The sequence below is a fragment of the Microbacterium sp. NIBRBAC000506063 genome (genome assembly GCF_017968845.1).
GTDB lineage: Bacteria > Actinomycetota > Actinomycetes > Actinomycetales > Microbacteriaceae > Microbacterium.
The window spans coordinates 1,399,761-1,510,723 of the sequence record NZ_CP072876.1; the positions used below are offsets into that span (position 1 = coordinate 1,399,761).

The following is a 110,963-nucleotide window of genomic DNA, read 5'->3' on the forward strand; positions in this document are numbered from 1 at the left end:
GAGCTGCCCGCGGTCGGCGGCGGCATCCTCATCGGCATCGCCAGTGCGCTGGGCGGGCGCTTCGCCTTCGGCGCCGGGGTGGGGCTGCGGACGAACGACCTCGCGCAGCTCGTGCTCGGCTACCTCGTCATCGGCACCCTGTTCGCCATGATCACCGCCGCCGAGCCGCGCTGGTGGGAGCACAACTTCTCGGCGCTGGGGATCGGCGAAGGCTCTTGGGCCTTCAACGGCACGGTGATCGTCGCGGGCCTGCTCATCGGCACGGTCGGCGCCTACATCGGCCGCGACCTGCACCGCCTGCTCGGCGACGATGCGGTCGGCCGCATCGCCTGGGTCGTGGTGCTGTGGGCCTCCGCGGGCCTCGCGCTCGCCGCCGTCGGACTCATCCCCGTCCACCGGGCGCAGTTCGCCCACAACGTCGCCGCCTTCAGCACGATCGCGCTGTTCCTGCTCGCCGGCATCCTCACGATCCTCGCCATGCCCCGTCCGCCGCGCGCCCTCACGATCTCGACGGTCGCCCTGCTGCTGGCGATCGCCGCCGCCTTCGTGCTGGGCGTGGGCTACGGGCTGTACTCGGTCACCGCGCTCGAGGTCATCATCGTCGGCCTCGGGCTGCTGTGGATGACCGCGCTCACGAGCGCACTCGCCGAGCTCGCCCCCGCCGCCTCCCGTCCGTCCGGGCGCGAGACGCTGCTGCACGCGTGATCTGCCCCGGCCGCCGCCGGATGCTCAAGCGACGCTCAAAGGGGTAGCGGTGCCCCCGGTGTATCTGGGAGGGTCTAAGCATCACGGTTGCCCGCAATAGATCACGGAGGGACGACGATGTCCGACCAGATATTCATCTACATTGCACTCGGCCTGTACTTCGGCGCGATGCTCCTGATCGGTTACCTGGCCTTCCGGCGTACGACCGATCACGAGGACTACATGCTCGGCGGGCGGAAACTGCCCCCGTGGGTCGCGGCCCTCAGCGCCGGCGCCTCCGACATGTCCGGCTGGCTGGTTATGGGTCTTCCGGGAGCCATCTACCTCTCGGGCCTCATCGAGGCCTGGATCGCGATCGGTCTCACGATCGGCGCCTACCTCAACTGGCGCCTGATCGCCCCGCGCCTGCGCGCGTACACCGAGGTCTCCCGCAACTCGATCACGGTGCCGAGCTTCTTCGAGAACCGCCTGCGCGACAACACGCGCCTGCTGCGCAGCCTCGCCGGCATCGTCATCCTCGTGTTCTTCACGCTCTACATCTCCTCCGGCATGGTCGCCGGCGGCGTCTTCTTCGAGGCCTCGTTCGGCTCCGAGTACCTCTGGGGCATGCTCCTCGTCGGCGGCATCACGGTCCTCTACACGCTGTTCGGCGGGTTCCTCGGCGCCTCCTTCACCGACGTCGTGCAGGGCCTCATGATGGTCATCGCCCTGATCGTCGTTCCCATCGCGGCGGTCATCACGATCGGCGGCTTCGGCGAGACCGCGACGCTCGTCAGCGAACTCGAGCCGAACCACATGTCGATGCTGGCCGGCGGCGCCCTCACCGGGGGACGATCCTCGCGATCCTGTCGGCCCTCGCCTGGGGCTCGGCTACTTCGGCCAGCCGCACATCATCGTGCGGTTCATGGCGCTGCGCAGTCCGCGCGAGGCCAAGACCGCGCGCCGCATCGGCATGAGCTGGATGGTCCTCTCGCTGGGCGGTGCCATCTTCTCCGGCATCGTCGGCGTCGCCTACATCGCCAGCCAGGGCATCGACCTCGGCAACGCCGAGACCGTCGTGCTGATCATGGCCCAGACTCTGCTGCACCCGCTCATCGCCGGTCTCGTCCTCGCGGCGGTGCTCGCGGCGATCATGAGCACGGTCTCCAGCCAGCTCATCGTCTGCTCGTCGGCGCTCGTGGAGGACCTCTACAAGGTGCTCAAGAAGGACGTGCCCGCAGACAGGAACCTCGTCATGCTCGGCCGCGTGTGCGTGCTCGTCGTGTCCATCGTCGCGATCGTCCTCGCCATCAACCCGAACGACACGATCCTGGGTCTCGTCTCCTTCGCCTGGGCCGGGTTCGGCGCGGCCTTCGGCCCGCTCATCATCCTCAGCCTGTTCTGGCGGCGCCTGACCAACTGGGGTGCGCTGGCCGGCATGTTCGTGGGCGCCGCGGGCGTCTTCATCTGGGACCGCGCGTGGCCCGAGATGTACGAGCTGCTGCCCGCTTTCCTCTGCGCGATGATCGTCGCGGTCGTCGTCAGCCTGCTCACCTACAAGGACTCCGACAGCCAGAAGGAGATCCAGCAGGAGTTCACCGACACCGGGGCGATGCTCGTCGTCAACGGCGTCGGACGGGCCGGGGAACGCGTTGCCCTGAGTCGCAGACAGCTTCCGGTCGGTCGTCGCGGGTCGGTGCCGCGCGCACGCACGGCGACCGGCCGGAAGTCCTGTGCTCGGGGTCTGTCAGAAGTGCCCTTGCGGCGACCGTCCGGTCGTCCGAGAATGACTGACAGACGACACGGGTATAGGGTCGGTGGGGAGCCGGACCGGGCTCAGATCACGATATGATGACTTCATCAATTCATGAACTCCTTGCCCGGAGGCCCGCGTGCTCAGCGACCCGAACCGCCCGCTCTACGAGGTCAAGGCGGGTCTGTTCAAAGGGCTCGCCCACCCGATCCGCATCCGCATCCTCGAAGTCCTCTCGGCCTCTCCCGAGGCCTCCGTCTCCGAGATCCTGCTCGCCACCGACCTCGAGGCCTCGCACCTCTCCCAGCACCTGGCGGTGCTCCGCCGCAACCGGCTCGTCCTCGCCGAGCGCCGCGGCAGCCTCGTCTTCTACCGCCTCGCCTACCCGCAGGTCGCCGACCTTCTCCGCGTCGCCCGCGCACTGCTCGGAGAGATCCTGGAGACCACGCAGCGTCACCTCGTCGAGAGCGAAGGACTGCCGCGGATCCCGGACACGGCATGAGCGCGCTCTCCGGCATCCAATCCCTCCTGCCCTCGCGTGACGACTACCGCGGGCTCGGGCGCAGCTGGCGCGTCGATCTCGCGGCGGGGTCACCGTCGGCATCGTCGCACTGCCCCTCGCCCTCGCCTTCGGGGTGAGTTCGGGAGCCGGTGCCGAGGCGGGGCTCATCACCGCGATCGTCGCGGGAGTGGTCGCGGCGATCTTCGGCGGTTCGCATGTGCAGATCTCCGGACCGACGGGCGCGATGGTCGTCGTGCTCGCACCCATCATGGCGGTCCACGGCGTCGGCGTCCTCGGGATCGTGAGCCTCATGGCGGGGTCATCGTTCTCCTGGCCGGCGTGCTGCGGCTCGGCCGCACCGTCGGCTACATCCCCTGGCCGGTGATCGAGGGCTTCACCCTCGGGATCGCGGTCATCATCTTCCTGCAGCAGGTGCCCACGGCCACGGGGTCGGATGCCGGCGACAGCACCAACGCGTTCCTCGCCGCCGTGCAGGCGCTGGCCGGGGTGTCCTGGCCCACGCTCGGCTGGTCGCTCGCGCTCGTCGCCCTCGTCGTCGTGGTCATGCTGCTCTCGCCGCGCCTGCACCCGCGTTTTCCGGGCTCGCTCCTCGCGATCGCCCTCGCCGGGGTGCTCGTGTGGGGTCAGGCATCCCCGTCGACACGATCGGGGAGCTCCCCGCGGGACTGCCGTCGCCGACGCTGCCGACCGCGGACTGGTCCACCCTCGTCGCACTCGCCGGCCCCGCGCTCGCGGTCGCGGCGCTCGCCGGCATCGAGTCGCTCCTCTCGGCGCGCGTGGCCGCGTCGCTCGCCGACGTCGGCGGCTACGACGGCGACCGCGAGCTCGTCGGCCAGGGCTCGCCTCGATCGCGGCGGGCTTCTTCGGCGGGATGCCGGCCACCGGCGCGATCGCGCGCACCGCCGTCGCCGTGCGCGCCGGCGCCCGCACCCGCGTGACCGCGATCACCCACGGGCTGCTCCTGCTCCTAGTGGTGCTCGTGGGCGCCGGGGTCGTCTCGCACATCCCGCTGGCGGCCCTCGCCGGGTCCTCATGGTCACCGCCTTCCGGATGATCTCGCTCGCCACCGTCCGCACGGTCGTCGGGGCGACCCGAGCCGACGCGATCGTGTTCACGGTGACCGCGATCGTCACCGTCAGCGTCGACCTCGTCTACGCGGTGCTCATCGGCATCGCCGTCGCCGCCTTCTTCGCGCTGCGGCAGTTGGCCCGGGCGAGCGGGGTGCACCGCGAGGAGCTGCCCGGCGGGGTCGAGGCCGGCGACGAGCGCATCGCGCTGTTCCGGCTCGAGGGCGCCCTCTTCTTCGGCGCCGCCGAGCGGATGCTCGAGCGCGTCGCCTCGTTGCGCGACATCGAGGTCGTCATCATCCGGATGTCGCAGCTCCAGCTCCTCGACGCCACCGGCGCCCAGGTCGTCACCGAGCTCATCACGGGGCTCGAGCGCCGCGGCATCACGGTGCTGGTCAAGGGCATCCAGCCCGAGCATCTCGGACTCGCCGAGCGCGTCGGCATCCTCCGCTCCCTCCGCCACCAGAAGCATCTCTTCGACGATCTCCCCGCCGCCGTCGAGCACGCCCGCAGCCACGTGCGCCGGGCGGCCGGGCAGGCGGAGCAGGACCCGACGGCACTGATCTGACGGACGAACCTCGAGATTCACAGCCCAGACAGATAACGAACGCGTAACGTGGAGGCATGACGACGATTCCTGTCGACGACGAGATCGCTCTGGCCCGGGAACTGCGCGACGAGTTCCAGCGCTTCCTCCGCGAGTACGAGTTCGGGATGCGGGAGATCGAGACGAAGATCTCGATCCTGCGCGACGAGTTCACCCACAACCACGCGTACAACCCGATCGAGCACGTCTCCAGCCGCCTCAAGAGCCCCGACTCGATCGTGGAGAAGGTCGCGCGCCGCGGCATCGACAGCGACTTCGCCAGCATCCGTCAGGAGATCACCGACATCGCCGGCGTCCGGGTCACCTGCAGCTTCGTCGCCGACGTGTACCGGCTCTTCGACCTGCTCACGGCGCAGGACGACGTGACCGTGCGCCTGGTCAAGGACTACATCGCGAACCCGAAGCCCAACGGCTACAAGAGCCTGCACGCGATCCTCGAGGTGCCGGTGTACCTGTCCACGGGCACGATCCAGGTGCCCGTCGAGGTGCAGTTCCGCACGATCGCGATGGACTTCTGGGCGAGCCTGGAGCACAAGATCTACTACAAGTTCGCCACGCAGGTGCCCGAGCATCTCGTGCAGAAGCTGACGGATGCCGCCGAGGCCGCCAGCGAGCTCGACGCCCGCATGGAGCAGCTGCACCGCGAGGCGCACGGCGTGCTGCCCTTCGAGCGCTCCGCGCCCCCGCCCCTGCCCGGATCTGTCCGGCCCCGAGGGCCTCCGCCGCGTCTGACCGCTCCCAGGATGAGCAGCGCATGGACGAGAAGAACGAGAGAGCGGATGCCGCGACACCGCTGACCGCGCAGAACCAGGCCGCCTACGTCGAGACCGCGATCCAGATCGCGATCCGCAACGGCGAGTTCGACGATCTGCCCGGCGCCGGCAAGCCCATCGAGGGCCTCGGCACGCACCACGACCCGGACTGGTGGATCCGCCGCAAGATCGAGACGGAGAACCTCTCGGGTATGGCCCGCCCGCGATCCTGCTGCGGAAAGAGGACCGAGAGCTCGACGGCGAACTCGACAGGCTGAGCCGCGAAGAGGACGTGCGCGCGGTGCTCGAGGACTTCAACACGCGGGTGGTCGAGGCGCGGCGGCAGCTGCTCGGCGGCCCGCCGGTGGTCACCAAGACCCGGGACGTCGAGGCGGAGGTCGCCGCCTGGCGCCAGAGGCGCTCCGCGCAGCCCGAGGCGCCGGACGCGCCCGAGCCGGCATCGGATGCGCCGCGGCGATGGTGGAGGCGGCGGCAGGACTGACAGCCCCGGTGTCGGCGCGACCTCGTAGGCTGGACGCATGACTGACGTACTGCCCTCCGGCCTGGAGATCTCCGAGTTCAGCCCCGGCATCCGCCCTCAGGACGACCTCTACCGCCACGTCAACGGCGCGTGGCTCGATCGCACCGAGATCCCCGGCGACAAGGCCCGCTGGGGCTCCTTCCATCTGCTGGCAGAGCAGGCCGAGAAGCAGGTGCGCGAGATCATCGAGGAGTCGCAGAAGGCCGACGCGGGCACCGAGGCCCGCAAGATCGGCGACCTGTTCGCGAGCTTCATGGACACCGCGCGCATCGATGCCCTCGGCATCGAGCCGCTGGCCGCCACCTTCGCCGAGATCGACGCGCTCGCCGACATCCCCGCGTTCCTGCGGTACGCCGGCACGCTGGAGCGCGACGGCCGCGCGCACCTCATCGGCGTGTACGTCGAGCCCGACCCGGGCGATCCCACCCGCTACGTGCCCTTCCTCCTGCAGGGCGCGCTGTCGCTGCCCGACGAGAGCTACTACCGGCTCGACACCTTCGAGAACACGCGGGCGGAGTTCCGCCAGCACCTCGAGCGTCTGCTGGGCCTGGTCGGAGTCCCGGATGCCGCGGCCACCGCCGATCGCGTCCTGGCGCTGGAGACCGAGGTCGCCTCGCACCACTGGGACAAGGTGCGCAGCCGCGATGCGGTGGCGACCTACAACCTGAAGACCTGGGACGAGGTCGTCTCGCTCGCCGGTGTCGACCTCGTGCCGTGGCGCGAGGGCGTGGCGCCGCAGCATCCGCGCGCCTTCGACGAGGTCGTCGTCGCCCAGCCCAGCGCGCTGGAAGGGCTCGGTGCGCTGCTGGTCGCCGACCGCCTCGACGACTGGAAGGCGTGGCTGCGGGTGCAGGTCGTGCACGCGGCGGCGCCGTACCTGACCGACGACATCGTGCAGGAGAACTTCTCCTTCTACGGCACCGAACTCACCGGCGTGCCCACGATCCGCGAGCGCTGGAAGCGCGGCGTCTCGCTCACCGAGGGCGCCATGGGTGAGGCGATCGGCAAGGTGTACGTCGCGCGGCACTTCCCGCCAGCGGCGAAGCAGGCGTGCGACGAGCTCGTCGCCAACCTCATCGAGGCGTACCGGCAGAGCATCCAGACGCTGGAGTGGATGAGCCCGAGACCCGCGAGCGGGCCCTGGCGAAGCTCGCCACCTTCCGGCCGAAGATCGGTCACCCCGACGTCTGGCGCGACTACTCCGCGCTCGAGATCGACGCGACCGATCTCCTGGGCAACGTGGCGCGTGCCGCGGCCTTCGAGCACGACCGACAGATCGCGAAGGTCGGCGGGCCCATCGATCGCGACGAGTGGCACATGCCCCGCAGATGGTCAACGCCTACTACCACCCACTCATGAACGAGATCGTGTTCCCGGCGGCCATCCTCCAGTACCCCTTCTTCGACGCCGCCCGCGATGCGGCCGCGAACTACGGCGGCATCGGCGCGGTCATCGGCCACGAGATCGGTCACGGCTTCGACGACCAGGGCAGCCGCTACGACGGCGACGGCAAGCTCCAGGACTGGTGGACGGATGCCGACCGTGCCGCCTTCGAGGAGCGCACCGCCTCTCTCATCGCCCAGTACGACGCGCTCGTGCCCGAAGGCCTGGATGCCGAGCACCACGTCAACGGCGCGCTCACGATCGGCGAGAACATCGGCGACCTGGGCGGCCTCGGGATCGCGCTGAAGGCCTACGAGCTCTCGCTCGGCGGCGCCGATGCGCCGGTCATCGACGGCTACACGGGCGTGCAGCGCCTGCTGCTGAGCTGGGCGCAGGTGTGGCAGCAGAAGAGCCGCGACGCCGAGACCCTGCGGCTGCTGACGATCGACCCGCACTCGCCGAACGAGTTCCGCTGCAATCAGATCGTGCGCAACATCGACGCCTTCTACGAGGCCTTCGGGGTGGAGGAGAAGGACGAGCTCTGGCTGCCGCCGGCCGATCGTGTTTCGATCTGGTGAATGCCTGTGGAGAACTCCTGTGACGGGAGAGGTGCCGGGTTACGATAGCCGGGCACCGTCGCCTCCGACGATGGCATCCGCACACCCGCTACTACGCATGTAAGGATTCCGCGTGGGCACTCCCTCCGAGCCTTCGCCTTCCTCGGCGACTCTTCGGCGCTCCCGCCGCGCAGTACGACCGCTGCCGCGGCGTGCGGCCGTCGGACGCCGGTCGTTCCACTCGACGCTGCAGGTCCTGGAAGAACTGGCGGCATCCGGGGCGCAGATCGCCGTGCACGTCGTCGACCTCGACACGACCGAGGAGGTGCTCGCCGGCGACGATCACCGTTCGCTGCCGATCGCAGGGCTGGGCGTCGTTCCCTGCTCATCGAAGTGGCGGCGGGCATCGACGCGGGAACCCTGAACCCCTTCGAGCGCATCGACCGCGCGTCGGTCGAACCGGTGGTGACCTCGGGGGTCTGGCAGCATCTGCGCGCACCGACGCTGCCGCTGGCCGATCTGGCGGTGCTGGCCGCGACCAGCGGCGACGCGCTCGCGACCAACGCACTCCTGGAGCGGGTCGGGCACGAGCGGGTCAGCGCGCGCATCGCCTCGCTCTCGCTCACGCGCACCGCGCTGCTCGACCGTTTCCGCGACGTCCGCGGTCCCGATGACGCCCCGCACCTCGCCGTCGGCACGGCCCGCGAGCTCGCCCGCCTGTTCGCCGGCCTCGTCAACTCGGAGGTCGTGAATCCGGCCGTGAGCGCGCAGGTCTCGGAGTGGCTGAGCCGCAACCACGACCTGAGTCTGACGGCGGCTCCGACGGGCCTGGACCCCTTCTCGCACGAGAACGATGCGCACGGTCTGTTGTTCCTGAACAAGACCGGGCGCGACCGCGGCATCCGCGTCGAGGCGGGCGTGCTCGGCGGGCCACGCGCGGGCGTCGCTTACGCGCTCATCGTGTGCTTCGACGACCTGTCGATCATGCACCGGCTGCGCGTGCACGACGCCTTCCGCACCCTGGGCGTCGAGCTCATGGAGTATGCGCACTGACGCGGATCAGTCCTTCGCGCGCTGCGGGTTGAAGCGCTCGTGCGGGTCGAGGGCGGCGACCACCGGCTCGAGGGCGTTGGCGAGGGCGTCCAGCTGTGTCGCATCGAGGTGATCGAGCACGAGCTCCCGGACCGTGTCCAGGTGACCGGGGGTCGCGAGCACGAGGGCGCGGCGTCCGGCGGTGGTGATCGTCACGTCGACGGCGCGGCGATCGTCGGATGCCGTGAGCCGCTCGACGAGGCCGCGCTGCCGCATCCGACTGATCACCTTCGAGGCGCGCGGCAGGGTGGCGTTGGTGGCCGCGGCGAGATCCCCAGGCGCAGAGAGCCGTTCTGCTGGAGCGTGCCGAGCACCATGAACTCGTAGTGGGTCAGCTGCGCGTCGCGCTGGAGCTGCGCGTCGAGGGCGGCGGGCAGCAGTTCGGCGGTGCTGATGAGGGCGAGCCAGGCGCGTGACTCACGAGGGTCCATGCGGGCGACGGTGCGGGACATGCTCCCACGCTAACGGAGCGGTCGGATGCCGTGGCGCGCCACTGCGCCGCTGAGCCCGTCACCAGCCACAGGCCGCCCGCCATCCAGAAAGCGAGCACGAGGAGACCGGCGTCGATGGCCCCGAGCAGCATGAGCCCGGCGCCGATCACGGCCACGATCGTGTCGACGTGGGGAAGGCGGAGGGCGAACAGCACGCCGAGCACGAGGAAGCCGATCGATACGAGCCAGAACGGCAGGGTCGCATCCTGCAGAGAACCGGTGGCCAGTCCGCCGAAGGTGAAGATCACCGGCGCGCTCAGAATCACGGCGCCGACGATCCGCCAGATCCGACCGGTGACGGGGTTTCGCCCGCGCCGGATCCACCCCGGCACGAGCATCGCCGCCCACAGCAGGAGCGCGAGGGCAGGTAGAAGCCGCCGATCGAGAATCCGGCGATGACGGCGAACACGGTCATGAGCGCGGCGACCGCCCATCCGGCGATCGTGCGCAGCGACGTCGTCAGCACGATCGGCAGCAGCGCGAACGCGGCGGGATCAGCGGCAGCAGCGCGATGCCGAGCCCGTACTGGGCGAAGAGGCTGCTCGAGGTCTGCAGCGTCGATCCGGTTCCGCTCACGCCTTCGCTCGCCTGCTCGATCGCGTGCGAGGGAAGGAGGAAGATCACGATCGCGGCCGTGATCAGGGCGAGCACCACGGCGCTCCAGCGCAGGAATCGTGCGGCCCGGTCGGTGGGATCGGATGCCGCCGGCACCCCCAGCTGCTCCCTGGCATCGCGGGCGACCTCCTCGGGGAGCCCAGGGCCGCGAGGGTGGCGTCGATGTCGCGGCCCTCCTCTGCGGCATCCGACACATGCGCGCGGACGTCGTCGAGGATGGCCTGTTTCGCGGCATCCGGAACCCCGTCGAGGGCGGCGTCGAGAGCGTCGAGGTATCGCTGGGCGGTGGTGGGCAGAGTGGTCATGACTCCTCCTTCAGCAGAGTGCCGACCTGCGTCGCGATGGGGTGCCAGACGTCCGCGAAGGTGCGGAGCTGGGCGCGGCCGGAGTCGGTGATGGCGTAGTAGCGGCGGGCGCGGCCGGTCTCGGGCGCATCCCACCGGGTGGTGACGGTGCCGGCGTCGCGCATGCGCGCCAGAAGGGATAGAGGCTGCCCTCACTCGCGGTGAGGTGGCGGGCGACGAGCTCGTCGGCGAGCGCGAGGCCGTACATCTCGCGGCGGGCGAGCAGGGCGAGCACGCAGAACTCGAGCACCCCTTTGCGGATGTTCGTGGCGATCCGCTCTTCGTCCGTGTTCATGCGATGCACGTTACCTTGTATAGCAAGGCTTGTAAAGCAAGATCAACATCGCGCCCGTCCGCATAGGCTGGCGGCATGAGTTCGAGCAGCGTCGCTCCCCAGGATCCGGCCGCCGCGCGCGGCATCTCCCGCGCCACCCAGTCCGCGATCTATCGCGCGGGCATCAGCGGCACGAGACCGGCGGTGCCGATCGACATCGCCGACCTCGAACGGGCGGCGGCCAAGGCGCTGAGCGCCGAGGCCTTCGCCTATATCGCCGGCGGTGCGGGCGCGGAGCACACGATGGCCGCCAACCGCGCCGCCTTCGACCGCTGGCAGGTGTGGCCACGGCCCCTGCGCGACGTCTCGGCACGGGATCTCGGCGTGGACTTCCTCGGGAAGCGGCGCCCGACGCCGCTCCTGCTCGCACCGCTCGGCGTCATGGAGATGGCGCACGCCGAGGCCGATCTCGCCGTCGCCCGCGCTGCCGCCTCGCTCGGCGTGCCGTACACGCTGTCGAACCAGGCCTCGTTCCCGATGGAGGAGGTGGCGGATGCCGCGCCGGGCGCCCCGCGCCTCTTCCAGCTGTACTGGTCGGCATCCGATGAGCTCAACGCCTCGCTGCTCGCGCGCGCCGAGGCCTCCGGCTGCGAGGCCATCGTCGTCACGCTCGACACGCACCTGCTCGGCTGGCGCACGCGCGACCTGGATCTGGCGTACCTGCCGTTCACCCGCGGGATGGGCATCGCCCAGTACACGAGCGATCCGGTGTTCCAGAAGCTCGTGCAGGAGCGGGTCGCCGCGCCCGCGACCGGTGACGGCCCCGCGGTGAAGGTCACGCCGAAGGCGGTCGCCGCCGCGCTCACGATCGCCCGCAAGGGCGCGCCGCTGACCGGCGCGGGGCTCCGCGAGAGCCTGCGCTCGCCGCTGCCGCGCGCGGCCGTCGAGACCTTCCTGGACGTCTTCTCGACCCCGGCGCTCACCTGGGACGACCTCGCCCGGGCGCGCGAGTGGTCCAGCCTGCCGATCATCCTCAAGGGCATCGTGCACCCCGATGACGCGCAGCGCGCACTCGACGCCGGCGTCGACGGCGTCTGGATCTCCAACCACGGCGGCCGGCAGATCGACCGTTCGGTGCCCACCCTCGCGGTGCTGCCCGAGATCGCCGAGCGCGTCGACGGCACGGTGCCGATCGTGTTCGACTCGGGCGTGCGGTCGGGATCGGATGCCGCGATCGCCCTCGCCCTCGGCGCCACGGTCATCGCCCTCGGACGGCCCTACGCCTACGGCCTCGGGATCGCGGGGGAGGCGGGTGCGCGCGAGGTCGTCCGCAACGTGCTCGCGGAGCTGGACATCACGCTCGGCCTCGCCGGACTGACCTCGGTCGGCGAGCTGGATCGGGAGGCGTTGCGTTCCGTGTGAGCGCGCCCGCGGGAGATTACTCTGGACGCATGACGACACCTCCCCCAACGTGCCCCGCAGCAGCCCTACGGCGGCCCGGTGCAGCCTCCGATGAACCCGGGCGACGAGAAGCTCTGGGCGACACTGATCCACCTCGGCGGTCTGCTCGTCAGCTTCCTCGTGCCGCTCATCGGCTATCTCGTCCTCAAGGACCGCGGGCCCTTCATCCGCGCGCACACGGCGACGGCGCTGAACTTCCAGCTGACGCTGCTGATCGCCTATGTGGTCGGAGCGATCCTCAGCGTGGTCATCATCGGCATCTTCATCATCCTCGCCGCCTGGGTGCTCGCGATCGTGTTCGCCATCATCGCGGCGATCAAGGCGAACCAGGGCGAGTGGTACCAGTACCCGCTCGCGATCAAGTTCGTCAGCTGAGCGGGCCCTCCAGGTCGCCGTTCTCGGGCTGTGCCGCTGAGTTCGGAGACTCTTCGCTGACACCGGCCATCCCGGTCTGCGCCGATAGGATGGAGGGTGCTGCGGCATCGCCGCGCCCCGCTTCCCTCCTTCCGACCATTGGAGCCACCGTGGCCGAAGCCACCCGCCTCGACAAAGTCATCGCCCTCGCCCGTCACCGCGGGTTCGTGTTCCAAGCGGGTGAGATCTACGGCGGTTCGCGCTCGGCCTGGGACTACGGCCCCTCGGCACCGAGCTCAAGGAGAACATCCGCCGTCAGTGGTGGCAGACCTTCGTGCGCGGCCGCGGCGACATGGTGGGGCTGGACTCCTCGATCATCCTCCCAAGCGCGTGTGGGAGGCCTCCGGCCACGTCGCCACCTTCAGCGACCCGCTCGTGGAGTGCCTCCAGTGCCACAAGCGCCATCGCGAAGACCACCTCATCGAGGCCTTCGAGGCGAAGAAGGGGCGCGCGCCCGAGAACGGCCTGGCCGACATCGCCTGCCCGACTGCGGCACGCGCGGCCAGTGGACCGAGCCGAAGGCCTTCTCGGGCCTGGTCAAGACCTACCTCGGTGTCGTCGACGACGAGTCGGGCCTGCACTACCTGCGCCCCGAGACCGCGCAGGGCATCTTCGTGAACTTCACGAACGTGCTCACCGCGAGCCGCAAGAAGCCGCCGTTCGGCATCGGCCAGATCGGCAAGGCCTTCCGCAACGAGATCACCCCGGCAACTTCATCTTCCGCACCCGCGAGTTCGAGCAGATGGAGATCGAGTTCTTCGTGCCACCGGCCGAGGCCGAGCAGTGGTTCGAGCACTGGGTCGAGGCCTGCTGGGACTGGTTCGTCGACCTGGGCGTCGACCCCGACAACATGCGCCGCTTCGACGTCCCCGAAGACGAGCGCGCGCACTATTCGGCAGGCACCATCGACTTCGAGTACCGGTTCGGCTTCGCCGGTTCCGAGTGGGGCGAGCTCATGGGTGTCGCCAACCGCACCGACTTCGACCTGTCCAGCCACAGCGAGGCATCCGGTCAGTCGCTCACCTACTTCGACCAGGCCTCGGGCGAGCGCTACACGCCCTACGTGATCGAGCCCTCCTTCGGCCTCACGCGCTCGATGATGGCCTTCCTCGTCGACGCCTATGAGGAGGAGCAGGTGCCCAACGCCAAGGGCGGCACCGACACCCGCACCGTGCTCAAGCTCGACCCGCGCCTGGCGCCGGTCAAGGTCGCGGTGCTCCCGCTCTCGCGCAACGAGAGGCTCTCGCCGCTGGCCCGCCGGGTCGCCGACGAGCTGCGCGCGCAGTGGACGACCGACTTCGACGATGCCGGCGCCATCGGCCGCCGCTACCGCCGCCACGACGAGATCGGCACGCCGTTCTGCGTCACCGTCGACTTCGACTCCCTCGACGACGACGCCGTCACCGTGCGCGACCGCGACACCATGGCGCAGGAGCGCGTGCCGCTGGAGAACCTGCGCAGTTACCTGGGCGAGCGCCTGCCGGTGCTGTGACCGGGGCGGATGCCGCGCGCACGAGGAAGCGCACCTGGCTCGTCGGCGGCATCCTGCTGTTGATCGTGGTCCTTCTCGGTCTCGTGCGCGAAATGGTCGGTCCATATCTCCCATGGTGGGTCGACCGAGGCCTGCTTGCAGCAGCTTTCGTGGTCTTCGCCATCGGACTCGGCCGCGGCGGGAGCGTCACAGGGCGTCGGATGCTGGGCACCGCTGCCCTCGTGATACTGGCGGTCTGGCAACTGCTGAGTCCTCTTCTGTGGCGGGTGTTGACCCCGTCGGAGTACGAGTCCGCCCTCGGGGTTCTCCGGGTGCTCGGGACGGCCGAGCAGGCGCTGGTCTTCGCCCTCGCCCTAATCGCGGTCGTGCAGATCGGTCGCACCGCGGTGATCCCCGGCCCGTGGAACTGGGCCCCGGCCTGGGCCCTGGCCGCGGTCGTGGCGGTGCAGCTCGTGTCTGCCCTCATCGCCGCCACTCGGGGGCTGCTCGATCACATGCTTGTCATCGTCTTCGTCGGTGTGGGCGGCGTCGTGGCCGTGGCCGCCCAGGCCTTCCTCGGCGTCCTCGCGATCGTCCTGGCGCTGCGACCCGTGCGGCCGAGCACGGTGAACGTGTACTCGTCGAAGCAGTAGTCACCGGCATCCGGCACGACGTCGCTGTTCTGCATAACTTCGCAGATCTGCACAACATCCCAGAGAATCCACGAAACTCTCCGACGTTATGCAGATCTGCGATCGGATGCGGTCGGTGCGCCGGCACGTGCGACGATGAACAGGTGGAGACGACGACTTTCGCCGCGACGACCGGCTTCCCGCACACCGCCCTCGTCGGCGTGACCGACCTCGACGAGACGCTCGCCGTGCAGGGCGACCCGCACGAGGTGCAGCCGCTGGCCTCGGTGACGAAGCTGCTCACCGCGTGGGGTGCGCTCATCGCGATCGACCGCGGGCTCGTCGGGCTGGAGGAGCCGGCCGGTCCTCCCGGGGCCACCGTCCACAACCTGCTCGACCACACGAGCGGCCTGCCCTTCGAGGGCGAGGAGCCGCAGCGGCCGCCCGGCGAGCGGCGCCTCTATTCGAACGCGGGCTTCGATGCGCTCGCCGCGCATGTCGCCGCTGCCGTCGGCGTGGACTTCGCCAAGTGGATGCAGCGGGAGGTGACCGGGCCGCTCGGCATGGCCGAGACGGACGTCACCGGTCGCCCTTCGGCCGGGGCCCGTTCCAGCATCAACGACCTGCTGATCTTCGGGCGCGAGGTGCTGCGCCCCACGCTCCTCCCCGCCGAACTGCGCGACCGGGCGCTGACCGTGTCGCGCCCCGGCCTGCGCGGGCTCGTGCCCGGATACGGATCCTTCGACGACAACCAGTGGGGCCTCGGGTTCGAGATCAAGGGCGAGAAGCACCACTGGATGGGCGAGAGCCTGCATCCGGAGACGGCCGGCCACTTCGGGGCGCAGGGCAGCTTCCTGTTCGTCGAGCCGACGCTCGACCTCGCCGCCGCCTTCCTGTCGGGGTGACCTTCGGCGAGGACCACAAGCGGATCTGGCCGGCGCTCACCGACGAGATCGTGGCGCGCTACGGGGAGTGACCGCTCAGTCGTTGACCGTGATCTGCGCGTGCTCGTCCCCGCCGCCCTCGGTCCACGCGCGCACCTCGGCGAGGATGCCGCGCAGCACCCCCTGGTCGACCTTCTCCAGGTCCTTGATGTACAGGCAGGCGACACTCGTCGTGTGCGGGCCGAGGCGGTCGAGGGCCTCCGCGTGGCGGTCCGCGCGGTCGAGATAGATCGTCGAGGCGGCCTTGCGCGGAGCGAAGGCGAGCACGGGCATGTCGCCCTCGTTGCCGGTCGGGTAGCGGTAGTGGCAGCTGCCGAAGCCGATGATCGTGCCCCACAGCTCCGGCTCGCGACCGGAGACCTCGCTGAGCAGCGCCACGAGGGTCTCCGCGTCACGTCGGCGCACCGCAGGACTGACCTCCGCGATGAAGGCGGCGACGCTGCCCCCGGTCTTCTCCATGGACTACTTCTTCGCGGCGGCCTTGGCCGCACGCTTGGTCTCACGGACCTTCGCGAGCGACTCGGGCGAGACGATGTCGGCGACGCTGCGGAAGGAGCCTTCCTCGCCGTAGGGGCGGATGCCTCCCGCCACCCTTCTCCGGTGAAGCCGTACTGCTTGCCGAGCAGCGCGAGGAAGATCTTCGCCTTCTGCTCGCCGAAGCCCGGCAGCTTCTTCAGGCGCCGCAGCACCTCGGGCCGTCGGGGTCGTCGCGGGTCCAGAGCGCAGCGGCATCCGATCCCCATTCGTCGACGAGGGCTTGACACAGCGCCTGCACGCGGCCGGCCATGGATCCGGGGTAGCGATGCACCGCGGGCGTCTCGCGGAAGGCCTCGACGAACTGCTCGGGGTCGTAGCCCGCGAGGGCGGCGGCGTCGAGCGCGCCGGTGCGCTGCCGGATCTTCAGCGGGCCCGCGAAGGCGGTCTCCATCGCGACCTGCTGATCCAGGAGCATCCCGATCAGCAAGGCGAGCGGAGAGGTCGACAGCAGCTCGTCGGCCTCGGGGTCGTCGGTGATGTGCACAGCCATGCGCACCAGTCTGGCACCCGCGCCCCGCGGATGCATCAGGTCGGGTCAGGCCGAAGCCGCACCCTCGTCGGATGCGGCATCCGACACAGCCGGGGCGATGCCGAACAGCGTCTCGAGCGCCGCGGCGACCTCGTCGGCGCGGCCGGCGGCGGCCAGCTCCTGGGCGCGCACGGTCGGCGTGTGCAGCAGGACGCCGGCGAGGTGGCGCAGCGACTGCTCCACCCGGCCGTCCTCGTCGCCGCGGCCGCGCGCCCGGGAGATCTCGGCCTCCAGCAGCGCGAAGATGTGCTCGCGCATCGCGACGATCGCCGGCGCCGCGCTCTGGCGGACACCGGCGACGTGGAAGGTCTCGGCCGCCTCGCGCACGACGCTGCGGGCGGCATCCGTGGCCTGCAGCTCCTCCAGGGGCGCGTGCAGCCGGATGGTCTCCAGATCCAGCAGGGCGACGCCCTCGACGCCGGTGACATCCGGGTCGACGTTGCGCGGCATGCCGAGGTCGATGACGAGGCGGCTCTCGGATGCCGGGGCGGCCCCGACGGGGCATCCGGCGATCGAGAGCGCGGGCGCACCGCCGAGGTGCGCCGCGCGGAGCACCGGCTCGGTGGCGGTCGTGCAGGTGATCAGGAGCGAGGATGCGGAGGCGACCCGGGCGTAGTCGGCGTCCTCGACGACGCGCAGACCGTGCTTGTCGGCGAAGAGGCGGGCACGACCCGACGGCGAGTAGACCGAGATGTCGGTGGCGCCGCGCTCGCGCAGGGTGGCGAGGGTGACGGCGGCGTAGGCGCCGGTGCCGACCAGCAGCACGCGCTCGGCGCTCCAGTCGGCGATACGGCTGTCGGCCAGCTCGAGGGCGAGGCGGACGAGCGAGCGGCCGGCGCGGCCGAGCGCGGTGACGTTCTTGACCTTGCGCTGGGCCTGACTGGCCCGCTGGAAGAGACGCTCGATCTCGGGGGAGGTCGTGCCCTCGGTGCGCGCGGTCTTCAGGGCGCGCCGCACCTGACCGGCGATCTCGCCCTCGCCCGGCACGACCGATTCGAGACCGGAGGCCACGGCGAACAGGTGCTCGGCCACCCGGCGTCCGGTGTGCACCTCGTAGGCGCCCTCGAGGTCGGATGCCGGAATCCCCGTCGTCTGCTCGACGGCCTCGATCACGGCCTCGACGCCCACGGCACCGGCGGCGGTGACGGGCTCGTCGATCTCGACGTAGGCCTCGAAGCGGTTGCACGTGGACAGCACGACGGCGCCCTGCACGCACTCGGCGATGCCCATCAGCGTGGGAGCGACGTCATCGGGAGTGCGGCTCAGGCGTTCGAGCATGTCGAAGGAAGCGGTCTTGTGACTCGCCGAGACGCAGAGAAGCACGCCCGTCATTCTACTCCGGCGTCATGTATGGATCTGCTGAGCCTCCCCGCCGTCGCATAGCCCGGGGTGCGAGGATGGAGCCATGCCGCTTTCCGATGTCCCCTGCTGCGCGCCCTGGCCGGTGATCGCCCCGAGCGCACCCCGGTGTGGTTCATGCGCCAGGCCGGCCGCTCCCTGCCCGAGTACCGTGAGTTGCGGGTGGGGACGCGGATGCTGGACGCCTGCCTCACCCCGACCTCGCCGCCGAGATCACCCTGCAGCCGGTGCGCCGACACGGCGTGGACGCGGCGATCTTCTTCAGCGACATCGTGGTTCCCCTCAAGCTCGCCGGGGTCGCCGTCGAGATCGAGCCCGGCCGCGGCCCGGTGTTCGCCGAGCCCGTGCGCACGGCGTCCGACGTCGAGAAGATCACCGCGATCGACCCCGCAGACCTCGACACGACCGCGATCGCCGCGGCCGTGCGCCTCGTCACCGCCGAACTCGGCGACACCACCCCCCTCATCGGCTTCGCCGGTGCGCCCTTCACCCTCGCCGCCTACCTCGTCGAGGGCGGCCCCTCCAAGGAGCACCTCCGCGCCCGCGCCATGATGCACACCGACCCCGGGTCCTGGGCGAAGCTGGCGGGCTGGCTGGCGGCCGTCTCACGCCGGTTCCTCCAGGCGCAGACGGATGCCGGCGCCTCGGCCGTGCAGCTCTTCGACTCCTGGGCGGGCTCCCTGCATCCTGACGACTTCCGCCGCTTCGTGGCCCCGCACTCGGCGGCGGCGCTCGAGGGCGTCACCGCCCCGAAGATCCACTTCGGGGTCGGCACCGGGCCGTTCCTGGCCGACATGCGCCTGGGCGGCATCGCCGACGCCGTCGGGGTCGACTGGCGGATGCCGCTGGACGAGGCCGCCGCCGCCCTCGGCGACCAGACGACCGTGCAGGGCAATATCGACCCGGCGCTGCTGTCGGCGCCCTGGCCGGTGCTGGAGACGCATGTGCGCGATGTGCTCGCCCGGGGCCGCGCCGCGCGCGCCCACATCCTCAACCTCGGTCACGGCGTCCCGCCCGAGACCGACCCGACCCAGCTGACGCGCATCGTCGAGCTCGTCCGCGAGGTCACGGGCGCATGAGCGATCTCGCCGAGCGCGCCGCCGCCTCCCACGTCATCGTGATCGGCGCGGGCATCGGCGGACTCGTCGCGGCACGCTCCTTCGCGAAGGTCGGCATCCGCGTCACGCTCGTCGAGGCCGCCGAGCGGCCGGGCGGGGCGATCCGCCGCGCCGAGCTCGACGGCGTCACCGTCGACACGGGCGCCGAGAGCTATGCGACCCGCGGCGGGCATGTGCGCGGGCTGCTGGACGAGCTCGGGCTCACGGACGACATCGTGACCCCGCAGCCGGGCGGCGCCTGGCTCGCCGGCATCCCCGGAGCGGATGCCGCACCCCTGCCCGCGCGCACGATCCTGGGCATCCCGGAGAACCCCTTCGCCGAGGACGTGCGCCGCATCATCGGCTGGCGCGGCGCCTGGCGCGCCTACGTCGACCGGCTGCGCCCGCCGCTCACGATCGGGCACGAGGAGAGCCTCGGGCGCCTTGTCGACTCGCGCATGGGCGCGCGCGTGCGCGACCGGCTCGTCGCCCCCGTCACAGCGGGCGTGTACTCGGCGCACCCCGACGACATCGACACGGATGCCGCCGCTCCCGGCCTCAACGCCGCCCTGACCCGCGCGGGCTCGCTCTCGGGCGCGGTCGGGCAGCTCCTCGCCGCGCGTGACGAGAAGGGCGCCCCCGGCGCGGCCGTCGAGGGGATCGCCGGCGGCATGTCTCGCCTGGTCGACGCGCTGATCGACGAGCTCGGCGTTCTCGGCACCGAGGTGCGCACCTTCGCCACCGCCCTGCGGGTGCAGCCCGAAGGCGCCGGGTGGAGCGTGGACGTCGCGGCATCCGACGACGACGCCGAGTTCGAGACGATCGAGGCGGATGCCGTGGTCCTCGCCACCGATGAGCTCTTCGCCCGCGCGCTGCTCGAGGAGATCGTGCCCGATCTCGGGCAGCCCGGTCCGTCGCCCGAGATCGAGATCGTCACGCTGCTGCTGGAGGCGTCGGCGCTCGATGACGCTCCCCGCGGTTCGGGCGTGCTCACCGTCCCCGGCAGTCACGTCGCGAAGGCCCTGACGCATTCGACGGCGAAGTGGGCGTGGGTGCGCGAGGCGGCGGGCGACAGGCACCTCGTACGCGTCTCCTTCGGGTCGCAGGACGAACCGGCCGTGACCGCGCAGTTCGACGACGCGGATGCGGCGGACCTCGCCCTGCACGAGGCGGCCGCCCTCCTCGGAGTGCCCGAGTCGTCACTGACGCTCCTGGCCGCGCACCGCGAGCGCTTCACCCAGTCGCAGCCGGCATCCGCCATCGGTGCGGCGCAGGCCCGCGAGCGCGTTCGCGCCGCCATCGCGGCGGTGCCCGGACTCGGCGCGGTCGGGGCGTGGCTGGCCGGCACCGGTCTCGCTCAGGTGATCCCGGATGCCGAGGCCGAGGCCGAGCGCGTGCGGCACGACCTACTGTGGGGATCCGGGCCTGTTCACCCCCGCTTCCCGGACAGGTAGATGCCGAAATCGGAATACGGGGTTACGCTGGTAACTCGCACACACGACCGAACCAGGTGAGGAGACCCCATGAGGGGGAAGATCGGACTCGTCGTAGGACTCGGCGTAGGGTACGTTCTCGGCACGCGGGCCGGGCGCCAGCGCTACGAGCAGATCAAGGCGCGGTGGCTCAAGGTCTGGAACCTCGACCCGGTGCAGGAGCAGGTGGGGCGCGCGAAGGAGTTCGCGAAGTCGCAGGCGCTGGCGGTTCCCGCCGCCGTGTGGGCCGGGGCGATCAAGGTCGCCAAGTCCGCCACGGGCGAGGGCACGCCGGGCCAGAAGCTCGACTCGGTGATCGCGACCGGCAAGGATGCGGCGGCCGAGGTCGCCGACGTCGTGGAGGATGCCGTCGAAGACGCCGTCGACGCGGCGAAGAAGTCGTCGCGAAAAGGCGAGTGAGACCATGGCCGCGGATACCGCGATCGCGCCGACGACGGATTCCTGACGCTGCTGGGCGATCTGCCCGAGCTGATCAGCAACCTCGTCAAGGCCGAGATCGACGCCGCCAAGACCTGGGTGCGCCGCACGGCGAAGGACGCCGGCGTCGGCAGCCTCTGGTTCGTGCTGGCCCTCTTCTTCCTCTTCTGGGCGATCCCCGTTCTGCTGACGTTCGCGATCGCGGGCATCTCGTCGTGGTGGCCGGTGTGGCTCTCGGCGCTCGTCGTCTTCTTCGGACTGCTGCTGGTGGTCGTCCTCTTCGGCATCCTGGGTGCCCTGAAATTCAAGAAGGTCACCGCGCGGGAGAATCCCGCGCAGGCGGTGGCAACCGACGCGAAGATCCTGAGGGAGCCCGACGATGACGAGTACTGACCGCGAGAAGCTTCCCTCGACCGTCGTCCCGCCGGGCCTGACCGATCCGGTGGAGTCGGCGCGCGCCGAGCTCAAGGCGGCGCTGGCCGCGATCGAGAAACGGGCGAACATCCCACGACGGGTCGAGAAGTCCCTCGCCCGCGGTGCCGAGCGGCTCCGCCGGACGAACGAGGAGAACCCGGCGCTCGTGATCGTCGGTGTCCTCGGTGCCGCCGCGGCGATCGGCGGCGCGGTCTGGCTCATCGTGCGAGGACTGTCGAAGTAGCGGCCGCCGGCATCCGTTCGCGCCTTCGGTGAGAAAGGGGCAGACTGGAGTCATGTCCCACACGAGCACTGAGACGGATTCCCCTGCGCCCGAGGGCTACACGCTGTGGGCGGTCTGGCGTCGGAATCCCGATGCCCCGGTCACCGAGGACGACGCCACCGAGCTCGAGACGATCGTCGACCACGTCGAGGACGGCGGGTCACCGTGCGGGGCTTCTACGATGTGAGCGGACTGCGGGCCGATGCCGATCTCATGGTCTGGCTGCACGGATCCACGGCCGAGGAGCTCCAGCGGGACCTCCGTCGCCTGCGCCGCACCGAGCTGCTGCGAACGCTCCTGCCGGTGTGGAACGCGCTGGGCGTGCACAAGGACGCCGAGTTCAACCGCTCTCACGTGCCGGGCTTCCTGCGCGGCGTCGAGCCGAAGGGCTGGCTGTGCCTGTATCCCTTCGTGCGCAGCTACGAGTGGTACCTGCTCCCGGAGGAGGAGCGCCGTGAGATGCTCGCCGACCACGGCCGCAAGGGCGCCGCGCACCGGGGAGTGACCGCGAACACCGTCGCCTCCTTCGCGCTCGGCGACTACGAGTGGCTGCTGCCGCTGGAGGCCGACGACGTCGGCGAGCTCGTCGACCTCATGCGCGACCTGCGGTACACGGAGGCGCGTCGGCACGTGCGCGAGGAGGTGCCGTTCTTCACGGGACGGCGACTGCGCTTCGACGAGATCCCGGATGTTCTGCAGTAGGAGCATCCCATGACCGCCGCACTCCGTCTCGGAACCCGTCGCAGTGCCCTCGCCCAGACCCAGTCCGGTCTTGTCGCCGCGGCGCTGGAGAAGGTCGCCGGCCGTCCTGTCGAGCTCGTCCCGATCGTCTCGGAGGGCGACACCAATCGCGCCTCGCTGTCGGAGATCGGCGGACAGGGGATCTTCGCGACCCGACTGCGCGAAGCGCTGCGGGCGGGCGAGTGCGATCTGCTCGTGCACTCGCTGAAGGACCTGCCCACAGCCGTGCCCGACGACCTCGTCATCGCCGCGACACCCGCGCGCGAGGACGCCCGCGACGTCGCGATCACGAGGATCGGCCGGCCCCTGCACGAGCTGCACAGAGGTGCCCGCGTCGGAACGGGGGCGCCGCGACGCATCGCGCAGGTCGGCATCCGCTCTCCCCGCGCGGAGGTCGTCGACATCCGCGGCAACGTCGACTCACGGCTGGAGCGCGTCGCCACCGGCGACCTCGACGCCGTGATCCTCGCCGCCGCCGGGCTGTCGCGACTGGGCGGCGACCTGGGCGGGCTCCACCGCGAGGATCTGGGTCTGTCGGAATGGCCGACGGCTCCGGGGCAGGGTGCGCTCGCCGTCGAGACATCGGCCGACGCCCCGAGGAGCTGCGTGCCGCCCTCGCCGCGCTCGACGACGAGGACACGCGTCTGGCGGTGACGGCGGAGCGAGCCGTCCTCGAGGGTCTGGACACCGGATGCCAGGCGCCGATGGCCGCGCACGCGGTCGTCGCGGGCGACACGATCCGGCTCCGCACGATCGTCTACGCACCCGACGGCGGGCGTCGGATCGGGCTCGACCTGACGGAATCCCTGAACCGGGGTATATTCGACAGGAAGGCAGCGGCAATGGTGCGGATGCTGCCGATGGCGCCGACCCGATGCGCACAGCACGTGAGTTCGGGCTGGCCGTCGCCCATCGGCTGCTCGACCAGGGAGCGGCCGACCTCATCTCCTGAGAGCCTTCCCGATGACTGCTACCGACTCGAACCACGTCAAGCCCCTCGCCGGGTGGCGCGTCCTCGTGCCCCGCGGCGGACCCTGGGGCGATGGCGTCGCGGCGAGCCTGCGCGCACAGGGCGCGGTCCCGGTGGTCGCGCCGCTGATCAACTTCGGCCCCACGAACGATCAGGCCGCCCTCGATGCCGCCCTGGCCCGACTGTCGGCGGGCGAGTACGACTGGCTCACCGTGACGAGCGCCACCACCGTCGACGTGCTCTTCGCGCATCGCACCGAGATCCCGCGCGCGACGAAGATCGCCGCGGTCGGCGAGACGACGGCCACCGCGCTGGAGTCCGTCGGCTACGAGGTCGCGCTCGTCCCCGACAAGGACAACTCCGCCGAGGGCATGGCCGAGCAGATCATCGGCCTGGAGACGCAGGCGCGCCGCATCCTGACCCTGCGCAGCGAGATCGCCAAGCCCGTGCTCACCAAGCTCCTGATCAAGGCGGGCCACGATGTGGACTCCGTCGTGGCCTACCGCACCGTCGGGGTGCCGGTCACCGACCGCATCCGACGCGACGTGGAGAACGGCCGGATCAACGCGATCCTCGTCACGAGCGGCTCGGTGGCCGCGCAGGTGCGTGAGCAGTTCCCCGAGATCCCCGACTCCACTCTGCTGGCGGCGATCGGACCGCGCACGGCGAAGGATGCGGCCAAGGCGGGCCTGCCCGTCTCGGTCATCGCCGATCGCCAGACGGTCGACGCTCTCATCGACGCCGTCTCGCAGTTCACCCTCCCGCACGCGGCCGACGAGTTCGCGCCGTGAGCGGATTCCCCGACGTCCGGATGCGGCGGCTGCGGCAGTCGCCCGCCGTCCGCGCGATCGCGCGCGAGACCACGCTCGCGCCGAGCCAGCTCATCCAGCCGCTGTTCGTGCGCGAGGGCTGAGCGCTCCGCAGCCCGTGACCTCGCTGCCCGGCGTCGTGCAGCACTCTCTCGAGTCGCTCCGCGGGGCCGTGTCGGATGCCGCGGCTGCCGGCATCGGGGCGTCATGCTGTTCGGCATCCCCGAGGTGCTCGATGCCACCGGCTCGGCGGCCGACGACCCCGAGGGCATCCTCAACGTCGCCACCCGCATCGCGGTGGCCGAGGCGGGGGACGCGCTGACCGTGCAGACCGATCTGTGCCTGGACGAGTTCACCGACCACGGGCACTGCGGTGTGCTCGACCCTTCGATCCCCACGTCCCCTCCAGCCAGCACTCCGCGCTGCCTGGAGCCTCCGGGCCGCGTGGGCCCGGCTCAGGGACCGTGAAAGTCGACAACGACGCCACTCTCGAACGCTACGTCGCGATGGCGCTCGCCCAGGCCCGCGCGGGCTCGCACCTGCTGGGCCTATCGGGCATGATGGACGGCCAGGTCGCCGCGGTGCGCCGCGCGCTGGACGCCGAGGGCTTCACCGACACTCTTCTGCTCGCCTACGCCGCCAAGTACGCCAGCGCCTTCTACGGGCCGTTCCGCGAGGCGGTGAACTCGCAGCTGACGGGCGACCGCAAGACCTACCAGCTCGATCCGGCCAATCGCCGCGAGGGCGTGCGCGAGGCGCTGCTCGACGAGGCCGAGGGCGCCGACATCGTCATGGTCAAGCCCGCGGGCTCCTTCCTCGACGTGCTCAGCGACGTGCGCGCCGCCGTGAATATTCCTGTCTGGGCATATCAGGTCTCGGGCGAGTACGCGATGATCGAGGCGGCCGCGGCGAACGGCTGGATCGACCGTGATCGCAGCATCCTGGAGTCCCTCGTCTCCATCCGCCGCGCCGGCGCCGACGCGATCCTCACCTACTGGGCGACCGAGATCGCCGGAGGGCTCGCCTCCGGTCGTTCGGGCCCGTGAGCGCCCCCGTCGTTCCGCGCACCCCCGGTCGTTGAGCGAGGAATCGCGCAGCGATCCCGAGTCGACACGCAGCAAGAACTCCTGAGAGGCAGCCACCGATGACAGACCGCAACGATGACCTCTTCGACGCCGCCCGCGCCGTCATCCCTGGCGGAGTGAACTCGCCGGTGCGCGCCTACGGCTCGGTCGGCGGAACGCCGCGCTTCCTCGCCTCCGCGGCCGGGCCGATGGTGACCGACGCGGCCGGGGCGTCCTACGTCGACCTCGTCGCCTCCTGGGGTCCGGCGCTGCTCGGCCACGCACACCCGGAGGTCGTCGCCGCCGTGCAGGCGGCCGCCGCACGCGGCCTGTCGTTCGGCGCGCCCACCGAGGGCGAGGTCGAGCTGGCCGCCGTGATCGCCGACCGGGTCGCCCCGGTCGAGCGCGTGCGCCTGGTCTCGACCGGCACCGAGGCGACCATGACCGCGATCCGTCTCGCCCGCGGCGCGACCGGCCGCGATCTGCTCGTGAAGTTCGCCGGCCACTATCACGGTCACTCCGACGGGCTTCTGGCCGCTGCAGGGTCCGGCGTCGCGACGCTCGCCCTGCCCGGCTCGGCCGGGGTCCCCGCCGCCGTCGCCGGTCAGACGCTCGTCATCGACTACAACGACCCGGAGGCGCTCGCCGCCGTCTTCGCCGAGCACGGCGATCGCATCGCCGCGGTCATCGTCGAGGCGGCCGCGGCGAACATGGGCGTCGTCGCTCCCGAGCCCGGCTTCAACAGGCTCCTCGCCGACACCGCCCACGCGCACGGCGCGCTGCTCATCCTCGACGAGGTGCTCACGGGCTTCCGCGTTCATCCCGCGGGCTTCTGGGGTCTGCAGTCGGATGCCGGCGAGCACTACACGCCCGACATCATCACCTTCGGCAAGGTCGTCGGCGGAGGGATGCCGCTGGCCGCGCTCGGCGGGCGGGCCGAGATCATGGACCTGCTCGCGCCGACCGGCCCGGTCTACCAGGCGGGCACGCTCTCGGGCAATCCGCTCTCGGTGGCCGCGGGCCTGGCGACGCTGCGCCTGGCGACGCCGGAGGTCTACGCCCGGGTGGACGCCGCCGCGGACCGCATCGCGACGGCGCTGGATGCCGCCCTGACTGAGGCGGGTGTCGTCCACGCCGTGCCGCGCGCGGGGAACCTCTTCGGCGTGGTCTTCGCCGAGCGCGCGCCGCGCACCTACGCGGAGGCGCAGGCGCAGGAGGCCTTCCGCTATGCGCCCTTCTTCCACGCGATGCGGGAGGCCGGCATCGCCCTCCCGCCGAGCGTCTTCGAGGCGTGGTTCCTCACCGCCGCCCACCACGAGGGCGCGCTCGCCCGGATCGAGGCGGCACTGCCCGCGGCGGCTGCCGCCGCGGCATCCGCTCGTTCCTGAGAGCTCGCGCGATCGACGACGCGGCGAGTTGTCGGAGGTCGACGAAGGATCGTTAGGGTCCTGTGAGCAAGTCACCCACGTCGCGTCGCCCTGCGCTGGCAGACTGGAGGCATGGTGACCTTGCTGCTGGATCAGACGCAGCTCGAAGTGGTGCTCTCGCCCATCGAGCGCGCGGCGGCGTTCCACCGCGAGAACATCCGCGTCGCGCGCGACACCATCGCCAAGGTCCAGCTCACCGACGACGCCTGGACGTGGCTGCGCGGCGTTCCGAGCCCGGGCACGCACCTTCCCGGTGTGCTCGCCGCGGGCAGCTGGAAGTCGGCCAGCGGCCTCGACTTCGTGTTGATCCGTCGGCGCAAGCCCTCGGTGGTCATCGACCTCGACGGAGACGCTGATTTCCAGCGACTCATCTTCACGACCCGGCACGGGCTGGCGCTCACCCAGGCGCTGCGGCTGCCGGTGTCGACCGAGCTCGCCGACGTCTCCGACATCGCCGGCAGCGCCGCGTCGCCGGATCGCCCGCGTCAGCGTCCGGTCATTCGCCCGCGCCCCGCGTAGCCTCCGAATTCGGCGGCGGAGCCGGGGTCAGGAGACGTCGCGGCGCCAGCTGAACAGGTAGCCCAGCAGCAGGAACACGACCGTGTAGACGGCGAGCACCACGCCGCCGACCCACCAGTCCAGCGTGAAGGTGCCGGGACTCAGTGCGAGGTTGTAGAAGCTCGAGCCGACCAGTGCGTCACTGGCGGCGCCGGGGAGGTAGGCGGCCACCTTGTCGGCGCCCTGGACGAAGGATGCCGCCAGCCGGACGATCGGCTCGACGAACTGCGTGAAGGCGATGACGCCGACGACCGCGGCGACCTGGTTGCGTACGAGCACGCCGACGCCGATGCCCATGAGCGTCCACAGCACGAGGGCGAGGAGGATGCGTCCGAACAGCGCCCAGGTGCCGGAGTCGGTCAGGCCCGTCTCCTGCCCGAAACCGGCGAGCACGCCCGCGGACGGAAGCACCGCCGCGAGCAGCGCGAGCGCTCCGTACAACGCGCCCAGCAGGACGCCCACGAGCAGCTTCGCCAGCAGGGCGCGCCCACGACCGGGGTGGCCAGGAACGTCGGCGTCAGCGTCTGGTGGCGATACTCCGTGGTCACCATGAGCGTGCCGATGAGCAGGGCGAAGACGAAGCCCAGCGACGAGGCGAAGCTGTACAGCAGGCTCGAGACGTCGTCGGGAATCGGCATCGCGGCTTCGCTGGGGATGAGCCCGTCGGCCGAGGCTGCCATGACGAAGGCCAGACCGCCGGCGGTCATGGCGATGTACAGGACGAGCACGATCCCGAGGATCCACCACATCGCGGTGGAGAACTGCTTGGTCGCCTCCGAGCGGGTCGCGTGGACGAGGCTCATCGCTGCTCTCCTTCCTCGTCGGTGTGCGCTTCGTCGGCGGGCGTCTCCCCGTGCTCGACGTGCTCCGGTTCATCGGCCGGGTGCTCGGGCTCCTCGCCGTCGTACGGGCTCTCGCCCTGTTCGTCGTCCGCGGAGGGCTCCTCGTGCGCCTGCTCGACCGAGCCGTCGGACCCGACGACGAAGGGGGTGTCGTCGACGACATCGGATGCCGCCGCCTCTGCATCGGCGTGAGCCTCTCCGTCGACGTCGGACTCTGCTCCGCCGTCGACGTGCTCGTCGGTGGGCTCGGGTGGTCTTCGGCGCCCCAGGGCTCCGGGGCCTCCGGCTCCTCGGTGTGCGCCGGTTCCTCCTCGGCGCTCGGAGAGTATTCGCCGGACGCAGCGTCGGGCTCGGATGCGGCGACCTCGCCTGACTCCTCCGCGTCGTCGTGGGGCTCGACCGGATCGGAGGCCTGCTCGGTGATATCGGCGACCTGATCGCCGGAGTCGGCGGACTGCGCGGGGTCGACCTCGAGGGTGAAGTGCCCGGTCGGCTCGACCGGCAGGGGAACCTCCGGGTCGATCGGCGGCAGCTCGCCGGTCTCGTCGATGCCGCGGGCGGCCGCGGCGGCACTCACCGGCGTCGCGTCGACCTGCGCGGCATCGTCGAGCGGTGCGGCGGCGGCCGGCCCGCCCTCCGCGTCGGCGATCACCGTCTCGGTCACCGCGGGCGCCGCCGTCGCGTCGGCGTCGGTCTCGTCCTCGTCGACGGCGATCTCTTCTGCGGCCGCGGTCTCCGCCGCAACGAGCGCCTCACCGGCGGCGAAGGCTCCCCCGGTGGCCGCGGCCTCCGCGGCGACGGCGGCAGCCGCCGTCTCCTCGACACCGGTCGCCTCGTCTTCGGGGGCGTCCTCGGCGTCGATGGCCGCCGCAGCATCCGGATCCTCGCCCGCCTCGAGCGAACCGGCGATGCCCTGGGCGCTCGGGTGCACGCGCAGGCCGTTGACGAGCTCGAGGAAGACCTCTTCGAGCGCCGGGCCGCGCTTGTGGAGGGTGGAGAGGGCGACGCCCGCTCCGGCCACGATCGTGCCGACCTCCGTCGTGTCGGCGCCGCGGATCGTCAGGCCGGCACGGAGCACCTCGTAGGAGAGGCCGCTCTCCCGCAGAGCCTCCACGAGGGCGGCCCGGTCGGGGGAGTCGACGACGACGGCCTGCTCGTCGTCGGCGGAGAGCTCCCAGAGCGCGCCCTGGAAGACGCGCTGGCCCTGGGCGATGATCACGAGCGACTGGGCAGTCTGCTGCACCTCGCCGAGGACGTGCGAGGAGACGAGCACGGTGCGACCCTCGGCGGCGAGCTGGCGGAGGAACCCGCGCATCCAGCGGATGCCCTCGGGATCGAGCCCGTTGGCCGGCTCGTCGAGCACGAGCACACCGGGGTCGCCGAGCAGGGCGGTGGCCAGCCCCAGTCGCTGGCGCATGCCGAGGGAGTATCCGCCGACCTTGCGACCCGCGGCATCCGACAGCCCGACGAGCGCCAGCACCTCGTCCACGCGCGAGACCGGAACGCCGGCTGCCTGTGCGTACACCTTCAGATGGTTCGCCCCGGAGCGGCCGGGGTGGAAGCTGGACGCCTCGAGAGCGGCGCCGACCTCGCGCATCGGATGAGCGAGCTCCGAGTAGCGCCGACCGCCGATCGTCGCGGTGCCGGAGGTGGGGCGGATCAGCCCCAGCAGCATGCGCAGCGATGTCGTCTTCCCCGCGCCGTTGGGGCCGAGGAATCCGGTGACGACACCGGGTTCTATGCGGGCCGAGAAGTCCGACACGGCGGACACCGAACCGAACCGCTTCGTCACGTGCGAGAACTCGAGCACCTGTCCGTCGGGCATCAGCGACCTCTCCGTGATGGGCAAACCTTCCCTCTATCTTGTCGGAAGTGCGCGGAGAATGCCGGATTATCGGCCGGATTCCGCGGAGAGCGATCCAGCGACGGACACCTGCACGCCCCTGGCCGCGCCCGCGCGGCGCCGATCCCGCCCGAGTAGAGTGGCCACCGTGACCGCCGCCGCATCCGCCTCCGAGTCCCGTGTCCTCGTCCGCACCGAAGGCGCCCTCGGCCGCCTGACGCTCAGCCGACCCGAGGCCCTCAACGCCCTCGACCTCGGGATGATCCGCGAGCTGACCGCCGCGCTGAAGCGCTGGCGCGAGGACAGCGACGTGCAGATCGTGCTCATCGACGGCGCCGGCGACCGCGGACTGTGCGCGGGCGGTGACGTGCGCGCCCTCTACACGCAGATCGTGGAGGGCAACCCGGGTCAGACCGCCGAGTTCTTCCGCGAGGAGTACGCCCTCAACGCGATGATCGCGGAGTACCCGAAGCCGGTCGTCGCGATCGCGGACGGCATCACGATGGGCGGCGGCATCGGCCTGGCCGCTCACGCCGCGATCCGCGTCGTCACGGAGCGATCGAAGCTCGCGATGCCCGAGACGCGGATCGGCTTCACCCCGGATGTCGGCGGTACCTACCTGCTCGGCCGGGCTCCCGGTCGCCTCGGCGAATACCTCGGACTCACCGGCGGCACGATGAACGGCGCCGACGCGATCCATGCCGGCTTCGCCGACCACTTCGTGCCCAGTGACCGGCTCGACGACCTCCGTGAGGCGCTGGCGACCCGTGCCGACCCCACCGGGCCGGCCGAGATCGTGCTGCTGTTCGACGAGACGCCCGATCCGGCACCGCTCGCCGGCATCCGACCCTGGGTCGACGAGGTCTTCGACGCCGACTCCGTCGCCGAGATCGTCCTGCGCCTGCGCGCACGCCCCGAGCCCGAGGCCGCGGCGACCCTCGCCACGCTCGAGGAGCTGTCGCCGACCGCGCTCGCCGTCACCCTCGACGCGGTGCGCGAGGCGCGCGGAGGCGATCTGCGCGCGGCGCTGACCGCCGAGTACCGGCGCGTGCTGTGGTTCGCGCACGAGCACCCCGACCTCGTGGAGGGCATCCGCGCGCAGCTCGTCGACAAGGACCGCACCCCGCACTGGCGGCCGGCGACGATCGCGGACCTGGAGACGGATGCCGCGGCCGCCGCCCGCGCCTACGTGCCGGAGACGTCCCTGTTCGCCTGAGCGTCGTCGCGGGTTCGTTTTCGCCCTGAGCGGACCGCTCCCCAAATGTCGGCACGGCGTGGCAGAGTACCTTGTGGCCGTTCTCGGCCCTCGACTCACAAGGACTCCACGTGCTCGGAAAACTCCTCGTCCGCTACCTCTCCCGCTACCGGTGGCTGCTCGTCGGCGTTCTGGTCTTCCAGTTCGCCTCGGCCTTGGCCGCCCTCTATCTGCCGAGCCTGAACGCCGACATCATCAACAACGGCATCGCCCAGGCCGACACCGGCTACATCTGGCGCACCGGCTTCCTCATGCTGGCCATCTCGCTCGGCCAGATCGTCGCGGCCGTCATCGCCACCTACCTCGCCGCCCGCGCCGCGATGGGCACCGGGCGAGACATCCGCGCCGATGTCTTCGCGCGGGTGAGCAGCTTCTCCGAGCGCGAGGTCTCGCAGTTCGGCGCGGGCTCGCTCATCACCCGCAACACCAACGACGTCCAGCAGGTGCAGATGCTGGCCATGATGGGCGCGACGATGTTCGTCATGGCGCCGCTGCTGGCCATCGGCGGCATCATCATGGCCGTGCGGCAGGATGTCGGGCTCAGCTGGATCATCGGCGTCTCGGTGCCGGTGCTGCTGGTGGTGGCCGGACTCATCATCAGCCGCATGGTGCCGCTGTTCCGCAGCTACCAGGGCAAGCTCGACACGATCAACCGCGTCATGCGCGAGCAGCTCACCGGTGTGCGCGTCGTCCGCGCCTTCGTGCGAGAGGCGATCGAGGCCGAGCGCTTCCGGCGGGCGAACACCGACATCATGGTCGTCGGCCGCAAGGTCGGCTCGCTCTTCGTGCTGCTGTTCCCGCTGTTCATGCTCATCCTCAACGTCACCGTCGTCGGCGTCATCTGGTTCGGGGGCATCCAGGTTCAGCAGGGCAATGTCGAGATCGGCACGCTCATCGCCTTCATGCAGTACATCGGCCAGATCATGATGGGCGTGATCATGGTGAGCTTCATGGCGATGATGATCCCGCGCGCGGCGGTGTCCGCCGAGCGCGTCGGCGAGGTGCTCGATGCCGAGGCGACGATGGTCCGCCCCGAGAACGGCGTGACCGTGTTCCCGACTCCGGGCGCCGTGAGTTTCGACGGAGCCGAGTTCACCTATCCGGGCGCGGAGGCGCCGGTGCTCACCGGCATCCGATTCGACGTCGCGCCCGGCGAGACCGTCGCGATCGTCGGCTCGACCGGTGCGGGCAAGTCCACGCTCATCTCCCTGATCCCGCGTCTGTTCGACGTCACCGGAGGCGCGGTGCGCGTGGGCGGCGTCGATGTGCGCGAGGCCGACGTCGAGGCGCTGTGGGATTCGATCGGACTCGTGCCGCAGCGTCCCTTCCTGTTCACCGGCACGGTCGCCTCCAACCTCCGCTACGGCAAGGAAGACGCCACCGACGAGGAGCTGTGGAAGGCCCTCGAGATCGCGCAGGGTCGCGACTTCGTGGAAGAGATGCCCGAGAAGCTTGAATCGCGCATCTCGCAGGGCGGCACGAACGTGTCGGGAGGGCAGCGCCAGCGGCTCGCGATCGCCCGGGCCATCGTGCACCAGCCGAAGGTGCTCATCTTCGACGACTCCTTCTCGGCCCTCGATCTCACCACCGATGCGCGCCTCAGGCAGGCGCTCTGGCGAGAGCTCCCGGAGGTGACCAAGATCGTCGTCGCCCAGCGCGTCTCGACGATCACCGATGCCGACCGCATCATCGTGCTCGACGGAGGCACGATGGTCGGATCCGGCACCCACGACGAGCTGCTCGCCTCCAACGAGACCTACCGCGAGATCGTCGAGTCGCAGCTGGGGGTGGACGCATGAGCACCGACACGCAGCTGAGCGCAGAAGAGCAGTACGAGGCCGAGCTCGCCGAGCAGGCCCGGCAGAACTCCGGCGACTGGGACAGCGTCGCACCCGGCAAGGCCGACAACTTCGGCAAGAGCTTCGCCCGGATGATCGGGCTGCTCAAGCCCTCCGCCGCCTGGCTCGCCCTCGTGACGGTCTTCGGCGCGTTCGGGGTGGTGCTCACGGTCGCCGCCCCGAAGGTGCTCGGTGAGGCGACCAACATCATCTACGAGGGCTTCATCTCGAAGGTGCTCGGCGACAACGGCGTACCCGCCGGCTTCTCCCAGGAGCAGGTCGTCGACCTCCTGCGCTCCCAGGGGCAGGATGACTACGCGAACATGGTCTCCGCCTTCGCGGACTTCACCGTCGGCGCGGGCATCGACTTCGACCGCCTCCGCTGGGTCATCACGGCCGTCCTGGCCATCTATCTCGTCGCCGCGCTCCTCAGCTGGCTGCAGGGCTACGTCATCAACGTCATCATGGTGCGCACGATGTGGCGCCTGCGCGAAGACGTCGAGGCGAAGATCAACCGCCTGCCGCTGTCGTACTTCGACAAGGTGCAGCGCGGCGAGCTGATCTCGCGCGTCACCAACGACATCGACAACATCACCCAGACGATGCAGCAGTCGCTCTCGGGTGCACTCACCTCGATCCTCACGGTGATCGGCACGCTCGTGATGATGTTCTCGATCTCCTGGCAGCTTGCGCTGGTCGCGCTCATCGCCCTGCCGCTCATGGCGGTCATCTTCGGCGTCATCGGACCGCGCTCGCAGAAGGCCTTCGGCATCCAGTGGCGCAAGGTCGGGCGTCTCAACGCGCGCGTCGAGGAGGCCTTCTCCGGCCACGCCCTCGTGAAGGTCTTCGGCCGCGAGCAGGACGCCCTCGACAAGTTCCAGGAGGAGAACGAAGAGCTCTTCCAGGCCAGCTTCAAGGCGCAGTTCCTGGCCGGCATCATCATGCCCGCCATGACCTTCGTCGGGAGCCTCACCTTCGTGGGCATCGCCGTGCTCGGCGGACTCATGGTCGCCAGCGGCCAGCTGCGCCTGGGCGATGTGCAGGCGTTCATCCAGTACTCGCAGCACTTCACCCAGCCGCTGAGCGAACTCGGCGGCATGGCGGCGGTCGTGCAGTCGGGCACGGCGTCCGCCGAGCGCGTGTTCCAGTTCCTCGACGCCGACGAGCAGGAGCCCGACGACGAGGACGCCGCCGCACTGGAGGACGGCGCCGGGGTCATCGAGTTCCGGAACGTCGCGTTCTCCTACTCCCCGGAGCGCCCGCTCATCACCGACCTCTCCTTCCGGGTCGAGCCCGGCCAGACCGTCGCGATCGTCGGTCCCACCGGGGCCGGCAAGACCACGCTCGTGAACCTCATCATGCGTTTCTACGAGCTCGACTCCGGGGAGATCCTGCTCGACGGCCAGAACATCGCGGATGTCACCCGCGACGAGCTGCGTTCGCGGACGGGCATGGTCCTGCAGGATCCCTGGCTGTTCGGCGGCACGATCATGGAGAACATCCGCTACGGGAAGGCCACGGCATCCGACGAGGACGTCATCGAGGCGGCGACGGCGACCTATGTCGCCCGCTTCGTGCACGCCCTGCCCGACGGCTACGACACCGTCCTCGATGAGGACGCCTCGAACGTCTCGGCCGGCGAGCGGCAGCTGATCACGATCGCGCGCGCGTTCGTCTCCAGCCCCCGGATCCTCATCCTCGACGAGGCGACCTCCGCGGTCGACACCCGCACCGAGCTTCTGCTGCAGCACGCGATGGCCGCGCTCCGCCAGGGGCGCACCTCCTTCGTGATCGCGCACCGGCTCTCCACCATCCGCGACGCCGACCTCATCCTCGTGATGGAGCACGGCGACATCGTGGAGAAGGGCACGCACGACGAGCTCATCGCGGCCGAGGGCGCCTACTGGCGGCTGTACCAGTCGCAGTTCGAGGATGCGGCGACCGACATCGATGCCGAGGCTGCTCTGGAGACCGGGGCGATTCCCGTCCCGGATGCCGCGGAGGACATGACAGGCCCGGTGCCGGTGGCCCCGGCATCCGACGCCTGACACCGACCTGCACCCGCGCCCCGAGGTCGCGCAAGAACGCTGCCGCTCGGGATGCGGGTGCAGTCCCGAGCGCGGAGCGGGCAGGCTCAGCCGGTGAGGCCGAGCAGCTCCAGAGGGTGGGTCAGGCGCCACCAGATGCTCGGGCCCTCGATCGGAGCCGCGAGAGAAAGCGACGTGGCGTTCGTGTCGATCGGGCCGACCGTCGTGAGGGTGCCGACCCGGTCGCCGGCGTCGCGGTTCTCACCGAGGGCGAGATCGATCCGGGTCGTCGCCGTCGCACCGTCCCACAGCACGACGCGGGTGGGCTGATCGGTCACGATGTCGACCGCCTCGCCCCATGCCGTCGTGACCTCGCCGGCGATGGTCCCGGCCGCCACCGTGGGCGGCTGCGTGGCGAGGGCCTCCTCGACCTGCGCGAGCAGCGACTCCGTCTCGGCCTCTCGCGCTGCCATGGTCGGCTGCCCGATCACGGCGACCGAGATGGGCACGATCGTCTCGCCGACGACGATCTCCTTCGTCGTCAGGACGTTCCAGTAGTCGGTCTCCAGACCGCTGCGCTCTTTGCTCATCGAGCCGGTCTTGACGCCTGTCACTCCCGTGGTGCCCACGAGCGGGTTGGTGTTCTCGACCTCCCCGGCGCCGGGGATCGTCGCCACGGGAGTGCTGACGATCTCCCGGATCACGGGATTGGCCATCGCGATCTCCGCCAGCTTGACCAGCGAGGCGGGGTCGGCGGTGTTGCGCGGATCGATGCCGCTCGAGTCGACGAGCTCGATGCCGTCGAGCCCGCGGTTGTGGAGCCAGTCCCTCGCCGCGGCGGCGAAGTTGTCGTTCGATCCCCAGATCTCGCGGGTGAGACGCTCGATGTAGTTGTTCGCCGAGCCGAGGAGCGTCCCCTGCAGCAGCTCGTACTGGGTGAGCGTGCCGCCCACCGGCACGTTCAGCGCGGACTCGTTTCGGCTCAGATACTGCCAGTAGTTGTTCGAGTCGGCCCACGTGAAGCTGTAGGAGGGCCCGGACTCGCCGACGCTCAAGGGCTGACGGTCCAGCACCATCAGGCTCGAGACGACCTTGGCGATGCTGGCGATCGGGGCCGTGTCCGAGGTGGATGCGACCGCGCCCACACCCTCGATGCCGATCGAGCCGCTGCCGCGGGACGACCACGAGATGTCGGCGGCGGGGCTCGTCGCCGGGACGACCTCGACGGCGGCGATGCGCGGGGCGACCTCGTGCAACGGCCACACGATCATCGTCGTCGCGTAGGCGCCGAGAAGAGCGGCGAGGGCGGCCGCCGGGACCACCAAGGAGGGCCGCAGAGCCGACCGACGCGGGGCGTCGGCCAGCAGCGAGGGGGCGTCGGTGGTCTCGAAGGCGCCGACGGATGCCGGTGTGAGTCGGTCAGCGGTCAGCCAGGCGAGAGCGGTGGGAGCGGCGTCGCTGTCGGCCCATCGGACGGCAGCGGAGTTCGTGTCCGGGAGGGCGACCGTCGCATCGGGCTCCGGGGCGAAGAGCTGTGTCGTGGCATCCGACCCCGCATCCGGGGCGTGGAAGGGAACGGTCTCGGTGGTGGCGGAGGCCGGCGAGACGGGCGGTGTCGGAGCCTCCCCGACCGCCGGGGAGATCGCCGAAGGGGGCGACGGCTCAGTGGCTGCCGCCTGGCGTTCACGCAACTGCCGACGCGTCAGCGCGCCGGTCTGCGGACGTGAATCGGGGGAGGTCACCCGATCAAGATTACCTGTCGCGCTATGCTGGACCTGACAACCACGGGAGTCCGGATAGCCGGGCTGAGAGGAAGCGAACCGCGCTTCGACCGTCGAACCTGATCTGGGTCATGCCAGCGCAGGGAGGAGATTCAATGAACACGTCTGTGTCCGCATCCGCTCGTCCGGGCCTTCGGAACCGGGAGCTCTGGCGCTGGCGCGTCGTCGACATCGTCGTCGCCAGCGTCGTCGGTGTCGCCGCCGGCGCCATCTTCTGGGCCTGGGGCAACTTCGCCTGGCCGGGCCTGAGCCCTCTGCTCGCCTTCACCCCCGGACTCGAGGGTCTCCTGAGCGGCGGATGGCTCTTCGCCGGCGTGCTCGGCGGGCTCATCGTGCGAAAGCCCGGCGCTGCCGTCTACACCGAGGTCGTCGCCGCCGTGGTCTCCATGCTGATCGGCACGCAATGGGGATTCTCTGTTCTGATCTGGGGCTTCATTCAGGGGCTCGGCGCTGAGATCGGCTTCGCGCTGTTCCTCTACGGCAACTGGCGTCTGGCCGGAGCGCTCACCGCGGGCGCCCTGGCCGGTGTCGCCGTCGGCTTCCTCGACACCACCTTCACGAGCCTCGCCGCGCAGATCTTCGAGGTGCGGGCGATCTACTTCGGCAGCGCGGTCGTCTCGGGCCTCCTGATCGCGGGCCTGCTGTCCTGGGTGATCGTTCGCGCACTGGCCGCGACAGGTGCGCTGGACCGGTTCGCCGCCGGGCGAGAGGCGCGAGTCGTCGCCGATGACGAGGACGATCCGACTTCGCCGTGAGGGCGACGTGACTGACGCGCGATATCCCGGAGGCGCACTCGTCGAGGCGCGCGGGTGGGGCTGGCGTTACGGATCTCGTCGTCGGCCCGCTGTCGCCGGGCTGGACCTTCGGATCGAGCCCGGCGAGCGGGTCCTCCTGCTCGGGGCGAGCGGGGCGGGTAAGAGCACCGTGCTGCATGGTCTTGCCGGGGTGCTGGGCGACGCCCAGGACGGCGAGGAGGAGGGACGGCTGCTGATCGACGGCAGGCGACCCGTCGATGCCCGCGGACGCGTGGGCCTGGTGCTGCAGGACCCCGACGCCCAGGTCATGCTGGCTCGGGTCGGTGACGACATCGCATTCGGATGCGAGAACCTCGGCGTCGCCCGCGATGAGATCTGGCGGCGCGTCGACGCCGCGATCGAGGCGGTCGGGCTCGACCTGCCGCGGTCGCATCCCACCTCGGCGCTGTCGGGCGGGCAGAAGCAGCGCCTGGCGCTGGCAGGCGTGGTCGCGATGCGGCCGGGACTCATCCTCCTCGACGAGCCGACGGCGAACCTCGACCCCGACGGCGTCGCGGAGGTACGGGACGCCGTGGCTCGCGTGGCCGCCGACACCGGTGCCACGCTCGTCGTGATCGAGCACCGCGTCGCCGTCTGGGCAGATCTGGTCGACCGGGTCGTCGTGCTCGGCCCGGGGACGGAGGGGGCGGGGTCATCGCCGACGGAGCGCCGGAGGCGATCTTCGACAGTCACGCGGAGGCGCTGACGGATGCCGGCATCTGGGTGCCCGGCGTGGAACCGGACCCGCCGTCGCGCCGTCGCACAGAGGTCGGGCCGGCGCTGCTGCGTGCGGAAGGACTCGCGGTCGGTCGCACTCCCTTCGGCTCCCGGAACGCCCGTGTCGTCGCCGGCGGGGTCGAGCTCGAGGTGCATGCGGGGCGGGCGTTGGCGGTCACGGGGCCCAACGGCGCCGGCAAGTCGACGCTCGCGCTCACGCTCGCCGGCCTCCTTCCTGCGGTCGGCGGGCAGGTGCTCGCCTCCGAGGGGCTGGCCGACGGAGCCGGCCCGGCGCCGATACGATGGCGGTCGCGCGAACTGCTCACCCGGATCGGCACGGTGTTCCAGGATCCCGAGCATCAGCTGCTCGCATCGACCGTGCGCGGCGAGCTGGAGGTCGGGCCGCGCGCCCTGGGGCTCTCGGAGACCGAGATCGCCGAGCGCACCGATGCGCTGCTGGACCGGCTGAGACTGCGGCGGCTGGCGAAGGCGAACCCCTACACGCTCTCGGGCGGCGAGAAGCGCCGGCTCTCCGTGGCGACGGTGCTGGCCACGGCTCCCCGCATCATCGTGCTCGACGAGCCGACCTTCGGGCAGGACGCACGCACCTGGCGCGAGCTGGTCGCCCTCCTTGCCGAGCTGCTCGACGAGGGCACCGCCGTCGTCGCCGTCACACACGATGCGGACTTCGTCAGGGTGCTCGCCGACGCCGAGTTCCGGCTCGGCCACGGGCTCCGCCCGATCGTGGGGGCCGCATGAGCATGCTCACCGTCGACCTGCAGACCGGTCTGCTCGTGCGCACCAACGCCGTCGCCAAGCTCGCCGCGGCGCTCATCGTCAGCGTCACGCTGATGATGTCCATCGACTGGGTCTCGGCGGCAGTGGCCCTCCTCCTCACCGCCTGCCTGCTGCCGCTGACCGGGCTGGGTGCCCGCGGATTGTGGGTGCGACTGTGGCCGTTCGGGATCGTCGCCGCTCTCGCCGGTGTCACGACGTTGCTGTACGGGCGCCCATCGGGGGAGGTCTACTGGTCGTTCTGGCTGATCGCGATCAGCGACGGGTCGATCGAGCTCGCCGTCGCCGTAGTTCTCCGCGTGCTCGCCATCGTGATCCCCAGCGTGGTGCTGTTCATGACGACCGACCCCACCGATCTCGCCGACGGGCTCGCCCAGATCCTTCGCCTGCCGGCCCGCTTCGTCCTCGGTGGCCTCGCGGGGATGCGGCTGGTCGGCCTGTTCATGGAGGACTGGCGCTCGCTGGAGTCGGCCCGTCGCGCACGCGGGGTGGCCGATGCGGGGCGGCTGCGCAGATTCGCCGGTCAGGCCTTCGCGCTTCTCGTGCTGTCGATCCGGAGAGGTTCGAAGCTGGCCACCGCGATGGAGGCGCGCGGCTTCGGTGCGCGCGGCACGCGCACCTGGGCCCGCGAGTCGGTGTTCGCCGCGCGGGACTGGGCGCTCATCGCCGTGGCGGCTGCCATCGCGGTGACGGCCGTGAGCGCGGCCGTCTGGGCCGGCACGTGGAACTTCATCCTGGGTCTGGACTGATCCGTCCGCATCCTGCCGTGACTCAGGTCGCGTTCCACAGCTCCCGGTAGAAGGCGATCCGCTCGCGGTCGGGTTCGATGCCGTAGGCCTCGACGAGCGCGTCCTCCCATCCGGGGCCGTAGTTCCATTCGGTGCTCATCGCGGCGACGGCGATGTCGGCCCACCGGTCGCCGACGCCGAGGGCGGCGAGGTCGACGTGCCCGGCCCAGCGCCCGGTGTCGTCGAGCAGGGTGTTGGGGCAGCAGGCGTCGCCGTGGCAGACGACGAGCCGGTCGATGGAGGGCGCGTCGTTCAGCGCCTCCGGCACGACGATCCCGCGACGCCGGGCGTGCGCGATGCGTGCGGGCACGGTCCACTCCCAGGGGCACTCCTGCACCGGAAGCGCATCGTGCAGAGCCCGCAGCCCTTCACCGACCGCCTTCACCGCTGTGGCGGGCTCGGCGGTCCATCGTGCCGCGACAGCGCTCTCGCCCTCGATCGCCGTGGTGACGAGCCACTCGTGCGTCTCGTCCTCGCCCTGGTCGAGCACGCGCGGCACGCGAATCCAGGATGCGGCCCACCGCATCCGCTCCGCCTCCTGCCGGAAGGACGCTTCGGCGTCGCGCGGCCCCATTTGATGTAGAAGCGCTCGCCGCTCGCGGGTGTCGCGTGGAAGGTCAGGCCGCCCAGCTGGTTCTCCCAGACGCAGCGCAGCCCGGCGTCGCCTGCCAGTTCGAGTACGCGATCGGGGACGGTGACCGGTTCGGAGGGAATCGTCATCCCTCATCCTCCCGCCTCTGCCCGGGTGCGTCGTCAGCCGGGCAACAGGCCCCGCAGTGCCTCCTCCAGGACGACAGCGTGGTTGTGCCGCTCATCATGCGCCGCATAGACGAGCGTGACGATCGGATGCCGCCGCAGCTCCTCCGCGAGCCTCGCCAGCGCGGGGGCGGTCTCGTGCGCGAGCTCGGCCCGGTAGCGGTCGGCGTAGGCGCCCCACTCGTCATCGGGCGCGGCGTGCCACTCGCGGCGCAGCTCAGGGCTGGGGGTGGTGTCCTTCGCCCACAGATCTATGGCCGCGCGCTCGGTGGAGACGCCGCGCGGCCAGAGCCGGTCGACCAGCACGCGGAACCCGTCGGAGGGATCGGCCGTGTCGTAGGCTCGCTTCACACGCAGTTCCATGCCCCCAGCCAACACCGCGCGCGGGGTCGTTTCCACGCTGAGACTGGAGACCATCTAAGCTGGAACTGAGTTGCACCTCGTTCGAAGGAGAACCGAATGCAGATTTCCGGATCCGGCGCCCTCATCACCGGCGGCGCCTCCGGCCTCGGCCTCGCCGCCGCGCAGCTGCTCGCGGAGGCTGGAGCCCACGTCACCCTCCTCGATCTGCCGGGCTCGCCGGGCGCCGAACGCGCCGAAGAGCTCGGCGGCCTCTTCGCCCCGGGCGATGTGACCAGCGCATCGGATGCCGCATCCGCCGTCGCCGCGGCGCAGGCCGCCGCGCCGCTGCGCATCGTCGTCAACTGTGCGGGCATCGCCCCGCCCGCGAAGGTCCTCGACCGCGAGGGCAACCCCGGTTCGCTCGAGGACTTCGAGCGGATCATCCGCATCAACCTCGTGGGCACCTACAACGTCACCGCGCAGGCGGCGTCGGTGATCGCGAAGAACACCCCTGATGCGACCGGCGACCGCGGCGTCGTCGTCAACACCGCGAGCGTCGCCGCCTTCGACGGCCAGATCGGCCAGCCCGCGTACTCGGCGAGCAAGGGCGGCGTGCACGCGATGACGCTGCCGATCGCGCGCGAACTGGCGCGCTACGGCATCCGGGTCTGCACGATCGCCCCCGGCATCATGGAGACGCCGATGCTCAAGGGCCTGCCCGAGGCCGCGCAGGAGTCCCTCGGCCAGCAGGTGCCGTACCCCTCCCGGCTCGGTCGCCCCGAGGAGTACGCGCAGCTCGTGAAGCACATCGCCGAGAACGGCTACCTCAACGGCGAGACCATCCGCATCGACGGCGCCATCCGCATGGCCCCGAAGTGACCCCCACCCCATTCGAAGGAGCGACGATGACCGAGAAGAAACTCGCCGGCAAGACCATCCTGATGTCGGGCGGCAGCCGCGGCATCGGCCTCGCGATCGCGCTGCGCGCGGCATCCGACGGCGCGAACATCGCGCTCATGGCCAAGACCGACACCCCGCATCCGAAGCTCGAGGGCACGGTGCACACCGCAGCCGAGGCGATCCGCGCCGCGGGCGGGCAGGCGCTGCCGATCGTCGGCGATGTCCGCAACGACGACGAGGTGACCGAGGCGGTCCTGAAGACGCAGGGCGAGTTCGGCGGCATCGACATCGTCATCAACAACGCCAGCGTCATCGACCTGTCGGGCTCGCTCGACCTGGCCGCGAAGAAGTACGACCTCATGCAGGACGTCAACGTGCGCGGCACCTTCATGCTCTCGCGCGCGGCGGTGCCGATCCTGAAGGGCGCGGAGAACCCGCACATCCTCTCGCTCTCGCCCCCGCTGAACCTCAGCCCGAAGTGGCTGGGCGCGCACACCGGATACACGCTCGCGAAGTACGGCATGACGATGACGACGCTCGGGCTCGCCGCCGAGTTCGCCGCAGACGGCATCGCCGCCAACGCCCTCTGGCCTCGCACCACGATCGCGACCGCCGCCGTGCAGTTCGCGCTCGGCGGCGACCGCATGATGAAGGTCAGCCGTACGCCCGAGATCTACGCGGATGCCGCCTACGAGGTCATCACCCGGCCCGCCCGCCAGTACTCGGGTCAGACGCTCATCGTCGAGGACGTGCTGTCGGATGCCGGCATCACCGACTTCTCCGGCTACGCCGCCGTGCCCGGCACCCCGACGAGGAGCTCTTCCCCGATATCTTCTTGGACTGATGCGCCCCGCCCCCTCGCACGGCCGATAGCGTGGTTCCATGGTCAACTATCGCTACCTCGGCAACAGCGGATTCAAGGTCACGGAGATCACCTACGGCAACTGGGTGACGCACGCCTCACAGGTCGACGACGCGGCGGCCATCGCCACGGTGCACAAGGCGCTCGACCTCGGGATCACCAGCTTCGACACGGCCGACACCTATGCGAACACCGCCGCGGAGGTCGTGCTCGGCAAGGCACTCGCCGGCATCCCGCGTGAGCAGCTGGAGATCTTCACCAAGGTCTACTGGCCCATCGGCAGGAAGGGCCGAACGACCAGGGGCTGTCGCGCAAGCACATCTTCGACGGCATCCACGGTTCGCTCAGGCGCCTCGGCGTCGACTACGTCGACCTGTACCAGGCGCACCGCTATGACTACGAGACCCCGCTCGAAGAGACCATGCAGGCCTTCGCCGACATCGTCCGGCAGGGCAAGGCGCTCTACATCGGCGTGAGCGAGTGGACGGCCGAGCAGCTGCGCGAAGGGCATGCGCTCGCGAAGCAGCTGGGCTTCCAGCTCGTGTCGAACCAGCCGCAGTACTCCGCGCTGTGGCGGGTGATCGAGGGGAAGGTCGTCCCGACCTCCGAAGAGCTGGGGATCTCGCAGATCGTCTGGTCGCCGATGGCGCAGGGCGTGCTGTCGGGCAAGTACCTGCCGGGTAAGGCGCTGCCGGAGGGGTCGCGGGCCACCGACGACAAGAGCGGCGCCCACTTCATCAAGGGCTTCCTGAACGACGAGGTGCTCACGGCGGTGCAGAAGCTCCGACCGATCGCCGAGGAGGCCGGCCTCACGCTTCCGCAGCTCGCGATCGCGTGGGTGCTGCAGAACCCGAACGTGTCGGCCGCGCTCGTCGGTGCCTCGCGCCCCGAGCAGCTCGAGGATTCGGTAGGGGCCTCCGGGGTCGTGCTGGACGCGGCGGTCAAGACGGCTGTCGACGAGGCGCTGGCACCTGTCGCGGTGACCGATCCCGAGGAGACGTACAAGGTCTCGCCGAAGGGCCGCCCGGCCTGAGTCGTTCCGGGCCGGTCGCTGCGTCTACCCCTCGGGATCAGGAGCGTGGCATGCGGCAGCGCCTTGTGCAGCCCTTCGTCGAGCGTCGCAAGACGGCCTCCGTGGTGCACGGCGAGCCCTGCGAGATAGGCGTCCGTCACCTGACGGTGCCCGACGATGTGGCCGACATCGATGTCCGCGAGCGAGAGGTCGTCCGCCCAGAACTCAAGGCGCGGGTTGTCGTGCATCGCGCTCAGGAGAGCGTTGACGCTCGACGCCGTGACTCCGATGCGCACCAGGTAGCGCATGAGGGCGCCCTCGACGATGGGTGACACCGCGGAGCGCTCCACATCGTGGAACCACGAAGTCACCCTGTCGAAGTGCTCATGCTCGGAGATCGTGAGCGCGATGAGCGCATTGGCGTCGAGGAGGTACGGGGTCATTCTTCTTCCAGCGCGGCGGCGATGTCGGCATCCGTTACTGCGCGCCCGATGCTGATGACCGGCATGCCCGAACGCGGGTCTCGTGAGAACTCGACTTCGACCTCGAGTCGAGCCAGCCCGTGCATCGTGAGGTCGGCCAAGACCTGAGACATCGACTGGCCGCGCGAGGCGGCGAGTTCGCGCACCCGCTGATGAGCGGCGGGGGGAGGTCGACCGTCGTACGCATGCGACAAGGATAGCATCACAGATGATGCAAGGATGATGCAAGAGGTGTGATCCCGGCTCAGAACGGCGTAGAACTCAGGAATCGGCGACGCGTTCAGGCGGTTCGCGCGGCGCGCAGCGCCTCGGCGAAGCGGACGGCGCGCTGCTCGATGGCGTCCCAGTCGGATGCCGCCAGCAGGGCGCTCGAGGCGAGATCGCCGCCGGCGCCGACGGCCAGCGCGCCCGCGGCGAACCAGTCGGCGACGTTGTCGGGGGTCACGCCGCCCGTGGGCATGAGGGGTGCGTCCGGGAAGGGGCCGCGCAGGGCACCGAGGAACCCGGGGCCGCCGAGCGAGGCGGGGAAGATCTTGACCACGTCGACGCCCAGCTCGAGGGCGAGCATGACCTCCGACGGCGTGAGCGCGCCCGTCATCGTCACCCGGCCCGTCGCGCGCATCGCCTCGGCGAGCGACGGCAGTGTGCCGGGGCTCACGAGGAACTCGGCTCCGGCATCCGCCGCCTGCTCGGCCTGTGCCGCCGTCGTGACCGTGCCGGCGCCGACGTAGGCGCTGTCGCCGTGGCGGGCGACGAGCTCGCGGATGACCGCGGGTGCGTCGGGGTCGAGAAGGTGACCTCGATGCCGGTGACGCCCCGCGGATGATGGCCTCGGATGCCGTCAGCGCCGCCTCGGGGAGGGCGCACGAAGCACGGCGATGACCCTGCGGCGCGGGCGCGGTCGGTGCGGGTGCTCATGTTCCTGTCTCCATCTCTTGCTGCGTCGATGCCGCGGCGATCACTTCGCGACGAGCGTCGTCTCGAAGCTGTAGCGGTCGGGGCGGTAGCAGTGCCGACCGTGCTCGACGGCGCGGCCCGCGGCATCGAAGGCCGTGCGCTCCATGGTCAGCACGGGTCCGGATTCGTCGATGCCGAGGCGCTCGGCCTCGTCGCCGTGTGCGCGGCGGGCGCCGATCCTCTGCCGCGCGACACGGACCGTGACGCCGCGCGTGCGCAGCAGCTGGTACAGGCCGTGCTGCTCCAGATCGTCGGCGGTGATGTCGCTGTAGGCCGCGGGCAGGTGGTTCTCGAGGATCGCGACGGTGGTGCCGTCGGCCAGACGCTCGCGACGCATGAACACGACCTCGGTGCCGGGTGGCACGCCCAGCGCTGCGGCGACGTCGTCGGGGGTCGGTCGCACATCGAGCTCGAGAACCCGGGTTCCCGGTTCGTGGCGGGTGCTCAGAAGGTCTTCGTAGAGGCTCGTGAGCTCGACCTCGCGGGTGACCTGGCCGTGAACGACCTGGGTGCCGACTCCGCGGCGCCGCACGAGCAGGCCCTTGTCGACGAGTTCCTGGATGGCGCGGCGGATCGTCGGACGTGACACGCCCAGACGCTGGGCGATCGCGATCTCGCTGATCAGCTTGTCGCCGGGGGCGAGGCGGCCGTCGCGGATCGCGGACTCGAGCCGTGTGGAGACCCGGAAGTACAGCGGGAGGGGCCCGTGCGCTCGAGATCGGCGAAGACCTCGTCGATCCAGGCGGTGTCGGCGGTCACGAGGGCACCTCTGCTCCGGTAGGGCTGACGTATGTCGGAACAATATTACAACTCGTCCCTCGAGCAGAGACGAGTATGTGTTATTGTCAGGACAAATAAGCTTCGATGAGGAGACACCGCGAACATGACTGACCCGGCATCCCCCGAGACGTCCTCGCCCTGGGACGTCTGGGCGTGGACATCTACCCGCTGCAGAGCGGTGTCGGCCTGGAGGAGGTCTCGACCTTCGGCAAGTATCTCGGCGGCACGGCGGCCAATGTCTCGGTCGCCGCGGCTCGCCTCGGTCGCGACGTCGCCCTCGTCTCTCGCGTCGGCGACGACCCCTTCGGCCGCTACCTGCTCGCCGAGCTCACCCGCCTGGGTGTCGACAACCGTCGCGTTGCGACGGATCCCGAGCACAAGACGCCGATCACCTTCTGCGAGATCTTCCCGCCCGACGACTTCCCGCTGTACTTCTACCGCCTTCCCAAGGCACCCGACATGTGCATCTCGATCGATCAGCTCGACGAGGACGAGGTGCGCGGCGCGCGCATCCTCTGGTCGACGGTCTCCGGCCTCAGCGAGGAGCCGAGCCGCTCGACGCAGCTGCACGCCCTCGCCCTCCGCGCCCGCCGCGCGCACACGATCCTCGACCTCGACTACCGGCCGATGTTCTGGGAGAGCCCGGATGCGGCGACCGAGCAGATCGCCCTCGCGCTCGAGTCGGTGACCGTCGCCGTCGGCAACCGCGAGGAGTGCGAGGTCGCGGTCGGCGAGACCGACCCCCTGCGCGCCGCCGATGCGCTGCTGGAACGTGGTGTCGAGCTCGCGATCGTCAAACAGGGCCCGAAGGGCGTTCTCGCCAAGACCCGCGACGAGCAGGTGGAGGTCGAGCCGTTCCTGATCGACGTCGTCAACGGCCTCGGCGCCGGTGACGCCTTCGGCGGCGCCCTGTGCCACGGACTGCTCTCCGGCTGGGGCATCGAGCGCACCCTCCGCTATGCGAACGCGGCCGGCGCGATCGTCGCCGGCCGCCTCGAGTGCTCCACGGCGATGCCGACGTCCGACGAGGTCGAGGCGCTTCTGGAGCAGCGCACATGAGTGTCATCGGCGAAGCGGGATTCGCGAGGCTCCGCACGCTGCGCGCGACAGATCCCGCCGCCTTCGCCCGGGCTCGCACCGCCCGCGCCCGCCGCCGGCTTCTCGGCGAGGACGGCAGGCTGTTCATCGTCGCCGCCGACCACCCGGCGCGCGGGGCGCTGGCCGTCGGATCGGATGCCGCGGCGATGGCCGACCGCCACGAGCTGCTCGAACGGCTGGCCACGGCACTGGTCCACCCGGTGTCGACGGTGTGCTGGGCACCCCGACATCCTGGACGACCTGACCGTCCTCGGCCTGCTCGAGGGCAAGATCGCCGTCGGCTCGATGAACCGCGGCGGCCTGCGCGGTGCCGCCTTCGAGCTGGACGACCGCTACACCGCCTATGACGTCTACTCGATGCGGGCGGCCGGCGTCGATGTCGCCAAGGCCCTCATCCGCATCGACCTGGACGACCCCGCCACGGCCCGCACGCTGGAGGCGACCGCCGCCGCCGTGACCGCCGCGGCGTTCGCCGGCCTTCCCCTCATGCTCGAGCCCTTCCTCAGCCGCCGCGAGAACGGACGCGTGGTCAACGACCTGACGACGGATGCCGTAATCCTCTCCGTCGCGATCGCGGCGGGCCTCGGCGCCGACAGCTCGCACACGTGGATGAAGCTCCCGGTCGTGGCCGACATGGAGCGCGTCATGCGCGCCACCACGATGCCGACGCTGCTGCTGGGCGGCGACCTCGACGGCGATGCCGACGAGACCTTCGCGTCCTGGGAGCACGCCGTCTCGCTCCCCGGCGTGCGCGGCCTCACCGTCGGTCGCACGCTTCTCTACCCGCGGACGGCGATGTCACCGGCGCCATCGACCGTGCGGCGCGCATCGTCCACCCGAATCTCTGACCGCAAGATCGAAGGAACACCCATGAGCACCACGGACCTGCCCGTTCTCGGCCACTGGATCGACGGCGCCGAGAAGGCCTCGTCCTCCGGTCGCACCGCCGAGGTCTTCGACCCGGCGCGGGGCGTGGCCACCAAGCGTGTCGCGCTGGCGGACAAGGCCGAGATCGACGCGGCGGTGGCCTCCGCCCATGCGGCCTTCCCCGCCTGGCGCGACCTCTCTCTCGCCCGGCGTCAGAGCGTGCTCTTCCGCTTCCGGGAGCTTCTGGACGCGCGCAAGGGCGAACTGGCCGAGATCATCACGAGCGAGCACGGCAAGGTCCTCGACGACGCCCTCGGTGAGATCAGCCGCGGGCAGGAGGTCGTCGAGTTCGCCTGCGGCCTCGCCCACCATCTGAAGGGCGAGTACTCCGAGCAGGTCTCGACCGGCGTCGACGTCTACTCCACGCGTCAGCCGCTGGGCGTGGTCGGCATCATCTCTCCGTTCAACTTCCCCGCGATGGTCCCGGCGTGGTTCTTCCCCATCGCGATCGCCGCAGGGAACACGGTCGTGCTCAAGCCCAGCGAGAAGGACCCCTCGGCGGCGAACTGGATCGCCGCGCTGTGGGCCGAGGCCGGTCTTCCCGCCGGTGTCTTCACCGTGCTGCACGGCGACAAGGAGGCCGTCGACGGCCTGCTCGAGCATCCGGATGTCGCGGCCATCTCCTTCGTCGGCTCGACGCCGATCGCCCGCTACGTCTACGAGACCGGCACCCGCCACGGCAAGCGCGTCCAGGCGCTCGGCGGAGCGAAGAACCACATGCTGGTCCTGCCCGACGCGGACCTGGACCTCGTGGCCGATGCCGCGATCAACGCCGGGTTCGGCTCGGCCGGTGAGCGGTGCATGGCGATCTCGGTCGTCGTCGCCGTGGAGCCGGTCGCCGATCCGCTCATCGCGAAGATCACCGAGCGGATGGCCGGGCTGCGCACCGGCGACGGGCGTCGCGGCTGCGACATGGGCCCGCTCGTGACGAGGCAGCACCGGGACAAGGTCGCCTCCTACATCGACGTCGCGATCGACGACGGCGCGACGGTCGTCGTCGACGGCCGCGAGGTGGTGCCCGACGGCGATCCGAACGGCTTCTGGCTCGGGCCGACGCTCATCGATCGCGTGCCGACGACCTCGCGCGTGTACACCGAGGAGATCTTCGGACCCGTGCTCGCCGTCGTGCGCGTGGCCAGTTATGAGGAGGGCGTGGAGCTCATCGACTCCGGCGCTTTCGGCAACGGCACCGCCATCTTCACCAACGACGGCGGCGCCGCCCGCCGCTTCCAGTACGAGATCCAGGCCGGCATGATCGGTGTCAACGTGCCGATCCCCGTGCCGGTGGCGACCTTCTCCTTCGGCGGCTGGAAGGACTCGCTGTTCGGCGACACCAAGGCGCACGGCGCCGAGGGTGTGCGATTCTTCACTCGACAGAAGGCGATCACCAGCCGCTGGCTCGACCCCAGCCACGGCGGCATCAACCTCGGGTTCCCGCAGAACGGCTGAGCCGGCAGCGCGGCGCACGGAGAGGGAAGAACATGGAGAAGAACACGATGCAGGCCGTGATCAAGACCGGGCCGGGCGAGGAGGGCATCGTCGTCGGCGAGATCCCGGTGCCGGAGGCGGGGCCCGGCCAGGCGGTCGTCGCCGTCCGTGCGGTGGGCATCTGCGGCACCGACGTGCACATCGCGCACGACGAGTATGCGCATGAGCGGCCCGTCGTCATGGGGCACGAGGTGCTCGGCACGGTGGCATCGGTGGGCTCTGCGGAGGACGCCGACTGGGTCGGCGTCACCGTCGCGATGGAGACGTACTTCCGGGCCTGCGAGGTCTGCGATCTCTGCCGCGCCGGACGCCGCAACCTCTGCGTCGAGCGCCGCTCGATCGGCTCCTTCCGCGACGGAGGCTTCGCCGAGTACGTGCTCGTGCCGGTGCTGAACCTGCACCGTCTGCCGGAGACGCCGGGGAGCTCGACGGCGTGCTGAGCGAGCCGCTGGCCTGCGTCGCGCAGTGCCTGCTCGACCCGCCGATCGTGCAGCCCGGCGACCGCGTGCTCGTCACCGGCCCCGGCGCGATGGGGCAGCTGTCGGCGCAGGTCGCCCGCGCCTGCGGCGGCGAGGTCACGCTCGCGGGGCTCCCCGCCGACGCGGAGCGACTGGCCGTCGCCGAGCGGCTCGGCTTCGCCACGACCACGCAGGTGCCTGCGGAGGATGTGTTCGACGTCGTCATCGAGTGCTCCGGGGCGGCGCCGGCGGCCGCGAACGCGCTGCGTGCGGCGCGGCGCGGCGGGCGGTATGTGCAGGTCGGCATCTTCGGCGCCGACGTCAGCCTGCCGATCGACCTCGTCCTCTACAAGGAGCTCACCGTCACCAGCGGCTTCGCTTCCACGCCGACGTCCTGGCGCAGCGCGATGCGGCTCATCGCCTCGGGAGAGCTCTCGCTGACCCCGCTCGTGACCCGGGAGGTCCTCCTCGCCGACTTCCCCGAGGCGCTGCAGTCCGCGATGCGCGGCGAAGGGCTCAAGACCGTCGTCGTCCCGGGCTGACGCCGGGCGATCTCGGATGCCGTGGACACCGGCATCCGGCATCCGATCCGCCTTCAGGCGCTTCCCACCGCCCACCGCGTACCCTGGAAGGCATGACCGAGACCTCTCCTGTGCGCGCCACGACGCCCCGTCAGGTGCGCCCGCGCACCGAGGGATGGACCCAGAAGAAGGACGCCGAGGGTCGTCCGCTCCTGCAGTTCGCCAGTCCTAAGCGCGGAAAGCCGCCCGTGCACTTCGCCGACCTCACCCCCGAGGGGCGCGTGGAGAAGGTGAAGGAGCTGGGGCTTCCTGCGTTCCGCGCCAAGCAGCTCGGCACGCACTACTTCCGGCACTACACGTCCGACCCGGCGGAGATGACAGACCTGCCCGCCGAGCGGCGCGAGGAGCTCGTCGGCGCGCTCATGCCGCCGCTGCTCACCGAGGTGCGGCGGCTGCAGACCGACGACGGCGACACGATCAAGTTCCTCTGGCGCCTGCACGACGGCGCCCTCGTCGAATCGGTGCTCATGCGGTACCCGGGCCGGATCACCCTGTGCGTGTCGAGTCAGGCCGGATGCGGCATGAACTGCCCTTTCTGCGCGACCGGGCAGGCCGGGCTCACCCGCAACATGTCGGCCGCCGAGATCATCGACCAGGTCGTGCGCGCCAACCGCCTGATCCGCGAGGGCGGCCTGGGCAAGGCCGAGCACCCCGAGGAGCGGGTCACGAACATCGTCTTCATGGGGATGGGCGAGCCGCTGGCCAACTACAACCGCGTCATGCACGCCGTGCGCACGATGGTCGGAACCGGCCACGAAGGCCTCGGCATGAGCGCCCGCGGGATCACGGTCTCGACCGTGGGCCTGGTGCCGGCGATCCGCAAGCTCGCCGGCGAGGAGATCCCGGTGACCTTCGCCCTCTCGCTGCACGCGCCCGACGATCAGCTGCGCGACGAGCTCATCCCGGTGAACTCGCGCTGGAAGGTCGATGAGGCCCTCGACGCCGCCCGCGAGTACTTCGAGAAGACCGGCCGCCGCGTCTCGATCGAGTACGCGCTCATCAAAGACATGAACGACCACCCCTGGCGCGCCGACCTCCTCGCCGAGAAGCTCAACGCCCGCGGTCGCGGCTGGGTGCACGTGAACCCGATCCCGTTGAACCCCACGCCGGAGTCGGTGTGGACGGCATCCGAGAAGTCCGTCCAGCGCGAGTTCGTGCGCCGGCTCAACGACGCCGGCGTCCCCACGACGCTCCGCGACACCCGCGGCAAGGAGATCGACGGCGCCTGCGGCCAGCTCGTCGCCACGACCGAGGACGAGGCGGCCTCCGCGGCGCTCGGCTGAGCAGTCCGGGTGGGCTCACGGCATCCGAGCTTCCCTCGACATCCGTGGCCACTGGTCAACGGATACCCAGGGGTTGCCCAGCCCGCGGGAACGCGATCGTGGCACCATGGAAGAGGCGCCGCACGAGCGTCGACGCGAAGAGAAGGACGCCGATGACTGTGGGTGCTGTTGTGGTGCGAGCCGCCGCCGAAGGCGGGTACGACGGCTTCATCGGATGGGTCCTCAGCCTCATGGAGTCCCTCGGCGAGGTCGGCGTCGGCATCGCGGTGCTGATCGAGACCTTCGTGCCCCCGATCCCCTCCGAGGCGCTGCTGCCCGGCGCGGGCTTCCTCGCCTACGAGGGCCGCATGAGCTTCTGGGGCGCCTGGCTCGCCGCCACGCTCGGTGTGCTCGTCGGCGCGCTCATCTGGTACGCGATCGGTGCGGCCCTGGGTCGCGATCGCACCCGCCGCCTCGTCGGACGCATCCCTCTCATGGGCGTCGAGGACTTCGACAAGGCCGAGGTCTTCTTCCAGCGCTGGGGCGGTGCCGCCGTGCTCTTCGGGCGCTGCGTCCCGCTCGTGCGCTCCTTCATCTCGATCCCCGCGGGCATCGAGCGGATGCCGCTGGTCAAGTTCACCGGCTACACCTTCATCGGATCAGCGGTCTGGAACGGGATCTGGGTCGGCCTCGGCTACGCCTTCGGCCCGGCCATCGCCCCGATCCTCGAGCGGTGGAGCGGCGTGCTCTCCAGTGCCGTGCTCGCGGTCGTCGCGCTGCTGTTCCTCTGGTTCGTCGCTGCGCGTCTGCTGAAGATCCGCCGCACGGTGCGTGAGGCGGCCGAGGTCGTCGAGGCTGCCGAAGAGCTGGCGGATGCCGCGGAGCCGCCCGTGTCGACCGGCACCACGCCCACCGCGCGCTGATCGCGATTCGTCCCGGGAGAATGAGGGCATGACCTCTCGCTCTGCGCCTCGCGTCGTGCTCGGCGCGCTGGCCCTCGACATCGTGCTCGTCACCGCCTTCGCCGCGGTCGGGCGCGCAAGCCATGAGTCGGCGCCCTTCGGCATCGGCCTCCTGCAGACGGCCTGGCCCTTCCTCGTCGGGCTCGCGGCCGGGTGGCTCGTCACGATGGCATGGCGGCATCCTCTCTCCGTACTGCCCACGGGTGTCGGGGTGTGGGTGCTGACGGTGGCCGGAGGGATGCTGCTGCGCGCGATCGCCGGGCAGGGACGGCCCTCCCGTTCGTGATCGTCGCGACCCTCACCCTGCTGGCTCTTCTGGTCGGGTGGCGACTCATCGCGTGGATCGTGTCGCGGGTCAGGGCGAGTCGAGCCGCCTCCTGACAACCCCTTGTCGAGCCCGCACCGATGGAGGAGACTGGCCGCGCCGACTCCGACGAGAGGACACGACATGGCCCACGGCGACCGTCGAGGTCGACTCGATCGACGACACGATCGCGGCGGCGGTCGAGGCCGGCGGCACGGTCGTGCTGGAGAAGACTCCGATCGACGAGCGCAGCTGGTGGGCCGCGATCCTCGACACCGAGGGCAACCACATCGGGCTGTACGAGGGCACGACAGGGAGTAGCCGCGGCTTCCGGTCGCGCCGCGAACCCGGCCGTCGGCCGTGCGAGACGAAACGCAGTATGTATACGTAAATAGGTTCCTGCGGCATTCGGCTCGACCTTTCGGTCGTTTTATGTATACACTGACTCCATGACGATGCTGGGTGAAGGAACACGCGCGAGTGATCGCGCGTACCGCACGCTGCTCGAGGAGATCCAATCCGGAGAGCTCCCGGCCGGCGCCGTGCTCGGCGAGGTCGAGCAGGCCGCGCGTCTCGGCGTGAGCCGCACGCCGCTGCGCGAGGCCATCCGACGCTTGGCCGCCGACGGTCTCGTCGAACAGCAGTCGCCGCGTGTCACCGTCGTCACGGATGTCGACGCCGACGACATCCGCGACCTCTTCGAACTGCGTCGCGCTCTCGAGGAGTCGGCCGCGCGTCTGGCTGCCGAGCGGGGCGATGCGGCCGAGTTCGCGGCGCTCGCGGGGAGTTCGCCGCCGCGCAGCTGGATGCGGCATCCGATCTCGACGCCTATTACGCGCTCATCGCCCGCTTCGACCAGGCGCTGGACGCCGCGGTCGCCAACACCTATCTCACCTCGGCGCTGCGCACGGTGCGCACGCATCTCGTGCGCGTGCGCCGCATGGCCCGCGACAAGCCGGCGCGACTGGCCGAGTCGGTCGCCGAGCACCGTCTCATCGCCGCGGCGCTCGCCGCCCGCGACGGCGACCTCGCCGCCCATGCCACGCACGTGCACCTGCACAACGCGCTCGCGAACATCCTCGATTCCCTGTCCAACACCGAAGGAACACCATGACCGTCACCCACCACGTCCGTGTCTACAGGAGCGAAGAGGACCTGCCGCGCGAGGAGCAGCTCGCGTGGAAGATCGCCGAGGTCGCCACCGACCCCGTCGAGGTCGAGGCAGACGTCATCGACATGATCATCAACCGTGTGATCGACAACGCCTCGGTCGCCGCCGCATCGCTGAACCGCGGACCGATCATCGCCTCGCGCGCCCAGGCGCTGTCGCACCCGGTCTCCACCGGCGGTCAGGGCGCCTCGATCTTCGGTCTGGCCGCGGAGAAGTCCAGCCCGGAGTGGGCGGCCTGGACCAACGGCGTGGCGGTGCGCGAGCTCGACTACCACGACACCTTCCTCGCCGCGGAGTACTCGCACCCCGGTGACAACATCCCGCCGATCCTCGCGGTCGCCCAGCACGTCGGCGCCGACGGCCGTGCGCTCGTGCGCGGCATCGCCACCGGCTACGAGATCCAGATGGACCTCGTGCGCGCGATCTGCCTGCACAAGCACAAGATCGACCACGTCGCCCACATCGGGCCCTCGGCCTCCGCCGGCATCGGCACGCTCCTCGGACTCGACACCGAGACGATCTACCAGGCCGTCGGCCAGGGACTGCACACCACGACCGCTACGCGGCAGAGCCGCAAGGGCGAGATCTCGACCTGGAAGGCGCACGCCCCCGCCTTCGCCGGCAAGATGGCCGTCGAGGCCGTCGACCGGGCGCTGCGCGGGCAGACGAGCCCGTCGCCGATCTACGAAGGCGAAGACGGCGTCATCGCCTGGATGCTCGACGGCCCCGACGCCTCCTACCAGGTGCCGCTTCCCGCCCCCGGCGAGGCCAAGCGCGCGATCCTCGACTCGTACACGAAGGAGCACTCGGCCGAGTACCAGGCGCAGGCCTGGATCGACCTGGCGCGCAAGCTGCACGGCGAGCACCCCGAGCTCCTGGACCCGAAGAACGTCAAGGGCATCGTGCTGCACACGAGCCACCACACCCACTACGTCATCGGCTCGGGCGCGAACGATCCGCAGAAGTACGACCCGACCGCCTCGCGCGAGACCCTCGACCACTCGATCCCGTACATCTTCGCGGTGGCCCTGCAGGACGGCGGCTGGCACCACGTCGACTCGTACACCCCGAGCGCGCGGGCCGTGCCGACACGGTCGAACTGTGGCAGAAGATCACCACCGCCGAGGACGCAGAGTGGACCCGCCGCTACCACTCCGAGGATCCGGACGAGAAGGCCTTCGGCGGCCGCGTCGAGATCGAACTCACCGACGGCACCACGATCGTCGACGAGATCGCCGTCGCCGACGCCCACCCGCTGGGTGCTCGTCCCTTCGCGCGGGCGGACTACATCCGCAAGTTCCGCATCCTCGCCGAGCCCGTGCTCGAGGAGGCCGAGATCGAGCGGTTCCTCGAGCTCGTGCAGCGCCTCCCGAGCTCACCGCCGACGAGGTGCGCGAGCTGAACATCGTCGCGAAGCCCGGTCTGCTCGACCTGGCCTCCGCCCCGAAGGGCCTGTTCTGATGCGAACGACCACTCTGCCGCTGCGCCGGTCTCAGAAGTTGCGGCCTCCTGGGCGCTCCTCCCGCGTCTTCTGCGACACGCAGAATCAGGCAGTCTCAGAAAATGTGGGTTCAGGCCCCTGGAGGTCGCGTCTTCTGAGACCGCCGGTTGTGAGCGCGACGAAGAGGGGACGCTGATGCTCTACTCCTCCACCCCGCCGCCGAGAAGCGGCGTCTGTTCCGCGAGCGCCTCGCCACCGGCGAGCTGCTGCGCTTCCCGGGGCGTTCAATCCGCTCTCCGCCCGCCTCATCGAGCGCAAGGGCTTCGAGGGCGTGTACATCTCCGGTGCGGTGCTCTCCGCCGACCTCGGGCTTCCCGACATCGGCCTGACCACGCTCACCGAGGTCGCCGGACGGGCCAGCAGATCGCACGGATGACGGAGCTGCCCGCCATCATCGACGCCGACACCGGCTTCGGCGAGCCGATGAACGTGGCTCGCACGATCCAGACCCTCGAGGACGCGGGCCTTGCCGGCGCGCACATCGAGGACCAGATCAATCCGAAGCGCTGCGGGCACCTCGACGGCAAGGCGGTCGTCGACGAGGACACGGCGGTCAAGCGCATCCGCGCCGCGGTCGACGCGCGCCGCGACGAGAACTTCCTCATCATGGCGCGCACCGACATCGCCGCCACAGGCGGGCTGGAAGCGGCGAAGGATCGCGCGAAGGCGCTGGTCGACGCGGGCGCCGACGCGATCTTCCCTGAGGCGATGCGCTCGCTGGAAGAGTTCGCCGCCGTCCGTCAGGCGGTCGACGTGCCGATCCTGGCGAACATGACCGAGTTCGGGAAGTCCGACCTCTTCTCTGTCGACCAGCTGCGCGATGTCGGCGTGAACATCGTCATCTGGCCGGTGTCGCTTCTGCGCATCGCGATGGGCGCGGCGGGCCGCGCACTCGATACGCTCATCGATGAGGGCCACCTCACGGGCAAGCTCGGCGAGATGCAGCACCGCGCCGACCTCTACGACCTCATCGACTACGAGGACTACAACCACTTCGACACATCCGTCTTCAACTTCACAATCGACACATCCGGCCGCTGAGAGAGCGAGCGGAGCGAGACGAAACGCCTGCGTCACCACGTTTCGTCTCGTCGCTTCGCTCCTCGCTCAACGACCGGGGCTATGCAAAGGAGCACCTGATGACCGACACGATCGAGATCAAGAAGGGCCTGGCGGGCGTCGTCGTCGACACGACGGCGATCTCCAAGGTCAACCCGGAGACCAACAGCCTCCTGTACCGCGGGTATCCGGTTCAGGAGCTGGCGGTGACCCAGCCCTTCGAGGCCGTCGCCTCCCTGTTGTGGAACGGTGAGCTCCCGGATGCCGCGCAGCTCGCCGAGCTCCGCGCCGAGGAGCGCACGCACCGTGCTCTCGCCCCGAACGTCAAGGCCGTGATCGACCTGCTCCCGCTCGAGGCGCATCCGATGGACGAGGTGCGCACGGCCGTCAGCGCGATCGGGGCGAGCGACACGACCGGTTCCGGATCGGTGCTCGATGCGAGCGGCAGCCGCGAGGACAATCTGGCCCGCAGCATCCGACTCTTCGCGGCCCTCCCCGCGATCGTCGCCTACGGACAGCGCCGCCGGCGCGGCGAGGAGCTCATCGCGCCGCGCGACGACCTGGACTACTCGGCGAACTTCCTGTGGATGACCTTCGGCGAGGTGCCCGATCCGGTCGTGGTGGATGCGTTCAACCGCTCGATGATCCTGTACGCGGAGCACTCCTTCAACGCCTCGACGTTCACCGGTCGTGTCATCACCTCGACGCTCAGCGACCTGTACTCGGCGGTCGTGGGCGCGATCGGCGCTCTCAAGGGGCCGCTGCACGGCGGGGCCAACGAGGCCGTGCTGCACATCTTCACCGAGATCGGCTCGGCCGAGAACGTCAAGCCGTGGTTGGACGAGGCGCTCGCCGAGAAGCGCAAGATCATGGGCTTCGGCCACCGCGTGTACAAGAAGGGCGACTCGCGCGTCCCGACGATGAAGACGGCGCTGGACACCCTCATCGAGCACTACGGACGATCGGATGTCGCCGAGCTCTACGACGCGCTCGAGAGCGAGTTCGTCGCGCGCAAGGGATCTACCCGAACCTCGATTACCCCTCGGGCCCGGCGTACAACCTGATCGGTTTCGACACGCTGACCTTCACCCCGCTCTTCGTCGCCTCGCGCGTGACCGGCTGGACGGCGCACATCATGGAGCAGGCGGAGGCCAACGCGCTCATCCGTCCGCTTTCGCACTACGACGGCGTCGACGAGCGGCACGTCTCCCTGTAGACGGGGCGGGCGCCGGCTGCGGCCGGCGTCGCCTCAGCGGGCGAGCCAGGAGCGCAGCATCCGGGTCACCCAGGGGAGCACCGCGTAAGTCATGATCGGCGTGAGCACGAGCGTGGTCACGAGCACGCGCAGCCAGAGCGGCAGCGTGTCCCATCCGGGGACCGGGCTCGCCGCGTAGGAGAAGGCGAGGTTCACCGGGAAGAACCCGAGCCAGATCGCGATCGCCTGCTTCCAGCGTGCCGGGGCCGGTGCGGCGTTCGTCTGCTCGGGAAGCGCGGTGGAGCCGGTGGCGGGCACGTCGAACCAGCCCTCGATCCCGGTGCGGCGCGCCGACCGCTCGCTGCGCACGAAGCCCTCGCCCATCGACAGCCACCACGTGCGCTCGGGCGAGTTCTCCCAGCGTTCGAGCGTCTCGGCGTCGGCGAAGCGGTACAGCATATGCCAGATGTGCGAGTTCTCCCCGGCGCGGATCCACCCCGAGCCGAGGAAGCCGGGGTACTTGTTCGCGAGGTTCATGCCGGTCTGCACCCAGGCGGTGGCCTCGGCGATGTGTGCGGGGTCGACGTCGCGACGGATGGACACGGTGATCGGTTCGCTGGTCATGTGCGCCCTCAGGATGATGTGCTTGTGGCGTCTCCGAGTCTAGGAGCGCAGTGTTGCCGATGCGTGACGCGCGGGCGGAGTGACCGACCCGGGTCCGCCGCGCGGGGCCGCGGCGCATAATGGGCAGATGCGCAACGAAGCCGTTCTTGTCGATGTCGTCCGCACGCCCGTCGGCCGGGGCAAGCCCGGAGGAGCGCTGTCCGAGGTGCACCCGGTCGACCTCGCCGCCGGGGTGCTCCAGACGCTCCTCGAGCGATCCGGCCTCGAGTCGACCCAGGTCGACGACGTGCTGCTCGGCTGCGTCAGCCAGGTGGGCGATCAGGCGATGAACATCGCGCGACAGGCCGTTCTGGCCGCCGGTTTCGATGAGAGCGTGCCGGCGACGACGATCGATCGGCAGTGCGGGTCGAGCCAGCAGGCCGTGCACTTCGCGGCGCAGGGGATCGCCGCGGGCGACTACGACATCGTCGTGGTGGGCGGCGTCGAGTCGATGAGCCGCGTGCCGCTGGGCGCGTCGGCTGCGGGCGGCTCGCCGATGTCGCCGCGCCTGCGCGCCCGCTATCCCGAGGGCCTCGTGAACCAGGGGTCAGCGCCGAGCTCATCGCCCAGAGGTGGGGCTTCGATCGCGAGACGCTCGACGCCTACGCGGCGCAGTCGCACGCGCGGGCCGCCGCAGCCTGGCGGAGGGGTTCTTCGATCGCACGGTCGTGCCTGTCCCGGAGGCTCCGGATGCGGCATCCGACGAGACCGTGCGCGAGGGCACCACCGTCGAGCGTCTCGGCGGGCTCGCCGCATCCTTCCGCACCGACGCGCTCGCCGAACGCTTCCCGGACCTGGATTGGCGGATCACGCCGGGCAACTCCTCGCCGCTGACCGACGGGGCCTCGGCCGCCCTGCTGATGAGCTCCGATCGCGCGGAGTCGCTGGGGCTCGCGCCGCGGGCACGATTCCAGGCCTTCGCCGTCGCGGGTGACGATCCGCTGATGATGCTCACCGGGCCCATCCCCGCGAGCCGTCGGGTGCTCGAGCGGGCAGGTCTGGGCATCGACGACATCGACGCCTACGAGGTGAACGAGGCGTTCGCATCCGTGCCGCTGGCCTGGGCCGCCGAGGTGGAGGCGGATGCCGCAAAGCTCAATCCCCGCGGCGGCGCCATCGCCCTCGGCCACGCGCTCGGATCCTCGGGCACGCGCCTGCTCGGCACGCTCATCGATCACCTCGAGGCGACGGGCGGCCGCTACGGCCTGCAGACGATGTGCGAGGGCGGAGGCATGGCCAATGCCCTCATCCTCGAACGCCTCTGAGGGCACGGCGCGAGGAGGGGAGCCGGTGCCGTAGCTACCCGGAGCCTTGCGAATCGGTAAAGAACCAAGATTCCTTCACCCGGATTTGGTCATAGAAGGATCGCTACCTTCCATAGCCTAAAACCATGACTGCCGGGCAGGGGAGCGCACCCGTTGACGCGATCAACGCGGCCGGTGTGCGCGCCGCCTACTTCGTCTCCGACAGCACGGGCGTCACCGCCGAGACGCTCGGCAACGCGCTTCTGGTGAACTTCCCCGGCATCCGCTTCCGTCGTCATACGATCCCCTTCGTCGACACCCCGGAGGGGGCGCGGGCCGTCGTCGGCGACATCGACCGTGATGCGGCGGCGGGTCTGGCGCCGCTCGTCTTCACGACGGTCAAGCAGGCGCCTCTGCGCGACATCCTGGCTTCGGCGAACGCCGTCACCATCGACCTGCTCGCCGGCCATCTCACCGAGCTCGAGGAGGCGCTGGGCACGACGGCGTCCGAGCAGCTCGGTCAGTACCACGGGGTCACCGACACCGAGCGCTACTTCGACCGCATGCGGGCGATCGAGTTCGCGATCGAGCACGACGACGGGCAGAGCTCACGCGCGCTCGACAAGGCGGATGTCGTCATCGTCGCCCCTTCGCGGTGCGGCAAGACGCCCACGACGATGTACCTGGCGATGCAGTACGGGCTCCTGGTGGCCAACTACCCGCTCACCGATGACGACTTCCCCGCCGACGGGCTGCCGCGCGCGATCGCGAGATACGCCCGGCGCTGCTTCGGCCTGACGAGCACGCCGTTGCGCCTCAGTCAGGTGCGCCACGAGCGGCGACCGAGTTCGCGCTACGCCAGTCTCGAGCAGTGCACGCTCGAGCTGCGTCGCGCGGAGTCCCTGTACCGCAGGAGCGGCGTCCCGTTCCTGAACTCCGCGACGAAAAGCGTCGAGGAGATGTCGGCGGTCATCATGCAGACCATGAAGCTGCGCGCGTGATCACAGAGAAAGGCTCCACGATGGGCAACATCCTTTGGTTCGAAGAGGTCGGAATGGCAGATCTCGCTCAGGTGGGCGGCAAGAACGCCTCGCTGGGCGAGATGGTCTCGAATCTCGCCGGTGCCGGCGTTCTCGTCCCGCGAGGCTTCGCCACGACGGCGGATGCGTATCGGGCGTTCCTGGAGGCCGAGGGGCTCGACGAGCGGATCCGTGCGGCCGCCTCGGCGATCGACGTTGACGATGTCGCACAGCTCACCCGGGTGGGAGCGGAGATCCGGGCGTGGATCGAACAGCACCCTCTGCCCGCGGACATCGAAGCCGACATCCGCTCCGCCTACGCCCGTCTCGTCGAGAACGACCCCGACCCCGAGACCGTGTCGTGGGCGGTGCGCTCCTCGGCGACGGCGGAGGACCTGCCGGACGCGTCCTTCGCAGGGCAGCAGGAGACCTTCCTCAATATCTCCGGGATCGAGAACATCCTGGATGCGATCCGCCGCGTCTTCTCCTCGCTGTACAACGACCGGGCGATCGCCTACCGGGTGCACAACGGCTTCGACCACCACGACGTCGCCCTCTCCGCGGGGTGCAGCGGATGGTGCGGTCCGACATCGGCGCGAGCGGGGTGATGTTCACTGTCGACACCGAGTCGGGATTCGAGGACGCCGTCTTCATCACGAGCGCCTACGGCCTGGGCGAGGGCGTCGTGCAGGGCGCGGTCAACCCCGATGAGTTCTACGTGTACAAGCCGGCGCTGGCGGCCTCGCGTCCGGCGATCCTCAAGCGCACGGTGGGAGAGAAGGCCATCGCCATGCGGTACGCGGACAGCGCGATCGTGGGCGGCACGACCGTCTTCGAGGATGTCGCAGTCGAGCAGCGCCGGCTCCTCAGCCTCAGCGACGACGAGGTCCTCGAGCTCGCCCGCCACGCGATGACGATCGAGGAGCACTACGGCCGCCCCATGGACATCGAATGGGCGCGCGACGGCATCGACGGGAAGCTCTACATCCTGCAGGCCAGGCCCGAGACCGTCGTCTCGCGCTCGGACGCCAACGTCATGCGCCGCTTCGTGCTCTCCGGCCGCAGCGAGGTGCTCGCGACCGGCCGAGCGATCGGGCAGAAGATCGGTTCCGGGGCGGTCAGCGTGCTGCGCGACCTCGACGGGATGGCCGACTTCCGTGCGGGCGACGTGCTCGTGGCCGACATGACCGACCCCGACTGGGAGCCGATCATGAAGAAGGCCTCGGCCATCGTCACCAACCGCGGCGGGCGCACCTGCCACGCGGCGATCATCGCCCGCGAGCTCGGCATCCCCGCGGTCGTCGGTACGGGAGACGCGACCGATGTCCTTGAGGACGGGCGCGAGGTCACGGTCTCCTGCGCCGAGGGTGACGACGGATTCGTCTACGAGGGTCTGCTGGAGTTCTCCGAGGAGGAGACGGCTCTGGATCGGATGCCGGAGATCCCCGTCAAGATCATGATGAACGTCGGCACGCCCGACCAGGCGTTCTCCTTCTCGCGCCTGCCGCACCGGGGCGTGGGGCTCGCACGGCTGGAGTTCCTCATCAACCGGCAGATCGGCATCCACCCGAAGGCGCTGCTGGAGCTGGACACGCTTCCGGACGACCTGAGAGCGCAGATCTCCGAGCGGATCGCCGCGTACGCCTCGCCCAGCGACTACTTCGTGCAGCGCCTCGCGGAGGGCGTCTCGATGCTGGCGGCGGCCTTCGCGCCGGAGCCGGTGATCGTGCGGATGAGCGACTTCAAGTCGAACGAGTACGCGAACCTGCTCGGCGGGGAGCGCTACGAACCGCACGAGGAGAACCCGATGATCGGATACCGCGGGGCATCCCGGTACGTCTCGGCCGACTTCCGCGAATGCTTCGACATGGAGTGCGAGGCGATCCGCTTCGTCCGCGACGAGATGGGGCTGACGAATGTGAAGGTCATGATCCCTTCGTCCGCACCGTCGCCGAGGGCGCCGCCGTCATCGAGATCCTCGCCGAGAACGGTCTGCGCCGCGGGGAGAACGGACTGGAGGTCGTGATGATGTGCGAGGTGCCCTCCAACGCTCTGCTGGCGGACGAGTTCCTCGACCACTTCGACGGCTTCTCCATCGGCTCCAACGACATGACCCAGCTCACTCTCGGGCTCGACCGCGACTCGGCACTCGTGGCCGAGACCTTCGACGAGCGCGACCCCGCGGTGCGGAAGATGCTCGCCATGGCGATCGAGGCATGCCAGCGCCGGGGCAAGTACGTCGGCATCTGCGGGCAGGGCCCTCCGACCACCCCGACCTCGCCGCCTGGCTGCTCGCGCAGGGCATCGAGTCGATGTCGCTGAACCCGGACACGGTCGTGGAGACGTGGATGGCGCTGGCCGGTCAGACCGAGCCGGCGCCGGCGCTGGTCTGACCGGAACGTCGCAAGGAAGAGGAACCCCCGCCGACCCGATTCGGCGGGGTTCTGGGCGGCACAGAGAAGCCGCGACGCGGGAAGCTGAGGGACTGCCCCATTCCGGTCGGAGTCTTGCTCGCCTCGCGCACTCCCGTTTGTAGACGGCGAAGGTGAGCGGGAGGTGAACGCGGCCGGAACGCTGTGCGTCGGATGCGGCATCCGATCTCACATGGATCCCCTCGCAATTACTAGGATGTCCATGTAAAATGACTTTGTGCCAACGATGGCACGAAGGGACGTCACAAAATGACTCGTACCATCCCGCACTTCGTCAGCGGATCGCCTCTCACTCCCGACTCCGGTCGCTTCGCGGATGTCTTCGACCCCAGCACCGGTGCCGTGCAGGCGCGCGTGCCGCTCGCCACGGCCGACGAGGTCCGGCGCGTCATCGATGCCGCCGAGGCCGCGCAGCCGGGGTGGGCCGCGACCAACCCGCAGAAGCGCGCCCGCGTGCTCATGCGCTTCCTGGACCTGGTGCACCGCGAGATCGACTCACTCGCCGAGCTCCTCTCCCGCGAGCACGGCAAGACCTTCGACGACGCCAAGGGCGACATCCAGCGCGGTCTCGAGGTGATCGAGTTCGCCCTCGGCGCCCCGCATCTGCTCAAGGGCGAGTACTCGAACGGCGCCGGCGCCGGCATCGACGTCTACTCGATGCGTCAGCCCCTGGGAGTCGTGGCGGGCATCACGCCGTTCAACTTCCCCGCGATGATCCCGCTGTGGAAGGCCGGCCCCGCGATCGCCTCCGGCAATGCCTTCGTGCTCAAGCCCAGCGAGCGCGACCCCTCCGTGCCGGTGCGCCTGGCCGAGCTCTTCCTCGAGGCGGGCCTGCCGGCCGGCGTCTTCAACGTCGTCCACGGCGACAAGGAGGCCGTCGACGCGATCCTGCACGACGACCGCATCAAGGCCGTCGGCTTCGTCGGCTCGACGCCGATCGCCGAGTACATCTACGAGACCGCGACCGCCCGCGGCAAGCGCGCGCAGTGCTTCGGCGGTGCCAAGAACCACATGGTCGTCATGCCGGATGCCGACCTCGACCAGGTCGCCGATGCGCTCATCGGCGCCGGCTACGGCTCCGCGGGCGAGCGCTGCATGGCCATCTCGGTCGCCGTCCCGGTCGGGGAGGAGACCGGCGACGCGCTCGCCGCGAAGCTCGCCGAGCGGGTGGGGGCGCTGCGGGTGGGTCATCCTCTGGACCCGGATGCCGACTTCGGCCCGCTCGTGACCCGCGCCGCCGTGGAGCGCGTCGAGGGCTACATCCAGAAGGGCGTGGACGAGGGGCGACGCTCCTCGCCGACGGCCGCGGATTCGTCCTCGACCAGCATCCGGACGGCTTCTACCTCGGCGCGACCCTCTTCGACCACGTCACGACCGACATGACGATCTACCGCGAGGAGATCTTCGGCCCGGTGCTCGTGATCGCCCGCGCCGCCGACTACGAAGAGGCCCTGCGCATGGCCAGCGACCACGAGTTCGGCAACGGCGTCTCGATCTTCACGCGCGACGGCGACGCCGCCCGCGACTTCACAGACCGGGTCAACGTCGGCATGGTCGGTGTGAACGTGCCGATCCCCGTGCCGATCGCCTACTTCACCTTCGGCGGCTGGAAGAGGTCCGGCTTCGGCGACCTCAACCAGCACGGCCCCGACGCCTTCCGCTTCTACACCAAGACCAAGACCGTCACGAGCCGCTGGCCCTCGCACGACACTCGCGAGGGCGCCAGCTTCGTGATCCCCACCATGCACTAGCCCAAAAGGCCCCAAGGAGCACCCATGACCCTCATCACCACCACCAGCGCCGAGGAGCGCGAGGCGATCCTCGACGCCGTCCGCGACTTCACCGCGAACGAGCTCGCCCCCTTCGCGCTCGAACGCGACGAGAAGCACATCTTCCCGCGCGAGAGCCTGCAGCGAGCCGGCGAGCTGGGCCTCGGCGGCATCTGCATCCCCGACGAGCACGGCGGCACCGGCCTCTCGCGAGTCGACGCCGTCGCGATCTTCGAGGCCCTCGCCTACGGCGATCCCGCGGTGGCCGCCTACATCTCGATCCACAACATGGTCGTCGGCATGATCGATGCCTACGGCACCGAGACCCAGCGCGAGCGGTGGCTCCCCGAGCTCATCGCGATGGACGGCTTCGGCGCCTACTGCCTGACCGAGCCGGGAGCGGGATCGGATGCCGCGGCCATCGCCACGAGCGGGATATCCGACGGTGACGAGTACGTGCTCACTGGAGTGAAGCAGTTCATCTCCGGCGCGGGCGAAGCCGCGGTCTACGTCGTGATGGCCCGCACGGGCGAGCCTGGTGCCCGCGGCATCTCCGCCTTCCTCGTCGAGAACGGGCGCGATGGCCTGAGCTTCGGCGCCCCCGAGAAGAAGATGGGCTGGCACGCCCAGCCCACCCGTCAGGTCATCCTCGACGAGGTGCGCGTGCCGGCCGAGAACCTGCTCGGCACCCTCGGCGGCGGCTTCAAGATCGCGATGTCGGCGCTCAACGGCGGGCGGCTGAACATCGCCGCCTGCTCGCTGGGCGGCGCCCAGTGGGCCCTGGACCGTGCGGTGCAGTACGTGCACGAGCGCTTCACCTTCGGCGAGCCGCTCGCCGAGAAGCAGAGCATCGTCTTCCGCATCGCCGACATGGAGACGCAGCTGCGCGCGGCGCGGGCGCTCGTGCGCGAGGGCGCGGAGGCGGTCGATGCGAAGGCGGATGACGCGGCCGTGCGCTCGGCGATCGCCAAGCGCTTCGCGACGGACGCCGGCTTCACGGTCGCCAATGACGCCCTTCAGCTCCACGGCGGCTACGGCTACCTTCAGGACTACGGGATCGAGAAAGTCGTGCGAGACCTGCGCGTCCACCAGATCCTGGAAGGGACCAATGAGGTCATGCAGATGATCGTCGGACGCGCCGTCCTGCACCCTTCGACATCGGTTGCTGAGCCTGGTCGAAGCACAGGGACCGGGCGATGAAGATCGCCTTCCTCGGCCTCGGCCACATGGGCCTGCCGATGGCGAAGAACCTCGCGGCCGCCGGGCACGAGGTCACCGGATTCGACGTGGTCCCGGCCGCGATCGAGGCGGCGTCGGATGCCGGAATCCCGGTCGCCGCGTCGGGATCGGATGCCGTCACCGGCGCCGAGGTCGTCATCACGATGTTCCCCAGCGGCCGCCACGTGATCGACGCCTATCGCGGCGAGCTGCTCGCCGCGGCATCCGTCGGCACCCTCTTCATCGATTCCTCGACGATCGCCGTCGACGAGGCGCGCCAGGCGCACGAGCTCGCGATCGCCGCGGGCACCGGAACGTCGACGCCCCCGTCTCGGGTGGCGTCGTGGGTGCCGAGAACGCGACGCTCGCCTTCATGGTCGGCGGCTCGGAGGAGGACTTCGCCGCCGCGCTGCCACTGCTGGAGGCCATGGGCCGGCGCATCGTGCACTGCGGCGGGCCGGGTCTCGGGCAGGCGGCGAAGGTCTGCAACAACATGATCCTCGCCGTCTCGCAGATCGTCGTCGGCGAGGCCTTCGTGCTCGGCGAGCGGCTCGGTCTCACGCACGAGGCGCTCTACGACGTCGCCGCGAACGCCTCCGGGCAGTGCTGGGCCCTCACGACGAACTGCCCGGTGCCGGGGCCCGTGCCGACGAGTCCGGCGAACCGCGACTACCAGCCCGGCTTCGCCGGCGCGCTCATGGCGAAGGACCTCGGGCTCGCCCTGCAGGCGATCGAGGGAACGGGGACGGACGCCCGTATGGGCCGCCTCGCGCAGGAGATCTACGCCGCCTTCGCCGCGGGCGAGGGCGCCGGTCGGGACTTCTCCGGCATCATCACCGACATCCGGGATTCCACTTCCACCCCGGTCGTTGAGCGGAGCCCGGAAGGGCGTAGACGAAACGCACGGCAAACGCGCGCCCGTAGGGCGCGACAAGTCCCTGGCTAAACTGTCTCCGCACACATGCCAAGGCGTTTCGTCTCGCCTTCGGCTCGCTCAACGACCGAATCGCTGACACGCAAAGGAGCACCGATGACCGAGTACGAGACGATCCTGGTCGAGCAGCGCGGACGCGTGGGGTGGATCACCCTGAACCGGCCCCACGCACTCAACGCCCTCAACGGGCAGGTGTCGCGCGATGTGACCGCCGCCGCGCAGGCCTTCGACGCGGACGAAGGCGTGGGCGCGATCGTCGTGACGGGCTCCGAGAAGGCCTTCGCCGCCGGCGCCGACATCAAGGAGATGGAGGAGATGACGTCCGGGCAGATGCTCGAGGTCGACCACTTCGGCGCCTGGGACGACTTCGCCGCCGTCCGCACCCCGGTCATCGCCGCCGTCGCAGGCTACGCCCTCGGCGGCGGGTGCGAACTGGCGATGATGTGCGACATCATCCTCGCCGCCGACACCGCGAAGTTCGGCCAGCCCGAGATCAACCTCGGCGTCATCCCGGGGATGGGCGGCACGCAGCGTCTCATCCGGGCGGTCGGCTACTACAAGGCCGCCGAGCTGATCCTCAGCGGACGGCTGATCGGCGCCGAGGAGGCCGAGCGGGTCGGGCTCGCGTCACGGGTGGTCGCGGCATCCGACCTCCTCTCCGAAGCGGAGAAGCTCGCCGAGACGATCGCCTCGAAGTCGCTCCCTTCCGTGTACGCGGCCAAGGCGGCGCTCGATGCCGCGATGGAGACGACGCTGGCCGACGGCCTCGCCCACGAGAAGCAGGCCTTCGCCGCGCTCTTCGACACGGAGGACCAGAAGGAGGGGATGGCGGCGTTCCGCGAGAAGCGGGCACCCGACTTCCGGCACCGCTGAGCGGGTGTCAGCCCTCCAGCTCGCGGGTCAGCGTCTCGTTGCGCTCGGTGATGAGGCGGCGCATGTACCTGAGCAGGAACAGTCGATCGACGAGGCGGCCGAGCGGGCCGAGGGGAGAGCGGAAGACGATGGTGTCGCGCATGAGCGTCCCCTCCGGGAGCGGTCGGAAGACGTGTTCGTGGAAGAACGCGCCGAACGGCCCGCGCAGCTGACGATCGCAGAAGCGGTGAGGCGGATCCAGGTCGAACACGACCGAGGTGAGTCGGAACCGGATGCCGAAGTGCCGTGCCGACCAGGTCACCGTCGAGCCTTCGGTGAAGGTGTCTCCCTCCGGCCCGTGGACCATCCGCTCGGCGTGCCTCGCCATCGAGGCGACGTGAAGCTGCGGATCGAGGGAGGCGGCATAGACCTCTGCGGGGTCGCCCGGATGACCCGCTCGAGGGTGAACTCGGGCATCAGAGCGGATCCGGCTGCGGCTTCGGGTCGGCGAAGTCGCCGGCCTCCTTGCGCAGGCGTGCGACGATCGCGACCAGATCGGCGGCATCCGACCGCTCGAGACCCGGGTGGGAGAACACCTCGTCATTGAGCGCAGTGGTCGCCCGTTCGACGAGCGCGCGGCCCTCGACCGTGAGCGTGAGCATCGCGGCCCGTCCGTCGTGGGGGTGCGCCTCGCGCAGGATGAGACCGTCGCGCACGAGCCGGTCGGCGGTGTTGGTGACGCTCGTCGGGTGCACCTGCAGACGCGCCACCACACTCGACAGCGGCAGCGTCCCTGCGCGGCTGAAGGCGAGCAGGCGCAGCAGCTCGTATCGCGCGAAGGTCAGCGAGAAGGGTTTGAGGGCCGCGTCGACGCGGGCAAGCAGAAGCTGCTGCGCGCGCATCACGGAGATCACCACGGCCATGCCGTCGGCGGCATCCGACCACCCGTGCGCGAGCCACTGCCGCTTCGCCTCGGCGAGCGGATCGATCGGCAGGGGATGGGGCGGGGCATAGGGCAACGGTAGCGCCGAATGCATGCACTCGAGGCTCGAGGAGATCGACTTCTGTGAAACTGCCACCCAATGTATACATTGTGGCGAAAAAGTCAGGGAAAGTCGGAGCCAACGCTCGCGATTGGGTACAGAAGACCAAGATCGATAGAATCGCCGCAGGCGTGAGGAGTTATCGATGAAGATCGTCGTGCTGGTGAAGGAAGTCCCGGACACCTATGGGGACCGGAAGCTGAATCTGGAGACCGGGCTCGCGGATCGTGAGGCGAGCGAGAAGGTCCTGGACGAGATCGGCGAGCGTTCGCTGGAGGTTGCTCTGAAGCACGCCGACGCGAACCCGGACACCGAGATCGTCGTCGTGTCGGCGGGTTCCGAAGGTGCCGCTGCGACGATCCGGAAGGGTCTGGCGATGGGCGCCGGGTCTGCTCTTCAGGTCGCCGATGAGGGTCTGCTCGGTGCGGATCTGGGGTTGACGGCCGAGGTGCTGGCGGCGGCGATCAGGCGTGTCGAGCCCGATCTGGTGATCGCGGGCAACCAGTCCACGGATGGTTCGGGCGGCATGATCGCCTCGATGGTCGCGGAGCTTCTGGATGTGCCGGCGTTGACGAACCTCTCCGCGGTGGAGATCGGATCGGATGCCGTCAGCGGCACGCGGGCGTCGGATGGTGCGACGTTGCAGGTGACGGCGCCGCTTCCGGCGGTGGTGTCGATCACGGAGGCGTTGCCGGATGCGCGTTTCCCGAACTTCAAGGGCATCATGGCGGCGAAGAAGAAGCCGTTCGAGACGGTGTCGTTGGCCGATCTGGGCATCGATCCGGAGGATCATTCCGCGTCGCGGTCGATCGTGATCGGCATCTCGGAGAAGCCGCCGCGGGAGGCGGGCGTGAAGATCACGGATGAGGGCGACGCGGGCGAGAAGCTGGCGGAGTTCCTTGTGGCGAACCGGCTGGTGTGAGGGGCAAAGACATGACTGATTTCGCGCACGATTCGATCCTCGTCCTGCTGGATGTGACCCCGTCGGGTGAGCTGGCGAGGTCGTCGGCGGGCCTGCTGGGCGCGGCGGCGGGTGTGGGCACGCCGGTGGCGCTCCTGGTGACAGAGAACGCAGAGCTGGCGACGGATGCCGCGGATCTCGGCGCCGCGACGGTGCTGGTGCACTCGCCCGACGACACGTCTGCTCTGACCGTTCCTGCTGCGGATGCTCTTACCGCGGCGGCTGAACTCGTGAAGCCGGATGCGGTTCTGGTGTCGAACTCGGTGGAGGGCCGGGATGTCGCGGCTCGTTTCGCGGCGCGCACGCGCGCGGGTGTCGCGGTGGATGCTGTGGGCGTATCGCGCGACGGTCAGGGCATCGTGGCGCATCACTCGGTCTACGGCGGTGCGTACAACGTGGACTCTGCGGTGACGTGGGGTGCGCCGGTGATCACCGTCCGTGAGGGCGCGATCGATGCGCGCGCCGCGGCGCAGACGCCGGTCGTCGAGCAACTCGAAGTGATGGCATCCGGTCGCAAGGCGGCGACGATCGCCGCCGTCGAGGAGGCGGTGGTGGAGTCTTCGCGTCCGGAGCTGAAGGGTGCGGCGAAGGTCGTCTCGGGCGGCCGGGGTCTGGGCTCTGCGGAGAAATTCGCGCTGGTGGAGGAGCTCGCCGACGCGCTGGGCGCCGCGGTGGGCGCCTCGCGCGCGGCCGTGGATGCCGGCTACATCGCCCATTCCGCGCAGGTGGGGCAGACCGGTGTCTCCGTCTCGCCGCAGCTGTACGTCGCGTTGGGCATCTCCGGGGCGATCCAGCACCGGGCCGGGATGCAGACGGCCAAGACGATCGTCGCGATCAACAAGGACGAGGAAGCGCCGATCTTCGACATCGCCGACTTCGGTGTCGTCGGAGACGTGTTCCAGGTCGTCCCGCAGCTGATCAAGGCCCTCGAACTCAAGAAGGCGTAGCGGCATGGCGACCTACGGCAGCGCGTTGCGGCAGGGTCTGCCGCGCACACCGGGCGGCGACCCCTGGCCGCCGACGGCCGACGCCCCGGTCGCGGCACCCGATGCCGCGGCACCGACGGGCACCCCCGGCCGCCGCGCCTGTGACCGCCGAGCCGTCTCCCCTCGCCCCGCGAGGACGCGAAGCGACCGAGACGAAACGCAGTGAGGATGCCGTAGCAGCCGCATCCGCTGCAGCCTCTCCTGCCCCGGCTCCCGCGGGCCCTTCGACGAGCTCAGGGCCCGCTCCTGCTTCGGGCTCTGCTCCCGTGACACTGCGTCGCGGCCTTCCGCGCACCCCGGGCGGGGAGCCCTGGCCGCCGGCCGGCGCAGCCCCGGTTGCCGCTGTTGTCGCGCCCGTGATCTCTGACTCCTCTCCGGTCGTTGAGCGAGCCGAAGGCGAGACGAAACGCAGTACGGGACCGACGACGGTTGTTGCCGATGCCGCGGTTCCGACGGCACCCGTCGCCGTCGAGGAGGGCCCTGCCCTGCGCCGCGGTCTGCCGCGCACCCCGGGTGGGGAGCCGTGGCCGCCGGCCGGCGCCGTCGCCCGGCGCGTGATCGAGGCCGCCCCGGCCGCCGAGGTCGCCGAACCGGCAGCGGAAGCTGCCGCAGAGCTCGTGGTGACCTCCGCGGAGACCGCTGCACCGGCATCCGCCGCTGTCGCGGTTGCGGAGCCCGCCGCCCCAGGGAGCCGTTGCCGTTCACCCCGGGGGTCATCCCCGGCAAGTACGCCTTCACCCCTCCGCAGCCGAAGCCCGAGCCCGAGCGGGTGGGGCCGTTCACCAGGGCGCAGTGGGCAGGTGCGGTGATCGTCGGGGGTCTCGGGCTGCTGTTCGCTGCGGCGATGGCGGTGTTCGCGGTGCGGTGGTTCCTCTCGCTGGAGTTCATGGCGGACTTCCTGGCTGCGTATCCGGGCGAGTACCACCTGCCCGAGGGTGCCCCGGTCGGGTTCCCCGGCTGGCTGGGTTGGCAGCACTTCTTCAACTTCTTCCTGATGGTGCTGATCATCCGCTCCGGGCTCCGGGTGCGCACGGAGAAGCGTCCGAGCGCGTTCTGGACGCCGCGGCGGGATCCGAAGGGCAAGGTCAGCCTGACGATCTGGTTCCATCAGTCGCTGGATGTGCTGTGGCTGATCAACGGGGTCGTCTTCGTGGTGCTGCTGTTCGTGACCGGGCAGTGGATGCGGGTGATCCCCACCAGCTGGGAGGTCTTCCCCAACGCGCTCTCGGCTGCCCTGCAGTACGTGTCGCTGGACTGGCCGACCGAGAACGGCTGGGTCAATTACAACTCGCTGCAGCAGATCGCGTACTTCACCACGATCTTCATCGCCGCGCCCCTGGCCGCGGTCACCGGGTATCGGATGAGCGGGATGTGGCCCAAGAATGCCAAGGCCCTCAACCGCATCTATCCGATCGAGTGGGCCCGGGCGGTGCACTTCCCGGTGATGCTGTACTTCGTGGTGTTCATCTTCATCCACGTCGCCCTGGTCTTCGCCACCGGCGCGCTGCGGAACCTGAACCACATGTACGCCGCGCAGGGCAGTGTCGACGGGATCCAGTACGCCGACAACTGGACCGGGTTCTGGCTCTTCGCAGCCTCCCTGGTCGTGATTGCCGCGGCCTGGATCGCCGCCCGCCCCTCGTCCTGGCCCCATCGCCCGCCTCTTCGGCACCGTCAGCAGCCGATAGCAGTCCACTGCGGGCGTGAGGCCTGCACGAGGGAGCAGATCGTGCATCGGATGCGGTGAGCGATCGGTGTTCCGCGCTTGACTCTCAACCAAACAAGCGCTTGAGTAAGAGAATGTTCGCGCCACTCGCCTTCTTCTCGTTCGTCCGCCTCGAAGACCCCGCGCAGCGCGGCGCCTACAACCGCTGGCATCAGCTCGACCACCGGCCGGAGAACCTGGCGTTGCCCGGGTGGCGTGGGGCGACCGCTGGGAGCTGCGCTCGGAGAACCGCCCTGTGGCGTCCGGTCGTGACGTCGACCTCATCGATTACGTCGCGATGTACTGGTTCCGGGAACCCGTCGCCGAGTCGGTGGCCGCATGGGACGCACTCGGCGAGGCCTCGTTCCAATGGGGACGCGGGCCGCTGCTGCCGGGCATCCAGCGCCCCATGCTCGCTTTCTTCACGCCCGTGAAGGGGTACGCCGCACCGCGCGCCCTCGTCTCGCCCGAGGTTCTGCCGTACCGGCCGAATCGCGGACTGCACATCTCGGTCACCGAGTTCGACGAGCCGCATGCCGAGACCACGCACGACGCGCACCGCCTCGAGGATCGCGAGGTGATCCCGGCGCTCCTCGAACTCGAGGGTGTCGCCGGCGCCTGGACCTTCTCGTTCAGCCATCCGCAGCAGCACACCTCGCTGCCCTTCGAATCCCGTCCCGCGGCGAAGGGGAGCATTCGCATCCGGCTCCTCTACCTCGAGCAGGATCCTGTCGCGGTCGCACCGGAGATCGACCGCATCGAGAACGGAATCGTCGGCGACCCCGCCGGAACGCGGATCCTCTCGGCTCCGGTCTCGACGATCATCCCTTGGCAGGACTGGTGAGTCTGCCCGTGGAAGAGCGGCTGCGAGCGCTCGAGGACCGTGCGGCGATCGCTGAGCTCATCGCGCAGTACGGTCCGGCAGTCGACCGTGGCGACGCGGATGCCGTGAGGGCGCTCTGGTCGGATGACGGAGAGTACGGCTTCGACGACACGGTCCTCGATGCCGAGGGCATCCACTCGCTCGTCGATCTGGAGACGCATCGCGATCTCATGCGTCGCGGCTGCGCACACATCATCTCGGCGCCGACGATCGTGCTCGGCGGCGACGCGGCCGTCGCCATCACCCACTCGGCTGTCCTCGCCGGCACCGACCGCGGCTGGGAGCCGGCACGCGTCAGCGCCAACCGCTGGGAGCTCGTCCGCACCGCGCAGGGATGGAAGGTGAATCGGCGGCTGAACCGCCTGCTCGACGGCAGCGCCGTCGCCCGGAACCTCCTCGCGCCCGGTGGACTCAATCCGCGAACCGATTGAGCGGCGTCTCGCCCTCCTCGGCCAGGCGCGCCAGCGTCCGTGCTCGCGGACCGAGAGCGCTGCCGAAGCGCACGTTCCAGGTCTCGTACGTCTCATCGCCCAGCGCGATCCGGGCGTGATGGGCCCAGTTCGGATCGTCGAGCATCTCGCGCCCGAGCAGGACCAGGTCGGCGTCGCCCTCCTCGATCAGGCGCGAAGCCTGGATGGGATCGACGACGAGGCCGACCGTGGCGGTGAGCGCATCCGCCTCCGCGCGGATGCGCCGCGAGAAGTCCGCATGGAAGGCGAATCCTCGCCGCACTCGGGTGTCCGATGAGCGGTCCGTCGACACGCCGCCCGAAGAGGTATCAACGACGTCCACACCCGATGCCGCAAGCGCACGGGCGAAGGCAACGGTGTCCTCGATCATGAGGCCGCCCTCGATGCCGTCCACCGAGGAGACACGATAGGCGAGGGGATGTCCGCTCCGATCGCATCCCGCACCGCTGCGACGACCTCGAGCGGGTACCGCATCCGTCGCACGGCATCGCCACCGTATTCGTCCTCGCGGCGATTCGAAATCGGGGAGAGGAAGGAATGCAGAAGATACCCGTGCGCGCCGTGCAGCTCGATATAGCGGAAGCCCGCATCGATCGCCCGGCGTGCGGCATCTGCCCACCGGGCGACGGTGGATCGGATCCCGGCGAGGTCCAACTCCTCGGGAACCGGGAAGCCGGGCCCGGCCGGCAGGGCTGAGGGTCCGATGACCGGCCAGGGGTGGTGTCCGGCATCCGCGTCGCTCTGGTCCAAAGGCGCCCCTGCTCGCCACGGCTCTCGCACCGAAGCGCGCCGCCCCGCGTGACTCAGTTGGATCCCGGGCACCGCCCCTGCGCGGCGATCACCGCGGTGATCGGCCGCCATGCGTCCACGTGGGTGCCCGCCCATAGCCCGGTGTCCCAGGGGGAGATCCGTCCGCGAGGTTCGACGGCCGTCGCCTCTGCGATCACCAGGCCGGCGCCACCGAGGGCGAAGCGGGCGAGATGGGCGAGATGGAAGCCGTCGGCGTGGCCTTCTTCCGCCGCGTACATGCACATCGGCGAGACGCCGATACGGTTCGACAGAGTGACGCCGCGGATGGTCAGAGGTCGGAACACGGTCAGGGCGTCCTTTCGGGGAGGCAGGGAGGCGGGTCGCCAGGAACGCGGCGAAGGCGGCGGCGATCGCGGCGGCGATGAGGCAGACCTGCAACCCGATCGTGGACAGCTGGATGCCGCCTTCGACGTCGGGGAGTGCCACGAGCACGAGTGCGAGCGCGGCGCTGGCGACGGCGCCCGAGAGCGAGCGTGCGAGAGAGTTGACGCCGTTGGCGGCGGAGACCTGATGCGGGGCCACGGCATCGATGATGAGAGAGGGCATGGCGGCGAAGGCGAATGCCGTCCCCGCACCGACGAGCGTCGCTCCGATCAGGACCAGGGTGAGGTCGCCATGCCAGAAGAGGCGGAACGCGAAGGCGCCGGCCATGATCGCGGTGCCGAGGAAGAGCGTGCGCCCGGGCCGATGCGGGAGATAAGCCGTGCCGCCGGCGCCGACAGCAGCAGTCCCGCCAGCGAGGACGGCACGAGCATGAGCCCGGCTGTCGACAGGCTCAGCCCCAGGCCGTAGGCGGTCTCGGGATCGGCAAGCGCCTCCTGCATCGTGATCAGGTGGTTGGCATACATGCCGAAGGTCGCGAAGAACGACGCGATGTTGATCTGCGCCACAGGCGAGCGCATCGAGACCGTCACATCGATGACGGGCGACGGATGCCTGCGCTCCCAGGGCCACCACAGCACGAGAGCCAGTCCGCCCGAGAGCGCGACACCGACCGTGGCGAGCGTGAGGCCCCACGTGGCCATGCGAGAGATCACGAGGAGGATCAGGGAGAGTCCGACGGTGAGAAGGATCGTGCCCACGACGTCGAAGCGACCCGGGTCGCGCACGGCCGCCTCATCGACGAAGAGCACGAGGAGCACGACGAGGGCCATGCCCGCGATCGCGGACGCCCAGAAGATCGTCGGCAGCCCTCCCCACGCCACCAGGGGCCGGCGATCGTGAGCCCGAGTCCCGATCCGAGAGCGACGGTGCCGCTCATCAATGCGACGCCGAGGCGGGTGCGGATGGGGCTGACGAGTCCGCTGAGGAGCCCGATCCCGATCGGCAGGGCGGAGGAGGCGAAGCCCTGCAAGGCGCGTCCGGCGAGGATCAGGGCGAAGGAGTCCGTCACGGCGGCGATCACCGATCCGGAGACGAGCAGAGCCATGGCGATGAGGAGCAGCTTCCGGCGCCCGTGCATGTCGGCCAAGCGCGCCATGACCGGCGTTCCGATCGTCGCCACCAGAAGCGTGACGGTCACCAGCCAGGTGGCGTCGCCTGCTGTGGTGTCCAGCAGCACTGGGACCTGGGCAGCACGGGCACGATGAGCGTGAACTGGATGGAGCCGACGATGCCGCAGAAGGCGAGCACGGCGACGACGAGCCGCTGATGGGCGTCACTGTGATCTGAGCGGGACAAGGCATCCGTCCGGAAGATATGGGTATCCGTTCTCAACCTAGCGATTTCCGCTCAAATGAACAAGCGATTGCTAGGGTGAGAAGATGAGCGCAGACGTCGATCCCGAAGAGATCCGCCCGGGCCTGTGGTGCCTGCCCATGCCCATCCCCTACGGCCCGCTCAGCACGACACTCGGCTACGCGATCGTCGCCGATGACGGCGTCCATCTCATCGATCCGGGCTGGGAGTCGGATGCCAACGAGGCCCGCCTCGCCCGGATGCTCGAACAGATCCCTCGCTCCCTGAACGAGGTCCGCACGGTCGTCGTCACCCACCACCACCCCGATCACCTCGGACTCGCCGACCACGTGCGTCGGGAGAGCGGTGCGCACCTGGTGATGTCCGCGACCGAGCATGCCGTGCTCGTGAGGGTCGCAGCCCCCGACCTCCGTGATGCCGACGGCTATCAGGCGCGCCTGGACGGATGGGGCGTCCCCGCCGAGCGCCGCGATGGGCTCATCGAGAGCCATGCGGACTCCATCCCGTCCGCGCCGACCCGGCCCGATCGCACCGTGCACGACGGTGAGACGCTCACTCTCGGCGATCGCGCACTCACCGTCGTCGAGACGCCGGGACATACCAGCGGGCACATCTGCCTGGTCGACACCGCTGCGGGCGTCATCTTCACCGGCGACCACGTGCTGCCGGAGATCTACTCGGGTTGGGACTCGGCATGCTCCCCGGCAGTGAGCCGGTCGCTGAGCTCGTGGCATCCCTCGACCGCCTGGCACCCTATGACGACTTCGAGGTGCTGCCGGGCCACCGTCGCCGTTTCCGGGGTCTGGGCCAGCGCCGCCGCCGAATCGCGGCGCACCACCTGCGCCGGTTGTCCGAAGTCGCCGCGCTCGCGCCTGAACTGGGCGATGCGCCCGTCTGGGAGTACGCGCGCCGCCTGACCTGGACCCTCGGCTGGGAGGGGCTGCAAGCCTTCGCGCTGCATTCGGCCCTTCACCAGACCGAGCTGCACCTGCGTGCCGCCCAGGCAGACAGCGGCGCCGTGCTGATCGCGCGGGCGCTCAGTTCCGGCTGATACGCCGATGGTGCAGCCGCCAGCCTTCGGCGGTGCGCAGGAGACGGTCGTCGTAGCATCCGATCGCCACGAGCGCGGGGATGCCGTCGGTGTCGCGGTAGTAGCGGAAGTAGGTGCGCGCGCTCGCCGCGTCGCCGTCGATCTCCACGACGCTCGTCGAGATGTCGTGGCGCGTATGGGAGCCCGGACCCTGCACCCTCGCGGCACGCCTTTCCAGGACACCGGCCAGAAGGGCCTCGTGCCCCTGGATGCGCTGGACGTCCAAGGGCAGGTCGCTCGCGTCTGCGAGGTCCCAGACGGCGTCCGGGGTGAAGCAGGTTATGTAGTCCTCCGGGTCGCCGTCGTCGGCGAGGTGGGCGATGCGGGCGAGCAGGCGCCCGATCTCGAGTTCGTCGCGCACCCGGCGCAGGTCGTCGCTCACGTCCCCTCCGTCGCCCAGGCGGTCAGCAGCGCGCGCAGATCGGCGGGAATCTCGATCCGGCTCTGATCGGGTGAGACGGTCACGAGGGTATTGGAGGAGCGTGCGACGAGAACGTCGTCGTCGGTGCGGACCATGCGGAAGGCGAACTGGAAGGAGGAGTCGCCGATGCGCCCGATCCGCAGTTCGACGCGGATCTGGTCGAACAGGCGCGCGGCCGCGAGGTACTCGCAGGTGGTCGAGCGGGAGACCGTCCACCAGCCGAAGCGCTCGGCGAGCGTGTCCTGTCGCAGTCCCTGCAGGTAGAAGAACTCCGAGGTGAGTCGTTCCATCATCGGAAACCAGGCCGCGTAGTAGAGGATGCCGGCCGGGTCCGTGTCGGCGTAGCCGAGGCGGATCGTGTGCGAGAGCAGCACCGGGGCGTCGGTCTCGATCACTGCGTCACCGTCCACCCGCCGTCGACCGGGAGGAAGACGCCGTTGATGTAGCTCGCAAGGGGCGAGAGCAGGAACAGGGTGGCATAGGCGATGTCGTCGGGCGTGCCCATGCGCCTGAGCGGGATGCGTTCGAGCACGCGCTGCCCCATGGGGCTGGAGGCGAAGCCCGCAAGGCGCGGGGTGTCCGTCATCCCGGGTGCGACGGCATTGGAGCGGAACTCCTCCGAGCGGTAGGCGGCGAGGTGGCGCACATAGCCGGTGATCGCGGCCTTCGATGCCGAGTACCAGTCGCTGGCCGTGCCGATGACGTTCCCCGCGACGGATGCCGTCGCGACCATGGCCGCGCCAGGCCCGGGGCCGGATGCCGCCCAGGTGTCGGTCATCAGCCGCACCGTGCCCACGCACAGCTCGAGCGCGCGATCGAAGGGGATCTCGCTGCTGGAGGCGGGGCCGGCGTTGTTGTGGAGATATCGGATCGTGCCCAGCTGCGCGCGGGCGTTCGAGAGGCCCTCGGTGACGAGTGCGGCATCCGACACGTCTCCGACCCACGTGTGCACGGGGTGACCGACCTCGCGGACGGATGCCGCGGTCTCCTCGAGCCCGTCGGAGTTGAGGTCCCACAGGCTCGTGCCGAGGCCGAGCTCGGCCGCACGCAGCGCGGTTGCCCGGCCGATGCCGCTGCCGGCTCCGGTGATCAGCAGGTTGTCTCCGGGGGCGAACCCGAGGGCGATCGAGGACATCGATGTCTCCTAACAAGCAAGTGCTTGCTTTGCACTCTACCTCCGCTTCGTCTGCGGCGCCAGGCCCCTCACGCGCGGCTGAGCACGAAACCGCGGTACCCCTCCTCGGCGACGGCATCGGCCCGGTCGATATAGGCGCGGAAACCGCCGATGTAGGGCAGGAATCCGCGCGCCTTCCCCTCGATGTTCGCCCCCGTGTACCACGACGGCGCATCGCCGAAGAGGGTGGCGTCGGCCAGGTCGAGCCCGTGCTGCGTCCACGCCTCGGCGGCATCCTGACGCGCCTCCGCCGAGGTCAGCTGCTCGGCGGAGCAGTGATCGATGAGCCGCAGCGCGTATGCGCCCTGCTGCTCGGAGGTCAGCGCCATGTTGGAGAGCACGCTGGGAGTGCCTGGGCCGTTCAGCACGAGCAGGTTCGGGAACCCCGGCAAGGCCACGCCGAGATAGGTCTGCGGGAACCCGCGCCATTCCTCGCGGATCGAGCGGCCGTCGCGGCCGCGGATGTCGATCGCTGTCAGTGCCCCGGTCATGGCGTCGAACCCCGTCGCATAGACGATCACATCGTGCTCTCGCAGGCCGCTCTCCGTGCGTATGCCGGACCCGGTCACCTCGACGATCGGGTCGCGCCGCAGGTTGACCAGCTCGACATGCGGGAGGTTGAAGGTCTCGTAGTAGTGGGTGTCCGTGCAGATGCGCTTGGTGCCCACCGCGTGATCGGTCGGGGTCAGGTCGGCTCGCACCTGTGGGTCGTTCACCCGCTCCGCGAGCTTGCGCTCGAAGAATGTCCGGGCCGCCTCGTTGATCTCGTGATCCACCGTCAGTCCCTGGAACGCCTTGGCGAAGAGCACGCCGCCGCGGGTCCAGCTCTCCTCGAAGACCTCCTCGCGCTCGGCATCCGACGCCTCCGCGTACGGGACGGGGTGGCTCGTCCACGGAGAGCCGGCGGCGCCGTTCCACGACAGCTCCCGGCGATGGGTCAGATCCTCCTGCTGGCGCAGCCACTCCTCGTCGTCGAGCACTCGGTTGAATGCGGGCACGCTGTAGTTCGCACTGCGCTGGTACACCGTGACCTCGGATGCCGTATCGGCGATGATCGGGATCGCCTGCACGCCCGAGGATCCCGTGCCGATCACGGCCACCCGTCTGCCGGTGAAGTCGATCTGCCCGTCCGGCCACGCCGAGGTCTGCAGCACCTCACCGGTGAAGGAGTCGCGGCCGGGGATGTCCGGCAGGATCGGGCGGGAGAGGCATCCGGTGGCCATGACGAGCCAGCGGGCAGTCGTGGTGAAGCCGCTCTCGGTGCGCACCTTCCACAGGTGACTCCGCTCGTCCCAGTCGGCCGAGGCGACGCGCTCGTCGAAGCGGTAGTGGCGACGGGCGTCGAAGCGGTCGGCGACGTGATTCAGATAGCGGAGGATCTCCGGCTGTGTCGCGTAGCGCTCGCTCCAGCGCCACTCGCGCTGCAGCTCATCGTCGAAGGAGTAGGAGTAGTCGATGCTCTCGACATCGCAGCGCGCCCCCGGGTAGCGGTTCCAATACCAGGTGCCGCCCACCTCGGAGCCGGCTTCGAGGCCGAGCACGCGCAGACCGCGGCGTTCGGCGTGGATGGTGGTGTACAGCCCGGCGAAACCGGCGCCGACGACGACGAGGTCGTGTTCGGGGAGAGTCATGCGTTGTCCTTGTCGGGGAGAAGAGCGTTCGGATGTCGGCCCACAGCACCTCGGAGGCGCTGGTGGCCGGGCCGTAGCTGGGGATGGTCAGGAACCCGTGGAACTGGTCGGGGTAGCGCCGATCGACGACGGCGATGCCGGCTTGGCGCAGCCGGGACGCGTAGGCGATGCCCTCGTCGCTGAGCGGATCGAGACCTGCCGTCACCACGATCGCGGGCGGAAGCCCGGAGAGGTCGGATGCGGCCAGGGGTGAGATCGCGGCATCCGATGCCCATGCCGCCGGATCGTCGCCGAGGTAGGTGCGCCAGTAGTAGCCGAGGAGCTCGGCCGTCACGAAGTACCCCGTCGCGCGCGTGCGGTAGCTGTCCGACGTCATCGCCGGGTCGAGGAAGGGGTAGAGCAGGACCTGACCGATCAGGGGCGAGTCGCCCTCGTCGCGCAGGGCCAGGGCGGCGCCGGCGGCGAGGTTGCCGCCTGAGCTGTCGCCGGCGACGACGAGGCCGTGCTCGGCGATGCCCTCCTGCTGAGCCCAGCGCACAGCGATGATGATGTCCTCGAGCGCGGTCGGGGGGCGATGCTCCGGGGCGAGCCGGTACCCGACCGAGATCACAGTGGAGCCGGTTCCCTTCGCCCAGCGCCGGCAGAAGCCGTCATGGCTGGCGATCGAGCCGTGGAGGAAGCCGCCGCCGTGGGCGAAGACGACGGCCGGTGCGCCCCGGCGGGGCTCGTGCGGCGTGTAGACGCGCAGCGGCACGCGATGGTCGCCCGCGGGTGCGGCCGTGTCGACGGCATCACGCACGTCGTCGAGGTTGTCGACAGGGCGCACGCGCGCATCGACGAGGGCTCGGGCCTCGGGCGGGCCATGCTGGTGATGTCGGGGAAGGAGGCGTTGAGCAACTCGAGCATGCGCTGCGTCTCGTCCATCTGCGATCCTCCTTGATCGTTCGTATATGACTAATAGGAATAGTATGATTAGGAATATCTCACAACTCACGGAGGTGTCAAGTGTCTGCTGCCGATGATGCGATCGGTGCCGTCGCTGATCTGCCCGCGACGACCTGGGCCGTGCTCGGCATCCTGTCCTTCGACTCCGCGCTTTCGGGCTACGACGTGAAGCGATGGGCCGACCAGAGCCTGGCGTTCTTCTATTGGGCGCCGTCGCAGAGTCAGATCTACGGCGAGCTGCGTCGCCTGGAGTCCTTGGGTCTGGCGACCTCGCTCATCGAGCAGACGCACGCGGCGAAGTCGCGGCGAGTGTATGAGATCACCCCCTCGGGCGGGAGGCGATCCAGGCGTGGGCCGACGAGTTGGAGCCGGACCCGGTCGTGCTCAAGCACTCCCACATCCTGCGCGTGTGGGCGGCGCACAATGGAGACATGGGTCGCCTGCGGGGCGAGCTGCTCGCCTATCGGCAGGTCGCCGAGGAGCGGGCGGATGCCGCAGCGGCGCACGCGCAGGCGGCGGCCCGCGAGGCTGCGTGGCGCTTCTCCGGGGTCGCGCTGGAATGGTCGGAGCGCTTCTATCGCGACGAGGCGGCGCGCATCGATTGGCTCATCGATCGCCTCGAGGGCGAGCGCTGAATCTTCGCCGTGTCGACGGGTCAGACGCCGAAGCCCCCGTCGACGTCGAGTTTCTGCCCGCTGATGAAGCCGGCCTGGGCGAGGCGAGGAACGCCACTGCGGCGGCGATGTCCTCGGCGGTGCCGAAGCGGCGCAGTGGAATGTTCGTGCGGGCCACCTCGAGGGCGCGCTCGTCCAGATCGCCGGAGGCCATCAGCCGGGCGGACATGCCGTCCCACAACATGCCCGGGCCCACGCAGTTGACCCGGATGCCGAAGCGGCCCTCCTCGGCGGCCAGCCCTCGGGCGAGTGCCTCGACGCCGCCCTTCGGCGCCGCCGACAGCCCGTCGCGCACCGGGTAACGACGAGTGGCCGCCGACGTCACGGCGGTGAGCGAGCCGGAGGAGGCGCGCAGCGCCGGCAGGAACGCCTGGGCGATCGCGAAGAAGCCGACGAGGTCGTCGTCGAGCTGCTGGGCGAACTGCTCGACGCTCACCTTCGACAAGTGCACCATCGGTACATGTGGGCCTGCGGCGTGCACGACGGTGTGCACAGCGCCGTGGCGCTCGAGGATGGCCTCGGCCAGCGAGCGCGCCCCGGCGGCGTCGCGCACATCCAGCGGGAACGCCACGACGCGATCGCCGAGCTCGTCCAGGAGCGCGCTCGGAGCCGCGGAACGATAGGTGAGGATCGTGCGCACGCCATCGCCGGCGAGTCGCCGCACTATGGCGGATCCGATGCCTCCGGAGCCGCCGGTGACCACGGCGACGCCGTCCACGTCGGAGAGCGTTGCCGCGGGGAGGATTCTCGCTGGTCCATGGCCGGAATCTAACACCTTTGCAACAACCAAGCAATTGTTCGCTTGGCTGTTGATTGCGCCCCGGGAATGTGTTTTACTAAGCAAGCGTTTGGTCGCTAAGCACTCAAAGACGAGAAAGGCAGTTACATGCGTTTTAAGAAGATCACAGCCGCTGCGGCCGTCGCCGCCGCCGCTGCCTTGGTGCTCGCCGGCTGCGCCGGCGGCGGCAACGGCACGGGGAACGGAGCCGGCGAGGAGCCGGGCGAGGTCGACGAGCCCATTCAGGTCGTCGTTCTCGGCGGACTCGGGGCAGCCGGCATCCTCGCCGACAACGCCTCGACCTCGGTCACGGCAGCCCTGGCATCCGTCGACGCCATCAACGACATGGGCGGGATCCTCGGCCGTGAGGTCCAGATCACCCACCTGGAAGACAACGCCGACCCGACGGTGGCCGTCACCAAGCTTCGCGAGTACATCGCCACCGAGGGAAAGCCTGCCCTCGTCATGAACTCCGGCCCCTCGACGATCGCCGAGGCGACGATCCCCATCCTGACGCAGAACGAAATCATCAACTTCAACATCGGTCCGACCGCTGGATCGAGCGACCCTTCGGTCAGCCCGTTCACCTTCGACCTCAGTGCCACGGTTCCCGACTACCTGGGATCCTTCCTCGCCGAGGTGGAGAGCCGTGGCTATCAGGACATCGCGATCCTGCACGGATCGTCGGCCTACGGTGAGCTGTTCGGCGCGCAGTCCAAGGCCCTGTACGAAGAGGCCGGCTACAACGTCACGGGGATGCAGGGCTTCGACAACGCTGCACTGGACATGACCGCGCAGCTGTCCGCCCTCCAGGTCGGCGATCCGGATGTGCTCATCCTCGACGCCTATGGCGCTCCGCTCGGCTACGTTCTGCAGAGCCTGGAGAAGCTGGGGTGGGACGTCCCGATCATGGGCAACACCTCGGTCTCCGCCACCGGTCTGATCGCGACCGAGGCGCCCGCCGGAGTCCTCGGTACCGACCAGGTCAAGAATCTGACGATGCAGGTCTTCTCCAGCACGCAGTTCGACCCCGACGCCACCGCGGTGAACGACGCGGTCGAGCGCATGGTGGCCGCCGGCGACATCCGCTCGTCCCTGATCCTGGCGTACAACTACGACTCGATGTTCCTGCTGAAGGCCGCTGCAGAGTCCGCAGGCGCGATCGACGACCCGAACGCGCTGGTCGCCGCACTCCGGGACCCGGCGGTCCAGGAATCCGCGGGACGGTCATTCTCAGCAGGTACGGTTTCACGGAGGAGCAGCATGGACCCCATGTCACCCCGGAGGAGTTCGCGTTCATCTCGCCCGGCAAGCTCGTGAACGGTCAGTTCCAGCCCTGAACGCTGATCGACTGATCACCCAGGCATGACGGCGGCTCGGATCGAACTCCGATTCGAGCCGCCGCCATACCCACCGTCTCTGTGATGGAAGGAACCCGAACCGCATGACCATCATCTGGTCCGGTCTGGCCCTCGGCGCGGTCTACGCGCTGGTGGCGATCGGCTACAACATCGTCTTCCTGTCCCAGAAGACGTTCAACTTCGCGCAGGCTGCGCTCATGATGCTGGGTGCCTTCATGGCCTACGTCGGCATCGTGGTGTGGGGTCTGCCTTGGTACATCGTCGCGATCATCGCCGCCGTCGTCGTCGGCGCCATCGCCGCAGTCGAGGAGCGGATCGCCATCCGCCCCGTGAAGGACCCGCACAACCTGCTGGTGACGACGCTCGGTGCGTCGATCATCATGGAGGGCGTCGCGATGGTCATCTGGGAGGCGAGCCGCGTCGGGTGCCCTTCTTCATGGGTGACCATGTGCTGGAGATCTTCGGCGGACGTCTCTACCCGGTCGAACTCGCCCTGGTGATCGCCGTCGTCCTCATCGTTGTCGGACTCACCCAGTACGCCAAGCGCAGCATGACAGGCATTGCGCTCCTCGGCATGAGCGAGAACCGCGAGGCCGCGCAGCTGCGTGGTGTGAACGTCCGCCGATTCGCGCTCATGGCCTTCGTCTTCACCGGTGTGCTCGCCGGTTTCCTGGGCGTCTTCGTCGGCCCCAAGACCTATGCGGTCGCAACCCTGGGCGCCTCGCTGGCGCTGAAGGGCTTCGTGGTGCTGGCGATCGGCGGTTTCGGGTCGATGTGGGGCACCCTGGTCGGCGGGCTCATCGTCGGCCTCGTCGAGGCACTGACCACGCGGTATGTCGGTGCGGACTACGCCCACATCTCCGTGTTCTTGATCCTGGTCGTGATTCTGATGGTCAAACCGACGGGACTGTTCACCCGTCGCGTGGAACGGGCGGTGTGAACATGGCTGGACTCTGGTTGAAGATCCGTACGGTCCCGGGCTGGATCTGGCCGCTCGCCATCGGCGTCGTGCTCCTGCTCCTTCCCTTCGTCGGCCTGAGCTACGCGGTGACGCGGCAGATCGAGCTGACCCTCATCCTCGCCCTCATCGTGGTGGGCCTGAACCTGTCTCTCGGTTTTGCCGGAGAGCTGGCCATGGGCCAGGTCGCGATGTACGCGGCCGGTGCTTATGCGGCGGGTCTGGTCAACAAGGCGGGCGTGACCGACATCTGGCTGCAGATCCTCGTCGGCGCGAGTGCCGCGCTCGTCATCGGCCTCCTCTCCGGAATCCCTGGCCTGCGGCTGGGCAGCTGGTCACTGGCGATGACGTCGTTCTTCCTCATCCTGATGGTGCCGGACGTGCTCTCGATCTTCAAGGATCAGACCGGCGGCCGCAACGGACTCGCCGGCATCCAGCCCCGACATCCTTCGGGCAGATGATCGACGGGCGCACCTACTACCTGATCATCGTGGCCATCACGATCGTGATCTTCGCACTGATGCGCAACCTCATCGTCTCCCGGCATGGGCAGGCACTGCGAGTGCTCAAGCAGAGCCCGGTGCTTGCCGCCTCGATGGGATCTCGGTCTTCCGGGCGAAGCTCACCGCCTACGCGATCGGTGCCTTGCCGGCGGGTGTCGCCGGAGCGCTGTTCGCCAACCTCGACCTGTTCATCTCGCCGGAGGCGTTCGCCTTCTCCTTCGCGATGACCGTTCTGGCGGCGTCGATCTTCGGCGGCTCGGCGAGCATCTACGGTGCCCTGGTCGGGGCGACCGTGCTGCAGTTCGGCATGTATCAGTCGACGAGCTTCGATCAGTACCGTCTGATCATCGCCGGCGGCTTCCTGCTCATCGGGGAGTCGCCTTCACCGGCGGGCTGTCCGGTGCGGTGCGCTCCCTCGTGCGACGCGTGGACATCGTGGCGAAGGCGAAAGCCGGCATCCGCGAGGAGTTCGAGGTCACGACCGAGATCCCGCATCTCGACGGCGCACTCCTGCGCACCGAGGACGTCTCCAAGGCGTTCGGTGGGAACCAGGCGCTGTCGAAGGTGAGCGTCGAGGCCCACCCGGGCCAGATCACCGCGATCATCGGCCCCAACGGCTCGGGCAAGACGACGCTGCTGAACATGATCTCCGGCTTCTACCGCACCGACGAGGGCACGATATCCCTCGACGGCGAGCACATCCAGGGACTTCCGTCCTACAAGGTCGCCCGCGCCGGTGTCTCGCGCACGTTCCAGACCCCGAACGTGCCCGAGAAGCTGACGGTGCTCGAAGCGGTCGAGACCGGCCGCTATGCGCACGATCGCGCGAGCATCCTCGCCTCTGTACTGCGGATGCCGTCGTTCTGGAGGTCGAAGAACACCGACCGCATCGAAGCTGAGCGCGCTCTCGCGCTCGTCGGGCTCAGCGATCAGCGCGATGAGCTGGCCGACTCGCTCCCCCTGGGCAACCGGCGCCTCCTGGAGGTCGCCCGGAGCCTCGTGAGCAACCCGAAGGTGATCCTCCTCGATGAGGTCGCCTCGGGGCTCGACGAGGACGAGCTCGAGGTGCTGGAGTCTCTCGTGATCCGCTTGCGTGACGCCGGGATGACCGTGATCCTGGTCGAGCACAACTTCCAGCTCGTGCTGCGCGTGGCCGATGACATCTACGTGCTGGCTCAGGGCGCGGTCATGGCGCACGGCGACGCGGCGCAGATCGAGCAGAACCCGCGCGTGATGGAGGAGTACCTCGGTGTGACCGCCGAAGCTGCGGCCGACAACTCAGGAGGCGATGATGAGTGACGTCCTGTTGGAACTGTCCGGCGTGCAGACCGGGTACGGCGACCTCAAGGTGGTCCGCGACGTCTCGCTCACGGTCCGGGCCGGTGAGATCACGGTGCTTCTCGGCCGCAACGGTGCGGGCAAGACCACGACGCTGCGGGCGATCACGGGTCTGAACCGGCTGTTCGGCGGCAGCATCAGCTATCTGGGGGAGCCGCTGTCCTCCGATGCGCCGCACAAGCGGGTCGCGAAGGGCATCTCCTACGTGCAGGAGGGCAAGAAGATCTTCCGCGAGTTGACGATCGAGCAGAACCTCCTGCTCGGCGGCTTCTCGCAGAAGAAGGGAAAGCGTGCCCTCGCGGCATCCGTCGAGGAGATCTATCAGCTCTTCCCGATCCTGGGGAGCAAGCGCGCTCTGCATGCGGCGAGCATGTCCGGCGGCCAGCAGCAGATGCTCGCCATCGGCCAGGCGCTCATGGCCAAGCCCACGCTCCTCATCCTCGATGAGCCCAGCCAGGGCCTCGCCCCCGTCGTCGTCAAGGAGGTCATGGAACGCGTGCACGATCTCAAGGACACCGGCATCGGCATCCTCCTGGTCGAGCAGGCCGTGCAGGACTCGGTCGCCATCGCGGATGAGGTGTCGGTGGTCGAGATGGGCAAGACCGTGCTCGCCGGTCCGGCTTCGAAGATCACGGCCGAGGATCTGCAGAAGGCGTACTTCGGCGCCGGGTGAGTCACGGTAGATGAGAGGGCTGCAGCGGATCGTCACCGCTGCGGCCCTCTCGTCATGGGGGTCCGGATGCGGCTAGCAGGCTCTGTCCGGATGGGTCATCGCCCAGAGTCGCACCCGTGCGCGATTCTCGTGGAGAGGATCCTCGGAGCCACGGCGCAGCAGGAGCTCAGCTCGTGGATCTCGCGGCGATCCTCGGCCTCGGTCGTCGTCAGGCCCGATCCGGCATGTTCGTCCAGCCGCGGCCCTCTGCCCTGCCGTACCAGCCGGAGGCCGCGAGCGTGCCGCCGTCGACGGGAATCGTGTGCCCGGTGATGAACGAGGCTTCGGGGAGGCGAGGAAGGTCACGACGCCGGAGAAGTCCTCAGGTGTGCCGAAGCGGCCGGCCGGGAGCCAGGAGCGCAGCAGCGCCGGGTCGCGGCCGGCGAGCATGAGTTCGGCCGGGGTCTGCTCCGTATCGGCGAGATCGGGGGCGATCGCGTTGACGCGGATGCCGGAGGGGCCGAGCTCGACCGCGAGACTCTTGGTGAACGCCGAGACGCCGGCGTTGTAGGCGGAGTACACGGCGTTGCCCGGGATGCCCCGGTAGGCCTCCACCGTGGAGACGTTGACGATGCATCCGCTCTGCTGCTCCAGCATCCAGGGCAGAAGCGCGCGGGTCACGGTGAACACGTGCCACAGGTTCAGCTCATGGAGACGTTGCCACTGCTCGGGCGGGCTCTTGGCGAAGAAGGACTTCGCCGGCCGGAAGTCGCCGACGTTGTTGACCAGCACATCGACGCGTCCGTGCGCCCGTTCGATCTCGTCCGCGAGTGCGGTGACGGTGGCGTCGTCGGTGATGTCGCCGATGACGGACGTGCAGAGGCCGCCTGCGGCGCCGATGTCGGATGCCGTGGCCGCCGCCGCGTCCGCGTCCACGTCCACGAGCACGACATGAGCGCCGTCTGCCGCGAAACGACGGCTGATGCCGCCGCCGATGCCGAGGGCGCCCCCGTGACCACGACGACGCGGGGAGTGGGCGGTGAAGGGACGACGCTGATCATGAAACAAACCTAGCATTTGTTTGGTAGTATGGACAGGCTCGTCGCACGTTGCTTGTGCGCGCAGATTCGGAGGAGACATCGTGAGTCTGGTTCTCGATTTCGCCGGCAAGGTGGTCGCCGTGACCGGCGGCGCGCGCGGCGTCGGCCGCGGCATCGCAGAGTCCTTCCTAGAAGCCGGCGCCGCCGTGGAGATCTGCGGCCGCAGCACACCGGAGGAGCTGCCCTCTCGGGGCGGTCGGAGCGCCGCCTTCACCGCCGTCGATGTGCGAGACGACACGCAGATCGAGGAATGGATCGCCGGTATCGTGCGCCGCCGCGGCCGCCTCGACGTGCTGGTCAACAACGTCGGCGGATCGCCGTTCGGCCGCTTCGAGACAGGATCCCCGCGCTACATCCGCGCCATCACCGAGCTGAACTTCCTCTCTGCGGCCGTCGCCTCCCGTGCCGCATACGAGGCGCTGCGTGCCACTGGCGGCTCCGTCGTCAACATCACCTCCATCAGCGCGCGCCGTCCGAGCCCCGGCACAGCCGTGTACGGGGCCGCCAAGGCGGCGCTCGAGAGCCTCAGCCGGAGCCTCGCCGCCGAGTGGGCCCCGACGGTCCGCGTCAACGCGGTCAGCAGCGGCCTCGTCGCCACGGAGTCGGCGGTCGATCACTACGGCACTCCCGAACAGTACGCCGCGATCGCGCGCACCATCCCGCGCGGACGGCTCGCCGAGCCCGCGGACATCGGGCGGGTCTGCGTCATGCTCGCCTCTCCCCTGGCCGCGCACCTCACGGGAGCCGTCGTCCCCGTCGACGGCGGCGGCGAGTTGCCCGCCTTCCTGGCGCACACCCCCACGCAGACATCTTCGGCGCCGCCGAGCACACCGACCCTGAGCAAGGAGCACTCTCATGACCGAAGCAGTCATCGTTTCCGCGGCGCGATCGCCGATCGGTCGCGCGGGCAAGGGCAGCCTGAAGGACATGCGCGCCGACGATCTGGCCACGCAGATGGTCCGGGCCGCCGTCGATGCCGTACCCGGGCTGGATCCGGCCGAGATCGTCGACCTCATGGTGGGCTGTGCGCAGCCGGCCGGCAGGCAGGGCTACAACATCGGGCGCATGATCGCCCTCCAGCTGGGCTGGGACACCGTGCCCGGCACGACCGTCCACCGCTACTGCTCCTCCTCACTGCAGACGACGCGCATGGCCTTCCATGCGATCAAGGCGGGCGAGGGCGACGTGTTCGTCTCCGCCGGTGTCGAGGCGATCTCGCAGTTCGGCTTCGGCAAGTCCGACGGCGGCGCCGACACCAAGCACCCTCGCTACGACGAGGCAGCCGCGCGCACCGCCCGTCACGCGCAGGATCCGGGTTACGTGTGGTCCGACCCGCGAGCACAAGGGGAACTGGCCGACATCTACATCTCGATGGGCGAGACCGCGGAGAACGTCGCCTCGCTGCGCGGCGTCTCCCGTCAGGTGCAGGACGAGTGGGCGGTTCTCAGTCAGAACCGTGCCGAGGCGGCGCGCGAGCGCGGCTTCTGGGAACGCGACATCACCCCGATCACCCTCGGCGACGGCACCGTCGTCCGCAGCGACGACGGGCCGCGTTCAGGAGTCACGCTGGAGGGCATCAGCGGGATGCAGCCGGTCTTCCGCCCGCACGGCACCGTGACTGCGGCGAACTGCTGCGCACTCAACGACGGCGCCGCGGCCCTCGTCATCATGAGCGACGTGCGCGCCGCCCAGCTCGGGCTCACGCCGCTCGCGCGGATCGTCTCCACCGGCGTCTCCGCGCTTTCCCCCGAGATCATGGGGCTGGGTCCCGTCTCCGCCGTCGAGAAGGCGCTCGCCCACGCCCGGATGTCGATCTCCGACATCGACATCCTCGAGCTCAACGAGGCCTTCGCCGCTCAGGTCGTCCCCTCGATCGACGACCTGGGCATCGACCCCGAGAAGGTCAACGTCAACGGCGGTGCGATCGCCCTGGGGCACCCCTACGGCATGACGGGGCACGGATGACGACCACCGCGATCCACGCCCTGCAGGAGCGCGACGAGCAGTTCGCCGTCGAAACGATGTGCGTCGCGGGCGGTCAGGGCATGGCGCTCGTGCTCGAACGCCTGAGCTGAGGTCGACAGAGGAAGGGCCGGCATCCGATCGGGGGATCGGATGCCGGCCCTTCCTCTGTGCGGGAGTGCTCAGCCCTCTGTGCGGAGCTCGGTCTTGAGGATCTTGCCGGTGGCATTGCGCGGGAAGTCCTCGACGAAGACGAACTCCCGAGGCACCTTGAAGCCGGCGAGGTGTCCACGGCAGAACGCGTCGAGCGCCGCGGCATCCGGCTTCGGCTCGGCGTTGTGCAGAAGCAGCACGAAGGCGCGACCCACGGTGCCCATCCGCTCGTCGGGAACGCCGATCACGGCGGACTCGTTGACGGCCGGATGCTTGCGCAGCACGTTCTCCACCTCCGCGGGTACACGTTGAAGCCGCCGACGATGAACATGTCTTTGAGGCGGTCGGTGATCTTCAGGCATCCGTGCTCGTCGAGCCGGCCGATGTCTCCGGTGCGGAACCATCCGTCCTCTGTGAAGACCGCACGCGTCGCCTCTTCGTCCTCGAAGTAGCCCAGCATGACATTGTCTCCGCGGAGGAGGATCTCACCGTCCTCATCGACGCCGACATCGCGGCCGTCGGGGCCGACCGTGCGGATCTCGATGCCGGAGACGGCCGGTCCGGTCGTCTCCGCGGCATGCTCAAGTGACTCGCCCGCCCGCGACAGGGTCGCCACGACGCATTCGGTGAGGCCGTAGGCCTGGGCGACGGTCTGGAAGCCCAGGGTGCCCACCATGTCGTGGAACAGCGTCGCCGGCGCCGCCGTGGCGCCCGCGATCGCGAAGCGCAGCGAGGAGAGATCGTAGTCCGCCAGGCGCGGATGATCCAGCATCGACGTGAAGATCGTCGGCACGCCCGGCAGCACGGTGATGCGCTCGCGCTGGACGAGCTCGAGCAGACGGGTGGTGTCGAAGACCTCGACGGGATAGATCGTGGTGCCCGACAGCAGCGAGGTGATGAGGCCCGCCTTGTAGCCGAAGCCGTGGAAGAAGGGGTTCACGATCGCGTAGCGGTCGTGAACAGAGAGCTCGGCGCCCCGACTCCACGCCCGGGCCACGCCGATCGACTGGCGGTGTGCGCTCATGACCCCTTTGGGCACGCCCGTGGTGCCGGAGGTGAAGAGGATGTCCATGATGTCGTCCGGCCCCACCGCAACGATGGCCGCGTCGAGTTGTGCGGAGGGGACGGCCGAGCCCGAGGCGAGGAAGTCGTCCCAGGAGAGGATCGCGGCATCCGATGTCTCCTCGAGGGCGACGAGGAGGCGCAGGTGGGGAAGGCCGGGGCAGGCGCCGCCGTCGGATCCGAGCTCTGCGGCGGCCTCACGCAGCGCTTTCGCATAGGACTTGCCGAGGAAGCCTTCGGCCATGACGACCGCCGATGCGCGGGACCGGGCCAGGATCGCCGCCGCCTCGTGGCCGGTGTAGCGGGTGTTGAGCGGGATCACCGCTGCGCCGATCGACTGCGCGCCCAGCATCGCGAGGATGAATTCCAGACGGTTGGGCACCCACACCGCCACGCGGTCGCCGTGACGGACGCCTTGGGCGAGATAGGAGCGGGCGACGTCCTTGACCCGCTCATGCAGCTCCGCGTAGCTCACGACCTCGTCGCCTTCGACGACGGCCGGATGCGTGCCGAGTGCCGCCATCTCGCCGAGCATTGCGGGAATCGTCGTCGCAGATGATGCCGTCATGGCGATCCTTTCCACTATCATGCGTACACTCCGACATTCTGGTGTGCATCGGCCCGGGATAGGGCAGACTTGAACAAACGCTTGTCATTACAGAATTCCACGTAAGGGAGAACCCATGGCAGCCAGTCCGCGAGTCGGAAGCCAGGAGCAGACCTCCGAACGACGAGAGCAGATCCTCGGGATCGCCGCGCATCTCATCGCCCGCCGGGGCTATTCGGCGACCACCGTACGCGATATCGCGGATGAGGCCGGTATCCTCTCGGGCAGTCTGTACCATCACTTCGCCTCCAAGGAGGCGATCCTGCAGGAGATCCTGCGCAGCTTCATGACGGGGCTGCTCGAGCGATTCGAGGAGATCGTCGCCGAGGACGGCACGCCGCGCGTCGTGCTCGACAAGCTCGTCGCCCACGCCTTCACGACGATCGAGAGCCAGCCCGATGCTGTCGGGCTCTATCAGAACGAGCTGGCGTACCTCGCCAAGCAGCCGGGATTCGAGTTCGTGCAGGAGCACAGCCTCCGCATCGAGGAGATCTGGCTCGGTCAGCTGCAGGAGGGGCAGCGCGTCGGCGTCTTCCGGGACAGCCTCGACGCGGGCATCATGTACCGTTTCATCCGCGACGCCGTCTGGTCCTCGGTCGGCTGGTACCGACCGGGCCGGGGACACACCGCCGAGAGCCTCACCGAGAACTTCCTCGAACTGCTCCACCAGGGTCTCCTCGCGGACTGAGCGGCAGCTCCGCGTCACTCCGCGACTTCGCGAGCGCGGGTGGCCCGGGGATCCAGCACATCGCGGATGAGGCGCAGTTCCTCGGCATCCGGGATCCGCGTCGCGGGCACGCCCTCGGCGTCCACGGCGAAGCCCGTGCTGTCGATCACCGTCTGCGGATCCACACCGGGGTGGATCGAGCGCAGCACCGCGCGGCCGTCGTCGCCGAAGCCGAAGACCGCGAGGTTCGTCACGATCACGCCGAGGTGATGGTGCGTCAGGCCGGCCTCGCGAGCGCGATCATTGCCGACACCGGAGACCATGTCGACCTTCTCGACGAAGATGCGGGTGCTGTGTCGGGAGATCCAGTAGTCGACGCGGTGGTTGGCGGTGTTGCCCGGGGCGCCGCGCACGCCGATGAGCTGTCGCTTCGGATGGTCCCAGTCGCCGATGAGCGAGATGTTCTGATTGCCGTAACGATCGATCTGGCTCGCGCCCATCATGCTCTGGCGGCGTCCGGTCGCGAGGATCTCGAAGATGCGGCGGAACGGCGCCCAGCCCTCGATGACGGAGTCCTCCGTCTCCGGCGCGCCGGGCGTCGGCGGCCCGCTGAGGAAGAACGCCTCGCCGTTGCTGAGCACGATGTCAGGGGCAGTGGTGAGCTTGGCCAGGCGCGCGCCGAGGGTCGGAATGATCCCGACGGCGTGGGCCAGGATCTCGCCGGACTCGCGATAGGTGTCCGCACAGGCCGCGATGCAGATCTCGGCGAGCGTTGCGTCGGTGGTCATGCTGCTCCTTGCGTGGCGTGGAAGGCGGTGACGGCGGCGTGATAGCCGGCTTCGTCGGTCTGGAGGAAGGTGCGCTCGAACTCCGCCCAGGCGTCGGGGTCTTTCGCCGCCGTCGCGTAGTGGCGCTGGAAGGTCTCGTCGCGGCCGTAGTCGGGCTCGCAGGTGGTGAAGTGGGCGCCGTGCGGTGACTCGACGACGCCCGAGACGAACATGCGGCTGAACAGCAGCGTGTGGAAGCTGCCCTCCTCGAGCAGATCGGATGTCGGAACCACCTTCTCCGCGGAGACGATCGTGCGCTGTGCGGCCATCGCCAAGAGGTCGTCGAAGTACGGGTCCGGGCCCAGGTACTGCGCGTTGCCCTTGGCATCGGCGCGGTTGACGTGCACGAGCGCGACGTCGAGGTTCAGCGCCGGCATCGCCACGTACTCCTCGTCGGAGTACGGGGACTTCACGGTGCGAAGGTGCGGATTGGCGGGGAGCACATCCGAGCCGAGTCCTGCACGGATCGGCAGGAAGTCCAGGCGCGCACCCGCGGCACGGAGGCCGGCGACGTACATTCCCTCGTCGTACTCCTCGATCTGCAGCGCGCCGCGCTCGCGTGCCTGTGTGAACAGCGGGTCGAGCGGAATCGAGTCGAGAGTGACGAAGCCGTACACGAGCTTGCGGATCTTCCCCGCCGCGGCGAGGAGGCCGGCATCGGGCCGCCGAAGGTGACGACGGTGAGATCGGTGAGGTCGCTGCGCAGGATCGCGCGGACCAGCGACATCGGCTTGCGGCGTGAACCCCATCCGCCGATCCCGATCGTCATCCCGCTCTCGAGCGAGGCCACGGCCTCGTCGATGCTCCATCGCTTGTCTGACATTCGTGCTCCTTCTCGCGACACTGCGGCACACTGCATTCTGCGCGACTAAACCTAGCGCTTGTTTGGGAACCAGGTTACCATGGCGTCAGACGCCGTTGTCGAGGAGGAACGAATGACTCGGATTGCACAGACCGCACATGTGATCGTCACCGGAGGCTCCAGCGGGATCGGCGCCGCGGTCGTGGACCTCCTGCGCGAGCGCGGCAACCTCGTGACGGTGTTCGATCTCCAGCCCAGCGATCGTGAGGGAGTCATGACGGAAATCGTCGATGTGCGCGATGAGAGCGCCGTCGATGCCGCGGCCCGGCGCGCTTTCGACCGCGCGCCGGTCAGCGGAGTCGTCGCGAGTCACGGCATCCGCGGCACGTTCGTCCCGGCGCTGGAGATGGAGCTGGATGCGCTGCGACGACAGTTCGACATCCACGTCGTGGGGCCCTCGCGGTGACCCGCGCCGTTGTCGGAAGGCTCGGCGGTGCGCCTGGATCGATAGTGCTGCTCTCGTCGACGACGGCCTATCGGGCTGGGCGAACCAGACCGACTACGGGCCGGCCAAGGCCGCCGAACGCCAGCTCATGGAGAACCTCGCGATCGAGTGGGCACCGTTGGGTGTGCGCGTGAACGCCGTCGCCCCCGGGCACACGCTCACTCCGATGGTCGAGGACATGCGACAGCGCGGATACGACCTGAGCGCCGCGGAACAGCGCACTCCCCTTGGGAGGCTCGCCGAACCGCGTGAGATCGCCGAGGCGATCGTCTGGCTCCTGGCGGAGGCGACCCATGTTACTGGGCAGTGCCTTCCCGTCGACGGTGGATGGACGGTGGTCGGGAAGTGATCGCGCAGCGCTCGCTCGGGACGTGTTCGTGTCGGCCATCGGGATGGGGCGATGACGCTCACGCAGACCCTCGACGCCGATCGCGCCCGCGGCGTGCACGCGGTGCAGGCGGCATTGGATGCCGGTGTCACGCTCTTCGACACGGCTGACAGCTATGGGCCGACGAGCGAGATGGGCGTGAACGAACAGGCGCTCGTCGCAGCGCTGCGCACGCGGCCCGAGGCTCTTGCGCGCGTGATCATCGCCACCAAGGGTGGGCACACCCGCGGGCCGCACGCCACCTGGTGGATCGACGGAAGCCCCGAGCACCTGGCACAGGCGGCACGGAACTCTCTACGCCGAATCGGGCTCGAGGCGCTGCCGCTCTATCAGCACCATCGACCCGACCCGCGCGTGCCCTACGCCGACTCGATGGGTGCGCTGCGCCAACTCGTCGAGGAGGGCATCGCCTTGCGCATCGGCGTCTCGAACGTCGACGAGACTCTGCTTCGGATCGCGATCGACGTCCTCGGCGACGCGCTGGTGAGCGTGCAGAACGAGTACTCGCCGCTCGAGCGCTCCAGCGATCCGGTCCTGCGCATGTGCGAGGAACACGGGCTCGCCTTCCTCGCCTGGGGTCCGTTCGGCGGCATGCGGGCGGCGAAGGGGCTCGGCGAGGCGGCGCCGGTGTTCGCCCGGGTCGCCGAACGCCATGGCGTGAGCGTTCAGCGGGTCGCTCTGGCCTGGCTCCTCTCGCTCTCGCCGCGCATGATCGCGTTACCGGGCGCGAGCCGCCCGGAGAGCGTGCGCGACTCGGCCCAGGCGACGGCGCTCGCGCTAGACGAAGGCGATCTCGTGGAGCTCGCCGAATCATCCTTCGCTCGGGGCGGAGACCGATGATGACACACCAGCGAACGAGGAGAAGAGGATCATGATGCACTTGGCCGCGTATATCCAGGGAGTCGGGGCTGCCCAGGCGGCGTGGCGCTCTCCACGCACGGACGCGGCATCCGCGCTCAGCTTGGAGCACTGGGTCGATACTGCTCGTATCGCCGAGGCGGCGTGCTTCGATGCGTACTTCCTCGCCGATGTGCTCGCCGTCGGCGATCAGATCGCGACGGACGCCACCGAGCGGCCGGACCCGGTGGCGGTGCTCTCGGCGCTTGCCGGCTTCACCGAGCGGATCGGCCTGGTGGGACCAGCTCGACGACGTTCAACGATCCATTCACGGTCGCTCGTCAGTTCGCGACACTGGACCACTTGAGCGCGGGGCGCGCCGGCTGGAACGTGGTCACCACGGCCGTCGGGCATCGGCCGCGAACTACGGATCCGCGGCTCTCCCGGATCACGCCGACCGCTATGAGCGCGCCGAGGAGTTCGTCGAGGTCGTCGCCGCGCTGTGGGACGGCTGGGCACCGGATGCGATCGTCGCCGATGCGGCGGACGGAAGATACGCGGACCTGAATCGGATCCGGTCCGCCGACCATGAGGGCAAGCACTTCCAGGTGAAGGGTCCGCTCCCGGTGCGGCGCTCCCCTCAGGGGAGGCCCGTGATCTCGCAGGCCGGATCGTCCGGCCCCGGGATGAATCTCGGTGCCGCGTGGGCGGAGCTGACCTTCACCACGCAGTGGGATATCGAGTCCAGCCGCGCGTTCGTCGCGCAGACGCGAGCACTCACCGCGGAGCACGGGCGCGAGCCAGGCGCTCTCAAGGTGCTGCCGGGGATCATGCCCTTCGTCGGCTCCACGATGCAGGAGGCGCGTGGGCTCGCGGCCGAGTTCGGGAGCTATGTCGACGTCGAAGGGTTGGGCGCCTTCCTCTCGCACCATCTGGGCAACCTCGACCTCGATGGTCTCGACCCGGATGAGCCCCTGCCCGATCTGCGCCCGCATCTCGCCGATAACGCCAGCGTGTCCCGGCCACGGCTGTACATCGAGACCGCTTTGCGAGACGGCCTCACTCTTCGGCAGCTGGCCCAGCGGATCTCCCTCACCCTGGGTCATCGACCGGTGATCGGAACGCCGGAGTCGATCGCCGACGATCTCGAGAAGTGGTTCACCGCCGGCGCCGCGGACGGCTTCATCGTGCTCCCCGCTGACCTGCCGCAGGGGCTCAGGGAGTTCGCGGAGCAGGTGGTGCCGATCCTCCAGCAGCGAGGGCTGTTCCGTCGCGAGTACTCGCGGACCACGCTGAGAGGGCACTTGAGCGAATGAGCGCCGAACAGCACGCCCAGCCGGATCTGGAGCCGCGCCGTTTCCGCGATGTGCTCGGACACTTTCCGACCGGTGTCGTGGTCGTCACCGCGATGCATCCGGACGGACAGGCGATCGCCATGGTGGTCGGCTCCTTCACCTCGGTGTCGCTGGATCCGCCTCTGGTCGCCTTCCTGCCGTCACGAACTTCGTCCAGCTACGCGCGACTGCGTGAATCGCCGCGTTTCTGCGTGAATGTGCTCAGCGAAGAACAGGAGGAGCTGTGTCGCCGGCTGGCCGGTCGTGACCCGAACAAGTTCGACGGTGTCGCGTGGCGCCGATCGCCCGCCGGCAATCCCATCCTCGCGGGTGCGGTGGCCTGGATCGACTGCGAGGCGACCGCGCGTCACGAAGCCGGAGACCACGACATCGTGGTCGGCACCGTCACAGCGCTCGATACCGAGGAGCCTGCCGGGCCGCTGCTGTTCTTCCAGGGCGGGTATGGGCGGTTCGACAAGGTCACCGAACCTGCGCAGACTCCGGCGGAGCTGAGCAGGAGCCTACAGATCGCCGAGGTCGCTCGTCCCCTTCTAGGTGCGCTTGCCGCCCGGACCGGGCTCGACGCCTATGTGCAGGCCCGTCTCGGCGGCGACCTCATCATCGTCGGGGCCGTGTCGGGTGCGGACCGATCCGTGCGCGGCTACCTGGGTCAGCGCCTGCCGCTGCGTGTTCCCTATGGCGCGGTGTTCGCGGCGTTCGACGCCGGGCTCGAGCCGAGATGGACGGATGCGGGAGCGGCTGGTGCGGCCGCGGCGGAGCGCCTGGATCGAGTACGCGCTCGTGGTTGGTCGATCGGACTCGTCGCACGTAATCACGATGCGCATTGGGAGACGATATCCCGTCATCATCGACACAGCGGGCAGGAGGGGTGGACCCCCGTATCGTCTCAGCGCTCGACAGCATCGCGGGTGCCTATGAGCCCGCCGCAGAGGTGCTCGAGCAGGGCGCACTCGATGTGCGGATCCTGGCAGCGCCGGTGATCGCGCCCGACGGAACAGTGCCGGCGAGCATTGCGCTGTTCGCGTTCCCGCCTCAGGCGTCGGCGGACGCGTGGCGGTCGTGGGCGAGCGATCTCGTCGATACGGCCGCCGCCGTCTCGGCGGAGTGGGCGATCCTCCTGGCCGAGGAGTCCGCTCAATGAGGCGCCTGGAGCAGCTCCACGCGGACGTCGTCGGGGCCGAGCACGTAGACGTAGCGGTAGCCCTCGAGGGGCCTGCGGTCGCGGTCATGACCGCCGACAGCGGGGCGTGACCGAGCTGAGCCACCTGCGCGAGCGTGGTCTCGATATCCTCGACCACGAGGGCCGGGTGCGCGGCGCCGATGGAGCCGTTGTCCGGGTCGATCCGGGAGTTGTCGGCACCCCGGTACTCGGCGAGCTCGAGGAAGACCTCGCCGTGCACCCGGATGAAGGTCAGCAGGATCTCTACGCCCGAGTGTCCCGTGGCGGCCTCGACGGCCGGCCCGCTCTTGCGCAGCGGTCCGATCGCCTCTCCGCCTGTGACCGCGCGATAGAACGCCGTCGCCGAGTCGGTGTCGCTCACCGTGATTCCGATGTGATGCAATCGCGTCATCTCGTCTCCAAACAAACGCTTGTTCAATAACTATCCCGGAGGAAACCCATGAACGCAATGCCTGTCATCGACCTGACGGATCGCATCGCTCTGATCACCGGCGCCGCGGGAGGTCAAGGTCGTGCCCACGCGAAGCTCTTCCACGCACTCGGGGCGAAGCTCGTCCTGACCGATCTCGACGGCGACGCGGTCGCGGCGTTCGCATCGGAGTTCGGCGAGGACGCGATCGGCCTGGGGCACGACGTGAGCTCGGCAGCTGCGTGGGCCGACGTGGCGGAGGCGGCCCACGCGGCGTTCGGCCGTGTCGACGTCCTCGTCAACAACGCCGGCTTCTGCCCGGAGGGGCCGCTGGAGTCCACGGATGAGCGGACGATCCGCCTCACCCTCGACGTCAACCTCATCGGGCCGATGCTCGGCATCCAGGCTCTTCTCCCGCTCATGCGGGGCGGTGGGGCGTCGATCATCAACATCGCGTCGACTGCGGGGGTCGCCGGTTATGCGAACCGGGTGCCCTACTCCGCCTCCAAGTGGGGTCTGCGCGGCGTCTCACGTGCGCTCGCCCGCGAGCTGGCCGACGACGGCATCCGGGTCAACACGGTCTGCCCCGGCGCGGTGGACACCCCGATGATCACCGAGGACACCCGTGCCGGCGTCGGGTTCATCTCCCGCATCCCGATTCCTCGTGCCGGGCGTCCCGAGGAGATCTCGAACCTCGTCGCCTACCTCGCCAGCGACGCCAGCAGCTACTGCACCGGGCAGGACTTCGTGATCGACGGAGGACAGGTCGCCTGATGCCGGCGTACGAGTTCGACGGGGTCGTGCCCGTCGTGGACCCGACCGCCTTCGTGCACGAGACGGCGAGTCTCATCGGCGACGTCATCGTCGGGCCCGGATGCTACATCGGACCCTTCGCGAGCCTGCGCGGCGACTTCGGCCGCATCCTGATCGGCGAGGGCTCCAACGTGCAGGACTCCTGCGTCATCCATGCCTTCCCCGGCAAGGACGCGATCCTCGAGCCGAACAGCCACATCGGCCACGCCGCGGTGCTGCACGGATGCCGCATCGGCTCCTACGCGCTGATCGGGATCGGCGCGACGATCCTGGACGGCGCCGAGATCGGAGAGAACGCTCTCGTGGCGGCGGGGGCCGTCGTGACGGCCAGAACCTCCATCCCTGCCGCAGGCATGGCGATGGGGTGTCCTGCCAAGGTCACCGGAACGCTCGACGAGCAGGCTCTCGCGTGGAAGCGCAACGGCGTGCACATCTACCAGCAGCTTGCGCAGCGCAGCCGCCAGACGCTGCGACCGGTGCGGCCGCACGAGGTCGTGGAACCCGATCGCCGGCGCACCTCCTGGTCGGCCGATGCCGCCGAGCCGCTGCATGTGAAGCGCTCAGCGGGCAGCTAGCACCGTCTCTTCGGCGCCGCCGCGCAGCTCGCGCGCCGTGCCGAAGAGCTCCCCGAGGGCGTGAGCCCGCTTGAACACCAGGTGCGCGTCGTGCTCCCAGGTGATCGCGATGCCGCCGTGCAGCTGGATCGTCTCGGCGGCGATCGTCTCCAGCGCCTGCGAACAGGTGATCTTGGCGAGCGCGGCGAGCTCGAGGCGGTCCCCTGTTCCGTTCGCGAGCGCGGCGGCGGCGGCTCGCGTCGTCGTCCGGGCGATCTCCGCCTGCACATGCATGTCCGCGAGGCGGTGCTTGATCGCCTGGAACGAACCGATCGTGCGCCCGAACTGCACGCGCTGCTTCGCGTATTCGACGGTCATGTCGAGCGCGCGCGAGGCGGTGCCCGCCTGGATCGCGGACACGGCCGTGAGCGCGTGCGCGTGGACCGCCTCGATCACATCGCCACTGCCCTCTCCGAGGGGCCGGGCCGGCGTGCCGTCGAAAGTGAGACTCGCCACTCTGAGGGTCAGATCCATCGCCGGAGTCGCGGTGCGGGTCACTGCGGCGGCGTCGGTGACTTCGAACAGCCGGGGCCGGCGGGGGTCCCGGCGATGACCAGCAGGATGTCGGCGGACGCCCCTTCGAGCACGAAGGGCACGTTTCCGTTCAGGGTCCAGGCGTCGGCGGCGGAGGCCTCGACGCCGATGCCCTCGGGGTTCCAGCGCCCGTCCGGTGCGGCCCACGCCAGGGCCGCCAGCGACTCGCCTGCGGCTATGGCCGGCAGCAGACGTTCGGCGGCATCCGTGTCACCGGAGGCGAGGACCGCCTGCGCGGCGATCCCGACCGAGCCCAGGTACGGTGACGGTGCGAGCGCGTAGCCGAGCTCCTCGAGCGCGACCTGGCTCTCCAAGAGTGTGAAACCCGCGCCCCCGAACTCCTCGGGGATCGCCAGCGAGGCGATGCCGATCTCATCGCACAGGAACGACCACAGTCCCGCGTCGAAGCCCTCGGCGGACTCTACCGCGCGTCGGATCGCGGTGCCGTCGGAGCGCTGCCCCAGGATGGCGCGCAGCATGCCGGCGAGTTCGAGTTGTTCTTCGGTGAGGTCGAGTGTCATGGTGTCACTTCTCGTTCAAACGGCGTAGTCAGGGAGTATCGCACGGGCGATGCGTGCGCGGTGGTGGGCGGGGGTCCCCCATACGGTCGGAAGCGCGTGCGCGAGGCCGAGCCAGATGCGCAGCGGGTGCTCCGAGGTGTAGCCGATCGCGCCGTGCACCTGCAGCGAGGCTCGTGCGGCGAGGGCCGCGGCGCCGGAAGCGGCGACCTTGGCAGCGGAGACGGCGCGCTCCCCGGTCTCCGTGCCGAGCTCCCTGGTTGCGTTCCAGACGAGAGGGCGGGCGAAGGTCAGCGCGACGCGCACATCGGACAGCTGGTGCTTGAGCGCCTGGAACTCGCCGATCGCGCGCCCGAACTGCTCGCGGACCTTCGCGTAGGAGACGGCCTCGTCCAGGAGCCGCTCGCCGGCGCCGATCAGCATGGCCGCAGCCGCGAGGGACGCCTCGTCGGATGCCGCGGCCAGCGCGGTCGCGTCCAGGCTCTGCGCCGCACCCTCCGGGCGAGGAAGGAGAGGCGGCGGGTCGGAGCGAGGGATTCGGCCTCCTCGCGGACGGTCGCCCGGTGCAGTCCGCCGGCCTGGACATGGAACAGGTGGGCGGCGACGGAGGCGTCCAGAGCTGCAGGGACGGAACCGTCGATGCCGACCGTGGCGATCTCGCCGGCGACGATGGCATCGCGGGTGGCCTCGTCCACGAGCGCGGGCAGGAATGCGATCGACTCGATGTAGGGGCCGGGCACTCCGTGGTACCCGAGACGCTCGAACACGATGGCGAGGTCGCTCAACGAGCCACCGAAGCCGCCTTGGGTCTCGGGCACTCGCAGGGCCGTCAGGCCGAGCTCGGCGAACTGCGTCCACAGGGCGAGGCCGGCATCCGACTCTCCGGCGGCCCACTGCTGGGCGATCTCGGAGCCGCCGTGTCCCTGGACGATCTCATCGATGGTCTCGGCGAAGACGGTCTGCTCTTCGCTGGGGAGGAACCGCATCATGCCCGCCTTCCGTCGCCGCCGCGGGGAGGCCCAGGATCCGCTCCGCGATGATGTTGCGCTGGATCTCGTTCGTGCCGGCGTAGATGGGGCCGGACAGGGAGAAGAGGTAATCCTCCGCCCAGCGTCCGTCGCGTTCGGCGCCCGGGCCGCGCAGTTCGGCCAGAGGCCCGAGGATGCGCAGCGCGGTCTCGTGGAGATCGACGTCGAGCTCCGACCAGAAGACCTTGTTCATGCTGCCCTCGGCGCCGACCGCGCCTCCTTCGAGGACGGTGCTGACCGTCTGCCAGGTGTACAGGCGGTAGGCCTCTGCGCCGATCCAGGCGTCGACGACGGCATCCGCCTCGTCGATCTCGGGATGGGCCGACTGCAGTTCGATGAGACGATCGGTCGCGGCGAGGAAGCGGCCCGGAGCCCGCAGCGAGAGCCCGCGCTCGTTGCCGGCGGTGCTCATCGCCACGCGCCAGCCGTCGCCGGGGGCGCCGAGCACGTCGGCGTCCGGGACGAAGACGTCGTCGAAGAAGATCTCGGCGAATCCGGTCGTGCCGTCCAGCTGCGCGATCGGGCGGACGGTGATGCCTTCGGCGTCGAGCGGGAAGAGGAAGTAGGTCAGGCCCCGGTGACGTTCCGCCGTGGGGTCGGAGCGGAACAGCCCGAATCCGCGATCGGCCCATGCGGCGCGGGAGCTCCAGATCTTCTGGCCGTTCAGGATCCATCCGCCGCGTGTGTCGTCGCGGCGGGCGGTGCTGCGGATCGCGGCGAGATCGCTGCCGGCGCCGGGCTCGGACCAGGCCTGCGCCCAGATGAGCGAGCCGTCGGTCATGGGGCCCAGGTATCGCTCGTGCTGCTCGGGGTGCCGTGCTCGAACAGGATCGGCGCGAGCAGGGAGATGCCGTTCTGCGCGACGCGTGTCGGCGCGCCGGCACGGTAGTACTCCTCCTCGAAGAGCACCCATTCGACCAGGCCCACGTCGCGTCCGCCGTACTGCTCCGGCCAGGCGACGACCGACCAGCGGCCGGAGGCGAGGGTCGCCTCCCACTCGCGGTGCGCGGCGAATCCCTCCTCGGTGTCCATCGACGGCAGGGGCTCTGCGGGCACGTTCGCTTCGAGCCAGGCACGTGCCTCGGCGGCGAAGGCCTCCTGCTCGGGGGTCAGATCGAGGTTCACTTCTTCTCCTCGTCGCGGATCTTCTTCACGTCGACGCCGGCCAGGGAGTCGCCCTGGACCTCGGCGTTGTGGGCGTGGGCGGCGTGGTGCAGGCCGAACACGGAGTCCATTCCGGCACGCAGGCCCTGCAGGTCTTCGGCCTGGTTGACCGCCTTCTTCGTCAGCGCCAGTCCCAACCGCGGCATCCGCGCGATGCGCTCGGCGATCTGGAGAGTGTGCTCCTCGAGCTCTGCGCGCGGCACCACGTGGTTGACCATGCCGAGCTCGTGGGCGCGGGCCGCCGGCATCCGATCTCCGGTGTAGAGCCACTCCTTCGCGGCGCGGGGATTCGTCACCCACGGATGCGAGAAGAACTCCACGCCGGGGATGCCCATCATCACGACCGGGTCCTGGAAGAAGGCGTCGTCGGAGGCGACGATGAAGTCGCAGGACCAGGCGAGCATGAGGCCACCGGCGATGCAAGCACCCTGCACCATGGCGATCGTGGGCTTGGGGATCTCGCGCCAGCGGCGGCACATTCCCAGGTACACCTCGGACTCGCGGGCGAAGCGGGAGTCGACGCCCTGCGCGCCGACGTGATCCCACCAGATGACGGCCTTGCGCTCGAAGCTCTCGTGGATGTCGCGCTCGGGGCTGCCGATGTCGTGGCCGGCGCAGAAGTGGTCGCCGTTGCCGGCCAGGACGATCGCCTTGACCTGGTCCTCGTCGACGGCGCGGGTGAAGGCGGCATCGAGCGCGTAGGTGACCTTGGAGTTCTGCGCGTTGCGGTACTGCGGGCGGTTCAGGCGGATAATCGCCGTGGGCCCGTGCACCTCATAGGTGACCACTTCGCTGCCGGTGTCGGTCATCGCGGGTTCCTCTCTGAACGGCGAGCTGCGATATTTGACCAAACAATTGCTTGGTTTCCTTGATACTATACGTGAAGAGGCAGGCCGCCCGCCACGATCTCGACGAGGAGGACATATGGAGAAGGCCCAGCACGAGCCGGATGAGCGGTTCCGCGCGGAGATCCGCGGCTGGCTCGAGGAGAACCTCGTCGGGCGCTTCGCCGAGCTGCGCGGACGCGGAGGCTCGGGGCGCGAGCACGAGGACTTCGAGGCCCGCCTCGAGTGGAACCGGCACATGGCCGCCGCCGGCTGGAGCTGCGTCGCCTGGCCCGAGGAGCACGGAGGGCGCGGGCTCAGCATCGCCCAGCAGGTGATCTTCCATGAGGAGTATGCCCGCGCGAATGCGCCCGCACGCGTCAACCACCTCGGCGAGGAGCTGCTCGGACCGACCCTCATCGCCCATGGCACGCCCGAGCAGAAGGCGCGCTTCCTGCCGAAGATCGTCGCGGTAGACGAGCTCTGGTGCCAGGGCTACTCCGAGCCCGGTGCGGGCTCCGATCTGGCGGCAGTCTCGACGAAGGCCGCTCTCGAAGGGTCGGAGTGGGTCGTCAACGGTCAGAAGGTGTGGACCTCGCTCGCTCAGCACGCCGACTGGTGCTTCGTCATCGCTCGCACGACGCCGGGCGCGAGTCGTCACAAGGGCTGTCCTACCTCCTCGTCCCTATGGACCAGCCCGGCGTGGATGTGCGCCCCATCCTGCAGCTGACCGCCACGAGCGAGTTCAACGAGGTCTTCTTCGACAATGCCCGGACGGATGCCGATCTCGTCGTCGGAGGTGAGGGCAACGGCTTCTCGGTCGCCATGGCGACACTCGGCTTCGAGCGCGGCGTCTCCACGCTCGCCCAGCAGATCGCCTTCCGCAGCGAGCTCGACGCCGTGATCGAGACCGCCCGCCGCACCGGAGCGATCGAGGACCCGATCCTGCGCGACCGGCTCGTCGACGCGCACATGGGGCTCGAGGTCATCCGTCAGCACGCCCTCCGTCATCTCGGTGGGGAGCAGGGCCACGAAGCCTCGGTCACCAAGCTCCTCTGGTCGCAGTGGCACCGCTCGCTCGGTGAACTGGCCATGGCCGTCTCCGGCCCCGAGGGACTGCTTCTCTCCGAGGCGCCCTATGTGCTGGACGACCTGCAGACCCTGTTCCTGTTCAGCCGGTCCGACACGATCTACGGCGGATCCGACGAGATCCAGCGCAATGTCATCGCCGAGCGCATTCTCGGCCTACCCAGGGAGGCACGCCCATGAGCGCACGCACCGCACCCGAGTACGTCCCGGCCACGGCCTGCTCAGTGGCAAGCGTCTGGTCATCACGGCTGCTGCCGGCGCTGGCATCGGCTCGGCCACGGTACTGAAGTGCCTGGAGGAGGGCGCCGCATCCGTCGTCCTGGGCGATACGCACGGCGGCCGCCTCGCCGAGGCCGAGAAGCAGCTCGGCGAGCGATTCGGGGCGGAGCGGGTACGCTCGGTCGTCTGCGACGTCACCCGGGAGGAGCAGATCACTGAGCTCCTGGACGCCGCCGAGGAGCTCGGGCCCATCGACGTCATGATCAACAACGCCGGACTCGGCGGATCGACGCCCATCCTGGACATGACCGACGAGGAGTGGTCGCGGGTGCTCGACATCACCCTCACCGGCACTTTCCGCTGCATCCGCGCGGTCGGCAAGCGCATGGTCGCCGCCGAAACCTCGGGCGTCATCGTCAACAACGCCTCGGTCATCGGCTGGCGCGCACAAGCCGAGCAGGCGCACTACGCCGCCGCGAAGGCCGGCGTCATGGCCCTCACCCGCAGCGCCGCCATCGATCTCGCCGCCCATGGCATCCGTGTCAATGCGGTCTCGCCGAGCCTGGCCATGCACCCCTTCCTGGAGAAGGTGACCACGCCCGAGCTGCTCGAGCAGCTCACAGCACGTGAGGCCTTCGGGCGCGGCGCCGAGCCCTGGGAGGTCGCCAATGTGATGGTCTTCCTCGCCAGCGCCTATTCCTCGTACATGACCGGAGAAGTCGTCTCCGTCAGCAGCCAGCACGCCTGATCGAACAGGAGACACCGATGACCACGGCCTACATCGTCGACGCGGTCCGCAGCCCCGTCGGAAAGCGCGGCGGCTCCCTCGCCGGAATCCACTCCGCCGACCTCGGCGCCCACTCGATCCGCGCCCTCGTCGAGCGCACCGGAATTGACCCCGGGGCCGTCGATGACGTCATCCTCGGCTGCACCGACACGCTCGGCTCGCAGGCGGGGAACATCGCCCGCACCGCCTGGCTCGTCGCCGGGTACCCCGAGCACGTACCGGGCGTCACGGTCGACCGCCAGTGCGGCTCCAGCCAGCAGGCGGTGCATTTCGCCGCCCAGGCCGTCATGAGCGGCACGGCCGACCTCGTGATAGCCGGCGGTGTGCAGAACATGTCGGCGATCCCGATCTCGGCGGCGATGGTTGCGGGGGCCGAGTTCGGCTTCACGACCCCTTCGCCGAGTCGCCCGGCTGGGTAGCCCGCTACGGCGAGCAGGAGGTCTCGCAGTTCCGGGCAGCCGAGATGATCGCCGAGCACTGGGAACTTTCTCGTGAGCAGATGGAGCAGTTCGCGCTCGAGAGCCACCGCCGCGCGATCGCCGCGACCGACGAGGGGCGCTTCGCGAACGAGATCGTGGCGCTCGGAGATCTGAGCGCCGACGAAGGTCCCCGCAGGGACACCTCGTTGGAGAAGATGGCCGGCCTTCCGCTCCTCGTCGAGGGCGGCCGGGTGACCGCGGCGGTCGCCTCGCAGATCTCCGACGCCTCCAGCGGCATGCTCATCGCCTCGGAGAAGGCGATCGCCGAGCACGGACTGACCCCGCGGGCGCGGGTGCACCACCTCTCGGTGCGCGCCGCGGATCCTGTGTGGATGCTGACCGCTCCGATTCCGGCGACCCACCATGCTCTCGAGCGCGCCGGGATGACGATCGACGACATCGACCTGTTCGAGGTCAACGAGGCCTTCGCCCCGGTGGTGCTGGCGTGGATGAAAGAGACCGGCGCCTCGCACGACCGCGTCAACGTCAATGGCGGCGGCATCGCCCTGGGGCACCCGATCGGTGCGACCGGCACGCGCCTCATGACGACGCTCCTGAGCGAGCTCGAACGCACGGGCGGCCGCTACGGCCTGCAGACCATGTGCGAGGGCGGCGGCGTCGCGAACGTCACGATCATCGAGCGCCTCTGATCGATGTGGCCGCGCCTCCTCTAGGAACGGGGTGCGGCCTCGCTCGGCGAGGCGGTCAGCGCTGCCGCGGCATCATCGCCAGGCGCGTCATCCGGCGCTCCGTGCGGCGGACGGCGCCTCGCGCCGGAGCAGCCGTTCGGCGCGCACCCGCATCCGCTCTTCGCCGAGGGCTTCATCGGGCAGGATGTAGAACTCACCGGCAGTGCCCTGGCGGAAGATCTCTCGCGCCGCGGCATCCGGGTCCTGGGCGCTACGCAGGAGCTCGGTCATCATCCTCTGCACCTGCTGGGCCGCCTCGATGTCACCCTCTGCGGTCAGCTCGGCATCGGCGAAGATGCGTGAGGCGACCGGTGCCGGGAGGACCGCGGCGACCTCGATCGGGTGCCCGGCCTGCGCGAGATCCATCCGCAGCGATTCGGTGAGCCCGAGTACGGCGTGCTTGCTGGCGATGTACGAGGCCTGCATCGGCATGCCGCTGATCGCCCCGATCGAGGCGACGTTCCACACACGGGCGCCCCCGCCTGCAGCGATCATCCGGGGGACGAACGAGCGGATGCCGTGGAAGACGCCGCTGACGTTGACCTCCCAGACGCGCCGCCAGCTCTCCTCCGAGGTCTCCCAGAGGTAGCCGATCTGCTCCACTCCGGCGTTGTTGACGAGCAGGGCCACCGATCCGCGTGCCCAGGCGCTCCGGGCCAGATCGTCGACGCTCACCGGATCCCGCACGTCAACATGCTCCGCCCAGGCCTCGGCGCCGTCGGCGGTGAGGCCCGCCGCAACCGAGGCCGCCGCGTCCAGGTCGATGTCGGCGAGAACGACTCGCATGCCGAGGGCGGCGGCGCGGCGGCGAGACCTGCACCGATGCCGCTGCCGGCACCGGTGATGACCGCCAGCTTCCCGGCGAGCTGCGCTGTGTGCTGAGGGTGCTCCGGCATGCGGTCTCCTTCGTCAGGCGATGATCTGTGCGGCGGCGGACTTCAGCTGTTCTGCGGCCTCCCGTACGACTCGATCGACGAGTTCCTCGCAGCTGGGCAGGTCGTCGATGAGTCCCACCACCTGCCCGGCGGCGAGCATGCCTGCGCCCGTGTCGCCGTCGACCAGCCCTGCTTTCAGCAGCATCGGCGTGTTCGCAGCCTGCGTCATCTGCAGCCAACTGCGACCCGAGGACCTCTTCATCGACAGGGCGTCCTTCGCCAGCGACGGCCAGCTCTGTCCCGACATGCGCTTGAACGCCAGTGTGCGCCTCAGGGTCGGGACGAGCTGCCGGATGCCGGTGCTCTTCTCCAGATCGTCGATGAACCCGGTGCGCAGCAGCCGATGCGGCATCCCGTCGGCGCGCGTCGTGACGACGGTGCCGTCGAGGCCGAAGTCGAGATAGCGCTGCTTGATCGCCTCGGGCACCGAGCTGTCGCTGGTGAGGAGGAACCGCGTGCCCATCCCGACGCCGACGGCCCCGTAGGCGAGGGCGGCGGCGAGCCCGCGTCCGTCGTGGAAGCCGCCCGCCGCGATGACGGGGATGTCGACGGCCGAGACGACGGAGGGCAGCAGGATCGAGGTGGGTACGGCGCCGGTGTGGCCGCCGCCCTCGCCGCCCTGGACCATCACGGCATCGGCGCCCCAGGCGGCGACCTTCTCCGCGTGGCGCACGGCGCCGACCGAGGGGATCACGACGACCCCGGCATCCTTCAGTCGCGCGATGAGCTCGGGCCGCGGCGCCAGCGCGAAGCTGGCGACCTTCACGCCGTGACGGATGAGCAGGTCGATGCGCTCCGCGGCGTCGCCGGCATCGGCCCGAAGGTTCACGCCGAAGGGCTTGTCAGTACGCTCTTTCACCTCGATGATCTGCTGCTCGAGCTCGTCGCGCGTCATCGTCGCGGAGGCGAGCAGCCCCAGTGCGCCCGCCTCCGCGCTCGCGCTGACCAGTCGCGCACCGGCGACCCAGCCCATGCCGGTCTGCACGATCGGGTGGGTGACGCCGGTGAGGCGCGTCAGCGGCGTGGAGATGGTGGGGGCGTGCTCATGCGGCGGGAATCTCTCGGTCTCGGAGGCGACGCGGATCGATGCGCTCGCGGATCAGGGCGAGCTCGACCTCGGTCGG

Annotated in this window: 103 protein-coding genes, 33 pseudogenes and 1 riboswitch (2 of these 137 cut by a window edge); of the genes and pseudogenes, 86 read left to right on the forward strand and 50 right to left on the reverse strand. The window is 69.7% G+C overall.

The genetic code is table 11. The features are described 5' to 3' along the window. From KAE78_RS08010 to KAE78_RS08050, 9 genes and pseudogenes are all read left to right on the forward strand, one after another. Positions 1-705, forward strand: the 3' portion of a protein-coding gene (locus KAE78_RS08010; protein WP_223170479.1) for a DUF998 domain-containing protein. The gene continues 255 nt to the left of window position 1, outside the view; only the last 705 of its 960 coding nucleotides appear in the window; its start codon lies off the left edge, out of view; it ends in the stop codon at positions 703-705. 117 nt (positions 706-822) lie between these two features. Further along, positions 823-2,308: pseudogene (gene putP / locus KAE78_RS19585) on the forward strand (sodium/proline symporter PutP); the annotation flags it as partial. Positions 2,309-2,576: 268 nt separating this feature from the next. Further along, positions 2,577-2,939 carry an ArsR/SmtB family transcription factor gene (locus KAE78_RS08020; protein ID WP_223170480.1) on the forward strand — a complete coding sequence of 121 codons (363 nt, stop codon included), beginning with the start codon at positions 2,577-2,579 and terminating at the stop codon, positions 2,937-2,939. Continuing rightward, a pseudogene (locus tag KAE78_RS19590) lies at positions 2,936-4,595 on the forward strand (SulP family inorganic anion transporter). Before KAE78_RS08020 ends, KAE78_RS19590 begins: the two are co-directional and overlap by 4 nt. A 56-nt stretch (positions 4,596-4,651) precedes the next feature. Beyond that, positions 4,652-5,431 (forward strand): GTP pyrophosphokinase family protein, encoded by a 780-nt coding sequence (locus KAE78_RS08030; RefSeq protein ID WP_223170481.1) that lies wholly within the window; start codon positions 4,652-4,654, stop codon positions 5,429-5,431. After that, a pseudogene (locus tag KAE78_RS08035) lies at positions 5,389-5,888 on the forward strand (DUF1992 domain-containing protein). The gene KAE78_RS08030 and the pseudogene KAE78_RS08035 overlap by 43 nt, the downstream one beginning before the upstream one ends. Positions 5,889-5,925: 37 nt before the next feature. Next, positions 5,926-7,888: pseudogene (locus KAE78_RS08040) on the forward strand (M13 family metallopeptidase). A gap of 112 nt (positions 7,889-8,000) precedes the next feature. After that, the gene (locus KAE78_RS08045) at positions 8,001-8,291 is read left to right on the forward strand and encodes a hypothetical protein (RefSeq protein ID WP_223170482.1); all 291 of its coding nucleotides are present in this window, start codon (positions 8,001-8,003) and stop codon (positions 8,289-8,291) included. Then, positions 8,261-8,920, forward strand: a complete 660-nt coding sequence (locus tag KAE78_RS08050) for a serine hydrolase (protein WP_223170483.1) — start codon at positions 8,261-8,263, stop codon at positions 8,918-8,920. The genes KAE78_RS08045 and KAE78_RS08050 overlap by 31 nt, the downstream gene beginning before the upstream one ends. 6 nt (positions 8,921-8,926) lie before the next feature. On the opposite strand, the gene KAE78_RS17570 is transcribed toward KAE78_RS08050, so the two are convergent. The 6 genes from KAE78_RS17570 to KAE78_RS17575 all read right to left on the reverse strand — a co-directional run bounded on the left by KAE78_RS17570 (position 8,927) and on the right by KAE78_RS17575 (position 10,534). After that, complete coding sequence (locus KAE78_RS17570) at positions 8,927-9,175, reverse strand: hypothetical protein (RefSeq protein ID WP_262927591.1); 249 nt, start codon at positions 9,173-9,175, stop codon at positions 8,927-8,929. A gap of 115 nt (positions 9,176-9,290) precedes the next feature. Then, on the reverse strand, positions 9,291-9,716 hold the full coding sequence (locus KAE78_RS08060) for a hypothetical protein (RefSeq protein WP_223170484.1): 426 nt from the start codon (positions 9,714-9,716) through the stop codon (positions 9,291-9,293). Then, positions 9,713-9,916, reverse strand: a complete 204-nt coding sequence (locus KAE78_RS08065) for a hypothetical protein (protein ID WP_223170485.1) — start codon at positions 9,914-9,916, stop codon at positions 9,713-9,715. The genes KAE78_RS08060 and KAE78_RS08065 overlap by 4 nt, the downstream gene beginning before the upstream one ends. Next, complete coding sequence (locus KAE78_RS08070; protein ID WP_411155919.1) at positions 9,910-10,104, reverse strand: hypothetical protein; 195 nt, start codon at positions 10,102-10,104, stop codon at positions 9,910-9,912. The genes KAE78_RS08065 and KAE78_RS08070 overlap by 7 nt, the downstream gene beginning before the upstream one ends. Next, on the reverse strand, positions 10,089-10,370 hold the full coding sequence (locus tag KAE78_RS08075; RefSeq protein ID WP_223170487.1) for an HAAS signaling domain-containing protein: 282 nt from the start codon (positions 10,368-10,370) through the stop codon (positions 10,089-10,091). Before KAE78_RS08075 ends, KAE78_RS08070 begins: the two co-directional genes overlap by 16 nt. Further along, a complete protein-coding gene (locus KAE78_RS17575) occupies positions 10,367-10,534 on the reverse strand; it encodes a PadR family transcriptional regulator (protein ID WP_262927592.1) in 168 nt (55 codons plus the stop codon). Before KAE78_RS17575 ends, KAE78_RS08075 begins: the two co-directional genes overlap by 4 nt. 245 nt (positions 10,535-10,779) lie before the next feature. Between KAE78_RS17575 and KAE78_RS08085 the strand changes: the two genes are divergently transcribed. The 5 genes and pseudogenes from KAE78_RS08085 (at position 10,780) to KAE78_RS08105 (ending at position 15,566) form a co-directional block, all read left to right on the forward strand. Beyond that, a complete protein-coding gene (locus KAE78_RS08085) occupies positions 10,780-12,105 on the forward strand; it encodes an alpha-hydroxy-acid oxidizing protein (protein WP_223170488.1) in 1,326 nt (441 codons plus the stop codon). A 90-nt stretch (positions 12,106-12,195) separates the two neighbouring features. Then, positions 12,196-12,519: a DUF4870 domain-containing protein gene (locus tag KAE78_RS08090; RefSeq protein ID WP_223170489.1), complete on the forward strand. Its 324-nt coding sequence runs from the start codon at positions 12,196-12,198 to the stop codon at positions 12,517-12,519. A 149-nt stretch (positions 12,520-12,668) separates the two neighbouring features. After that, positions 12,669-14,050, forward strand: a pseudogene (locus KAE78_RS08095) (glycine--tRNA ligase). Then, a complete protein-coding gene (locus tag KAE78_RS08100; RefSeq protein WP_223170490.1) occupies positions 14,047-14,682 on the forward strand; it encodes a hypothetical protein in 636 nt (211 codons plus the stop codon). The pseudogene KAE78_RS08095 and the gene KAE78_RS08100 overlap by 4 nt, the downstream one beginning before the upstream one ends. A gap of 143 nt (positions 14,683-14,825) precedes the next feature. Continuing rightward, on the forward strand, positions 14,826-15,566 hold the full coding sequence (locus KAE78_RS08105; RefSeq protein ID WP_223170491.1) for a serine hydrolase domain-containing protein: 741 nt from the start codon (positions 14,826-14,828) through the stop codon (positions 15,564-15,566). Positions 15,567-15,641: 75 nt separating this feature from the next. Here KAE78_RS08105 and KAE78_RS08110 read toward each other — a convergent pair whose 3' ends face one another. The 3 genes and pseudogenes from KAE78_RS08110 to KAE78_RS08120 all read right to left on the reverse strand — a co-directional run bounded on the left by KAE78_RS08110 (position 15,642) and on the right by KAE78_RS08120 (position 17,994). Continuing rightward, complete coding sequence (locus KAE78_RS08110) at positions 15,642-16,064, reverse strand: DUF1801 domain-containing protein (RefSeq protein ID WP_223170492.1); 423 nt, start codon at positions 16,062-16,064, stop codon at positions 15,642-15,644. 3 nt (positions 16,065-16,067) lie between these two features. Further along, positions 16,068-16,632, reverse strand: a pseudogene (locus KAE78_RS08115) (HhH-GPD-type base excision DNA repair protein). A gap of 45 nt (positions 16,633-16,677) precedes the next feature. Then, complete coding sequence (locus KAE78_RS08120) at positions 16,678-17,994, reverse strand: glutamyl-tRNA reductase (protein ID WP_411156020.1); 1,317 nt, start codon at positions 17,992-17,994, stop codon at positions 16,678-16,680. Positions 17,995-18,060: 66 nt separating this feature from the next. Here KAE78_RS08120 and hemE point away from each other — a divergent pair. From hemE to KAE78_RS08180, 11 genes and pseudogenes are all read left to right on the forward strand, one after another. Next, positions 18,061-19,109, forward strand: a pseudogene (hemE, locus tag KAE78_RS08125) (uroporphyrinogen decarboxylase). Then, a complete protein-coding gene (locus tag KAE78_RS08130; protein ID WP_223170494.1) occupies positions 19,106-20,581 on the forward strand; it encodes a protoporphyrinogen/coproporphyrinogen oxidase in 1,476 nt (491 codons plus the stop codon). The pseudogene hemE and the gene KAE78_RS08130 overlap by 4 nt, the downstream one beginning before the upstream one ends. Positions 20,582-20,650: 69 nt before the next feature. Continuing rightward, positions 20,651-21,019 carry a hypothetical protein gene (locus tag KAE78_RS08135; protein ID WP_223170495.1) on the forward strand — a complete coding sequence of 123 codons (369 nt, stop codon included), beginning with the start codon at positions 20,651-20,653 and terminating at the stop codon, positions 21,017-21,019. Between the two features lie 60 nt (positions 21,020-21,079). Beyond that, complete coding sequence (locus KAE78_RS08140) at positions 21,080-21,430, forward strand: phage holin family protein (RefSeq protein ID WP_317451921.1); 351 nt, start codon at positions 21,080-21,082, stop codon at positions 21,428-21,430. Next, positions 21,417-21,695, forward strand: coding sequence for a hypothetical protein (locus tag KAE78_RS08145; protein ID WP_223170496.1), 279 nt, complete (start codon positions 21,417-21,419; stop codon positions 21,693-21,695). The genes KAE78_RS08140 and KAE78_RS08145 overlap by 14 nt, the downstream gene beginning before the upstream one ends. 52 nt (positions 21,696-21,747) lie before the next feature. After that, positions 21,748-22,436, forward strand: a pseudogene (gene hemQ, locus KAE78_RS08150) (hydrogen peroxide-dependent heme synthase). 9 nt (positions 22,437-22,445) lie between these two features. After that, entirely contained in the window at positions 22,446-23,129 is a 684-nt protein-coding gene (gene hemC / locus KAE78_RS08155) for a hydroxymethylbilane synthase (RefSeq protein ID WP_223170497.1), read from the forward strand. 309 nt (positions 23,130-23,438) lie between these two features. Further along, positions 23,439-24,236 carry a uroporphyrinogen-III synthase gene (locus tag KAE78_RS08165; protein WP_223170498.1) on the forward strand — a complete coding sequence of 266 codons (798 nt, stop codon included), beginning with the start codon at positions 23,439-23,441 and terminating at the stop codon, positions 24,234-24,236. Positions 24,237-24,256: 20 nt separating this feature from the next. Next, a pseudogene (hemB, locus tag KAE78_RS08170) lies at positions 24,257-25,300 on the forward strand (porphobilinogen synthase). Positions 25,301-25,398: 98 nt separating this feature from the next. Further along, positions 25,399-26,706 (forward strand): glutamate-1-semialdehyde 2,1-aminomutase, encoded by a 1,308-nt coding sequence (locus tag KAE78_RS08175; protein WP_223170499.1) that lies wholly within the window; start codon positions 25,399-25,401, stop codon positions 26,704-26,706. A 111-nt stretch (positions 26,707-26,817) separates the two neighbouring features. Further along, the gene (locus tag KAE78_RS08180) at positions 26,818-27,264 is read left to right on the forward strand and encodes a hypothetical protein (protein WP_223170500.1); all 447 of its coding nucleotides are present in this window, start codon (positions 26,818-26,820) and stop codon (positions 27,262-27,264) included. Positions 27,265-27,291: 27 nt separating this feature from the next. Here the strand turns inward: KAE78_RS08180 and KAE78_RS08185 are convergent, their stop codons facing one another. After that, positions 27,292-29,970: an ATP-binding cassette domain-containing protein gene (locus KAE78_RS08185; protein ID WP_223170501.1), complete on the reverse strand. Its 2,679-nt coding sequence runs from the start codon at positions 29,968-29,970 to the stop codon at positions 27,292-27,294. Between the two features lie 166 nt (positions 29,971-30,136). Here KAE78_RS08185 and KAE78_RS08190 point away from each other — a divergent pair, with 166 nt between their 5' ends. From KAE78_RS08190 to KAE78_RS08200, 3 genes are all read left to right on the forward strand, one after another. Next, a complete protein-coding gene (locus tag KAE78_RS08190) occupies positions 30,137-31,204 on the forward strand; it encodes an enoyl-CoA hydratase/isomerase family protein (RefSeq protein WP_223172445.1) in 1,068 nt (355 codons plus the stop codon). A 110-nt stretch (positions 31,205-31,314) separates the two neighbouring features. After that, complete coding sequence (locus tag KAE78_RS08195; protein WP_223170502.1) at positions 31,315-33,042, forward strand: ABC transporter ATP-binding protein; 1,728 nt, start codon at positions 31,315-31,317, stop codon at positions 33,040-33,042. After that, the gene (locus KAE78_RS08200) at positions 33,039-35,129 is read left to right on the forward strand and encodes an ABC transporter ATP-binding protein (RefSeq protein ID WP_223170503.1); all 2,091 of its coding nucleotides are present in this window, start codon (positions 33,039-33,041) and stop codon (positions 35,127-35,129) included. The genes KAE78_RS08195 and KAE78_RS08200 overlap by 4 nt, the downstream gene beginning before the upstream one ends. 86 nt (positions 35,130-35,215) lie before the next feature. Here KAE78_RS08200 and KAE78_RS08205 read toward each other — a convergent pair whose 3' ends face one another. After that, positions 35,216-36,850, reverse strand: a complete 1,635-nt coding sequence (locus tag KAE78_RS08205; RefSeq protein WP_223170504.1) for a D-alanyl-D-alanine carboxypeptidase — start codon at positions 36,848-36,850, stop codon at positions 35,216-35,218. A gap of 32 nt (positions 36,851-36,882) precedes the next feature. Further along, positions 36,883-36,992, forward strand: a riboswitch (TPP riboswitch). On the opposite strand from KAE78_RS08205, the gene KAE78_RS08210 reads away from it, so the two are divergent. From KAE78_RS08210 to KAE78_RS08220, 3 genes and pseudogenes are all read left to right on the forward strand, one after another. After that, positions 36,985-37,644, forward strand: a complete 660-nt coding sequence (locus tag KAE78_RS08210; RefSeq protein WP_223170505.1) for an ECF transporter S component — start codon at positions 36,985-36,987, stop codon at positions 37,642-37,644. (Overlaps the previous riboswitch by 8 nt.) Beyond that, positions 37,616-39,159, forward strand: a pseudogene (locus tag KAE78_RS08215) (ABC transporter ATP-binding protein). The gene KAE78_RS08210 and the pseudogene KAE78_RS08215 overlap by 29 nt, the downstream one beginning before the upstream one ends. Next, a complete protein-coding gene (locus KAE78_RS08220) occupies positions 39,156-39,944 on the forward strand; it encodes an energy-coupling factor transporter transmembrane component T family protein (protein WP_223170506.1) in 789 nt (262 codons plus the stop codon). The pseudogene KAE78_RS08215 and the gene KAE78_RS08220 overlap by 4 nt, the downstream one beginning before the upstream one ends. Positions 39,945-39,966: 22 nt before the next feature. On the opposite strand, the gene KAE78_RS08225 is transcribed toward KAE78_RS08220, so the two are convergent. After that, entirely contained in the window at positions 39,967-40,710 is a 744-nt protein-coding gene (locus tag KAE78_RS08225) for an aminoglycoside 3'-phosphotransferase (protein ID WP_317451733.1), read from the reverse strand. 26 nt (positions 40,711-40,736) lie between these two features. Continuing rightward, complete coding sequence (locus KAE78_RS08230; protein WP_223170507.1) at positions 40,737-41,102, reverse strand: DUF488 domain-containing protein; 366 nt, start codon at positions 41,100-41,102, stop codon at positions 40,737-40,739. 96 nt (positions 41,103-41,198) lie between these two features. Between KAE78_RS08230 and KAE78_RS08235 the strand changes: the two genes are divergently transcribed. The 3 genes and pseudogenes from KAE78_RS08235 (at position 41,199) to KAE78_RS08245 (ending at position 43,876) form a co-directional block, all read left to right on the forward strand. Continuing rightward, on the forward strand, positions 41,199-41,960 hold the full coding sequence (locus tag KAE78_RS08235) for an SDR family NAD(P)-dependent oxidoreductase (protein WP_223170508.1): 762 nt from the start codon (positions 41,199-41,201) through the stop codon (positions 41,958-41,960). Between the two features lie 26 nt (positions 41,961-41,986). Next, positions 41,987-42,825: pseudogene (locus KAE78_RS08240) on the forward strand (SDR family oxidoreductase). A 38-nt stretch (positions 42,826-42,863) separates the two neighbouring features. After that, positions 42,864-43,876 (forward strand): annotated as a pseudogene (locus KAE78_RS08245) (aldo/keto reductase family protein). 122 nt (positions 43,877-43,998) lie between these two features. Here the strand turns inward: KAE78_RS08245 and KAE78_RS19595 are convergent. From KAE78_RS19595 to KAE78_RS18660, 6 genes and pseudogenes are all read right to left on the reverse strand, one after another. After that, positions 43,999-44,298, reverse strand: a pseudogene (locus KAE78_RS19595) (VapC toxin family PIN domain ribonuclease); the annotation flags it as partial. Next, on the reverse strand, positions 44,295-44,483 hold the full coding sequence (locus tag KAE78_RS08255; RefSeq protein WP_223170509.1) for a hypothetical protein: 189 nt from the start codon (positions 44,481-44,483) through the stop codon (positions 44,295-44,297). The pseudogene KAE78_RS19595 and the gene KAE78_RS08255, both read right to left, overlap by 4 nt. Positions 44,484-44,617: 134 nt before the next feature. Next, complete coding sequence (locus KAE78_RS08260) at positions 44,618-45,103, reverse strand: bifunctional 4-hydroxy-2-oxoglutarate aldolase/2-dehydro-3-deoxy-phosphogluconate aldolase (protein WP_223172446.1); 486 nt, start codon at positions 45,101-45,103, stop codon at positions 44,618-44,620. Beyond that, positions 44,992-45,255 carry a hypothetical protein gene (locus KAE78_RS08265; RefSeq protein WP_223170510.1) on the reverse strand — a complete coding sequence of 88 codons (264 nt, stop codon included), beginning with the start codon at positions 45,253-45,255 and terminating at the stop codon, positions 44,992-44,994. The genes KAE78_RS08260 and KAE78_RS08265 overlap by 112 nt, the downstream gene beginning before the upstream one ends. 40 nt (positions 45,256-45,295) lie before the next feature. After that, complete coding sequence (locus tag KAE78_RS08270; protein ID WP_317451922.1) at positions 45,296-45,952, reverse strand: GntR family transcriptional regulator; 657 nt, start codon at positions 45,950-45,952, stop codon at positions 45,296-45,298. After that, on the reverse strand, positions 45,916-46,053 hold the full coding sequence (locus tag KAE78_RS18660; protein ID WP_317451931.1) for a hypothetical protein: 138 nt from the start codon (positions 46,051-46,053) through the stop codon (positions 45,916-45,918). Before KAE78_RS18660 ends, KAE78_RS08270 begins: the two co-directional genes overlap by 37 nt. A 174-nt stretch (positions 46,054-46,227) precedes the next feature. On the opposite strand from KAE78_RS18660, the gene iolC reads away from it, so the two are divergent. From iolC to KAE78_RS08330, 14 genes and pseudogenes are all read left to right on the forward strand, one after another. After that, on the forward strand, positions 46,228-47,133 hold the full coding sequence (gene iolC, locus KAE78_RS08275; protein ID WP_262927593.1) for a 5-dehydro-2-deoxygluconokinase: 906 nt from the start codon (positions 46,228-46,230) through the stop codon (positions 47,131-47,133). Beyond that, entirely contained in the window at positions 47,130-47,519 is a 390-nt protein-coding gene (locus KAE78_RS19600; protein WP_411155920.1) for a hypothetical protein, read from the forward strand. The genes iolC and KAE78_RS19600 overlap by 4 nt, the downstream gene beginning before the upstream one ends. Then, positions 47,443-47,904 (forward strand): annotated as a pseudogene (locus KAE78_RS19605) (deoxyribose-phosphate aldolase); the annotation flags it as partial. The gene KAE78_RS19600 and the pseudogene KAE78_RS19605, both read left to right, overlap by 77 nt. A 138-nt stretch (positions 47,905-48,042) precedes the next feature. Next, on the forward strand, positions 48,043-49,548 hold the full coding sequence (locus KAE78_RS08280; protein ID WP_317451923.1) for a CoA-acylating methylmalonate-semialdehyde dehydrogenase: 1,506 nt from the start codon (positions 48,043-48,045) through the stop codon (positions 49,546-49,548). Positions 49,549-49,580: 32 nt separating this feature from the next. Further along, positions 49,581-50,027 (forward strand): alcohol dehydrogenase catalytic domain-containing protein, encoded by a 447-nt coding sequence (locus tag KAE78_RS08285; protein ID WP_223170511.1) that lies wholly within the window; start codon positions 49,581-49,583, stop codon positions 50,025-50,027. Beyond that, positions 50,021-50,587 (forward strand): zinc-binding dehydrogenase, encoded by a 567-nt coding sequence (locus KAE78_RS08290; protein WP_223170512.1) that lies wholly within the window; start codon positions 50,021-50,023, stop codon positions 50,585-50,587. The genes KAE78_RS08285 and KAE78_RS08290 overlap by 7 nt, the downstream gene beginning before the upstream one ends. A gap of 92 nt (positions 50,588-50,679) precedes the next feature. Then, positions 50,680-51,909: a 23S rRNA (adenine(2503)-C(2))-methyltransferase RlmN gene (gene rlmN, locus KAE78_RS08295; protein ID WP_223170513.1), complete on the forward strand. Its 1,230-nt coding sequence runs from the start codon at positions 50,680-50,682 to the stop codon at positions 51,907-51,909. 152 nt (positions 51,910-52,061) lie between these two features. Beyond that, complete coding sequence (locus tag KAE78_RS08300; RefSeq protein WP_223170514.1) at positions 52,062-52,811, forward strand: DedA family protein; 750 nt, start codon at positions 52,062-52,064, stop codon at positions 52,809-52,811. A 28-nt stretch (positions 52,812-52,839) separates the two neighbouring features. Then, positions 52,840-53,136, forward strand: a complete 297-nt coding sequence (locus KAE78_RS08305; protein WP_317451735.1) for a DUF3054 domain-containing protein — start codon at positions 52,840-52,842, stop codon at positions 53,134-53,136. Between the two features lie 52 nt (positions 53,137-53,188). Further along, complete coding sequence (locus KAE78_RS08310; RefSeq protein ID WP_223170515.1) at positions 53,189-53,545, forward strand: VOC family protein; 357 nt, start codon at positions 53,189-53,191, stop codon at positions 53,543-53,545. Positions 53,546-53,603: 58 nt separating this feature from the next. Then, positions 53,604-54,268: pseudogene (locus KAE78_RS08315) on the forward strand (GntR family transcriptional regulator). Continuing rightward, positions 54,265-55,786 (forward strand): annotated as a pseudogene (locus KAE78_RS08320) (MmgE/PrpD family protein). The pseudogenes KAE78_RS08315 and KAE78_RS08320 overlap by 4 nt, the downstream one beginning before the upstream one ends. A 175-nt stretch (positions 55,787-55,961) precedes the next feature. After that, positions 55,962-56,867, forward strand: a pseudogene (gene prpB, locus KAE78_RS08325) (methylisocitrate lyase). Between the two features lie 98 nt (positions 56,868-56,965). Continuing rightward, a pseudogene (locus KAE78_RS08330) lies at positions 56,966-58,101 on the forward strand (bifunctional 2-methylcitrate synthase/citrate synthase). A 33-nt stretch (positions 58,102-58,134) separates the two neighbouring features. On the opposite strand, the gene KAE78_RS08335 reads toward KAE78_RS08330, so the two are convergent. After that, positions 58,135-58,704 (reverse strand): antibiotic biosynthesis monooxygenase, encoded by a 570-nt coding sequence (locus KAE78_RS08335; protein ID WP_223170516.1) that lies wholly within the window; start codon positions 58,702-58,704, stop codon positions 58,135-58,137. Between the two features lie 127 nt (positions 58,705-58,831). Here KAE78_RS08335 and KAE78_RS08340 point away from each other — a divergent pair. The 7 genes and pseudogenes from KAE78_RS08340 (at position 58,832) to KAE78_RS08370 (ending at position 68,232) form a co-directional block, all read left to right on the forward strand. Next, positions 58,832-60,008, forward strand: a pseudogene (locus KAE78_RS08340) (thiolase family protein). A 125-nt stretch (positions 60,009-60,133) separates the two neighbouring features. Beyond that, positions 60,134-60,988 carry a pyruvate, water dikinase regulatory protein gene (locus KAE78_RS08345; protein ID WP_223170517.1) on the forward strand — a complete coding sequence of 285 codons (855 nt, stop codon included), beginning with the start codon at positions 60,134-60,136 and terminating at the stop codon, positions 60,986-60,988. Positions 60,989-61,008: 20 nt separating this feature from the next. Further along, positions 61,009-63,399, forward strand: a pseudogene (gene ppsA, locus KAE78_RS08350) (phosphoenolpyruvate synthase). A gap of 288 nt (positions 63,400-63,687) precedes the next feature. Then, positions 63,688-65,189, forward strand: a pseudogene (locus KAE78_RS08355) (CoA-acylating methylmalonate-semialdehyde dehydrogenase). A 24-nt stretch (positions 65,190-65,213) separates the two neighbouring features. After that, complete coding sequence (locus KAE78_RS08360) at positions 65,214-66,407, forward strand: acyl-CoA dehydrogenase family protein (RefSeq protein WP_223170518.1); 1,194 nt, start codon at positions 65,214-65,216, stop codon at positions 66,405-66,407. Further along, positions 66,404-67,371, forward strand: a pseudogene (gene mmsB, locus KAE78_RS08365) (3-hydroxyisobutyrate dehydrogenase). The gene KAE78_RS08360 and the pseudogene mmsB overlap by 4 nt, the downstream one beginning before the upstream one ends. An 84-nt stretch (positions 67,372-67,455) precedes the next feature. Further along, positions 67,456-68,232 (forward strand): enoyl-CoA hydratase-related protein, encoded by a 777-nt coding sequence (locus KAE78_RS08370; protein ID WP_223170519.1) that lies wholly within the window; start codon positions 67,456-67,458, stop codon positions 68,230-68,232. A 7-nt stretch (positions 68,233-68,239) separates the two neighbouring features. Here KAE78_RS08370 and KAE78_RS08375 read toward each other — a convergent pair whose 3' ends face one another. Further along, positions 68,240-68,599: an SRPBCC family protein gene (locus KAE78_RS08375; RefSeq protein ID WP_262927594.1), complete on the reverse strand. Its 360-nt coding sequence runs from the start codon at positions 68,597-68,599 to the stop codon at positions 68,240-68,242. Between the two features lie 88 nt (positions 68,600-68,687). After that, on the reverse strand, positions 68,688-69,248 hold the full coding sequence (locus tag KAE78_RS08380; protein WP_223170521.1) for a MarR family winged helix-turn-helix transcriptional regulator: 561 nt from the start codon (positions 69,246-69,248) through the stop codon (positions 68,688-68,690). A gap of 151 nt (positions 69,249-69,399) precedes the next feature. On the opposite strand from KAE78_RS08380, the gene KAE78_RS08385 reads away from it, so the two are divergent. From KAE78_RS08385 to KAE78_RS08405, 5 genes are all read left to right on the forward strand, one after another. Then, positions 69,400-70,176, forward strand: coding sequence for an electron transfer flavoprotein subunit beta/FixA family protein (locus KAE78_RS08385; protein WP_223170522.1), 777 nt, complete (start codon positions 69,400-69,402; stop codon positions 70,174-70,176). 11 nt (positions 70,177-70,187) lie between these two features. Continuing rightward, complete coding sequence (locus KAE78_RS08390; RefSeq protein ID WP_223170523.1) at positions 70,188-71,162, forward strand: electron transfer flavoprotein subunit alpha/FixB family protein; 975 nt, start codon at positions 70,188-70,190, stop codon at positions 71,160-71,162. 733 nt (positions 71,163-71,895) lie between these two features. After that, a complete protein-coding gene (locus KAE78_RS08395) occupies positions 71,896-72,948 on the forward strand; it encodes a cytochrome b/b6 domain-containing protein (RefSeq protein WP_223170524.1) in 1,053 nt (350 codons plus the stop codon). A gap of 169 nt (positions 72,949-73,117) precedes the next feature. Beyond that, positions 73,118-73,750, forward strand: a complete 633-nt coding sequence (locus KAE78_RS08400; protein ID WP_223170525.1) for a hypothetical protein — start codon at positions 73,118-73,120, stop codon at positions 73,748-73,750. Next, positions 73,747-74,220, forward strand: a complete 474-nt coding sequence (locus tag KAE78_RS08405) for a nuclear transport factor 2 family protein (RefSeq protein WP_223170526.1) — start codon at positions 73,747-73,749, stop codon at positions 74,218-74,220. Before KAE78_RS08400 ends, KAE78_RS08405 begins: the two co-directional genes overlap by 4 nt. Here the strand turns inward: KAE78_RS08405 and KAE78_RS19610 are convergent. The 5 genes and pseudogenes from KAE78_RS19610 to KAE78_RS08425 form a co-directional block, all read right to left on the reverse strand. Further along, positions 74,201-75,293 (reverse strand): annotated as a pseudogene (locus tag KAE78_RS19610) (hypothetical protein). The gene KAE78_RS08405 and the pseudogene KAE78_RS19610 sit on opposite strands and share 20 nt — an antisense overlap. Before the next feature lie 112 nt (positions 75,294-75,405). After that, positions 75,406-75,720, reverse strand: a pseudogene (locus tag KAE78_RS19615) (hypothetical protein); the annotation flags it as partial. Then, complete coding sequence (locus KAE78_RS08415) at positions 75,663-76,223, reverse strand: hypothetical protein (protein WP_223170527.1); 561 nt, start codon at positions 76,221-76,223, stop codon at positions 75,663-75,665. The gene KAE78_RS08415 and the pseudogene KAE78_RS19615, both read right to left, overlap by 58 nt. Then, on the reverse strand, positions 76,115-76,630 hold the full coding sequence (locus KAE78_RS08420; protein WP_223170528.1) for an MFS transporter: 516 nt from the start codon (positions 76,628-76,630) through the stop codon (positions 76,115-76,117). Before KAE78_RS08420 ends, KAE78_RS08415 begins: the two co-directional genes overlap by 109 nt. Next, positions 76,588-76,749, reverse strand: coding sequence for a hypothetical protein (locus KAE78_RS08425; RefSeq protein ID WP_223170529.1), 162 nt, complete (start codon positions 76,747-76,749; stop codon positions 76,588-76,590). The genes KAE78_RS08420 and KAE78_RS08425 overlap by 43 nt, the downstream gene beginning before the upstream one ends. 83 nt (positions 76,750-76,832) lie before the next feature. On the opposite strand from KAE78_RS08425, the gene KAE78_RS08430 reads away from it, so the two are divergent. Continuing rightward, positions 76,833-77,684 carry an MBL fold metallo-hydrolase gene (locus tag KAE78_RS08430; RefSeq protein WP_223170530.1) on the forward strand — a complete coding sequence of 284 codons (852 nt, stop codon included), beginning with the start codon at positions 76,833-76,835 and terminating at the stop codon, positions 77,682-77,684. 120 nt (positions 77,685-77,804) lie between these two features. Here KAE78_RS08430 and KAE78_RS08435 read toward each other — a convergent pair whose 3' ends face one another. The 5 genes and pseudogenes from KAE78_RS08435 to KAE78_RS08455 form a co-directional block, all read right to left on the reverse strand. Beyond that, positions 77,805-78,239 carry a nuclear transport factor 2 family protein gene (locus KAE78_RS08435; protein WP_223170531.1) on the reverse strand — a complete coding sequence of 145 codons (435 nt, stop codon included), beginning with the start codon at positions 78,237-78,239 and terminating at the stop codon, positions 77,805-77,807. After that, positions 78,236-78,688 carry an acyl-CoA thioesterase gene (locus tag KAE78_RS08440; RefSeq protein WP_223170532.1) on the reverse strand — a complete coding sequence of 151 codons (453 nt, stop codon included), beginning with the start codon at positions 78,686-78,688 and terminating at the stop codon, positions 78,236-78,238. The genes KAE78_RS08435 and KAE78_RS08440 overlap by 4 nt, the downstream gene beginning before the upstream one ends. Beyond that, positions 78,670-79,413, reverse strand: a complete 744-nt coding sequence (locus KAE78_RS08445; protein ID WP_223170533.1) for an SDR family NAD(P)-dependent oxidoreductase — start codon at positions 79,411-79,413, stop codon at positions 78,670-78,672. The genes KAE78_RS08440 and KAE78_RS08445 overlap by 19 nt, the downstream gene beginning before the upstream one ends. 68 nt (positions 79,414-79,481) lie before the next feature. After that, positions 79,482-81,083, reverse strand: coding sequence for a flavin-containing monooxygenase (locus KAE78_RS08450; protein ID WP_223170534.1), 1,602 nt, complete (start codon positions 81,081-81,083; stop codon positions 79,482-79,484). Positions 81,084-81,231: 148 nt separating this feature from the next. Beyond that, positions 81,232-82,077 (reverse strand): annotated as a pseudogene (locus KAE78_RS08455) (alpha/beta hydrolase); the annotation flags it as partial. 116 nt (positions 82,078-82,193) lie between these two features. On the opposite strand from KAE78_RS08455, the pseudogene KAE78_RS19620 reads away from it, so the two are divergent. Next, positions 82,194-82,310: pseudogene (locus tag KAE78_RS19620) on the forward strand (hypothetical protein); the annotation flags it as partial. A gap of 80 nt (positions 82,311-82,390) precedes the next feature. After that, the gene (locus tag KAE78_RS08465; protein WP_223172517.1) at positions 82,391-82,663 is read left to right on the forward strand and encodes a hypothetical protein; all 273 of its coding nucleotides are present in this window, start codon (positions 82,391-82,393) and stop codon (positions 82,661-82,663) included. Here KAE78_RS08465 and KAE78_RS08470 read toward each other — a convergent pair. Continuing rightward, positions 82,635-83,477 (reverse strand): SDR family NAD(P)-dependent oxidoreductase, encoded by an 843-nt coding sequence (locus tag KAE78_RS08470; protein ID WP_223170535.1) that lies wholly within the window; start codon positions 83,475-83,477, stop codon positions 82,635-82,637. The genes KAE78_RS08465 and KAE78_RS08470 overlap by 29 nt on opposite strands. 111 nt (positions 83,478-83,588) lie before the next feature. Between KAE78_RS08470 and KAE78_RS08475 the strand changes: the two genes are divergently transcribed. The 7 genes and pseudogenes from KAE78_RS08475 (at position 83,589) to KAE78_RS08495 (ending at position 88,313) form a co-directional block, all read left to right on the forward strand. Further along, entirely contained in the window at positions 83,589-84,800 is a 1,212-nt protein-coding gene (locus KAE78_RS08475) for an ABC transporter substrate-binding protein (RefSeq protein WP_223170536.1), read from the forward strand. A gap of 124 nt (positions 84,801-84,924) precedes the next feature. Continuing rightward, positions 84,925-85,341 carry an ABC transporter permease subunit gene (locus tag KAE78_RS17595; protein ID WP_262927598.1) on the forward strand — a complete coding sequence of 139 codons (417 nt, stop codon included), beginning with the start codon at positions 84,925-84,927 and terminating at the stop codon, positions 85,339-85,341. Continuing rightward, positions 85,278-85,781: a branched-chain amino acid ABC transporter permease gene (locus KAE78_RS17600; RefSeq protein WP_262927599.1), complete on the forward strand. Its 504-nt coding sequence runs from the start codon at positions 85,278-85,280 to the stop codon at positions 85,779-85,781. The genes KAE78_RS17595 and KAE78_RS17600 overlap by 64 nt, the downstream gene beginning before the upstream one ends. A 2-nt stretch (positions 85,782-85,783) precedes the next feature. Further along, positions 85,784-86,260 (forward strand): ABC transporter permease subunit, encoded by a 477-nt coding sequence (locus KAE78_RS17605; protein ID WP_262927600.1) that lies wholly within the window; start codon positions 85,784-85,786, stop codon positions 86,258-86,260. Between the two features lie 175 nt (positions 86,261-86,435). After that, positions 86,436-86,546 (forward strand): annotated as a pseudogene (locus tag KAE78_RS17610) (hypothetical protein); the annotation flags it as partial. Positions 86,547-86,737: 191 nt separating this feature from the next. After that, positions 86,738-87,601, forward strand: coding sequence for an ABC transporter ATP-binding protein (locus KAE78_RS08490; RefSeq protein WP_223170537.1), 864 nt, complete (start codon positions 86,738-86,740; stop codon positions 87,599-87,601). Further along, positions 87,591-88,313, forward strand: a complete 723-nt coding sequence (locus KAE78_RS08495; RefSeq protein WP_223170538.1) for an ABC transporter ATP-binding protein — start codon at positions 87,591-87,593, stop codon at positions 88,311-88,313. Before KAE78_RS08490 ends, KAE78_RS08495 begins: the two co-directional genes overlap by 11 nt. A gap of 72 nt (positions 88,314-88,385) precedes the next feature. Here the strand turns inward: KAE78_RS08495 and KAE78_RS08500 are convergent, their stop codons facing one another. Next, complete coding sequence (locus KAE78_RS08500; protein ID WP_223170539.1) at positions 88,386-89,360, reverse strand: SDR family NAD(P)-dependent oxidoreductase; 975 nt, start codon at positions 89,358-89,360, stop codon at positions 88,386-88,388. A 112-nt stretch (positions 89,361-89,472) separates the two neighbouring features. On the opposite strand from KAE78_RS08500, the pseudogene KAE78_RS08505 reads away from it, so the two are divergent. Together KAE78_RS08505 and KAE78_RS08510 are read left to right on the forward strand one after the other, a co-directional pair. Continuing rightward, positions 89,473-90,135: pseudogene (locus KAE78_RS08505) on the forward strand (SDR family oxidoreductase); the annotation flags it as partial. Between the two features lie 112 nt (positions 90,136-90,247). Continuing rightward, positions 90,248-91,467 (forward strand): annotated as a pseudogene (locus tag KAE78_RS08510) (acetyl-CoA C-acetyltransferase). Between the two features lie 69 nt (positions 91,468-91,536). On the opposite strand, the gene KAE78_RS08515 reads toward KAE78_RS08510, so the two are convergent. Beyond that, positions 91,537-91,800, reverse strand: coding sequence for an AMP-binding enzyme (locus KAE78_RS08515; protein WP_262927601.1), 264 nt, complete (start codon positions 91,798-91,800; stop codon positions 91,537-91,539). Then, positions 91,752-93,137 carry an AMP-binding protein gene (locus tag KAE78_RS08520; RefSeq protein WP_223170541.1) on the reverse strand — a complete coding sequence of 462 codons (1,386 nt, stop codon included), beginning with the start codon at positions 93,135-93,137 and terminating at the stop codon, positions 91,752-91,754. Before KAE78_RS08520 ends, KAE78_RS08515 begins: the two co-directional genes overlap by 49 nt. A gap of 115 nt (positions 93,138-93,252) precedes the next feature. Here KAE78_RS08520 and KAE78_RS08525 point away from each other — a divergent pair, with 115 nt between their 5' ends. After that, entirely contained in the window at positions 93,253-93,864 is a 612-nt protein-coding gene (locus KAE78_RS08525) for a TetR/AcrR family transcriptional regulator (protein ID WP_223170542.1), read from the forward strand. 14 nt (positions 93,865-93,878) lie between these two features. On the opposite strand, the gene KAE78_RS08530 is transcribed toward KAE78_RS08525, so the two are convergent. The 3 genes and pseudogenes from KAE78_RS08530 to KAE78_RS19625 form a co-directional block, all read right to left on the reverse strand. Continuing rightward, complete coding sequence (locus KAE78_RS08530; protein ID WP_223170543.1) at positions 93,879-94,631, reverse strand: CoA-transferase subunit beta; 753 nt, start codon at positions 94,629-94,631, stop codon at positions 93,879-93,881. Continuing rightward, on the reverse strand, positions 94,628-95,419 hold the full coding sequence (locus tag KAE78_RS08535; RefSeq protein WP_262927602.1) for a CoA transferase subunit A: 792 nt from the start codon (positions 95,417-95,419) through the stop codon (positions 94,628-94,630). Before KAE78_RS08535 ends, KAE78_RS08530 begins: the two co-directional genes overlap by 4 nt. Next, a pseudogene (locus KAE78_RS19625) lies at positions 95,401-95,529 on the reverse strand (hypothetical protein); the annotation flags it as partial. The gene KAE78_RS08535 and the pseudogene KAE78_RS19625, both read right to left, overlap by 19 nt. A gap of 76 nt (positions 95,530-95,605) precedes the next feature. Here KAE78_RS19625 and KAE78_RS17615 point away from each other — a divergent pair. The 7 genes and pseudogenes from KAE78_RS17615 (at position 95,606) to KAE78_RS08560 (ending at position 99,698) form a co-directional block, all read left to right on the forward strand. Further along, positions 95,606-95,938 (forward strand): SDR family NAD(P)-dependent oxidoreductase, encoded by a 333-nt coding sequence (locus KAE78_RS17615; RefSeq protein ID WP_262927603.1) that lies wholly within the window; start codon positions 95,606-95,608, stop codon positions 95,936-95,938. After that, on the forward strand, positions 95,889-96,326 hold the full coding sequence (locus KAE78_RS17620) for an SDR family NAD(P)-dependent oxidoreductase (RefSeq protein ID WP_262927604.1): 438 nt from the start codon (positions 95,889-95,891) through the stop codon (positions 96,324-96,326). Before KAE78_RS17615 ends, KAE78_RS17620 begins: the two co-directional genes overlap by 50 nt. A gap of 51 nt (positions 96,327-96,377) precedes the next feature. Beyond that, the gene (locus tag KAE78_RS08545; RefSeq protein WP_223170544.1) at positions 96,378-97,205 is read left to right on the forward strand and encodes an aldo/keto reductase; all 828 of its coding nucleotides are present in this window, start codon (positions 96,378-96,380) and stop codon (positions 97,203-97,205) included. Between the two features lie 162 nt (positions 97,206-97,367). Next, positions 97,368-97,565: pseudogene (locus tag KAE78_RS19630) on the forward strand (hypothetical protein); the annotation flags it as partial. Next, entirely contained in the window at positions 97,469-98,518 is a 1,050-nt protein-coding gene (locus tag KAE78_RS08550; RefSeq protein ID WP_411155921.1) for an NtaA/DmoA family FMN-dependent monooxygenase, read from the forward strand. The pseudogene KAE78_RS19630 and the gene KAE78_RS08550, both read left to right, overlap by 97 nt. Beyond that, entirely contained in the window at positions 98,515-99,537 is a 1,023-nt protein-coding gene (locus KAE78_RS08555; RefSeq protein ID WP_223170545.1) for a flavin reductase, read from the forward strand. Before KAE78_RS08550 ends, KAE78_RS08555 begins: the two co-directional genes overlap by 4 nt. Positions 99,538-99,554: 17 nt before the next feature. Beyond that, positions 99,555-99,698: a hypothetical protein gene (locus KAE78_RS08560; RefSeq protein WP_223170546.1), complete on the forward strand. Its 144-nt coding sequence runs from the start codon at positions 99,555-99,557 to the stop codon at positions 99,696-99,698. Positions 99,699-99,831: 133 nt separating this feature from the next. Here KAE78_RS08560 and KAE78_RS19635 read toward each other — a convergent pair. Beyond that, a pseudogene (locus KAE78_RS19635) lies at positions 99,832-100,128 on the reverse strand (VOC family protein); the annotation flags it as partial. 48 nt (positions 100,129-100,176) lie between these two features. On the opposite strand from KAE78_RS19635, the gene KAE78_RS08570 reads away from it, so the two are divergent. Together KAE78_RS08570 and KAE78_RS08575 are read left to right on the forward strand one after the other, a co-directional pair. Continuing rightward, a complete protein-coding gene (locus tag KAE78_RS08570; RefSeq protein ID WP_223170547.1) occupies positions 100,177-100,920 on the forward strand; it encodes an SDR family NAD(P)-dependent oxidoreductase in 744 nt (247 codons plus the stop codon). Then, complete coding sequence (locus tag KAE78_RS08575; RefSeq protein ID WP_223170548.1) at positions 100,920-101,534, forward strand: gamma carbonic anhydrase family protein; 615 nt, start codon at positions 100,920-100,922, stop codon at positions 101,532-101,534. Before KAE78_RS08570 ends, KAE78_RS08575 begins: the two co-directional genes overlap by 1 nt. Here KAE78_RS08575 and KAE78_RS08580 read toward each other — a convergent pair. The 7 genes from KAE78_RS08580 to KAE78_RS08610 are packed head-to-tail and all read right to left on the reverse strand — an operon-like array spanning position 101,520 to position 105,626. Then, on the reverse strand, positions 101,520-102,071 hold the full coding sequence (locus KAE78_RS08580; protein ID WP_223170549.1) for an acyl-CoA dehydrogenase family protein: 552 nt from the start codon (positions 102,069-102,071) through the stop codon (positions 101,520-101,522). The two genes, KAE78_RS08575 and KAE78_RS08580, sit on opposite strands and share 15 nt — an antisense overlap. Beyond that, complete coding sequence (locus KAE78_RS08585; RefSeq protein WP_223170550.1) at positions 102,068-102,628, reverse strand: acyl-CoA dehydrogenase family protein; 561 nt, start codon at positions 102,626-102,628, stop codon at positions 102,068-102,070. Before KAE78_RS08585 ends, KAE78_RS08580 begins: the two co-directional genes overlap by 4 nt. A 15-nt stretch (positions 102,629-102,643) precedes the next feature. Next, positions 102,644-103,048, reverse strand: a complete 405-nt coding sequence (locus tag KAE78_RS08590) for an acyl-CoA dehydrogenase family protein (protein ID WP_223170551.1) — start codon at positions 103,046-103,048, stop codon at positions 102,644-102,646. After that, a complete protein-coding gene (locus KAE78_RS08595) occupies positions 103,042-103,614 on the reverse strand; it encodes an acyl-CoA dehydrogenase family protein (protein ID WP_223170552.1) in 573 nt (190 codons plus the stop codon). The genes KAE78_RS08590 and KAE78_RS08595 overlap by 7 nt, the downstream gene beginning before the upstream one ends. Further along, positions 103,559-104,434, reverse strand: coding sequence for an acyl-CoA dehydrogenase family protein (locus KAE78_RS08600; RefSeq protein ID WP_223170553.1), 876 nt, complete (start codon positions 104,432-104,434; stop codon positions 103,559-103,561). Before KAE78_RS08600 ends, KAE78_RS08595 begins: the two co-directional genes overlap by 56 nt. Next, on the reverse strand, positions 104,431-104,778 hold the full coding sequence (locus KAE78_RS08605) for an acyl-CoA dehydrogenase family protein (protein ID WP_223170554.1): 348 nt from the start codon (positions 104,776-104,778) through the stop codon (positions 104,431-104,433). Before KAE78_RS08605 ends, KAE78_RS08600 begins: the two co-directional genes overlap by 4 nt. Beyond that, positions 104,775-105,626, reverse strand: coding sequence for an enoyl-CoA hydratase (locus KAE78_RS08610; protein WP_223170555.1), 852 nt, complete (start codon positions 105,624-105,626; stop codon positions 104,775-104,777). Before KAE78_RS08610 ends, KAE78_RS08605 begins: the two co-directional genes overlap by 4 nt. A gap of 115 nt (positions 105,627-105,741) precedes the next feature. Here KAE78_RS08610 and KAE78_RS08615 point away from each other — a divergent pair, with 115 nt between their 5' ends. From KAE78_RS08615 to KAE78_RS08630, 4 genes and pseudogenes are all read left to right on the forward strand, one after another. Continuing rightward, a complete protein-coding gene (locus KAE78_RS08615) occupies positions 105,742-106,371 on the forward strand; it encodes an acyl-CoA dehydrogenase family protein (protein ID WP_223170556.1) in 630 nt (209 codons plus the stop codon). Next, a complete protein-coding gene (locus tag KAE78_RS08620) occupies positions 106,329-106,910 on the forward strand; it encodes an acyl-CoA dehydrogenase family protein (protein WP_223170557.1) in 582 nt (193 codons plus the stop codon). The genes KAE78_RS08615 and KAE78_RS08620 overlap by 43 nt, the downstream gene beginning before the upstream one ends. After that, positions 106,861-107,697: an SDR family oxidoreductase gene (locus KAE78_RS08625; RefSeq protein ID WP_223170558.1), complete on the forward strand. Its 837-nt coding sequence runs from the start codon at positions 106,861-106,863 to the stop codon at positions 107,695-107,697. Before KAE78_RS08620 ends, KAE78_RS08625 begins: the two co-directional genes overlap by 50 nt. A gap of 17 nt (positions 107,698-107,714) precedes the next feature. Beyond that, positions 107,715-108,865 (forward strand): annotated as a pseudogene (locus KAE78_RS08630) (acetyl-CoA C-acetyltransferase). An 87-nt stretch (positions 108,866-108,952) separates the two neighbouring features. Here KAE78_RS08630 and KAE78_RS08635 read toward each other — a convergent pair. The 3 genes from KAE78_RS08635 to KAE78_RS08645 form a co-directional block, all read right to left on the reverse strand. Beyond that, positions 108,953-109,690 (reverse strand): SDR family NAD(P)-dependent oxidoreductase, encoded by a 738-nt coding sequence (locus KAE78_RS08635; protein ID WP_223170559.1) that lies wholly within the window; start codon positions 109,688-109,690, stop codon positions 108,953-108,955. Between the two features lie 123 nt (positions 109,691-109,813). Then, positions 109,814-110,824, reverse strand: coding sequence for an NAD(P)H-dependent flavin oxidoreductase (locus tag KAE78_RS08640; protein ID WP_262927607.1), 1,011 nt, complete (start codon positions 110,822-110,824; stop codon positions 109,814-109,816). A gap of 114 nt (positions 110,825-110,938) precedes the next feature. Next, a protein-coding gene (locus KAE78_RS08645; RefSeq protein WP_223170560.1) for a CoA-transferase crosses the window boundary here: on the reverse strand, positions 110,939-110,963 show its 3' portion. The gene runs 671 nt beyond the window's last position; 25 of the gene's 696 nt are visible here — the last part of the coding sequence; its start codon lies beyond the right edge, outside the window; its stop codon occupies positions 110,939-110,941.

Coding starts and splice junctions, on each gene's coding strand:
- KAE78_RS08185 (WP_223170501.1), bottom strand. CDS start 29,970: ATGCCCGACGGACAGGTGCTCGAGTTCTCGCACGTGACGAAGCGGTTC.
- KAE78_RS08615 (WP_223170556.1), top strand. CDS start 105,742: ATGGAGAAGGCCCAGCACGAGCCGGATGAGCGGTTCCGCGCGGAGATC.
- KAE78_RS08575 (WP_223170548.1), top strand. CDS start 100,920: ATGCCGGCGTACGAGTTCGACGGGGTCGTGCCCGTCGTGGACCCGACC.
- KAE78_RS08210 (WP_223170505.1), top strand. CDS start 36,985: ATGAACACGTCTGTGTCCGCATCCGCTCGTCCGGGCCTTCGGAACCGG.
- KAE78_RS19600 (WP_411155920.1), top strand. CDS start 47,130: ATGAGTGTCATCGGCGAAGCGGGATTCGCGAGGCTCCGCACGCTGCGC.
- KAE78_RS08220 (WP_223170506.1), top strand. CDS start 39,156: ATGAGCATGCTCACCGTCGACCTGCAGACCGGTCTGCTCGTGCGCACC.
- KAE78_RS08300 (WP_223170514.1), top strand. CDS start 52,062: ATGACTGTGGGTGCTGTTGTGGTGCGAGCCGCCGCCGAAGGCGGGTAC.
- KAE78_RS08600 (WP_223170553.1), bottom strand. CDS start 104,434: ATGACCGACGGCTCGCTCATCTGGGCGCAGGCCTGGTCCGAGCCCGGC.
- KAE78_RS17595 (WP_262927598.1), top strand. CDS start 84,925: ATGACCATCATCTGGTCCGGTCTGGCCCTCGGCGCGGTCTACGCGCTG.
- KAE78_RS08380 (WP_223170521.1), bottom strand. CDS start 69,248: ATGCATTCGGCGCTACCGTTGCCCTATGCCCCGCCCCATCCCCTGCCG.
- KAE78_RS08590 (WP_223170551.1), bottom strand. CDS start 103,048: ATGCTGATCGGCGCCGGCGAGCGGCTCCTGGACGAGGCCGTCTCCTAC.
- KAE78_RS17620 (WP_262927604.1), top strand. CDS start 95,889: ATGCGCTGCGACGACAGTTCGACATCCACGTCGTGGGGCCCTCGCGGT.
- KAE78_RS17570 (WP_262927591.1), bottom strand. CDS start 9,175: ATGCGGCAGCGCGGCCTCGTCGAGCGGCTCACGGCATCCGACGATCGC.
- KAE78_RS08285 (WP_223170511.1), top strand. CDS start 49,581: ATGGAGAAGAACACGATGCAGGCCGTGATCAAGACCGGGCCGGGCGAG.
- KAE78_RS08335 (WP_223170516.1), bottom strand. CDS start 58,704: ATGACCAGCGAACCGATCACCGTGTCCATCCGTCGCGACGTCGACCCC.
- KAE78_RS08610 (WP_223170555.1), bottom strand. CDS start 105,626: ATGACCGACACCGGCAGCGAAGTGGTCACCTATGAGGTGCACGGGCCC.
- KAE78_RS08075 (WP_223170487.1), bottom strand. CDS start 10,370: ATGACCACTCTGCCCACCACCGCCCAGCGATACCTCGACGCTCTCGAC.
- KAE78_RS08230 (WP_223170507.1), bottom strand. CDS start 41,102: ATGGAACTGCGTGTGAAGCGAGCCTACGACACGGCCGATCCCTCCGAC.
- KAE78_RS17575 (WP_262927592.1), bottom strand. CDS start 10,534: ATGCGCGACGCCGGCACCGTCACCACCCGGTGGGATGCGCCCGAGACC.
- KAE78_RS08225 (WP_317451733.1), bottom strand. CDS start 40,710: ATGAGGGATGACGATTCCCTCCGAACCGGTCACCGTCCCCGATCGCGT.
- KAE78_RS08555 (WP_223170545.1), top strand. CDS start 98,515: ATGAGCGCCGAACAGCACGCCCAGCCGGATCTGGAGCCGCGCCGTTTC.
- KAE78_RS08415 (WP_223170527.1), bottom strand. CDS start 76,223: ATGGCCCTCGTCGTGCTCCTCGTGCTCTTCGTCGATGAGGCGGCCGTG.
- KAE78_RS08475 (WP_223170536.1), top strand. CDS start 83,589: ATGCGTTTTAAGAAGATCACAGCCGCTGCGGCCGTCGCCGCCGCCGCT.
- KAE78_RS08085 (WP_223170488.1), top strand. CDS start 10,780: ATGAGTTCGAGCAGCGTCGCTCCCCAGGATCCGGCCGCCGCGCGCGGC.
- hemC (WP_223170497.1), top strand. CDS start 22,446: ATGACCGCCGCACTCCGTCTCGGAACCCGTCGCAGTGCCCTCGCCCAG.
- KAE78_RS08030 (WP_223170481.1), top strand. CDS start 4,652: ATGACGACGATTCCTGTCGACGACGAGATCGCTCTGGCCCGGGAACTG.
- KAE78_RS08525 (WP_223170542.1), top strand. CDS start 93,253: ATGGCAGCCAGTCCGCGAGTCGGAAGCCAGGAGCAGACCTCCGAACGA.
- KAE78_RS08585 (WP_223170550.1), bottom strand. CDS start 102,628: ATGACACTCGACCTCACCGAAGAACAACTCGAACTCGCCGGCATGCTG.
- KAE78_RS08450 (WP_223170534.1), bottom strand. CDS start 81,083: ATGACTCTCCCCGAACACGACCTCGTCGTCGTCGGCGCCGGTTTCGCC.
- KAE78_RS08165 (WP_223170498.1), top strand. CDS start 23,439: ATGACTGCTACCGACTCGAACCACGTCAAGCCCCTCGCCGGGTGGCGC.
- KAE78_RS08545 (WP_223170544.1), top strand. CDS start 96,378: ATGACGCTCACGCAGACCCTCGACGCCGATCGCGCCCGCGGCGTGCAC.
- KAE78_RS08090 (WP_223170489.1), top strand. CDS start 12,196: ATGAACCCGGGCGACGAGAAGCTCTGGGCGACACTGATCCACCTCGGC.
- KAE78_RS08135 (WP_223170495.1), top strand. CDS start 20,651: ATGAGGGGGAAGATCGGACTCGTCGTAGGACTCGGCGTAGGGTACGTT.
- KAE78_RS08595 (WP_223170552.1), bottom strand. CDS start 103,614: ATGATGCGGTTCCTCCCCAGCGAAGAGCAGACCGTCTTCGCCGAGACC.
- KAE78_RS08530 (WP_223170543.1), bottom strand. CDS start 94,631: ATGACCACCGACGCAACGCTCGCCGAGATCTGCATCGCGGCCTGTGCG.
- KAE78_RS08570 (WP_223170547.1), top strand. CDS start 100,177: ATGAACGCAATGCCTGTCATCGACCTGACGGATCGCATCGCTCTGATC.
- KAE78_RS08635 (WP_223170559.1), bottom strand. CDS start 109,690: ATGCGAGTCGTTCTCGCCGACATCGACCTGGACGCGGCGGCCTCGGTT.
- KAE78_RS17600 (WP_262927599.1), top strand. CDS start 85,278: ATGGGTGACCATGTGCTGGAGATCTTCGGCGGACGTCTCTACCCGGTC.
- KAE78_RS08130 (WP_223170494.1), top strand. CDS start 19,106: ATGAGCGATCTCGCCGAGCGCGCCGCCGCCTCCCACGTCATCGTGATC.
- KAE78_RS08360 (WP_223170518.1), top strand. CDS start 65,214: ATGACCCTCATCACCACCACCAGCGCCGAGGAGCGCGAGGCGATCCTC.
- KAE78_RS08535 (WP_262927602.1), bottom strand. CDS start 95,419: ATGGGGTTCACGCCGCAAGCCGATGTCGCTGGTCCGCGCGATCCTGCG.
- KAE78_RS17605 (WP_262927600.1), top strand. CDS start 85,784: ATGGCTGGACTCTGGTTGAAGATCCGTACGGTCCCGGGCTGGATCTGG.
- rlmN (WP_223170513.1), top strand. CDS start 50,680: ATGACCGAGACCTCTCCTGTGCGCGCCACGACGCCCCGTCAGGTGCGC.
- KAE78_RS08375 (WP_262927594.1), bottom strand. CDS start 68,599: ATGGCGAGGCACGCCGAGCGGATGGTCCACGGGCCGGAGGGAGACACC.
- KAE78_RS08445 (WP_223170533.1), bottom strand. CDS start 79,413: ATGTCCTCGATCGCCCTCGGGTTCGCCCCCGGAGACAACCTGCTGATC.
- KAE78_RS08175 (WP_223170499.1), top strand. CDS start 25,399: ATGACAGACCGCAACGATGACCTCTTCGACGCCGCCCGCGCCGTCATC.
- KAE78_RS08200 (WP_223170503.1), top strand. CDS start 33,039: ATGAGCACCGACACGCAGCTGAGCGCAGAAGAGCAGTACGAGGCCGAG.
- KAE78_RS08430 (WP_223170530.1), top strand. CDS start 76,833: ATGAGCGCAGACGTCGATCCCGAAGAGATCCGCCCGGGCCTGTGGTGC.
- KAE78_RS08620 (WP_223170557.1), top strand. CDS start 106,329: ATGGACCAGCCCGGCGTGGATGTGCGCCCCATCCTGCAGCTGACCGCC.
- KAE78_RS08180 (WP_223170500.1), top strand. CDS start 26,818: ATGGTGACCTTGCTGCTGGATCAGACGCAGCTCGAAGTGGTGCTCTCG.
- KAE78_RS08235 (WP_223170508.1), top strand. CDS start 41,199: ATGCAGATTTCCGGATCCGGCGCCCTCATCACCGGCGGCGCCTCCGGC.
- KAE78_RS08370 (WP_223170519.1), top strand. CDS start 67,456: ATGACCGAGTACGAGACGATCCTGGTCGAGCAGCGCGGACGCGTGGGG.
- KAE78_RS08385 (WP_223170522.1), top strand. CDS start 69,400: ATGAAGATCGTCGTGCTGGTGAAGGAAGTCCCGGACACCTATGGGGAC.
- KAE78_RS08110 (WP_223170492.1), bottom strand. CDS start 16,064: ATGGAGAAGACCGGGGGCAGCGTCGCCGCCTTCATCGCGGAGGTCAGT.
- KAE78_RS08265 (WP_223170510.1), bottom strand. CDS start 45,255: ATGAGCACCCGCACCGACCGCGCCCGCGCCGCAGGGTCATCGCCGTGC.
- KAE78_RS08280 (WP_317451923.1), top strand. CDS start 48,043: ATGAGCACCACGGACCTGCCCGTTCTCGGCCACTGGATCGACGGCGCC.
- KAE78_RS08520 (WP_223170541.1), bottom strand. CDS start 93,137: ATGACGGCATCATCTGCGACGACGATTCCCGCAATGCTCGGCGAGATG.
- KAE78_RS08495 (WP_223170538.1), top strand. CDS start 87,591: ATGATGAGTGACGTCCTGTTGGAACTGTCCGGCGTGCAGACCGGGTAC.
- KAE78_RS17615 (WP_262927603.1), top strand. CDS start 95,606: ATGACTCGGATTGCACAGACCGCACATGTGATCGTCACCGGAGGCTCC.
- KAE78_RS08625 (WP_223170558.1), top strand. CDS start 106,861: ATGTCATCGCCGAGCGCATTCTCGGCCTACCCAGGGAGGCACGCCCAT.
- KAE78_RS08345 (WP_223170517.1), top strand. CDS start 60,134: ATGACTGCCGGGCAGGGGAGCGCACCCGTTGACGCGATCAACGCGGCC.
- KAE78_RS08390 (WP_223170523.1), top strand. CDS start 70,188: ATGACTGATTTCGCGCACGATTCGATCCTCGTCCTGCTGGATGTGACC.
- KAE78_RS08305 (WP_317451735.1), top strand. CDS start 52,840: ATGACCTCTCGCTCTGCGCCTCGCGTCGTGCTCGGCGCGCTGGCCCTC.
- KAE78_RS08145 (WP_223170496.1), top strand. CDS start 21,417: ATGACGAGTACTGACCGCGAGAAGCTTCCCTCGACCGTCGTCCCGCCG.